The 112814-nt window shown below is 46.7% G+C and carries 118 protein-coding genes and 5 pseudogenes; 55 read left to right on the top strand and 68 right to left on the bottom strand.

Annotation, left to right across the window (positions count from 1 at the left end; translation table 11 throughout):
* Together ACFW2W_RS24420 and ACFW2W_RS24425 are read left to right on the top strand one after the other, a co-directional pair.
* Positions 1–247 (top strand): annotated as a pseudogene (locus ACFW2W_RS24420) (ISAs1 family transposase); the annotation flags it as partial.
* Positions 207–782 carry an ISAs1 family transposase gene (locus tag ACFW2W_RS24425; RefSeq protein ID WP_378184373.1) on the top strand — a complete coding sequence of 192 codons (576 nt, stop codon included), beginning with the start codon at positions 207–209 and terminating at the stop codon, positions 780–782. The pseudogene ACFW2W_RS24420 and the gene ACFW2W_RS24425, both read left to right, overlap by 41 nt.
* Here the strand turns inward: ACFW2W_RS24425 and ACFW2W_RS24430 are convergent.
* Positions 769–1620, bottom strand: coding sequence for a tetratricopeptide repeat protein (locus ACFW2W_RS24430; RefSeq protein ID WP_378184374.1), 852 nt, complete (start codon positions 1618–1620; stop codon positions 769–771). The genes ACFW2W_RS24425 and ACFW2W_RS24430 overlap by 14 nt on opposite strands.
* Positions 1621–1716: 96 nt before the next feature.
* Here ACFW2W_RS24430 and arfB point away from each other — a divergent pair, with 96 nt between their 5' ends.
* Positions 1717–2139, top strand: a complete 423-nt coding sequence (arfB, locus tag ACFW2W_RS24435) for an alternative ribosome rescue aminoacyl-tRNA hydrolase ArfB (protein ID WP_378184375.1) — start codon at positions 1717–1719, stop codon at positions 2137–2139.
* Positions 2140–2440: 301 nt separating this feature from the next.
* The gene (locus ACFW2W_RS24440) at positions 2441–3727 is read left to right on the top strand and encodes a DEAD/DEAH box helicase (RefSeq protein ID WP_378184376.1); all 1287 of its coding nucleotides are present in this window, start codon (positions 2441–2443) and stop codon (positions 3725–3727) included.
* 471 nt (positions 3728–4198) lie between these two features.
* Here ACFW2W_RS24440 and ACFW2W_RS24445 read toward each other — a convergent pair whose 3' ends face one another.
* Positions 4199–5296, bottom strand: a complete 1098-nt coding sequence (locus tag ACFW2W_RS24445; protein WP_378184377.1) for a sensor histidine kinase — start codon at positions 5294–5296, stop codon at positions 4199–4201.
* A gap of 348 nt (positions 5297–5644) precedes the next feature.
* The gene (locus tag ACFW2W_RS24450; RefSeq protein WP_378184378.1) at positions 5645–6217 is read right to left on the bottom strand and encodes a transposase; all 573 of its coding nucleotides are present in this window, start codon (positions 6215–6217) and stop codon (positions 5645–5647) included.
* 149 nt (positions 6218–6366) lie between these two features.
* Here ACFW2W_RS24450 and ilvA point away from each other — a divergent pair, with 149 nt between their 5' ends.
* From ilvA to ACFW2W_RS24475, 5 genes are all read left to right on the top strand, one after another.
* A complete protein-coding gene (ilvA, locus tag ACFW2W_RS24455; RefSeq protein ID WP_378184655.1) occupies positions 6367–7878 on the top strand; it encodes a threonine ammonia-lyase, biosynthetic in 1512 nt (503 codons plus the stop codon).
* Positions 7879–8138: 260 nt separating this feature from the next.
* On the top strand, positions 8139–8729 hold the full coding sequence (locus tag ACFW2W_RS24460) for a nucleotidyl transferase AbiEii/AbiGii toxin family protein (RefSeq protein ID WP_378184379.1): 591 nt from the start codon (positions 8139–8141) through the stop codon (positions 8727–8729).
* Between the two features lie 161 nt (positions 8730–8890).
* The gene (locus tag ACFW2W_RS24465; protein WP_378184380.1) at positions 8891–9388 is read left to right on the top strand and encodes a DUF29 domain-containing protein; all 498 of its coding nucleotides are present in this window, start codon (positions 8891–8893) and stop codon (positions 9386–9388) included.
* 101 nt (positions 9389–9489) lie between these two features.
* Positions 9490–9720: a type II toxin-antitoxin system HicB family antitoxin gene (locus ACFW2W_RS24470; RefSeq protein WP_378184381.1), complete on the top strand. Its 231-nt coding sequence runs from the start codon at positions 9490–9492 to the stop codon at positions 9718–9720.
* Positions 9717–9938, top strand: coding sequence for a type II toxin-antitoxin system HicA family toxin (locus tag ACFW2W_RS24475; protein WP_378184382.1), 222 nt, complete (start codon positions 9717–9719; stop codon positions 9936–9938). The genes ACFW2W_RS24470 and ACFW2W_RS24475 overlap by 4 nt, the downstream gene beginning before the upstream one ends.
* A gap of 43 nt (positions 9939–9981) precedes the next feature.
* Here ACFW2W_RS24475 and ACFW2W_RS24480 read toward each other — a convergent pair whose 3' ends face one another.
* Entirely contained in the window at positions 9982–10227 is a 246-nt protein-coding gene (locus ACFW2W_RS24480) for a hypothetical protein (protein ID WP_378184383.1), read from the bottom strand.
* A gap of 355 nt (positions 10228–10582) precedes the next feature.
* Between ACFW2W_RS24480 and ACFW2W_RS24485 the strand changes: the two genes are divergently transcribed.
* A complete protein-coding gene (locus tag ACFW2W_RS24485; RefSeq protein WP_378184384.1) occupies positions 10583–11080 on the top strand; it encodes a DUF29 domain-containing protein in 498 nt (165 codons plus the stop codon).
* 80 nt (positions 11081–11160) lie between these two features.
* Here the strand turns inward: ACFW2W_RS24485 and ACFW2W_RS24490 are convergent, their stop codons facing one another.
* The 11 genes from ACFW2W_RS24490 to ACFW2W_RS24540 all read right to left on the bottom strand — a co-directional run bounded on the left by ACFW2W_RS24490 (position 11161) and on the right by ACFW2W_RS24540 (position 19650).
* The gene (locus tag ACFW2W_RS24490) at positions 11161–11502 is read right to left on the bottom strand and encodes a hypothetical protein (RefSeq protein WP_378184385.1); all 342 of its coding nucleotides are present in this window, start codon (positions 11500–11502) and stop codon (positions 11161–11163) included.
* Positions 11503–11593: 91 nt separating this feature from the next.
* Entirely contained in the window at positions 11594–12310 is a 717-nt protein-coding gene (locus ACFW2W_RS24495) for a carbonic anhydrase (protein WP_378184386.1), read from the bottom strand.
* Between the two features lie 115 nt (positions 12311–12425).
* Complete coding sequence (locus ACFW2W_RS24500; protein WP_190456342.1) at positions 12426–12737, bottom strand: P-II family nitrogen regulator; 312 nt, start codon at positions 12735–12737, stop codon at positions 12426–12428.
* A 4-nt stretch (positions 12738–12741) separates the two neighbouring features.
* Positions 12742–13713, bottom strand: coding sequence for a sodium-dependent bicarbonate transport family permease (locus ACFW2W_RS24505; protein ID WP_378184387.1), 972 nt, complete (start codon positions 13711–13713; stop codon positions 12742–12744).
* A gap of 415 nt (positions 13714–14128) precedes the next feature.
* Positions 14129–15172 carry a glycoside hydrolase family 43 protein gene (locus tag ACFW2W_RS24510; RefSeq protein ID WP_378184388.1) on the bottom strand — a complete coding sequence of 348 codons (1044 nt, stop codon included), beginning with the start codon at positions 15170–15172 and terminating at the stop codon, positions 14129–14131.
* A gap of 1 nt (position 15173) precedes the next feature.
* The gene (locus ACFW2W_RS24515; RefSeq protein WP_378184389.1) at positions 15174–15980 is read right to left on the bottom strand and encodes a phytanoyl-CoA dioxygenase family protein; all 807 of its coding nucleotides are present in this window, start codon (positions 15978–15980) and stop codon (positions 15174–15176) included.
* 710 nt (positions 15981–16690) lie between these two features.
* On the bottom strand, positions 16691–17128 hold the full coding sequence (locus ACFW2W_RS24520; protein WP_378184390.1) for a hypothetical protein: 438 nt from the start codon (positions 17126–17128) through the stop codon (positions 16691–16693).
* Positions 17129–17268: 140 nt separating this feature from the next.
* Positions 17269–18285, bottom strand: a complete 1017-nt coding sequence (locus tag ACFW2W_RS24525; protein WP_378184391.1) for a GIY-YIG nuclease family protein — start codon at positions 18283–18285, stop codon at positions 17269–17271.
* Positions 18286–18604: 319 nt separating this feature from the next.
* Entirely contained in the window at positions 18605–18862 is a 258-nt protein-coding gene (locus ACFW2W_RS24530) for a hypothetical protein (RefSeq protein WP_378184392.1), read from the bottom strand.
* A 19-nt stretch (positions 18863–18881) separates the two neighbouring features.
* The gene (locus ACFW2W_RS24535) at positions 18882–19205 is read right to left on the bottom strand and encodes a flavoredoxin (protein ID WP_378184393.1); all 324 of its coding nucleotides are present in this window, start codon (positions 19203–19205) and stop codon (positions 18882–18884) included.
* A 187-nt stretch (positions 19206–19392) separates the two neighbouring features.
* The gene (locus tag ACFW2W_RS24540) at positions 19393–19650 is read right to left on the bottom strand and encodes a BrnA antitoxin family protein (RefSeq protein ID WP_378184394.1); all 258 of its coding nucleotides are present in this window, start codon (positions 19648–19650) and stop codon (positions 19393–19395) included.
* Positions 19651–19736: 86 nt separating this feature from the next.
* Between ACFW2W_RS24540 and ACFW2W_RS24545 the strand changes: the two genes are divergently transcribed.
* The 4 genes from ACFW2W_RS24545 to msrB all read left to right on the top strand — a co-directional run bounded on the left by ACFW2W_RS24545 (position 19737) and on the right by msrB (position 23161).
* Positions 19737–20024 carry an IS1-like element transposase gene (locus tag ACFW2W_RS24545; RefSeq protein ID WP_378184395.1) on the top strand — a complete coding sequence of 96 codons (288 nt, stop codon included), beginning with the start codon at positions 19737–19739 and terminating at the stop codon, positions 20022–20024.
* 7 nt (positions 20025–20031) lie between these two features.
* Complete coding sequence (locus ACFW2W_RS24550; protein ID WP_378184396.1) at positions 20032–20481, top strand: IS1 family transposase; 450 nt, start codon at positions 20032–20034, stop codon at positions 20479–20481.
* Positions 20482–20596: 115 nt separating this feature from the next.
* Positions 20597–22513 (top strand): GTPase family protein, encoded by a 1917-nt coding sequence (locus tag ACFW2W_RS24555; protein ID WP_378184397.1) that lies wholly within the window; start codon positions 20597–20599, stop codon positions 22511–22513.
* A 153-nt stretch (positions 22514–22666) separates the two neighbouring features.
* Positions 22667–23161, top strand: a complete 495-nt coding sequence (gene msrB / locus ACFW2W_RS24560) for a peptide-methionine (R)-S-oxide reductase MsrB (RefSeq protein ID WP_378184398.1) — start codon at positions 22667–22669, stop codon at positions 23159–23161.
* 336 nt (positions 23162–23497) lie between these two features.
* Here the strand turns inward: msrB and ACFW2W_RS24565 are convergent, their stop codons facing one another.
* The 4 genes from ACFW2W_RS24565 to ACFW2W_RS24580 all read right to left on the bottom strand — a co-directional run bounded on the left by ACFW2W_RS24565 (position 23498) and on the right by ACFW2W_RS24580 (position 25329).
* Positions 23498–23938, bottom strand: a complete 441-nt coding sequence (locus ACFW2W_RS24565) for a hypothetical protein (protein WP_378184399.1) — start codon at positions 23936–23938, stop codon at positions 23498–23500.
* A gap of 2 nt (positions 23939–23940) precedes the next feature.
* Positions 23941–24300, bottom strand: a complete 360-nt coding sequence (locus tag ACFW2W_RS24570) for a hypothetical protein (RefSeq protein WP_378184400.1) — start codon at positions 24298–24300, stop codon at positions 23941–23943.
* Between the two features lie 106 nt (positions 24301–24406).
* On the bottom strand, positions 24407–24793 hold the full coding sequence (locus ACFW2W_RS24575) for an alr0857 family protein (RefSeq protein WP_378184401.1): 387 nt from the start codon (positions 24791–24793) through the stop codon (positions 24407–24409).
* Positions 24794–24807: 14 nt separating this feature from the next.
* A complete protein-coding gene (locus tag ACFW2W_RS24580) occupies positions 24808–25329 on the bottom strand; it encodes an HNH endonuclease (protein WP_378184402.1) in 522 nt (173 codons plus the stop codon).
* Positions 25330–25741: 412 nt separating this feature from the next.
* Here ACFW2W_RS24580 and ACFW2W_RS24585 point away from each other — a divergent pair, with 412 nt between their 5' ends.
* Positions 25742–26080, top strand: coding sequence for a hypothetical protein (locus tag ACFW2W_RS24585; protein ID WP_378184403.1), 339 nt, complete (start codon positions 25742–25744; stop codon positions 26078–26080).
* A 133-nt stretch (positions 26081–26213) separates the two neighbouring features.
* On the opposite strand, the gene apcB is transcribed toward ACFW2W_RS24585, so the two are convergent.
* From apcB to ACFW2W_RS24600, 3 genes are read right to left on the bottom strand one after another with little or no spacing between them, the layout of a single operon-like run.
* Complete coding sequence (gene apcB, locus ACFW2W_RS24590; RefSeq protein WP_378184404.1) at positions 26214–26723, bottom strand: allophycocyanin subunit beta; 510 nt, start codon at positions 26721–26723, stop codon at positions 26214–26216.
* A 46-nt stretch (positions 26724–26769) separates the two neighbouring features.
* Positions 26770–26922, bottom strand: coding sequence for a hypothetical protein (locus ACFW2W_RS24595; RefSeq protein WP_378184405.1), 153 nt, complete (start codon positions 26920–26922; stop codon positions 26770–26772).
* On the bottom strand, positions 26889–27227 hold the full coding sequence (locus tag ACFW2W_RS24600) for a hypothetical protein (RefSeq protein ID WP_378184406.1): 339 nt from the start codon (positions 27225–27227) through the stop codon (positions 26889–26891). Before ACFW2W_RS24600 ends, ACFW2W_RS24595 begins: the two co-directional genes overlap by 34 nt.
* Before the next feature lie 472 nt (positions 27228–27699).
* Here ACFW2W_RS24600 and glnA point away from each other — a divergent pair, with 472 nt between their 5' ends.
* The 4 genes from glnA to ACFW2W_RS24620 all read left to right on the top strand — a co-directional run bounded on the left by glnA (position 27700) and on the right by ACFW2W_RS24620 (position 32314).
* Entirely contained in the window at positions 27700–29121 is a 1422-nt protein-coding gene (glnA, locus tag ACFW2W_RS24605; RefSeq protein WP_378184407.1) for a type I glutamate--ammonia ligase, read from the top strand.
* Between the two features lie 500 nt (positions 29122–29621).
* Positions 29622–30740: a class I SAM-dependent methyltransferase gene (locus ACFW2W_RS24610; RefSeq protein WP_378184657.1), complete on the top strand. Its 1119-nt coding sequence runs from the start codon at positions 29622–29624 to the stop codon at positions 30738–30740.
* A gap of 261 nt (positions 30741–31001) precedes the next feature.
* The gene (locus tag ACFW2W_RS24615; RefSeq protein WP_378184408.1) at positions 31002–31505 is read left to right on the top strand and encodes a YbjN domain-containing protein; all 504 of its coding nucleotides are present in this window, start codon (positions 31002–31004) and stop codon (positions 31503–31505) included.
* A 38-nt stretch (positions 31506–31543) separates the two neighbouring features.
* Positions 31544–32314, top strand: coding sequence for a biotin/lipoate A/B protein ligase family protein (locus tag ACFW2W_RS24620; RefSeq protein ID WP_378184409.1), 771 nt, complete (start codon positions 31544–31546; stop codon positions 32312–32314).
* Positions 32315–32325: 11 nt separating this feature from the next.
* Here ACFW2W_RS24620 and ACFW2W_RS24625 read toward each other — a convergent pair whose 3' ends face one another.
* From ACFW2W_RS24625 to psaK (ACFW2W_RS24640), 4 genes are all read right to left on the bottom strand, one after another.
* Positions 32326–32817, bottom strand: coding sequence for a DinB family protein (locus tag ACFW2W_RS24625; protein WP_378184410.1), 492 nt, complete (start codon positions 32815–32817; stop codon positions 32326–32328).
* Positions 32818–32853: 36 nt separating this feature from the next.
* Positions 32854–34065 (bottom strand): site-2 protease family protein, encoded by a 1212-nt coding sequence (locus tag ACFW2W_RS24630; RefSeq protein WP_378184411.1) that lies wholly within the window; start codon positions 34063–34065, stop codon positions 32854–32856.
* Between the two features lie 184 nt (positions 34066–34249).
* The gene (gene psaK / locus ACFW2W_RS24635; RefSeq protein WP_378184412.1) at positions 34250–34540 is read right to left on the bottom strand and encodes a photosystem I reaction center subunit PsaK; all 291 of its coding nucleotides are present in this window, start codon (positions 34538–34540) and stop codon (positions 34250–34252) included.
* Positions 34541–34663: 123 nt separating this feature from the next.
* Entirely contained in the window at positions 34664–34942 is a 279-nt protein-coding gene (gene psaK, locus ACFW2W_RS24640) for a photosystem I reaction center subunit PsaK (RefSeq protein WP_378184413.1), read from the bottom strand.
* A 129-nt stretch (positions 34943–35071) separates the two neighbouring features.
* On the opposite strand from psaK (ACFW2W_RS24640), the gene ACFW2W_RS24645 reads away from it, so the two are divergent.
* Positions 35072–35713, top strand: a complete 642-nt coding sequence (locus ACFW2W_RS24645) for a phosphoribosylanthranilate isomerase (protein ID WP_378184414.1) — start codon at positions 35072–35074, stop codon at positions 35711–35713.
* Between the two features lie 193 nt (positions 35714–35906).
* Complete coding sequence (locus ACFW2W_RS24650; RefSeq protein ID WP_378184415.1) at positions 35907–36401, top strand: peptidoglycan-binding protein; 495 nt, start codon at positions 35907–35909, stop codon at positions 36399–36401.
* A 228-nt stretch (positions 36402–36629) separates the two neighbouring features.
* Here ACFW2W_RS24650 and folE read toward each other — a convergent pair whose 3' ends face one another.
* The 7 genes from folE to ACFW2W_RS24685 all read right to left on the bottom strand — a co-directional run bounded on the left by folE (position 36630) and on the right by ACFW2W_RS24685 (position 43761).
* Positions 36630–37334 carry a GTP cyclohydrolase I FolE gene (gene folE, locus ACFW2W_RS24655; protein WP_378184416.1) on the bottom strand — a complete coding sequence of 235 codons (705 nt, stop codon included), beginning with the start codon at positions 37332–37334 and terminating at the stop codon, positions 36630–36632.
* A gap of 136 nt (positions 37335–37470) precedes the next feature.
* Positions 37471–38196: an SDR family oxidoreductase gene (locus ACFW2W_RS24660; RefSeq protein ID WP_378184417.1), complete on the bottom strand. Its 726-nt coding sequence runs from the start codon at positions 38194–38196 to the stop codon at positions 37471–37473.
* A gap of 139 nt (positions 38197–38335) precedes the next feature.
* A complete protein-coding gene (locus tag ACFW2W_RS24665; RefSeq protein ID WP_378184418.1) occupies positions 38336–38491 on the bottom strand; it encodes a hypothetical protein in 156 nt (51 codons plus the stop codon).
* Positions 38492–38497: 6 nt separating this feature from the next.
* Positions 38498–39478 (bottom strand): acetyl-CoA carboxylase carboxyl transferase subunit alpha, encoded by a 981-nt coding sequence (accA, locus tag ACFW2W_RS24670; protein WP_378184419.1) that lies wholly within the window; start codon positions 39476–39478, stop codon positions 38498–38500.
* A gap of 719 nt (positions 39479–40197) precedes the next feature.
* Positions 40198–41223 (bottom strand): long-chain acyl-[acyl-carrier-protein] reductase, encoded by a 1026-nt coding sequence (locus ACFW2W_RS24675; RefSeq protein WP_378184420.1) that lies wholly within the window; start codon positions 41221–41223, stop codon positions 40198–40200.
* A 167-nt stretch (positions 41224–41390) separates the two neighbouring features.
* On the bottom strand, positions 41391–42974 hold the full coding sequence (locus ACFW2W_RS24680) for a B12-binding domain-containing radical SAM protein (protein ID WP_378184421.1): 1584 nt from the start codon (positions 42972–42974) through the stop codon (positions 41391–41393).
* A gap of 91 nt (positions 42975–43065) precedes the next feature.
* Entirely contained in the window at positions 43066–43761 is a 696-nt protein-coding gene (locus ACFW2W_RS24685) for an aldehyde oxygenase (deformylating) (RefSeq protein WP_378184422.1), read from the bottom strand.
* 141 nt (positions 43762–43902) lie between these two features.
* Here ACFW2W_RS24685 and ACFW2W_RS24690 point away from each other — a divergent pair, with 141 nt between their 5' ends.
* Both ACFW2W_RS24690 and ACFW2W_RS24695 read left to right on the top strand, forming a co-directional pair.
* Complete coding sequence (locus tag ACFW2W_RS24690) at positions 43903–44748, top strand: carbohydrate ABC transporter permease (RefSeq protein WP_378184423.1); 846 nt, start codon at positions 43903–43905, stop codon at positions 44746–44748.
* 91 nt (positions 44749–44839) lie between these two features.
* Complete coding sequence (locus ACFW2W_RS24695; RefSeq protein ID WP_378184424.1) at positions 44840–45103, top strand: transporter suffix domain-containing protein; 264 nt, start codon at positions 44840–44842, stop codon at positions 45101–45103.
* Between the two features lie 55 nt (positions 45104–45158).
* Here ACFW2W_RS24695 and ACFW2W_RS24700 read toward each other — a convergent pair whose 3' ends face one another.
* Entirely contained in the window at positions 45159–46196 is a 1038-nt protein-coding gene (locus ACFW2W_RS24700; RefSeq protein WP_378184425.1) for a hypothetical protein, read from the bottom strand.
* Positions 46197–46341: 145 nt separating this feature from the next.
* On the opposite strand from ACFW2W_RS24700, the gene ACFW2W_RS24705 reads away from it, so the two are divergent.
* Together ACFW2W_RS24705 and ACFW2W_RS24710 are read left to right on the top strand one after the other, a co-directional pair.
* Positions 46342–46635: a DUF433 domain-containing protein gene (locus tag ACFW2W_RS24705; RefSeq protein WP_378184426.1), complete on the top strand. Its 294-nt coding sequence runs from the start codon at positions 46342–46344 to the stop codon at positions 46633–46635.
* On the top strand, positions 46632–47003 hold the full coding sequence (locus ACFW2W_RS24710) for a DUF5615 family PIN-like protein (RefSeq protein WP_378184427.1): 372 nt from the start codon (positions 46632–46634) through the stop codon (positions 47001–47003). The genes ACFW2W_RS24705 and ACFW2W_RS24710 overlap by 4 nt, the downstream gene beginning before the upstream one ends.
* Before the next feature lie 114 nt (positions 47004–47117).
* On the opposite strand, the gene ACFW2W_RS24715 is transcribed toward ACFW2W_RS24710, so the two are convergent.
* Positions 47118–47609 carry a DUF4278 domain-containing protein gene (locus ACFW2W_RS24715; RefSeq protein ID WP_378184428.1) on the bottom strand — a complete coding sequence of 164 codons (492 nt, stop codon included), beginning with the start codon at positions 47607–47609 and terminating at the stop codon, positions 47118–47120.
* A gap of 199 nt (positions 47610–47808) precedes the next feature.
* Between ACFW2W_RS24715 and ACFW2W_RS24720 the strand changes: the two genes are divergently transcribed.
* Entirely contained in the window at positions 47809–47967 is a 159-nt protein-coding gene (locus ACFW2W_RS24720; protein ID WP_378184429.1) for a hypothetical protein, read from the top strand.
* Here ACFW2W_RS24720 and ACFW2W_RS24725 read toward each other — a convergent pair.
* The 3 genes from ACFW2W_RS24725 to ACFW2W_RS24735 all read right to left on the bottom strand — a co-directional run bounded on the left by ACFW2W_RS24725 (position 47964) and on the right by ACFW2W_RS24735 (position 49852).
* On the bottom strand, positions 47964–48926 hold the full coding sequence (locus ACFW2W_RS24725) for an alpha/beta fold hydrolase (RefSeq protein ID WP_378184430.1): 963 nt from the start codon (positions 48924–48926) through the stop codon (positions 47964–47966). The genes ACFW2W_RS24720 and ACFW2W_RS24725 overlap by 4 nt on opposite strands.
* Before the next feature lie 119 nt (positions 48927–49045).
* Entirely contained in the window at positions 49046–49549 is a 504-nt protein-coding gene (locus tag ACFW2W_RS24730; protein ID WP_378184431.1) for a DUF4112 domain-containing protein, read from the bottom strand.
* 105 nt (positions 49550–49654) lie between these two features.
* Positions 49655–49852, bottom strand: coding sequence for a hypothetical protein (locus ACFW2W_RS24735; protein WP_378184432.1), 198 nt, complete (start codon positions 49850–49852; stop codon positions 49655–49657).
* 331 nt (positions 49853–50183) lie between these two features.
* On the opposite strand from ACFW2W_RS24735, the gene ACFW2W_RS24740 reads away from it, so the two are divergent.
* The 4 genes from ACFW2W_RS24740 to ACFW2W_RS24755 all read left to right on the top strand — a co-directional run bounded on the left by ACFW2W_RS24740 (position 50184) and on the right by ACFW2W_RS24755 (position 52684).
* Complete coding sequence (locus tag ACFW2W_RS24740; protein WP_378184433.1) at positions 50184–50375, top strand: hypothetical protein; 192 nt, start codon at positions 50184–50186, stop codon at positions 50373–50375.
* 253 nt (positions 50376–50628) lie between these two features.
* Positions 50629–51165: an inorganic diphosphatase gene (locus ACFW2W_RS24745; protein WP_378184434.1), complete on the top strand. Its 537-nt coding sequence runs from the start codon at positions 50629–50631 to the stop codon at positions 51163–51165.
* A gap of 182 nt (positions 51166–51347) precedes the next feature.
* Positions 51348–51740, top strand: coding sequence for an aspartate 1-decarboxylase (gene panD / locus ACFW2W_RS24750; RefSeq protein ID WP_378184659.1), 393 nt, complete (start codon positions 51348–51350; stop codon positions 51738–51740).
* 8 nt (positions 51741–51748) lie between these two features.
* Positions 51749–52684 (top strand): MBL fold metallo-hydrolase, encoded by a 936-nt coding sequence (locus ACFW2W_RS24755; protein WP_378184435.1) that lies wholly within the window; start codon positions 51749–51751, stop codon positions 52682–52684.
* Positions 52685–52861: 177 nt separating this feature from the next.
* On the opposite strand, the gene ACFW2W_RS24760 is transcribed toward ACFW2W_RS24755, so the two are convergent.
* A complete protein-coding gene (locus tag ACFW2W_RS24760; RefSeq protein ID WP_378184436.1) occupies positions 52862–53935 on the bottom strand; it encodes an anthranilate phosphoribosyltransferase family protein in 1074 nt (357 codons plus the stop codon).
* 77 nt (positions 53936–54012) lie between these two features.
* Entirely contained in the window at positions 54013–55011 is a 999-nt protein-coding gene (locus tag ACFW2W_RS24765; RefSeq protein WP_378184437.1) for a LysR family transcriptional regulator, read from the bottom strand.
* A 370-nt stretch (positions 55012–55381) separates the two neighbouring features.
* On the opposite strand from ACFW2W_RS24765, the gene ACFW2W_RS24770 reads away from it, so the two are divergent.
* The 3 genes from ACFW2W_RS24770 to ACFW2W_RS24780 all read left to right on the top strand — a co-directional run bounded on the left by ACFW2W_RS24770 (position 55382) and on the right by ACFW2W_RS24780 (position 58611).
* Positions 55382–56362 (top strand): diguanylate cyclase domain-containing protein, encoded by a 981-nt coding sequence (locus ACFW2W_RS24770; RefSeq protein ID WP_378184438.1) that lies wholly within the window; start codon positions 55382–55384, stop codon positions 56360–56362.
* An 84-nt stretch (positions 56363–56446) separates the two neighbouring features.
* A complete protein-coding gene (locus ACFW2W_RS24775) occupies positions 56447–56812 on the top strand; it encodes a response regulator (protein ID WP_378184439.1) in 366 nt (121 codons plus the stop codon).
* 2 nt (positions 56813–56814) lie between these two features.
* Positions 56815–58611 carry an ATP-binding protein gene (locus ACFW2W_RS24780; protein WP_378184440.1) on the top strand — a complete coding sequence of 599 codons (1797 nt, stop codon included), beginning with the start codon at positions 56815–56817 and terminating at the stop codon, positions 58609–58611.
* Between the two features lie 42 nt (positions 58612–58653).
* Here ACFW2W_RS24780 and ACFW2W_RS24785 read toward each other — a convergent pair whose 3' ends face one another.
* Positions 58654–59976 carry a HEAT repeat domain-containing protein gene (locus tag ACFW2W_RS24785; protein ID WP_378184441.1) on the bottom strand — a complete coding sequence of 441 codons (1323 nt, stop codon included), beginning with the start codon at positions 59974–59976 and terminating at the stop codon, positions 58654–58656.
* An 824-nt stretch (positions 59977–60800) separates the two neighbouring features.
* On the opposite strand from ACFW2W_RS24785, the gene ACFW2W_RS24790 reads away from it, so the two are divergent.
* From ACFW2W_RS24790 to ACFW2W_RS24815, 6 genes and pseudogenes are all read left to right on the top strand, one after another.
* A complete protein-coding gene (locus ACFW2W_RS24790; protein ID WP_378184442.1) occupies positions 60801–61370 on the top strand; it encodes a hypothetical protein in 570 nt (189 codons plus the stop codon).
* Positions 61371–61447: 77 nt separating this feature from the next.
* The gene (locus ACFW2W_RS24795) at positions 61448–62683 is read left to right on the top strand and encodes an LL-diaminopimelate aminotransferase (protein ID WP_378184443.1); all 1236 of its coding nucleotides are present in this window, start codon (positions 61448–61450) and stop codon (positions 62681–62683) included.
* Positions 62684–62884: 201 nt separating this feature from the next.
* Positions 62885–63064: a hypothetical protein gene (locus ACFW2W_RS24800; RefSeq protein WP_378184444.1), complete on the top strand. Its 180-nt coding sequence runs from the start codon at positions 62885–62887 to the stop codon at positions 63062–63064.
* A gap of 91 nt (positions 63065–63155) precedes the next feature.
* Positions 63156–63719: a Uma2 family endonuclease gene (locus ACFW2W_RS24805; protein ID WP_378184445.1), complete on the top strand. Its 564-nt coding sequence runs from the start codon at positions 63156–63158 to the stop codon at positions 63717–63719.
* Positions 63720–63886: 167 nt separating this feature from the next.
* Entirely contained in the window at positions 63887–64117 is a 231-nt protein-coding gene (locus tag ACFW2W_RS24810; protein WP_378184446.1) for an addiction module protein, read from the top strand.
* A pseudogene (locus tag ACFW2W_RS24815) lies at positions 64114–64406 on the top strand (type II toxin-antitoxin system RelE/ParE family toxin). The gene ACFW2W_RS24810 and the pseudogene ACFW2W_RS24815 overlap by 4 nt, the downstream one beginning before the upstream one ends.
* 64 nt (positions 64407–64470) lie before the next feature.
* Here ACFW2W_RS24815 and ACFW2W_RS24820 read toward each other — a convergent pair.
* The 3 genes from ACFW2W_RS24820 to ACFW2W_RS24830 all read right to left on the bottom strand — a co-directional run bounded on the left by ACFW2W_RS24820 (position 64471) and on the right by ACFW2W_RS24830 (position 65995).
* Positions 64471–64953, bottom strand: coding sequence for a DUF3368 domain-containing protein (locus tag ACFW2W_RS24820; RefSeq protein ID WP_378184447.1), 483 nt, complete (start codon positions 64951–64953; stop codon positions 64471–64473).
* A gap of 6 nt (positions 64954–64959) precedes the next feature.
* Positions 64960–65199, bottom strand: coding sequence for a hypothetical protein (locus ACFW2W_RS24825; RefSeq protein ID WP_378184448.1), 240 nt, complete (start codon positions 65197–65199; stop codon positions 64960–64962).
* A 232-nt stretch (positions 65200–65431) separates the two neighbouring features.
* A complete protein-coding gene (locus ACFW2W_RS24830; protein WP_378184449.1) occupies positions 65432–65995 on the bottom strand; it encodes a Uma2 family endonuclease in 564 nt (187 codons plus the stop codon).
* Between the two features lie 246 nt (positions 65996–66241).
* Between ACFW2W_RS24830 and ACFW2W_RS24835 the strand changes: the two genes are divergently transcribed.
* Positions 66242–66811, top strand: coding sequence for an HdeD family acid-resistance protein (locus ACFW2W_RS24835; RefSeq protein ID WP_378184450.1), 570 nt, complete (start codon positions 66242–66244; stop codon positions 66809–66811).
* A 127-nt stretch (positions 66812–66938) separates the two neighbouring features.
* Here ACFW2W_RS24835 and ACFW2W_RS24840 read toward each other — a convergent pair whose 3' ends face one another.
* From ACFW2W_RS24840 to ACFW2W_RS24870, 7 genes are all read right to left on the bottom strand, one after another.
* A complete protein-coding gene (locus tag ACFW2W_RS24840) occupies positions 66939–67157 on the bottom strand; it encodes a hypothetical protein (protein WP_378184451.1) in 219 nt (72 codons plus the stop codon).
* A 104-nt stretch (positions 67158–67261) separates the two neighbouring features.
* The gene (larB, locus tag ACFW2W_RS24845) at positions 67262–68041 is read right to left on the bottom strand and encodes a nickel pincer cofactor biosynthesis protein LarB (RefSeq protein ID WP_378184452.1); all 780 of its coding nucleotides are present in this window, start codon (positions 68039–68041) and stop codon (positions 67262–67264) included.
* A 58-nt stretch (positions 68042–68099) separates the two neighbouring features.
* The gene (locus tag ACFW2W_RS24850; RefSeq protein ID WP_378184661.1) at positions 68100–69884 is read right to left on the bottom strand and encodes an ABC transporter substrate-binding protein; all 1785 of its coding nucleotides are present in this window, start codon (positions 69882–69884) and stop codon (positions 68100–68102) included.
* A gap of 46 nt (positions 69885–69930) precedes the next feature.
* On the bottom strand, positions 69931–71730 hold the full coding sequence (locus ACFW2W_RS24855) for an ABC transporter substrate-binding protein (RefSeq protein WP_378184453.1): 1800 nt from the start codon (positions 71728–71730) through the stop codon (positions 69931–69933).
* 77 nt (positions 71731–71807) lie between these two features.
* Complete coding sequence (locus ACFW2W_RS24860) at positions 71808–72290, bottom strand: type I restriction enzyme HsdR N-terminal domain-containing protein (protein WP_378184454.1); 483 nt, start codon at positions 72288–72290, stop codon at positions 71808–71810.
* A 104-nt stretch (positions 72291–72394) separates the two neighbouring features.
* Positions 72395–72880, bottom strand: a complete 486-nt coding sequence (ispF, locus tag ACFW2W_RS24865) for a 2-C-methyl-D-erythritol 2,4-cyclodiphosphate synthase (RefSeq protein ID WP_378184455.1) — start codon at positions 72878–72880, stop codon at positions 72395–72397.
* 52 nt (positions 72881–72932) lie between these two features.
* Positions 72933–74210, bottom strand: coding sequence for a DUF1517 domain-containing protein (locus tag ACFW2W_RS24870; RefSeq protein ID WP_378184456.1), 1278 nt, complete (start codon positions 74208–74210; stop codon positions 72933–72935).
* A 126-nt stretch (positions 74211–74336) separates the two neighbouring features.
* On the opposite strand from ACFW2W_RS24870, the gene ACFW2W_RS24875 reads away from it, so the two are divergent.
* Positions 74337–75515: a tetratricopeptide repeat protein gene (locus ACFW2W_RS24875; RefSeq protein WP_378184457.1), complete on the top strand. Its 1179-nt coding sequence runs from the start codon at positions 74337–74339 to the stop codon at positions 75513–75515.
* A 262-nt stretch (positions 75516–75777) separates the two neighbouring features.
* On the opposite strand, the gene ACFW2W_RS24880 is transcribed toward ACFW2W_RS24875, so the two are convergent.
* Both ACFW2W_RS24880 and trmD read right to left on the bottom strand, forming a co-directional pair.
* Positions 75778–76365 (bottom strand): DUF1517 domain-containing protein, encoded by a 588-nt coding sequence (locus tag ACFW2W_RS24880; protein ID WP_378184663.1) that lies wholly within the window; start codon positions 76363–76365, stop codon positions 75778–75780.
* A 24-nt stretch (positions 76366–76389) separates the two neighbouring features.
* Positions 76390–77076, bottom strand: a pseudogene (trmD, locus tag ACFW2W_RS24885) (tRNA (guanosine(37)-N1)-methyltransferase TrmD); the annotation flags it as partial.
* Positions 77077–77506: 430 nt separating this feature from the next.
* Between trmD and ACFW2W_RS24890 the strand changes: the two are divergent.
* Both ACFW2W_RS24890 and cphA read left to right on the top strand, forming a co-directional pair.
* Positions 77507–78358 carry a cyanophycinase gene (locus ACFW2W_RS24890; RefSeq protein WP_378184665.1) on the top strand — a complete coding sequence of 284 codons (852 nt, stop codon included), beginning with the start codon at positions 77507–77509 and terminating at the stop codon, positions 78356–78358.
* Positions 78359–78626: 268 nt separating this feature from the next.
* A complete protein-coding gene (gene cphA, locus ACFW2W_RS24895) occupies positions 78627–81326 on the top strand; it encodes a cyanophycin synthetase (protein ID WP_378184458.1) in 2700 nt (899 codons plus the stop codon).
* Positions 81327–81379: 53 nt separating this feature from the next.
* On the opposite strand, the gene tatA is transcribed toward cphA, so the two are convergent.
* Both tatA and ACFW2W_RS24905 read right to left on the bottom strand, forming a co-directional pair.
* Positions 81380–81556: a twin-arginine translocase TatA/TatE family subunit gene (gene tatA / locus ACFW2W_RS24900; RefSeq protein ID WP_190412322.1), complete on the bottom strand. Its 177-nt coding sequence runs from the start codon at positions 81554–81556 to the stop codon at positions 81380–81382.
* 216 nt (positions 81557–81772) lie between these two features.
* Positions 81773–82693, bottom strand: a pseudogene (locus tag ACFW2W_RS24905) (serine/threonine protein kinase); the annotation flags it as partial.
* 130 nt (positions 82694–82823) lie between these two features.
* On the opposite strand from ACFW2W_RS24905, the gene ACFW2W_RS24910 reads away from it, so the two are divergent.
* From ACFW2W_RS24910 to ACFW2W_RS24920, 3 genes are all read left to right on the top strand, one after another.
* Positions 82824–83561 carry a phycocyanobilin:ferredoxin oxidoreductase gene (locus ACFW2W_RS24910; RefSeq protein ID WP_378184459.1) on the top strand — a complete coding sequence of 246 codons (738 nt, stop codon included), beginning with the start codon at positions 82824–82826 and terminating at the stop codon, positions 83559–83561.
* A 78-nt stretch (positions 83562–83639) separates the two neighbouring features.
* A complete protein-coding gene (locus ACFW2W_RS24915) occupies positions 83640–84956 on the top strand; it encodes an ABC exporter membrane fusion protein (RefSeq protein WP_378184460.1) in 1317 nt (438 codons plus the stop codon).
* A 119-nt stretch (positions 84957–85075) separates the two neighbouring features.
* Positions 85076–85576 (top strand): prepilin-type N-terminal cleavage/methylation domain-containing protein, encoded by a 501-nt coding sequence (locus ACFW2W_RS24920; RefSeq protein ID WP_378184461.1) that lies wholly within the window; start codon positions 85076–85078, stop codon positions 85574–85576.
* A gap of 65 nt (positions 85577–85641) precedes the next feature.
* On the opposite strand, the gene ACFW2W_RS24925 is transcribed toward ACFW2W_RS24920, so the two are convergent.
* From ACFW2W_RS24925 to ACFW2W_RS24935, 3 genes are all read right to left on the bottom strand, one after another.
* A complete protein-coding gene (locus ACFW2W_RS24925) occupies positions 85642–87279 on the bottom strand; it encodes a CHAT domain-containing protein (protein WP_378184462.1) in 1638 nt (545 codons plus the stop codon).
* Positions 87280–87307: 28 nt separating this feature from the next.
* Positions 87308–87949, bottom strand: coding sequence for a DUF1822 family protein (locus tag ACFW2W_RS24930; RefSeq protein WP_378184463.1), 642 nt, complete (start codon positions 87947–87949; stop codon positions 87308–87310).
* 128 nt (positions 87950–88077) lie between these two features.
* Positions 88078–88764: a hypothetical protein gene (locus tag ACFW2W_RS24935; RefSeq protein ID WP_378184464.1), complete on the bottom strand. Its 687-nt coding sequence runs from the start codon at positions 88762–88764 to the stop codon at positions 88078–88080.
* 145 nt (positions 88765–88909) lie between these two features.
* Between ACFW2W_RS24935 and ACFW2W_RS24940 the strand changes: the two genes are divergently transcribed.
* From ACFW2W_RS24940 to ACFW2W_RS24960, 5 genes and pseudogenes are all read left to right on the top strand, one after another.
* The gene (locus tag ACFW2W_RS24940) at positions 88910–89227 is read left to right on the top strand and encodes a hypothetical protein (protein ID WP_378184465.1); all 318 of its coding nucleotides are present in this window, start codon (positions 88910–88912) and stop codon (positions 89225–89227) included.
* An 82-nt stretch (positions 89228–89309) separates the two neighbouring features.
* On the top strand, positions 89310–90935 hold the full coding sequence (locus tag ACFW2W_RS24945; protein ID WP_378184466.1) for a ricin-type beta-trefoil lectin domain protein: 1626 nt from the start codon (positions 89310–89312) through the stop codon (positions 90933–90935).
* 132 nt (positions 90936–91067) lie between these two features.
* Positions 91068–91241, top strand: a pseudogene (locus ACFW2W_RS24950) (ATPase, T2SS/T4P/T4SS family); the annotation flags it as partial.
* 153 nt (positions 91242–91394) lie between these two features.
* The gene (gene devC, locus ACFW2W_RS24955) at positions 91395–92603 is read left to right on the top strand and encodes an ABC transporter permease DevC (protein WP_378184467.1); all 1209 of its coding nucleotides are present in this window, start codon (positions 91395–91397) and stop codon (positions 92601–92603) included.
* A gap of 37 nt (positions 92604–92640) precedes the next feature.
* Positions 92641–93351 (top strand): DevA family ABC transporter ATP-binding protein, encoded by a 711-nt coding sequence (locus ACFW2W_RS24960; RefSeq protein ID WP_378184468.1) that lies wholly within the window; start codon positions 92641–92643, stop codon positions 93349–93351.
* Between the two features lie 214 nt (positions 93352–93565).
* Here ACFW2W_RS24960 and ACFW2W_RS24965 read toward each other — a convergent pair whose 3' ends face one another.
* The 3 genes from ACFW2W_RS24965 to ACFW2W_RS24975 form a co-directional block, all read right to left on the bottom strand.
* A complete protein-coding gene (locus tag ACFW2W_RS24965) occupies positions 93566–94366 on the bottom strand; it encodes a hypothetical protein (RefSeq protein ID WP_378184469.1) in 801 nt (266 codons plus the stop codon).
* A gap of 353 nt (positions 94367–94719) precedes the next feature.
* Complete coding sequence (locus ACFW2W_RS24970; protein WP_378184470.1) at positions 94720–96381, bottom strand: D-Ala-D-Ala carboxypeptidase family metallohydrolase; 1662 nt, start codon at positions 96379–96381, stop codon at positions 94720–94722.
* A gap of 240 nt (positions 96382–96621) precedes the next feature.
* Positions 96622–97494 carry a TIGR02281 family clan AA aspartic protease gene (locus ACFW2W_RS24975; protein ID WP_378184471.1) on the bottom strand — a complete coding sequence of 291 codons (873 nt, stop codon included), beginning with the start codon at positions 97492–97494 and terminating at the stop codon, positions 96622–96624.
* Positions 97495–97872: 378 nt separating this feature from the next.
* Here ACFW2W_RS24975 and ACFW2W_RS24980 point away from each other — a divergent pair, with 378 nt between their 5' ends.
* Both ACFW2W_RS24980 and ACFW2W_RS24985 read left to right on the top strand, forming a co-directional pair.
* On the top strand, positions 97873–98997 hold the full coding sequence (locus tag ACFW2W_RS24980) for a DUF3474 domain-containing protein (RefSeq protein WP_378184472.1): 1125 nt from the start codon (positions 97873–97875) through the stop codon (positions 98995–98997).
* 436 nt (positions 98998–99433) lie between these two features.
* Positions 99434–99988 (top strand): peroxiredoxin, encoded by a 555-nt coding sequence (locus tag ACFW2W_RS24985; RefSeq protein ID WP_378184473.1) that lies wholly within the window; start codon positions 99434–99436, stop codon positions 99986–99988.
* A 204-nt stretch (positions 99989–100192) separates the two neighbouring features.
* Here ACFW2W_RS24985 and ACFW2W_RS24990 read toward each other — a convergent pair whose 3' ends face one another.
* Positions 100193–100396: a hypothetical protein gene (locus tag ACFW2W_RS24990; protein WP_378184474.1), complete on the bottom strand. Its 204-nt coding sequence runs from the start codon at positions 100394–100396 to the stop codon at positions 100193–100195.
* A 68-nt stretch (positions 100397–100464) separates the two neighbouring features.
* On the opposite strand from ACFW2W_RS24990, the gene ACFW2W_RS24995 reads away from it, so the two are divergent.
* Both ACFW2W_RS24995 and ACFW2W_RS25000 read left to right on the top strand, forming a co-directional pair.
* The gene (locus tag ACFW2W_RS24995; protein ID WP_378184475.1) at positions 100465–101793 is read left to right on the top strand and encodes a hypothetical protein; all 1329 of its coding nucleotides are present in this window, start codon (positions 100465–100467) and stop codon (positions 101791–101793) included.
* Positions 101794–101961: 168 nt separating this feature from the next.
* On the top strand, positions 101962–103674 hold the full coding sequence (locus ACFW2W_RS25000) for a hypothetical protein (protein WP_378184476.1): 1713 nt from the start codon (positions 101962–101964) through the stop codon (positions 103672–103674).
* A 79-nt stretch (positions 103675–103753) separates the two neighbouring features.
* Here ACFW2W_RS25000 and ACFW2W_RS25005 read toward each other — a convergent pair whose 3' ends face one another.
* From ACFW2W_RS25005 to rd, 6 genes are all read right to left on the bottom strand, one after another.
* The gene (locus ACFW2W_RS25005) at positions 103754–108559 is read right to left on the bottom strand and encodes a CHAT domain-containing protein (protein ID WP_378184477.1); all 4806 of its coding nucleotides are present in this window, start codon (positions 108557–108559) and stop codon (positions 103754–103756) included.
* Between the two features lie 588 nt (positions 108560–109147).
* Positions 109148–109468 carry a WGxxGxxG family protein gene (locus tag ACFW2W_RS25010; protein WP_378184478.1) on the bottom strand — a complete coding sequence of 107 codons (321 nt, stop codon included), beginning with the start codon at positions 109466–109468 and terminating at the stop codon, positions 109148–109150.
* A gap of 123 nt (positions 109469–109591) precedes the next feature.
* Positions 109592–109894 (bottom strand): WGxxGxxG family protein, encoded by a 303-nt coding sequence (locus ACFW2W_RS25015; protein ID WP_378184479.1) that lies wholly within the window; start codon positions 109892–109894, stop codon positions 109592–109594.
* 170 nt (positions 109895–110064) lie between these two features.
* Positions 110065–111114: a UDP-3-O-(3-hydroxymyristoyl)glucosamine N-acyltransferase gene (gene lpxD / locus ACFW2W_RS25020; RefSeq protein ID WP_378184480.1), complete on the bottom strand. Its 1050-nt coding sequence runs from the start codon at positions 111112–111114 to the stop codon at positions 110065–110067.
* Positions 111115–111237: 123 nt separating this feature from the next.
* Positions 111238–112506, bottom strand: coding sequence for an NAD(P)/FAD-dependent oxidoreductase (locus tag ACFW2W_RS25025; protein ID WP_378184481.1), 1269 nt, complete (start codon positions 112504–112506; stop codon positions 111238–111240).
* Positions 112507–112563: 57 nt separating this feature from the next.
* Positions 112564–112728, bottom strand: a complete 165-nt coding sequence (gene rd / locus ACFW2W_RS25030; protein WP_378184482.1) for a rubredoxin — start codon at positions 112726–112728, stop codon at positions 112564–112566.
* Positions 112729–112814 lie beyond the last annotated feature (86 nt).

Here is a 112814-nt window from a genome sequence, read left to right on the forward strand (position 1 = left end):
TGGCAAACGATTGCGTGGGTCGTACCAACTGGCATCAGAACATTCAACCACTGAGCCGCATCCAGCCATTCAACTGGTGAGCGTGTACTTGGTCGAGCGAGGCTTCATTCTGGCACCCTACGAAGTAGAGCGTAAAAGTAATGAAATCAAGGTGCTGCCTCAGTTAGTCAAACAGTTTGCTTGTGCTGGAGTGGTGTTTGGCTTTGATGCGATTAACACCCAAAAAAACTTGTCAACAAATCATTGAGAGCCAAAATCACTATCTCGGCGCACTTAAGGGCAACCAAAGCGGATTGTTTGACGAAGTGCAGGCGAACTTTCAAGTGGAAGACACTTATAGAGAATCCAGCCAAGGACATGGACGGGTTGAGGAACGTATCGTCAGTATTTGTCGAACGCTTGAGGGGATTCGCTCTTGGGCAGGACTGTGCACCCTGATTCGCGTCAGTGCCACCCGAACCCTGCTCAAAGGGGAATACGAAATTGTCGGAAAAACAGAAACGCGCTACTACATCTCTTCCTTGAGCGAAACGGCGCAGCAGTTTGCGACTCGGATTCGTGCCTATTGGGGAGTGGAAAATAAGGTTCATTACGTGCGTGACGTGACTCAAGGTGAGGATGCGTCTCGAATCCGAGTTGTGCCACTCCCACAACTGTGGGCAGTCGCCCGCAATCTAGCTCTCAACCTGTATCGTGATTTAGGCTTTGACAACATGGCTCAAGCTCAGCGTCGTTGTGGGTTCAGCTTGAACCACTTGAAGTCAATCTTTAGAATGAAATAGCCCTGAATAAGGGTAATGCCTGTGGAGTTTGATTGTTTTCGACTAAGAGGCTGAATAGATTCAACTGTGCCTGAAGCCGAATCAAATTATCTGGTGCAACTGCGGCAGCTTGTTGGTAGAACGCGATCGCATTTGGATCATCCTGTCGCACTCTTACCACATTGCCCAAAGCCAGTAGCGTACTGCTTGTATCTCCCTTCAAGCGTTGGGAAATCTGCAAACTTGACTGTAAAATCCTGTGGCTCTCTTGCACATCACCCACATGAAATAGGGTGATTCCCAAACTTCGCAAGCTACTGGCTTTCAGTAGAGAATCTGGTAGGAGGTGCAATTGATCGCTGATTTGTTCCAACAAGCTTTTTGCACGGCGATATTGTCCAAGAGTTTGCAGGGCTTGCACCTGATTGAGCTGACTACCCAGTATGCCCGTTTCATCCCCTGCTGCTGTATAGGCAGCTTCTGCCTGTTTCCAGGTTTCTAGAGCAGTTTCAGCCTGTCCAATTTCCAGTTGACGTGTACCCTGGCTATTTAAGGTTTGGGCGCGGATGAGCGCTGCATTCGTCGCATCAGAAGAAGAACTTGCTGCAACAGGCATGGCTCCGATTAACAACACCAAAACACCAAACAAGAAATTTGTAATAACCGTTGATCTGAGCATCTTAATTGATTTCAAAACACTGCACTTTGGGCTACTACTTCCCCCTTTCTCTGGAACTGACTGTTCTGCTGAGGGCTGCTCCATGAGTCTCACCAGCCAGATTTCAGTCGAACCGCCAACTCTTTGATAACTGGAATGGTCAATAAACACATTTCTAGAAACGGACAGGGATAGTCGCAAACGAAGAGTCTGCTATTCTATGCTGGAATCGTCACCGACTTCCCGAACCTGCCTACCGCTTGCCTAGGAGAACGGCGTATTGTCCTCATCTTACTTATGAATTATCTACAAATTTCCAACACAGTAGTCATCCCAGCACAGGAGATCGAGATTAGTGCGATTCGCTCTCCAGGGGCGGGGGGACAAAACGTGAATAAGGTGGCGACCGCGATTCACCTGCGCTTCGACATTGGAGCTTCCTCGCTACCCAATCGCTATAAAGAGCGGCTTTTATTGCTAAGCGACCAGCGTATTACCAAGGATGGGGTCGTTGTGATTAAGGCGACTGTACACCGCCGCCAAGAGCAGAATCGGGAGGAAGCGTTGAGCCGACTGCAAACCCTGATTAGAAGTGCAGTCGTGGTACCCAAACGACGCAAACCCAGCAAACCCACTCGCAGCTCTCAAAGAAAGCGCCTTGATAGCAAAAGTAAGCGATCGCATATTAAGACAATGCGAGGGAAAGCTACGGATGAATAAGAGTTTCTGCCTTAGTCCCGTTGACGGCGGTAGAAGAGCGACTTGAGTAAAAGTGTCAAAATTAAACAAACCCCTAAGATCGGGAGAGCATTGTGATGAGCGTGGCTCAGCCCAAGCTTCTTTAAGATATTTTGTCATAATTGCTGTTAGAATGAGTTTCTTGCCAGTACATTCCGGTCTGTTACTGGCGCATTGGAAAAAGCTCATTCAAGCCATCCAACTGAACCACAAATTTCCTGCTCTTAGACTGGCCCCAGGCATTTGATTTGGGATAGGGGCACCACTAGGAGCGATCGCATCCATGACATTTCATAATCTCGGTCTTTCGACAGACCTGCTTCGTGCTGTTGCTGACTCTGGCTACACTGAGCCAACTCCCATTCAGCAGCAGGCAATTCCCGCCATATTGAAAGGCGAAGACATTTTCGCCAGCGCTCAAACTGGAACGGGCAAGACGGCTGGCTTTACCCTGCCTTTACTGCAACTCCTGGGTACCACCAACGCCAACCAGGTGCATCGCACGCCTCGCGCCCTCATTCTCACCCCTACTCGCGAACTGGCAGCCCAGGTCAACGATAGCGTCAAAACTTATGGTAAATACCTGTCGCTGAGATCGGCAGTAGTCTATGGCGGTGTGGGAATTGTACCGCAAGTTCAAACACTGCGTCGGGGAGTTGATATTATAGTCGCTACGCCCGGTCGGTTGCTAGACCACGTTGGGCAAAAGACTGTCAATCTCTCGCAGATAGAGATATTGGTGCTGGATGAATGCGATCGCATGTTAGACATGGGCTTCATCCGCGACATCCGCAGAATTTTGGCAACGCTACCTGCATCTCGGCAAACGCTGATGTTTTCTGCCACCTTCTCTAAACCGATTCAGCAGCTTGCCAGCACCCTGCTAAAGTCTCCGACCCAGATCGAAGTGGCTCCCCGTAATACCGCCGCTTCTCAGGTAGAGCAGGTGGTGCATCCGGTCGATCGCGATCGCAAGCGAGAGCTGCTTTCTCATATGATCGGGTTCCACAATTGGCAACAGGTACTAGTCTTCACCCGCACGAAACACGGAGCCAACCGTCTAGCCGAGCAACTTGCTCAAGATGGGCTAAAAAGCACTGCAATTCATGGTAACAAAAGTCAGGCAGCCCGCACCCGTGCCCTGCAAGACTTTAAGCAAGGGAAAGTGCGAGTATTAGTCGCCACCGACCTAGCATCACGGGGTCTAGATATCGATCAGCTCCCCCACGTAGTCAACTTTGAACTCCCCAATGTACCAGAAGACTATGTGCATCGCATTGGTCGCACAGGTCGCGCTGGAAACGTTGGACGAGCCGTTTCCCTCGTCAGCGAAGATGAATATCAATTCCTCAAAGACATTGAACGATTGCTCAATCAAACCCTTGTCAAAGACGTGATTCCAGGCTACGAGCCAACCTCCCCAGCTAAGAGCGGGGTAGACCAACCGAAGCGTCAGCGCACAAATCAAGGTCGCAGTAACCGCACAAAGCCGCAGACGCCATCCACACCCACCCGCAGCAAAAAGTCCCCCTCACCAGGTCGCGCTCGAAAACGGCTTCACACTGCTTAAGCCCCCAGCGATCGCTCTTTTGACTCATGAAAAGCGATTACGCTTTTATATAGCAATCCTAAATGATTCGTGAAGGCGAGATCCCCGACTTCTCTAAGAAGTCGGGGATCTGAACCGCTGGTATCTCACAACTCAAATAGGATTGCTATAGCTTCAAGATGAGCATTGTGCCGGTCACGCCTCAACTTTGCTTCCAGTTTTCATCGCTATATGCGGAACGGCGCTTCTACAAGAGATTGGGGTGTGGATAGTCCGATTGAATGGAATTGTCGTGTTGGTAGTAAATAAAGAGATGTTGGGTTTCCTTGCGTTTTCGCAACCTACGGCAATATGCGCGATCTCACTACCAGTCAGATTCCTTCACTCACGTAGATTACTGTAACCCTGATTCTTCTGTTGAGTAGTTGACATATCGGGAAAACACTCAAGCCCAGACGATTTAATCGATGCGATCGCTAAAGGCTTTGCTACCTAAAGAGGAACTTTTGGTAACTGAATGATAAAGTTTGTTCCCTTGCCCTCCAAACTTTCAACCTCAATCGTACCTTGATGCGCTTCAGTTATACTCTTTGCTAGAAATAATCCTAATCCCCATCCCGTTTGCTCCTCAGCAGAGGTGGTTCGCCGAAATTGTTGAAATAGGATTGATTGAGCGTCTAGGGCAATCGGATCGCCTTCATTATGGATGGTAAGGCTGATCTGCGTTTCAGTTTGTTGAAGCCTGAGGGTGATCAGCGCGGTAGGATCGCCATATTTCACGGCGTTAATGGCTAAGTTTTCAATTACCCGCCGAATTTCTTTAGGGCTACAATAGCTCCTGACCTCAGAATCAGAGACGACAACAAACCGCTTTCCATAAGCGAAGTTCAAATCTTCCACTATGTTCTGGACTAGCAGATTTAAATCGCATTCTTCAACTTCAAACTTCAAGCTCTGTCCTGCCCGCAGCCGACTTGCATCCAGCAGATTTTGAATCATCGAATCCAGGCGATTGATCGCGCCGATCATTCTCGCCGCCACATCAAAGTGGGTGTCTCCTCGTTCAAGCCGACGCAGAATCAGTTGAGTTCCCATTTTCACAACATTAATGGGATTTCTAAGATCGTGAGTCAGCGTCACCATAAATAGCTCTTGAATATCTCGCAGCGTCTTTGAGAACTGAGTAGCCGCGTCATTAACGGCTTGCTCAATAGAGCCGATAATAATATCTCGTTCCTGCACTTCTAAAGGTGCTTCTTCCTCTAAAACTTGAAAGATTACTTGACGGAGGATGTGGTACTCAAAGATGAGTTGACTCATCGAGTAGTCGGCATAGCCCGCCCGCTCATGTCCATGCTGTTTGCCAATCCGCTTGCTCTCTACCTTGTCGGTCGCGATTCGGGTAGGCGTCCTGTCAATCCTGGTTGAGAGTTCATCTACCAGTTGGTTTAAGTACTGAGGTAGTGAATTTTGCAAGACAAGAGAATCCTGATGCATTGACGCACTGACTTCATCACGCGCTCGAACCTCCCACAGTTGCATAATTCTTTCAGCATTTTGCTTAAGACGGTCAGAAGCGTAGTTAGACATCCTTTTTGATTTTCTGCACGAGTCGGGTAGGGGTATGATACCGTTCATAAGAATTAAGTACCACATCTTCGGAAACCTTTTCCCCGTGCGATCTCTCGTCGCAGTAGGTTGGGTTGACATGAGGAAACGCAACATCCCCACTCTAAAGATGCCTGATTTCTCTTTTCCTCTAATTCAAACTCTTTCGATGTAGGCAATGAGAAACACAATTTGATTAATTATCTGCTCATAAAAACGAATCTGTCTTACTACAGCTTCGCCCTATATTCAACGTTCAGACGGTCATACTCTTCGACATGACCGAAGATGCCCGACTTCTTAGAGAAGTCGGGCATCTAATCTCTCAGGCTACTCGTCTAGCAGCAGTCGTTTGAAACCAATGCTATCGGGCAATTGACAATCCGCTAAAAACTGCTGATAAGCCAAATCTCCCTCAATCTGCGCTCCGATAAACTCTATTTTGGGTAACGTTCCTTTCCGTAAGCCTGCATATTCCAAATAACTGGAAAACTCCCATTCTCCAGCCTGCTGCACTAGTCTTGCTTTCACCGGATTGAGATGAATATAGCGTGAAAGATTGACCAGATAATCGCTTCGGTCAACGTGGATACTTTGAAACCGCCCCTGAAATAATACCCCAACCCGATTGAACCGCTGATTAATCGCTTTTGTGTAGGAGAGTGAGAGCGATTTCATTGCATTAGACAAGTTCTCATCTCTCAGGTAAACCAAGAAATGGTAATGATTGGGCATGAGACAGTAAGTAACAACATCTACTCCGTTGCTTGTGAGATGCTGCCTCACTAATCGCAGAAAATAAAGATAGTTCTCACGCTCGAAAAAAATCGCTTGGTGATTGTTTCCCCGATTGTAAATATGGTAAAAGTTCCCGATTTGTAGTCGAATCCGTCTTTGCGGCATGGGTACAAGTCACAGAATCTGTCTTTAGTAGTATTCCCCCAGATCCCCGACTTGTTTCAGATCCCCGACTTCTTAAAGAAGTCGGGGATCTCAACCCACCAGTGAAGTAAAATTGTCTTCCATCCGCCATCTGCTAACCCCTTGTGCCCATGCTCTGCGACTACCTGGTACAAATCCTGACGGCTCGTGTCTACGATGTCGCCCAAGAAACCCCTCTAGAATACGCTCCTAACCTATCTGCACGGCTGAATAATAAACTACTGCTCAAGCGGGAGGATATGCAGTCCGTGTTTTCCTTCAAGCTGCGGGGTGCTTACAACAAGATGGTGAACCTGTCGCCGGATATGCTAGCGCAGGGTGTAATTGCCGCATCTGCTGGGAACCATGCCCAAGGAGTCGCCCTTGCTGCACGTCAGCTAGGAACCCAAGCGATTATCGTTATGCCAGTCACCACGCCTCAGGTTAAGGTAGATGCCGTCAAAGCGCGAGGGGGAGAGGTGGTGTTGCATGGGGATACTTACGACGATGCATATACATTTGCCCGTCAGCTAGAGGCAGAAAAAGGCTTAACCTTTATTCACCCCTTTGACGATCCGCACGTCATTGCTGGACAGGGTACGATTGGGATGGAAATTCTGCGACAATGTCAGCAACCCATCCATGCCATTTTTGTAGCGATTGGGGGTGGCGGATTGATTTCTGGGATTGCAGCGTATGTGAAACGGTTGCGTCCCGATATTAAGATTATTGGCGTTGAACCAGTGGATGCCGATGCTATGCATCAATCGCTGAAAGCAGGGAAACGAGTGCGCTTATCGCAGGTGGGTTTATTTGCTGATGGGGTTGCAGTGCGGGAAGTGGGGGAAGAAACCTTCCGGCTGTGTCAGCAATATGTGGATGAGATTATTCTGGTGGGTACAGATGACACTTGTGCCGCAATTAAAGACGTATTTGAGGATACGCGATCGATTTTAGAACCAGCGGGGGCATTAGCGATCGCAGGTGCCAAAGCCTATGTCGAACGGGAGCAAATCGAAGCACAAACGCTGATTGCCGTTGCTTGCGGTGCTAACATGAACTTCGACCGCCTCCGCTTTGTGGCAGAACGAGCAGAGTTTGGCGAACGCCGCGAAGCTATTTATGCCGTTACGATTCCTGAAGAACCAGGCAGTCTCCGCAAGTTTTGTGAATGTCTTGGCAGGCGCAATCTTACTGAGTTTAGCTATCGCATTGCCGATGAAAAATCAGCCCATATTTTTGTCGGCGTGCAAATTCAAAACCGTGCCGATGCTGCAAAGATGGCAGAAAGTTTTGAAGCTTGCGGATTTAAAACTCTTGACTTAACTGATGACGAACTGACCAAATTGCACTTACGTCACATGGTTGGCGGACGTTCTCCCCTGGCGCACCATGAATTACTCTATCGTTTCGAGTTTCCCGAACGTCCCGGCGCATTGATGAAGTTTGTCAGTTCTATGAGTCCGGATTGGAATATCAGTATGTTCCACTACCGTAACAACGGCGCAGACTACGGGCGAATCGTGGTAGGGATGCAGGTTCCGCCGCATGAGATGGAACAGTGGCAGGCATTTCTCGATACACTGGGTTATCGCTATTGGGATGAAAGCCAGAATCCTGCGTATAAGCTGTTTTTGGGGTAAGAAATCAAATCAGGACTCACCGCACATCACCACATAGTGTGGGCAACCACAGGGGGATTGAACCCGAAAAAACGCTATATGTATAAGCTTTGCGTAAGTCCTGCAAATAAAGCTTTCTTAGTAGGTTGGTAGTTGCTCTCAGATTGAAAGTCGCCTAAGATTCAGGCGTATGGAACGCAAAAACAAATTGCTGGACTTGCTAAATTTCTTCGATAGTAACTATTATGCTTGGCGCTGACATCCTGAGCTTCCGGGAGTTTATGACAAACGAACCCTTGCCGTTGGCTACTATCCAAGCTGCGGTATTTGAATTTTTGCGGAACCGCGACGACGTAGTGGTGTTTGGCGCACAGGCAGTCAATGCCTATGTCGGCGAACCGCGCATGACACAGGATATTGACTTAATGTCGGTACGAGCAGAAGAATTAGTCCAAGAGTTACGCGAATACTTGAGCCAGCAATTTCATATCGCCGTGCGTGTTCGAGAAGTTAAAGAAGGACAAGGATACCGACTCTATCAGGTGCATAAATCAGGCAACCGTCACCTAGTAGATATGAGGAAAGTTAGCGATTTACCAGAGGCACAACGCATCGAACAAGTGTTAGTAATGGCTCCAGCAGAGCTAATTGCTAGTAAGGTGATATCGTACTATCAGCGGCGGGGAAAGCCAAAATCGGGTACCGACTGGCGCGACTTGGCAATGCTGTTATTGGCGTTTCCCGAACTGAAGCAGGAGTCGGGCGAAGTGTTAAATTGTCTCACAGCACTAGGAACAAGTGAGAACATTCTGGAACTGTGGCGGGAAGTTGTGGAAATCGCGATCGAGCCGGAAGAAGATGAAGGTTATTAGTATATGATTTTCCCCCAAGGCATTTCTCGATACACTGGGCGATCGCTATGGGGATGAAAACAAGAATCCGGCGTATAAGCTGTTTTTGGGATGGGGTGATTTCATCACAGGCGGCTCTAATTTTTTAGAATAAAGCAAAGAACGCCAGATTTTGACTTTTTATGCAAACGCCACAAACCGGACAGACACCGGAAACCTTAATACAAAGTCTTTATGAAACTGACTTCTATAGCTGGACGCAGGAACAAGCGGAAATCCTCAGACATCAGCAATGGAGCAAACTTGATCTGCCTAATTTAATTGAGGAGATTGAGTCGTTGGGAAAACAACAACGTGCAGAATTAAGAAATCGTTTAAAGGTGTTAATTGGACATCTTTTAAAATGGGAATATCAACCAGAACAACGATGCCGTAGCTGGTTGATGACGATTCGCGTTCAGCGTCGGGATACTCAAGAATTATTGGAAGAAAATCCCAGCCTTAAGCCCTATCTTGAGGAAGCATTGCAAAAGATATATGAGAGTGGTAGAGATTTGGCTGTAGGAGAAACAAACCTGCCGCTAAAAACATTCCCGGAGAGTTGCCCCTATACGTTAGATGAAATTTTTAGGGATGGCTTTTATCCAGGTGAAGCTGCAACAGATGATGTAATGGAATAAGAGCGACACGATCGCTGTGTTGATTCCTGTTTGCATCGCTCCAGTCTCTGTCTCTACTGAGTGTTAGCATTTGAAAGCAGGAACCGAGCAGGTGTTGAACAATGACTGTGGCAAAACCTCAAGTTGAATCTAGGCGAAAAGTGCTGCTGTATCCTGGTGAGGATGGTTATTTTGTTGTCGAGGTACCAAGTTTACCGGGCTGTATCAGTCAGGGAAAAACCCGTGAAGAAGCTTTAGCCAATATCGAAGAGGCGATCGCTCTCTACGTCGAGGTTCTGCAAACTCGTGGCGAACCTGTTCCAGACGATAGAGTTGAAGTTGTGCTTGTATGAGTAAGTTGCCTGTCATCTCTGGTGCAAAATGTGTCAAGGCACTTGAGCAGATTGGCTTGGTTGTAGCTTGGCAACGTGGCAGTTACATCATTCTAATTCGTGAAGAACCTAAAACGACAGTCAGCATACCAAATCACGATGAGCTAGATCGAGGGACTCTACGTGCGATCATCCGACAAGTGGACTTGAGTGTAGACGAATTCATTGAACTATTGTGAGACAGCTTCAAGACAGAGATGTTATGCAGTATCGCACCACAACCTATTCTAGTTTCTTCATCCAACCTTTAATAATAGCCTTCCCAATGTTGACATAGGGATTGTCTAAGAACTCTTCAATAGCAGCTTCACTACCAGCCTGCAATGCACCAACTACACGACGCTTGAAGCTACGAGTAGTTTCATCATTAACGTAGGCAATCTTTTCAGCCTCAGTAAGATTGGTTTTCTCTAACTGTTTGAGGAGTTGTTGAATTTCATTAGCCGCTTCTGCAAGTAATAGCAACATAATTGGCTATATCAATGTTTGCTCAGATATCCCCAATGCCACCTCAGATAAAAATCAGCCAGATATTCCTAACTTCCAGCAGCGCAGCAAGAATCAAAGTAAGATTAAAATTGATAAATTACGGCAGTTTGGCTTAAGCGACGAGCAAATTGCAGAGGCGCTAGAGCTACCCTTGGAGATGGTTAAGCAGGAGGACTTGGAGGGGTGAGGCTGCTGTAGAAAATTCGATGCACGAGCGAACAAGCTATTTTCGGGATAGTGCGATCGCGCTACACGCACGCTAAGCGATCGCTTAGCTTAGCGTTGTTAGACTCCTAATAGAATTGGAAAAAGATCGCCAGGTTTTTACTTTCTTATGCAAACACCACAAACTGAACAGACACCGGGAACCTTAATGCAAAGTCTTTATGAAACTGACTTCTATGCTTGGACTCAGGAACAGGCTAAACTCCTGCATCATCAGCAGTGGAGTCATCTCGATCTGCCTAATTTAATTGAGGAGATTGAATCGTTGGGGAAACAACAACGTGCAGAATTGAGAAATCGTTTAAAGGTATTAATTGGACATCTTTTAAAATGGGAATATCAACCAAAACAACGAAGCCGTACCTGGTTGATGACGATTCGCGTACAGCGTCGGGATACTCAAGAATTATTGGAAGAAAATCCCAGCCTTAAGCCCTATCTTGAGGAAGCATTGCAAAAGATATATGAGAGTGGTAGAGATTTGGCAACAGGAGAAACAAACCTGCCGCTAAAAACCTTCCCGGAGAATGGCTCATATACATTGGAAGAAATTTTTAGGAATGGCTTTTATCCGGGTGAACCTGCGGCGGATGAAGTGATGGAATAATAGGTTATTCTGCCGAAATGCTACAGTCAATGGGTTGGGATTATAGACCGTGCGATCGTTTCAGTTCCTTTGAATATGCTCTATAAAAATTTATACTTTTTAAGGCATTCACCTGCAACTTTAACAACAAATGGAACTCCTGATTTTTTAGGTTGCCATCCAATTTGCTTTGCTTGCAGTATCCATCCTGTTATATCTGAAGGCTTTACTGGTCTTACTTCAGTTGTTCTCCAATCCTGTGGGTGAGGCTTATCTGTGAGTATCACTAACACCGAGCCAGGTTCTTGAGCGTGTTCTACGGCAACATGAAGATACCCGCACCCGTAGTCTGACTGAGTATTAGTAGCTTTTCTTCGGATCAACCAAAGAAGCATCTCTCGGTCAACAATAATCCTTCTTGTCCCTTTTTTCGGTATTGACATTGTTCTGTTGAATCAAGCGCGATCGCTCCACTGCTAACAACTCCTAGAGTGGGGAAGTGCCAATGATTGCAACAGAAGCGATCGCAAGATCCTAAATCAACGTGACTTCTCCGGTATCAAGATCGTAACGACCTCCGACAATTTTGAGCTTTTCATCCAGCAATCGTTCAGAAACGATCGTTGAATTTTGTTTTAATTTCTCAATTTGATACCGAACATTTGCAATTACAGCATTATCAACCGGATCGCCCGGTTCATCTTTTGCCTTAGCGATCGCGGGTTTGATGGCTTTAACAAAAGAATTCATGTTTCCAGGGAGACGTTCCCCTTGGACTGCGGCGGTGACAGCACCACAGCGTTCGTGACCTAAAACCATAATCACAGGAGTGCCGAGGACAGCTACAGCATATTCCAGACTGCCAAGCACCTCCGGCGTCACGATATTTCCGGCAACACGGATATCAAATAAATCACCGAGTCCTTCGTCAAACAAAATTTCCGGAGGCACCCGCGAATCCGCGCAGGTTAGCAGAGTTGCAAAAGGGTGTTGTGCCTGGGCAACTTCTTTAATGCGTTCCTCTGATTGATCGGGATGCTTGCCCTTATGTTGCACAAACCGTTGATTGCCCTCCATCAACCGTTTTAGGGCGGCATCGGGGTTGGAAGGCTCAAGAGTCGCAGCGATCGCTCGGTTTGCTTGCACGCCCCAGAATGCACTTCCCGTCACAGCAGCCATCAGTGCTATTCCGCCAGTTCCCGTTAAGTTCAAGAAATTGCGCCGCCCCATCAACCCATTGTTTTGATTCATCGCTATTAAAGAAGTAAAAGTTGCAGAATAAACGATTCAAAGTTCAAAGCCGAAGCTAGACTTTGTTTTTGTTTTTTAGTTTCTTCAGATTTCACAGAAGACAGAAGCAGCCACCTTACAGCGACGCAACGCATCTTGTCGAGCGAATTTCCATCGCATCAGAAATGTAACAGCTGCCTCCAAACTTGTTGAGGATTGGTCGAATAATTTCCACCGCACCTTTAAGTTTTTCTGGCGCACAAAACGCGATGACATAGACATTATCCAGCATCGTCATGTCTAAATCTTCAGAACCGCCTCTAAGCCCTTGTCCGGCAACATTTCGGATGACTAGGTGCCCCGTTACACCTGATTTTTTTAAGCTGTCTAAAATTTTGCCAAGTTCAACTGAATTTGCGATGATTTCTATTCGTTTAACTGAATGCATGATGTTATCTCCAAAGCATCTCAATTCCGTACAGATATACAGGAATTCCGACAATGATGTTGAAAGGAAACGTTACAGCTAGGGCGGTAGAAACGTACAAGCTAGGGTTTGCTTCCGGAACCGTTAAGCGCATAGCGGCGGGAACAGCAATATAAGAAGCACTCGCACAAAGCACCGCAAATAAGAGTGCGTCTCCCTTGGGCATTCCGATAAATTTTGCAATACCAATCCCAATGGCTGCATTGACGATTGGGATTAGTATTGCAAAAGAAATGAGAAAACCGCCCGTTTTTTGCAAGTCCTTAATCCTTCTAGCCGCAACCAATCCCATGTCGAGCAAAAAGAAGGTCAGGATACCGTAGAACAATCCCTGAGTAAAGGGTTCCAAAGTGTGCCAACCGCGTTCTCCAGTTAGGACTCCGATGATCAGGCTACCAACCAGCAGAAATACGGAGCTATTCAGGAAGGCTTCTTGCAACACTTCGGGCCAGGAAAAGTCCCGATCTCCCTGGCTGGGTGTGAACAGATTGACCAGAATCAGCCCGACGATGATAGCCGGAGATTCCATAAGCGCTAGGGCTGCAACCATATAACCATCATAATCAATCCCCAACTCGGTCAAAAAAGCTCCTGCCGTGATGAAAGTTACGGCACTGATGGAGCCATAAGTCGCAGCGATCGCAGCTGCATCATAGGTATCTAGCCTCAGCTTCAGGATAAAAAAGGTATAGATCGGGACAGCACACGCCATCAATATGGCTGCCAGCATGGTGAATATCACTTCCTGGGTTAAGCCGCTTTTGATCAGTTCCACTCCTCCCTTAAAGCCAATGGAAAATAGTAGATAAAGTGACAGTAACTTTGGGAAAGGAGCCGGAATTTCCAGATCCGATTTAACAAAAACTGCCACCATACCTAGAAAGAAGAATAGGATTGGTGGATTCAAGATATTAGAAACGATCAGGCTTGTATCCATATCCACTCCCCATCCTGGATAACCAAGAATTTGAAAAAGGTTTTAATCATGACTGAAGTAACACAGTAGTTCTAGGCATCAGAGGTTGCGTAGAACCACTGTATGGCAATTGAGCCGCTAAAAAGATATAGGAAATTTTTATACGAAGTATAAATAAAACCTTTCTAAACACCGGAATCAGTCGGGCGCTGGGTTTGACAATCGCTGAAGGGTTCGCGACCGCAACAACAGCACGGGCTACAGGCGAATTCTAGTGAAGATGCCAGTGCTTCCCCACAAGATGGAGGAGGCACTGGCATTTCTCGATATGCTCATACTTACGTAAGTATTTCTTACCGCAAGCAGTCGGACGTGAGCGGATCGAATTGCTTCGGTTACGAAGAGCGCGATCGCTATGCACTGTTATTATGCACTGTTATATAGTCTGCAATGTCCAGGTGGGACCATCGCCGCGCGGGCCATCCGCCGTCCAAATCAATTTATCCAAGCACATTCGCCGCGCCGATCTGCCCGTATCCCAAGCATGGTAAGCGATATAATCAGTTTGACCATCGGGACCGACAACGATCGAGTTATGACCAGGACCGAGAACCCGATCGAGAACAGTTTTCAATACGCGGGGTCCGGCTTCATTCCCTGCATCGGAGTAAGGACCCATGACGCTATCTGCAACGCCATAATCGACACCGTAGTTTTCCGTTTCCCAGCGCCCACCACTGTAAAAGCAGTAGTAGCGACCTGCATATTTGCGGACACTAGGGCCTTCTAAGGTATGCCAATCATAGCTCGCGCCGTACATCAGACGGTTTGCTAGAAACCGTTGCCAGTCACAGCGGGCGCGTAAAACAACTTTCCCCTCTCCAGCTAGTTTTGTCATCCCTACCAATCGGTCTACCATCAGCGCAGTTCCAGCCCTTACGCCTCCTTCTGTGTCCAGGAAATCGCGGGCGTAGAACAGATACCATTGCCCGTCGTCATCTCGAAAGGGATGCGGATCGATGGCGAAAGGGCACGATTTGGGGTCTACGAGGGGTTCACCGATGTCTTGATAAGGTCCTAAGGGGCGATCGCTAGTTGCAACCCGCAACTGATGGTTCTTGTCTTCATGCCCTACTGAGTAATAAAGATAGAACTTGCGATCGCGTTGCGCCGACCTTGTCGGTTCGCAGTACGCAACTTCCGGTGCCCAAAAGTTATCGCCGAGAGTAGGGTCTGGGCGCAACAGTGCATTACCCGCGAACTCCCAGTTTACAAAGTCCTCAGAGCGCAGGAGGGGAAAAACGCGCCGTTCGCCGATTTCGTCCACCTCTCCCTCTGCTTCTGCTGCACCCGTGCCGATTGCGTAATATACCCCCTGGTGTTCCCAAACAAACGGATCGGCAAAATAGCCGTTGTACACCGGATTAGTGTAGGTGCGAATGCTTGGGAATTCTTCAGGTGTCGGCTCAAATTGAGACATCCTAATACTTAAAATTCACGTAGGTTTCAACTTTGTTCTCCGGCAACTGCTCCACCACTTGGCACCGCAGTAATTCCCTTACTGGCTCTGGCAGACTTTCATAATAGTCCCGTTGCACAGTCAAGTCCACTTTCGCGGTATGCAGCCAATGCATCACATAGCCCATCACAACCATCGGTCTGGGAGTGTTTGTCCGGTTCGGCGAGCCTCGATGTAGCGCCAACGGCGAGCGAATCATCACATCACCCGGCTGCATATAAAAGGACTCCATCGGAATTTCGCCAGCAGCGACCTTCACTAACCCTTCCTCACGAGGCAAGACATGAGTCCCCCGCGCCATTTGAAACGGCCCATTGTCTGCCGTTACTTCTACCAGCGGAAAGTTAACCGCCAGCGCGTAGAGTGGCGTTACTATCTGATCTGAGAAAAGTGGGCGAAAGTCCCGGTGAGTTTCTTGGTAATCCGAACCCTGTACTGGAATATCAGCCCCCAACTGCACCATCTTATATTCTTGGTAAAATACGCGATCGAGAATTCCCAAAATTACTGGATTCGCAAACACATCTACATTGGCAAAGGGAGCAACCCAGGGGAAAGTTAGATAGTAGCGGGATTGTTCGCGGGGTGCCAAACCTCCCGGTTGGTTTTGGCGCTTTCGGAATAATTCATTAAAAGCCTCTCCCCACTCTTCGATCAATCTTCTGTCCAACAAACCCCGAATTACACAAATTCCATCTCGATTAAGTTCTTCAGCAAAGCGATTCAGGTCAGTCGTCGTAAACTTAGCTGTATCTGTAGTTTGAATCATGTTGCTGTTCCTGCTCCAATTCAGGGCGTTAGAGTTGAAGTAAAATCTATCTTTACAAGAGCAAAGTGTTTCAGGAAGCGAGTTTGCTGCTCCCAAAACCTTCCGTGTAATTACTGCTTAACCAGGTGTTCAATCGTTCAGTAATTTCCACGTTTCGCGCTTATGGAATCTCCTGAACTTTTAGATGAAATTGTGACCGAATTGCTTAATCAGCGGGCAAAGAATGAAGCTGTGCAACCTTCACTCATCCTGCAACGGTTGAATTATTAACGACTATCGTCCAATCGTCATTTCCATATCCACAAGCCTTAGTGACCTAGCTTCTCGAAGTTACATCGCTGCTGCTAAAACTGATTCCTCATTGCTAGAGAGAAAAACGTAGCCTCAGATACTAAATACTATTATTCCTCGCGATAGATGCGAAATAGCGATCGCTACCTCAAATCTTAAAAAAACTTTGAGTTAATGTTGCAAGTTGAGCAACACTATTTTTATCTCAATGAAGACTGACGATGAGATGGCGAATGCTTACGGCACGGTAAGCGAACTGACAAGTCAGCGCTTCGCTATCGCCCGCTTGTCCGGTGCAGCGTGGTGTTAAAGACGCGATCGCTGCTGGCTTTGTGGCACAGGCGATCGCTCTGTAGCTTTCTTCAGTAGTTGGCGCTCTTTTTTGAGAGCCATATTTTTGAGGAGCAAGATGGTAGTAGCTAGGTACGTGTAGACTCAGATTTCAATGAGAAAGTTAGCTTAGGTATTCCACTTGCCTGTAAACGGCTTTTGATAATATTTGCAACTTCGCTGTATGACATATCATCTTTAGAACCCAATGGAATGTCTGCTTTCCACTTCCCATTTAAGGTTACAGTCAGCATAACAGGCACTAGAAATTTTCTAGCGGACACATACGCTTTGTTTATATACCCTTCTGATTCGTTAAGCTCTACTTTGACAAAATCCGACAAGTAGGTTTCTAATAGTAACCAAAATGCTCGGTCTACTGTGGATGCTAAGTAGACTTCTTTATAGGGACAGTCAAGCAAATTTGGCGATTGGTATGTGTTACCTTTTTGACCATGTATCATTCTACCGTAGTAAATAGGTTTACGAAGGTCGCCGTAAATAAAAGATTTTACGTAGACAATCATTCTCTTAGCATGATTATTTTCAATATAACTGTCATCTGTGGGTATCCTTTCTAGGTACTTGTTGACCTGATAACGGTTTAAGTCAAGTCTACGTTCTGTTAACAGTGTCTTGAGATACTCTTTCTTGAGTGCAAGGTTAGCTAACCTTGCAGAAAGACAGCATTGTTTTCCTCTTTAGTCTTGCGCTCTATTGAGAAGATTTGCAGTTTGCTTGTGTCTAAGTCTTCGTTAAACAACAGTTTAACCAAATCTTCCTTGTATGGAGATAGTCGTGCTATAGCTGAGCGGCGATATTGGTCGTATAGCTGATTTTGGGGTTCAGAATATGCATACATTCCTACAACTCTTAGCTGGCACTTATTTTTTATCACAGCCAAAGATAGGTCATTAACAGATCGAATTTTTACTCCAGAAAGTTGAATTAATTCGTAGTGTTCAATGAGTGCCACTGCTTCTTGGTTAGTTACATAGACTTCTATAGCAACACCATTAACTAACAGTCTTCTCAGGAAAAACATACCTGAATATTCATAACTTATTTTACCTTTACAAGCCCAATTGTCTGAATAGTTACTTCGCTTCCTAAAAACCTTTTTAAGGAAACGGCACATTGACAGCCAGTCTTGATCTTTGATAGCTTCTCCTAATTCATTTAAATTAATACAAACGTGTATCACCTTAAGAGGTAACACTGCTTTCTGAACTCTCCACTCATCTTGCCAAAAGACAGAATCCTCAATGAGCTTAAGGTCTTCTTTTCGGGGCGATTCTATACCTAGTACAAAGCTATACGGTGCAAGGATAACTAGCGTTTCCCGTAAGAGTGTCTCTGTGGGATGTAGCTTCTTAATCTTAACTTTAGTCCCGTTCAACTGTGGGCTGTATTGTTCAATTCGCTGCCGTTCTATAGCATCAAGCTGCAATTCAGCTACTAGCTCGTAGTAGATTGTAAATTGCTTCTTACGTTGCTTTTGTAGCTGATAGAATCTGTGGTGACTATCGCCCGCCCAGCGGCTACGCAAGTTCTTTGCCTGTCCTATATACCAGATTATAGATTTTTCGTCTATTACGTAATAGATTCCCGACTGTTCGGGAAGTAGATCCCTGCTTTTTATAGCTATATGGGATAGTCGGCGGATATGTTCTTCTGCGTTCATGTTTGTGTTCTGTAGTTGCTACGTGCAGTCTCTACATCTAATATTCCCGATTTAGTGAATAATCTAACGGCGTGTCGTCGTTCTTCTTACAACTGATACTCCGTTTAGCACACATCTTTGCACCTAATTTGGCAATGGCTAACGTAACGCTCGGCGCTGTGGAGGAATCCCGACAATATAAGCTTTCAGGCAGCGGGAAATGATGCCACCAGAGCATTTCAGCTTTGACTGGCTAGTGCCAGATGGTGCTTATTCAAGGGATTAGGGTGTGGATAGCAAGATTAAATTTGGATTGTCGTGTTAGCAGTAAATTATGTTGCTATTGTACTTGAAGTGCAAGGTCTTCCAGTTGCTTGATTCCATTCCAATCAATGACGGCAACCCACAAATGTTCTTCTTCAGAATATTGCACTACTCCATCCACTTCCAAATCTTCACTGTACAGCGTCAGCAACTGACCATCGTGCAACTTGATGTTTTGAAGAGCCAAGTCTTCAATTGTGCCAATACAGTTCAAACGTAAGCGACCCTGGACATCGGCATTATGAAAATCTGCAAAGACTCTTAGTTGACTCATGTGCTTCCTTTGCTGCTTACTACTGCCGAGCTGGATTGGGAATGGCAGGTGTCAGAAGACTGCTGATTTGCTCCGGAGTTAAGCCAGTCAAGGTGGCATGATTTGGACTTCTGCCGGATGTTCGGATTACATCCCCACCTAAAGACCGAACTTCGCCCACTGTAGTTACACCAACCTGTCTATGAGGGATTACTGGTGCCAACTCCACTACAGACAATCCTACTGCACATTCCACGGAAATTCCCGTCACGCCGCTAGGGTGGGTTCCCGTTCCACGTTGGATATCTTCTGGGAGATTGCGACCTCCTCGAACCAGTAAAGCTTCGTCTGGAATTCTCTCCACAAGTGCAAGCTTGCTTGACTCAAATATCCGCTACACTCTACCAAAAATCACTGCTTAACTGTGGTCTAACGGCAAAGCTCACGTTAGATCGACAATAGCGGTATAAGAAGTCTAATTTAGGTAGGGGTGGGGTAATGGTGCAATTAAAGGTGTGGCAGTGGGTAGTATCGGCAATGCCGATCGCACTTCATTTCCCCATCCGCTCAAGTTCCTCTCGTAAAACTCTCCGTAGCGTTTCTTCTAATGGTTCGCGATGCTGTTGGATATGCTGGCGAAGTACATCGTTGATTAACGTCTGATAATTTCCCCCACCTGCTAGATGAACTTGCTCGCGAAACCATGCTAAGACATCATCATCTAATCGGATGGTGATACGTGTTTTCCCTGGCGGCGTTGGCTCGATTGCTCCCCGCTTCCCCTGGCTAAAATCATACTCAGCTTCCATCAGTTATTCTTCCTCATATTGCTGGTAGTGTTCTAGACCTGTGTTTCACGGCAAAATAGAAGAGTCCTGATACCCACTCTCTGCTCATGGTTCTCGAACCCGTTTGCTGCCCCACTTGTCACACCCCTGATGTCGTCAAAAATGGCAAAAGTGATGAAGGTAAGCAGCGCTATCGCTGCCGCAACACCCAGTGTTCGCGTGCCTCTTTCATCCGTGACTACACCTACCGAGGCTACTTGCCTGAGGTCAAGCGGCAAATCAGTGATATGGCGATGAATGGCAGCGGCATTCGGGATACGGCTCGGGTGCTGAAGGTTAGTCCGACGACAGTGATTGAGGAGTTAAAAAAAACATCGGCATCTGGAGCCGGTTAACCGGGCCGTGTTAGAGCAGAAGCCAACTCCTCCCACCGCAGCCATGATAGTGCGGGTAGACGAAGCGGAAATGGACGAGATGTGGAGCTTTGTACAATCAAAGCGGCAGCAACGATGGCTCTGGCATGCCATCGACCATCAAACGGGTGCCGTGCTGGGCTATGTTCTAGCGCCCCATGAAGATGCCGCCCTCTCAGCGCTCATGACCTTGCTCACCCCCTTTGGCATCCAGCAGTTTTACACCGATAGGTGGGGGGCTTACTTGCGATTGCTCGAGCCCGAACAGCATACGGTTGGTAAAACGAACACTCAGCGCATTGAACGAAAACACTTAACGCTAAGGACTCGGATCAAACGGTTGGCGCGCAAAACCATTTGCTTCTCTAAATCTGTCTTGATGCATGACACGGTGATTGGACTGTTCATCAACCGCTATGAATTTGGGCGGGCTGTATGACAACCAATACACAGGTCTAGAACATTACCTTATCCCGCATTATGGGGTCTAGCATCAGAGGAAGTTAGATCGACAATAACGGTATAAGCAGTCGAATCGAGACAGGTTTGGAACAATGGTGCAATTAAAGGTGTGGCAGTGGGTGGTGTTGGCAACGCCGATCGCAACGATCGTCGGTTTCTTGCTAGTATCGGCAGGGTTGCAGATTCATGAGTGGCGGATTAATTGGATCTGGGCTGTATTTACTCTTGTATTCGTGGGTTGGCGTTGGCTGCTGGTTAAGTGGACTCGACCAGCGATCGCGCAAATAGAATCTGTTATGGCTGAGGTCAGCGCTGAACTAGAATCGGGTGCAGGCGACACTGTAGGGCTACCAGCAGCAAATGATGCCGTAAATCAAGCAGAAGTCGCCTATCAAGAGATCCTGAAAGCCGCACAGAGCGATCGCCCGATTTGGGAAGACTGGCAAACCTTTTGGCAGCGATGCCAGGATCTTGTGGTAGCGATCGCTCATGTCTACCATCCTGAAGTAAAGTATCCCCTGCTGAACATTCACGTTACTCAAGCTTACGGGCTGATTCGGGGAACGGTGGACGATCTGGACGGGTGGATACAGAAGTTATCCCCTGCCCTCGATCGGGTCACGATTGGGCAGGCATACCAAGCATACGGCGTTTATCGCAAGCTGGAGCCATCGGCTCGTAAACTCTGGCAAGTATGGAACTGGGCGCAGTGGCTCTTGAATCCGGTGGTGGCGGTGGCAAAACAAGTCACTCAGCGTTCTAGTAACCAGGCAAATCAGGAATTGCTGGGGAATTTGAGCCAGATGCTCCGGGAAGCTGCCCTCCGAAACTTATGTCGGCAAGCGATCGCTCTTTACGGAGGCACTACTACACTACCAGCGTTAGAATCCTCTGTTTCCACACCGACGTTACCCAAGGCAAAAACACAAACTCTCAAAGAAATCTTGTCTCAAGTAGAACCCGTCGAAGTGGTTGAGCAAAAACCCGTCAATATTCTGCTGGTGGGACGAACCGGATCTGGAAAAAGTAGCTTGATTAATACACTATTTCAAGCAGATCGAGCCGCAGTCGATGTGTTACCCAGCACTGATAAGATTCAGAATTACCACTGGCAGAGCCAATTGGGGGAAACCCTGACACTTTGGGATACTCCGGGTTACGAACAAGTGAACCGGGCGGATTTACGAGAGCTTGTGCTGGATTATGCCACCAACGCGGATCTGTTGCTATTAGTCACTCCTGCCCTCGATCCGGCACTGCAAATGGATATGGACTTTCTCAAAGATATGAAGGCAGAAGTTGCAGACTTGAGCGCTATCGCAATTGTCACTCAGGTGGATCGTCTGCGCCCCATCCGCGAGTGGGAACCTCCCTACGACTGGCAAGCAGGCGATCGCCCGAAGGAAAAGGCGATTCGGGAAGCTACCGAGTATCGCAAATCGCTTCTAGGCGACTTCTGCAATCTGGTTCTACCCGTCGTCACAGGTGACACGAAAACGGGTCGAGCTGCATGGGGAGTGGACGCACTATCATTGGCACTGGTGGATGCGATCGCGCCTACTAAGCAACTCCGCCTTGCCCGTTTTTTGCGTAACTTGGATGCCCGCACTGTCGCTGCTGCCAAAATCATCGACCGCTACACCTTCCAGATGACAACTACACAGGGACTGGCTGCACTGCTCAAAAGTCCCGTCCTCCAGTTCATTGCCACGCTGACAACCGGACGACCAAACTTAGCATATCTGCTGGCAGACCAAATTCCCGTGGAACAATTGCCGGTTGTCATTGGCAAACTCCAGATGGCGTATGATTTGTTCTCGCTCTTGAATCCGGGCGAAAACCCTATCAACTTTGACCTGCTATCCCTTTGGTCTTTGCTGTTGGAAAACCCCGCTTCACCAGAACGCAATGCCTGGGCATTTGGTCACGCTTTAGTGGAATATTGGACTCAAAATCTGACAGTTGAACAACTCCGGGAACGGTTTGAATTTTATCTCAAGCAAATTTGAGCCGATGCCTCTTTATCTGATCCAGGCTTCTTAGCGAATTTTAAGCAGGTTATCAGACTTAATTCAGGGCGATCGCGCATCCTAGAGATAGAGCCAAATAAACTCTCTCAAGGTTGAACTGGCTGGTTCACACCGACAACTGAATAATGCAGCATGAAAAAACGTTATCTTTTAAAGGCTGGCGCAGCAATCGTAGGTGCGGCATGGTTATCACGTTATCTAACTGGGAGATCGGGAGTTATGGCAGCTTCAAACAATAACTTTGAAATCAACAAAACTGAGGAAGAATGGCGTAAAATTTTGACGCCCGAACAGTTTAACGTCCTACGTCAACACGGTACCGAACGTGCTGGGGCTAGCCCTCTCGATAAGCAATACGCTAAAGGGATTTATGAGTGTGCGGCGTGTGACTTACCGCTTTTTACCTCTGAAACTAAATTCGACAGCCATACTGGTTGGCCCAGTTTTTATGCTCCCATTGAAGGTGGAATCGGCACATCCACAGACAAGTCACTTTTTATGACCAGAGTTGAAGTGCATTGCCATCGCTGCGGTGGGCATTTAGGTCATGTGTTTAACGATGGTCCACGCCCGACTGGCAAACGCTACTGCATGAACGGTGCTGCGCTTAAATTTATTGCAGGCTGACGATTCCTGTTTGACTGCATCGTTTGGCAGGTGTTTTAGAAGTGTTGACCAATTTTTTAAAATGCCTGAGTTAATTATGGGTTAATACAGTTCAGTTAGCGCCAAAAACCTCTTAGCCCAGTAGGGAATGGTTGAGGAAACGTTACCCAACACTTTTAGGATTTTGTTGGGTAACGTTTCCTCAACCATTCCCTACAATTTTCCTTAACTTCATTTATTAGGCGTTTATGCTCTGTCTCTGTGTCAATGCCTCGTGGCGAAGTTTCAGCAAGTAGCTTAGTGTACTCTTCCTTATTCAGTGTGTTAGTCATCTGTGTCATTTCCCAGATGCAAAGACTACTTGCTTTTTCTGTCTAAATAGCCTTTCAAACCGAAGCCACTTCCTAAGCCACCGGCAAAAGCAACAGTCAACTTCAGTAGCTCTCTATAAACTTCTACATCTTTATTGACTAAGAAAACCGTTAAAAATCCTAAAATAATAATCGTATTAATAAGAGTGTACATTCGAGCTGACTGAGCATCAGCAAACGTTCTCTCATCATCCTTTTCTACAATCTCAAGTATTTTTGAGATATGCTCTTCGTTAATCTTGCCTTGAAGTGGGGAACCAAAAGGTGTAGAAATTCGTTGCATTGAGAGAGTTGCTTGCACCACTCTTTTTACTTCTGCAGGCAGATTTTCTAATTCAGCAGGAATATTATCTAAATCTCCTCTATCATTTTGTGTTTCTTTTTTATTATCGTAGCTTTCATTAAATTGAGGTTCTTGCTCAGACATAATTATCTGCTCCTCAGAAGCCGAGATAGATTAGCTTTATAAACAGTTGCTTCTCTGTCAGAAATGTATTCTTCTAATGCTGGCGATAATTTTGAATTCCAGAACTGCGTAAGCTTATGCTCCAAAGCTTCTTGAACCCTTTCTTCTACTTCATTATCGATAAAGATTGCACAGGCATAGCGTACTAAAGCCTCAAATGCCTTATCGCTAATTTCTCCCTTAGAGTACGAATGAGAGAAGTAAGACAAAGTACCTTTGAGGCTCTCTACATTCAAAGCAGTAAAATTTGCTTGGTTTAAGGCTTCGTGTTTACTAAAGGCATATTTTGCTATTCCCGCAATTCTTTTATTTTCTAAAAACACAGGAATATTCCTCAAATTAAAAAATCCTTTGAACCCTATTCTATTTTTAGATTAACTGTGGAAATGAGTCAAGATGAAAAGGGCGCACTGCGGTGCGCCCCTACAGTTACCTCAAGGAGGAGGTACAAGCTTGTGCATCTTGCCAAAGCTTGAAGAGGAAGAATTCAGCGCGATCGCTCATTGCAGTCACAAAAACACCCTCTCCATTTTTTGAGCCTCCATCCACCCAACTACCATACAGGCAGACTTCAACGTACTCGGCATCGCAAGCACACAAGCCAATAATTTCCGAACCTTCCCGCTGCGCTTCATCTGCCAACCGTCCGATTTCTGGCAAACAAGCCGGAAGCAAGAAGCAAGCGGTGCTGGGTTCGACGGAGATGGGGGTACCCACTCGCAGCGCCAAAATCACCCGCCGTGCCACCCACTCTTCTAGAGATTGAGCTAGACACTCCAAGTAAAAGCCGTTTTCGGTGTAAGTTAATTTCAGCATTGCTTGGTGTCTCCTTACAAATCCAGGTGATCGTGCTGTTCGCGCCAGAACTGTTCGGCAAAGGCAACAGCAGGGTGCATGGGGGCTTTAGGCTGGGTGCGGAGGGGCATTCCCGCTTGAGTAGGAGTGCGATCGCCCTTGCGTTGATTGCACCTTTCGCAGGCGATAACTACATTGTCCCAGGTGTGTTTTCCGCCCTTTGATAAGGGAAGGACGTGATCGATCGTCAACTGTTTCGTGTTGCCGCAGTATTGGCAGGTGTGATGGTCTCTCCGCAGCAATTCCCGACGGTTCACTGGGGGAACCTTCCAAACTCGCTCTGCACTCGTGACGGTGAGGCGAATTTGTTCTGGCACATCGATCACCACGCTGGGCGATCGCACTTGCCAGCCAGCTGCATCGCTAAACTGCAAAGGTTCGGCTTTACCACCGATCAATAGAGCGATCGCTCGCTTAATATTGACCCGGCTCATGGGCAAGTAGTTCTGGGAAAATACAACTACCGACCTACCTAACACGTCAGTTGCGCTTGTCACGACTTGGCTCCTCATACAATTAACCCCCGCCTCTGGTAATTAGAAGCGGGGGCTGGAAAAACTTTTTGAGTCTTCTCGTCCTATGTTGGTACAGCTACTTTTAGCCTGTACCTCCCGCTTGGTTTGTTTAGTTCGGGTTCTGCAAACCGCAGACTCCCACTATTATGGCGCTCCAAATTTTTATCAATCTCCCTACCTTGCCCCTGGCAACCATATCCACCCATAAAAAGAAACTCCACGCCCGCACCGACTGATTCCCAACCCGTTAAGGAGTAGGAATCGCTGGCTGATGAGATGGAGAAAGCAGGTGTATGTCTCACAGGAAGGCTTCTTGAATGGTTTAACTTGAATGTGGCTTTCAATATACTACACTTGTATTACTAATCTGTCCACAAATTTTAGGAGAAAAATCATGCGTACCCTACCTCGCACCTCAACTACTGAAATGGAAGTCACCAGCATACGCTTGGAGAGAGAACTGAAGGAAGAACTCAAGGAACTCGCAGGTCATCAGGGATATCAAGCTTTGATTCGAGATATCCTCTGGAACTACGTGCAGCAGAAATCCGATGATTATAAACCTCAATTCTCCAGGTCTGATATCCTCTCTAGCGTTCCCGCCACAGCGCAGCAAGAACAACGCTGTGTACTGACGGGCAAGTTTATCCGACCGCAGGAGCCAATGCTGTTAGGATTTACCAATCATGGCGATCTGGTTCCTTTAAGTATTGAGAGTTTGTCATCGAGATAGGCTTTTGGTGTCTTCAAATTAGCGTTAGTACAGCATAAACAAAAGCGATCGCACTCTACCCCAGTACAAGGTAAAAAGTGCGATCGCTCACCAGCTCTTAGCTAATCGTTAATTATTCATTGCTATTAGCTGCTTAGACATCCTGTTCGCTTAAATCGCGGGTCATGTGGTCAAAGGGCTGATCCACAAATGCTGTATTTGTAACCCCAGCCGCTGCCACTTGTTCTTTCACAATGTCCTTCATGATTTGGATGCCCATCACGGTGGGGCCAATCGGCACTCCCAACGAGTTGTAAGTTTCCCGAAGACCTTGCAGCACCCGCTCATCCAGCACATTCGTATCACCTGCAACCAACGCATAGCTGGCATAGCGCAGGTAATAGTCCATATCCCGCAGACAAGCAGCATAGCGACGAGTCGTATATGCATTCCCGCCTGGTTGAATCAGTTCCGGCAGTTCTTCAAACAGCCGTGACCCCGCCTGCTTCACAATCGAAGCTGCATTGGAGTTAATCACAGCAGCCGCCTGGACTCGTGCTGTGCCGGTTTCAAAATAGGATTTCAGGGAATCTACGGCATTGCGATCCAGGTAACGACCCGTAACATCGTAATTCTTAATCAGGTTTGTGACTGCGTCGCGCATGAAATTGCTCTCCCAACAACAAGCTATATAGATGATTTTCTATTGTTTAGTGTGCTGTTGCATACCCAGTTTCTAGGGTGTAGTGTACAACAACAAACACTTTCACTAGCATATCTCCATCTCCACAAGCATCTTCACTAATGTTGAGAGCGATCGCTACAATTTTTAGAGAGCAATTTTTTCCGGGGTGATGCTGCAAGCCCTCTGGCGCATCAGGTTGCCATCCCGTGACTGACCCGTAGAGCTAGCTTTTCGACGACGGCTCACCGGCTTCAACCAACAGACGCCTCTCATCGGCACTGGCAGTAATGTCAGCTCTTCTGGATATCGCGGCTGCGGATCGTTGAGCAACCAGATGGGCGGCACCATCATCGGGTCATATTCAGCAATAATATCAACTACTCCAGGACGCTGCTTTAGCTCCACTCTCGTCCCAGGTCGATACTCAAATGCCTCTTGTTGGTCAAAATCTTGCTCAAAATCCGTATTTAAATTAAACATCATGCTTCCCCCCGCACAAAAGTAGCAAAAGCTACTGATTAGTAAAATTGTTGCTGTATATGAGATTCTTTTGTAAATCTTGCTACAAATTTTAACTTTTTATAGTTCCGGGATCAATCCGGACTCCCCTATTCTGTATAGCTGAATACAAAATCTCCTGGCACCTATCCCTAGGATGATCCAGTACATTGATGCCTTCCGTCTTGAAAAAAGGCTGAAGACTGTTAGCGTAGCGGCGCATAAGCGCGGACAGGGGATTGAGTGGGAGAGTTCTTGAGATGGGCAAAAGGGGAGAAAAAAGATTTTCAGCCAGGAAAGTTGTACTTCTGGATAGGGAAGTCTCACCTGAAAAGGCTTGCTTTCAATCCAGGTTCTACCCATCTGGACTTGACGATTCACCAACCCTGGCGATCGCTCTTACTGTTTTTTCTGCTTTCCAGACTGAGCCAGCTTAGAAATTAAGGAGTCCGTCATAATGTTCCAGACCCCGCAAGAATTTTTGACTTACGTCAAAGAAAAAAACATCCAGATCATTGACCTCAAGTTCATCGATATGCCGGGTATCTGGCAGCATTTGTCGATGTATCAGAACCAAATTGACGAAAGTAGCTTCACCGAGGGCGTACCCTTTGATGGCTCCAGTATCCGGGGTTGGAAAGCCATCAACGAATCAGACATGGCGATGGTGCTAGATCCGACAACTGCCTGGATCGACCCATTTATGGCAGAGCCGACTTTAAGCATAGTCTGTAGCATTATCGAACCCCGGACGGGCGAACCTTACAGCCGCGACCCCCGCACTATTGCTCAGAAGGCAGTAGACTACCTAATTTCTACCGGCATTGGCGATACAGCCTTCATTGGTCCAGAAGCTGAATTCTTTATCTTTGATGATGTCCGCTTTGACCAAAACCAGCATGAAGGCTATTACCACGTAGATTCCGTGGAGGGACGTTGGAATTCTGGTAAAAAAGAAGAGGGTGGCAACCTCGGTTATAAACCCCGCTACAAAGAGGGTTATTTCCCAGTCGCGCCGACGGATACCTCGCAAGATATGCGGACAGAAATGCTGCTGACGATGGCGAAGTGCGGGGTGCCGATTGAAAAGCACCACCACGAAGTTGCTACCGGCGGTCAGTGCGAACTTGGTTTCCGCTTCGCAACTTTGGTGCAAGCTGCTGACTATCTGATGACTTACAAGTACGTCATCAAGAACGTTGCCAAGAAATATGGCAAAACAGTCACATTCATGCCGAAGCCACTGTTTAACGACAACGGTTCTGGGATGCATACCCACCAGTCGATTTGGAAGGATGGACAGCCGCTATTCGCAGGCGATAAGTACGCTGGCTTAAGTCAAATGGCGTTGCACTACATCGGTGGCATCCTCAAGCACGCACCGGCGCTGTTGGCTTTGACCAACCCCACGACCAATTCTTACAAGCGCTTGGTGCCCGGTTTTGAAGCACCCGTGAACTTGGCTTACTCCCAAGGCAACCGTTCTGCCTCGATTCGGATTCCGCTGTCTGGTACCAATCCTAAAGCCAAGCGCTTAGAGTTCCGTTGTCCGGATGCGACTTCTAACCCCTACTTGGCATTTGCTGCCATGCTCTGTGCGGGTCTAGATGGTATCAAGAACCAAATTGACCCCGGCGAATCCTTGGATAAGGATATTTACGACCTGACCCCAGAGGAACTGGCGAACGTTCCTTCCACCCCAGGATCTCTCGAAGGTGCCCTGGAGGCATTGGAAAGCGATCACGCTTTCTTGACCGAGACTGGCGTGTTCACCCCAGACTTCATCCAAACTTGGATTTCATACAAGCTCGATAACGAAGTCAACCCGATGCGGCTGCGCCCCCATCCCTACGAGTTCGCTCTCTACTATGATTGCTAATTCCTCATTTACTCGATGGGAATGCAAATTGTGTGGAGGCAAAGCCTGACATTTTTGCTAGGCTTTTGCTTCTAATGCAGACTCTGCCTCCTGATTGTCTGACAAATCTCGGATGTGTAGGCTCTCTTTGAGTTCACGTTCCCCAGCACTGGTTTAGTTTGTTGGGTTTCGCTTACGCTCTACCATTCCCTACGATTTTTAAAGGGTTTCAGGAGTTTTGGATAGTCTTTCAGTCTGCCTCCCTTAAAGCGTTCCAAGCTGTAGAAATGGGGAAACCCCATCCTGAAAAACGCTTAATCCCTAGCCCGCCACCCTTAGGGGTGGCTCTTTTTCTTGTCCCACTGGAGACAGATGGCAGTTGGAAAAACTGCGTTAACATAAAAAATATGTCTTAACAAAAAGACATATAATTGCTCAGCTTTTTCATAGTCATACTCAGTTTTCAGCACCCCTTGTTAGCCTCTATGCAGTCAACCTCAAACCTTGACCCAGCAACTACTATTACTGAGACTCTAACCAAGCTGACCTATCAGACTTTTCAGCAAGGCAAAAATTACTTTGGTTTAGCTCATAAAATATTAAATTCGCAGTTGCTGAATTTAATTTCTCCTCAGGTAGAGGTGAAAACCAAACCGATTCCGCCAGATGTTATACAAAAACTGAAACAAAGGCACGATCGGATTATCGAAGCTGATTGGCAGGATGCCGAGCGAGGTGTATATCCCGCTAGCTTACTGTTTGATAACTCATGGAGCGATTTTTTCCGCTATTATCCGATGGTTTGGCTGGATACGCTGCAAATACATCAGCGGGCTAAACAGAAGCGGTATCAAGAATTTTCGCCAAACATTTCTACGGATGGTTATCCTAGCTACTACCTGCAAAACTTCCATCATCAAACTGATGGTTACTTAAGTGATTGGTCAGCCAATCTCTATGATTTGCAGGTAGAAATTCTTTTTGGTGGCACGGCAGATGCGATGCGGCGACGGATTCTCGCGCCATTGAAACAAGGGCTGAAAGCTTTTGATTCTATTCCACCCAGACAAATTCGCATTCTCGATGTGGCTAGTGGAACGGGGCGCACTTTGAAATTAATCCGGGGCGCTTTGCCTGAAGCATCTCTGTTTGGGATAGATTTGTCACCCGCTTACTTGCGGAAGGCGAATCAGTTGTTATCTGAAAATCCTGGAGAATTGCCCCAACTCCTACAAGCGAATGCTGAGAAAATCCCCTACGTGGATGAGCATTTCCATGCGGTTACTTGCGTGTTTCTCTTCCATGAGCTTCCGGCAGCGGTGCGTCAGCAGGTAATCGAGCAGTGCTACCGAGTCACGAAACCGGGTGGAGTCTTTATTATCTGCGACTCGATTCAGGTCAGCGATGCTCCAGACTTGATGCCACTGATGGAAAACTTTCCAGAAACATTCCACGAGCCGTACTACAAACATTACATTAGGGATGATTTGGTGAAACGGTTGGAGAAAGCAGGCTTTGAGAATATTTCGACTGAAGTTCATTTTATGAGCAAGTATTTGATTGCTCATAAGCCGGTTTCTGACAAGACAACGGCTTTAGATGGAGAACAGTCTTTAAGCGATCGCCAACTAATGGTTTGAAACGCGGGTGTCGAGAAGCAGTAGAAGCAGACGAAACCCGTGCTAACGCTCGTTACTAGGGTGGTCTACCCGTCCTGGTAACGAGAATAAAAGGAAGAAGTTAAAGGCGAGAGCGATCGCCTATGCGGCGATGATTGGGCTACTTATTGGGCTACTTAACGTTTGAAAACAAAAAACTAATCTTTAGAGGTGTCCTCCAAATGTGCCTCTAAACGATAGAGTTGGTCTAGGCAAACCGCAAAACGATAAGCAGAAGGTATTATGACCACCAACCAGCCTGCTGTGGAAAGTGTTTCCACCCAAGGACTGTCAACTGAGGATATAGTTACCAATGAGCTGATCGAGGATGCAACGGTAGTCAACTATGTTGATGTGATTCAAACCGTTATCTCCAGCCTGGATCAGGACGATACGGCAATGGTGAGCCGTGGCGAAGACAGCAGCTATCTTTGGAAATTTAAGTACGGTAGCGTTGAGGTGTTTGTGCAACTCACGGGTATCACTGAGGAGGATACTTTCACCGTTTGGTCTTATGTCCTGAAGCTACCTGCCACGAACGAACCGCTTTTGATGCGGAAACTTCTGGAAATGAATTGGTCGGACACGTTTGAATCCCGTTTTGGCATTGTGGATAACCAAGTGGTAGTGCTAACATCTCGCACTGTCGCAGAGCTTTCTCCCGGAGAAATTTCCCGCGCTGTCACCGTTGTAGCAACGATTGCAGATAATAACGACGAAGCTTTACAAGCTGAGTTTGGTAGTTAGTCATTGGTCATTGGTCATTGGTTTTAGGCAAATGACAAATGACCAATAACTGCTATTGGCGTTTGATTCCGCTGCTGGAAGCGTCAGGTCGTGTCCAGATGGCAATCGACCGATGGTTACTGGAGCAGCACCATCTGGGTTTGCATCCCCCAGCCTTACGGTTTTACACCTGGTCTCCAGCGGCAATTTCCCTGGGATATCATCAACACCGCTTGCCTGCATCTTGGCAGCAGCTAGCTGCGGCGGGTGTAGTAGATTTGGTGCGGCGTCCGACTGGCGGACGAGGAGTGCTGCACCAGGGCGATTTAACCTACATGGTGGTAACGTCGGGACTAGCTGGCAGTCCCATCCAAGCGTACCAGGAAATTTGTGAGTTTTTGATTCAAGGATGGCGATCGCTTGGTTTAGAATTGCACTACGGTTCGGCAGGACGGGGTTACATTCAAAATCCCAATTGTTTTGGCACCGCTACGGGTGCCGATTTAGTTTTAGCGGATAATTCTAAATTAATTGGTAGCGCCCAGATGAGGCGAGGCAATACCATTTTGCAGCACGGATCGATGCGTTTGTCGCCGGACGCCACGCTGTTTGAGCAGGTGTTTGGCGAGGCTGTGACGCCGATCAAGCTACCGATTAATCAACAGGGAGAGGCGCTAATTCCCACAGTTGTAGAAGCCTTGACGGTAGCAGCTAGCGATTGTTTTGGTGTCGAGATGCGGGTGCAGCCTTTATCAGAAGAGGAGTGGCAGGAAATTTTGGCGCAGCCAGAATTAGCGATTTCCTCACAGAATAAATATGGACAATGCTAACGCTACTAACTCTAAGGTCGGATAACTCGGTGCATATCTAGAACTGGCGGGGCAATTTCTGTTTGCGTCAACAAATCGTGAACTTGTCCCCGGTGGTGTGTCTGATGATTAAAAAAGTGTGCGATCAACAAATCAACCGGATCGATATAGATATTTCCTTGGTTATTGCGGTACTCGATCGTACCGCTCAAGAATTCGTCGTTTAAACTAGCCGCGAAGGCTTCGATGCGCTCATCTTCTGATATACGCGCTTTTGTAAGCTGGTCGAAATCCTCATAGAGAATCGCGTTGAGTCCGGTGGAGGGGACTTCTTTGCCCTCAAACCGCGACAACCAGATGCGATCGCCTACCATGATGTGATTAAGCGTCCCGTGAATACTTTTGAAAAAAGCGGGTCTGGTGCGCTTACGTTCTACATCGTCCAGCCGAGTGCAAACTTCATAAAGTCTGCGATTTGCTAGCGTGTTGTAGCGTGCGAGCATCTGGAAGTGCTGTATGAGCATATTCAGACTCGTTTCCTAGTGTCATCCTAGTGTCAATTAATCAGTTGTTGATTTTGCGATCGCTTGTAACTGCAAACTCGGCGGATAGGTGCCCTCTGCCTTGACGCGCTTGATTTCTGCATCGGAAATGAGTAAATTTAGCTTCGATGCCACAGCGCGGACAATATCGCCCCGGTCGATAATACCGGCGACTGTCCCAGCGGGTGAGAGGACAGTCATCCAATTTAACTGCTTGGCTTCGATGCAGTTAATCACTTCCACCAAGGGCATTTTCTCTTCAACAGTGGCAATTTCCGTCAGGGGATGCACAATACTATGCAGATTTTGAGTTTCCCACAGACTACGCTCTACAAAATGCAAATCTTCAACAGAGACTAAACCGCGATAGCGACCTTCACTCGCCGCAAAGTAAACCGGAAAGTGAGAGGCAACTGTTGCAACTTCCAGAATGTACTCATCGGCAAACTGGCGCAAGGTCTTATTTGCATCCACAACCCGAAATTCTTGGGTCATGGCGTCTTTAGCCACTATCTGGAGCAAGGATTCTTGGAGGGTGGTCATTCGGTCGTAGGAACGGGCATTGCGAATACCAAACCAGCCGAGTAAGGCAATCCAGAAGCCACTGAACCACTGATCCTGGAACGCAATAATCGACATTCCCACAGCGATCGCTCCCCAACCTAAAATTAAACCGCTTTTGGCTGCCCAACGGACGCCCTGAAAGCGATTTCCGGTGAACTTCCACACGGCTGCTTTCACAACTTGTCCGCCATCTAAGGGGAGACCGGGAATCAGGTTAAATAATGCCAAGATTAAGTTAATCTTCGCCAAGTCTAATGCCATGACCTGCACGATACCGGATATTGGCAGCCCATGAGCCAGTAGGTTAAATAGCAAATACAGCACTAAGCTAACCGCAGGACCAGCGATCGCCACTTGAAAGGCTGCGCCTGGGGTTTTGGATTCCCGGTCAATCGCCGCAATCCCGCCAAATAGAAATAAAGTAATCGAATTTACTTCGATGCCTTGCGATCGCGCGACTAAACTGTGACCCAGTTCGTGCAGTAAAACCGAGCCAAACAGCAACAAAGCCATTAATAATCCCGCACCCCCGCCTAGCACTGGCCCCAATACTGGTGAGAAATCCAGGGCGTTCGCAAAGGCGATCAAAGCTAAAATAAAAAACCACGAATAATCTATAAATAGCGGAATTCCGAATAGAGAGCCAACTCGCCAAGCTGCCTGCATTAAACTTTCCTATTCTTACCCTGCACTTACCAGGATATACGACGGCTCTTGTAGAAGGTTGAACGATGACTAATGAAGCGTGAAGTAGGAGAGTGAGCCTTGCCTACAATTAGGGCAATTGGCGAGCAGTGCCCACCCTACCAACTTCACTTAAAAGACAGTTATTATCGAGACGCGATGGTTTCTACAGGAGACCCGTGTTAGTCAGTCCCAAGATGGCACCTGTTCCCAGGATGTGACCAAAACTCAGACCCGCAATAAATTGAGCGAGGCTAAAGTTGTTGCCAAAACCGGGAAGCACGAAAGGCAGTTTGGGGCCAACTCCCGGCTTTTGGACGGCATTGCGGGCAACGAAAAGACCCAGAATGTTGAAAACAGCCATGACAATGAATACAGAGGGACTGAATGCTGGTGTTGGAGGAACAGTCGGCTGCACTGCTGCAAGTAAACTTGCAAGTAAACTTAAGTCAATCAATTTCTTTTCTCCTGCATTGATAAAATTAGCAACGAAGGGATTATAAAACGCGGCGGGAACTCTTTATTCTTTCTTATGGATGAGCTAAATTTTTAAGTCACCCAAAGCAGAAACAATTGCCTTTTAAAGGGCACCCGCGTTCGTTAATCCTAGGATGACGCCTGTTCCAATAATGTGACCGAAACTCATTGTCGCTAGGAGTTCAGGCAAGGTAAAATTGCGGAACAAAGCGGGCTTATCTAGAGGAAGGTCTGGCCCTATTCCTGGCTTCTGGATAGCAAAGCGACCGATGGCAATCGCCAACAGGTTGCACAGAATCATCACCAATCCGACAGTTGGAGTCCACGATGGGGTCGCGGGAACGGTAGATTGTAAGGCAGCTAGTATCGTCAAGTGAATCAAGTTCTTGTCTCCTGCTTTGACACAAATATCAAAACACAAAGTATTATAGAAACCTCTTAGTAAAAAGCCAGAATTTGTTTTAACAGTTAACAGTTATATTAATTTTTGATACAAATCGAAAAAAATTCAATGCGAGTCAAGATTTGCGGGATTACCAAACCAGATCAAGGGCAAGCGATCGCGCAACTGGGAGCAACCGCCCTGGGATTCATTTGCGTGTCCTCCTCCCCGCGCTACGTGAGTGCATTTCAAATCCGTGCCGTGATGGAACGGCTACCCCCTGACATTGACCGGATTGGCGTCTTTGCCAACACGACGCCGGAAGAAATCTCTCAATGTGTCGCTGTTGGGAACTTGACAGGCGTGCAGTTACATGGTATGGAAACGCCAGAATTTTGCCATCAGTTGCGCCAGTTGCTGCCCAGCGTGGAAATCATCAAAGCGCTGAGAGTGCAAACCTCAGAGGATTTAACTCAGGCAGATGCGTATGCAGAGTGTGTGAATACCTTGTTGCTGGACGCCTATCATCCTCAAATGTTGGGAGGCACTGGCAAAACGCTGGACTGGGAGAACCTGCGACAGTTCCATCCTAGCTGCCCCTGGTTGCTTGCCGGGGGCTTGACACCAGATAATATTTTGGACGCGATCGCTCAACTGCATCCTAGCGGCATTGATTTATCTAGTGGCGTCGAGCGATCGCCTGGGGATAAAGATTTAAATAGAGTTGCGGATTTGTTTGAGAAACTGCGGGGAACACGGTTCAAGTTGTAGGGTAGCTTCAGGCGATGGCAAAAGAGCGAACTGACTTTTTCTGCGCTTCGCTATCGCCTCCTGCTAATGGGTGAACAGCTAGAACGATATCAAACCGATCCAGTTAGTTTACCCGACCGTGCGAAGTAACAAGCACTTTCTTAAAAGTACTTTGGAGATGTAGAACACCAACAAATCCAAAGGACTCCACATCATGCTTGCTAACGAATCAAATCAAACTTTCACGAATCAAGCTCAGTTTAATAAACCCGTTCTGGGATTAGGTAGCTCTGGATCGGCAGTTAGAGAATTGCAACAAATATTAACTGAAAAGTGCGCTTATTTCGGAGTTATTCACGGAATTTTTAATGAAGAAGTAGAGTATGCCGTCATTGTTTTCCAAAATTGGGTTTTTCTCAAAGAAGATGGCATTGTAGGACCGTTGACTTGGCAAGCGCTTTATACAGGCGCTCCGGTTAATATGCCAATGCTGAAACGGGGCGCTAAAGGTGAAGCGGTGATTACACTTCAGCAGGTGCTATTTGTAGCAGGTGATTTTAACGATCAAATTAACGGCGTATTTGGACCGCACACCGATGCTGCTGTTAGATTCTTCCAAAAACGCAACGGTTTAGTAGTAGACGGAATTGTCGGTGAAAAGACTTGGTATGCTCTTTCTCAAGTGCGTCAGCAAATGGGGGGATGCTGAGTTTAAAAACCATTTTGTTTTTTGTTTGCAACATATAGATTTCTTAGCCCTGCAATTGATTGGGGGGTTGGGGAAATCGTTAATGTAGCGCCTCATAACCAAATGGTATAAAAACCCGATTCATTATACGTTGTCAGGACACGGCAGTGCCGTGTCCTCACTTTGAGAAATCAGGAGTTTTTCTCTTTAGTAGAAGCGAGGTCTCCCCGCTCTTACTGCAAACAACGCTTAAAAGAAAGCGGGTTGGTGGCGAATCAAATTGAGAAACTCTTCACGAGTTTTTTGCTCATCCTGAAACACACCGACCATTGCACTGGTAACAGTCCAAGAACCGGGCTTCTGGACGCCCCGCATTACCATACACATATGGGTAGCTTCCATAACAACGGCGACTCCCTTTGGCTCAAGGATCGCCTGCACCGCTTCAGCAATCTGGCGCGTCAGCCGTTCCTGTACCTGCAAGCGGCGGGAATACATCTCAACGATGCGGGCAAGCTTGCTCAAGCCCACCACTTTTTGGTTAGGGATATAGGCGACGTGCGCCTTACCCATAAATGGCAGCATATGGTGTTCGCAGAGGCTAAAGACATTGATATCCCGGACGAGAACCATCTCGTTGTGACCCTCATCAAAGATAGCTCCGTTGACAAGGTCTTCTAGCGACTGAGTATAGCCACTGGTTAGAAACCGCATTGCTTCTGCTACTCGCTTAGGCGTCTTGAGCAAGCCTTCCCGTTCCGGATCTTCGCCCACTCCCAGTAGCAGGGTTTTTACAGCACTCATCATCTCATCGTTGAGTTCTTCCGGAGGTGGCTGCAAATTGGGTTCTCTACCATTCATTGTGTTGCGGTCAGGTCGCGGGGGAGCAATTTTGGCGCTCAAATCGCCTGATGGGTTAGAGCCACTAGAACCGAAGGAAGAAGCAGTAGTCATGATTCAGTCTATGTTAGGGTTTGGAGTGGTTAACAGAGTGATGAATTTTGAGCGCTGAGTGATGAGTTAGTTAGGGATTTTTGGAGACTGTTGAGTGATGAATTCAGGTTTTAACTTATAATTTAAAACTCAACACTCATAAAACGCCAGCGTTCGGCATTAAGGTTAATTCCGCGATCGCTGCCTGTTCTGGCACGAGAGCCATATGCAGAATCGACTGGGCAACGATTTCTGGTGTTAACATGGCTGAACGGTTCAGATCGGCTTGAACCGTTTGTGTGTCCCAAAGTGGGGTATTGACAGCACCAGGAGAGATAGTCACAACGCGAATGCCTTTGGCACGTTCCTCTGCTGCGAGGGTTTTAGATAAGGCAATTAGAGCAGCTTTGCTAACGTTGTAGGCACCCCAGCCAGGAAAAGGTTGCTGACCGGCAATTGATGCCACATTAATAATTATCCCAGAGCCGCGATCGCGCATGGAGGGCAAAATTCCCTGGATACACTGAAACGCGCTGGTAAGATTTAGGTCAATCACTCGCTGCCAGTCTGATAAAGGTGTTGACATAATCTCGCCGGTGTAGCCCATACCGGCATTGTTAACCAGAATATCAATCGGGCCAAAAGAGTCAGCGATCGCGAAGACCTTTTCTCTTACCTGCTCAATATCGGCCAGATCCAGGGCATAAGCTTTCGCTTTCACGCCTGTCTTAGCGGCAGCTTCCACGACTGCCTCTAATTTAGACTCAGAGCGGCTTACTAAAGCCACATGGATTCCCGATGAGGCAAACGCCAAAGCTGTCGCCTTGCCAATCCCACTACTGGCTCCGGTAATCAAGGCACGCCGTTCGATTGGAGAAGTCATCAATTCTTCCCATATTCTTTGATTAGGTAGCCATCAGCTCTCTAGCTTACCTTTCCCGTTCGGTTTGGCTACCCTGTAGGAAAGCGAAAAAGCTCAAGCGATCGCTTAGGGGAACGCTTACTACGTACAGTTCTCCTTTTTAGAGTCGTTGTCGATGACGGGTTCGCTCATCTCCGTTAATTGCTTGCCAGCTAATCGCTAATTTCTTAGAAAGCAACTTGTCTAAACTGAGAAACTTGTAATAATTTGTTACCTTGTTAATTATACCACTCGTCACAGCGTCTTCTAGGGTCAACCTGCGTTAGGCAGAGATTTCTGTAAAAACACCGATGCTCCGAAACTTTTGATAACGTAGCTCCCGCCGCTGTTGAGCAGTCATCTGGGAGAGTTCTTCTAAGTTTTGCAACAGAGCGTCTTTTAAGATGGCAGCTGCCTGAAGCGGCTCACCATGAGCGCCGCCAACAGGTTCGGGCAACAGAACATCAAGAATGCCTAAGCTTTTCAAATCCCAAGCAGTAATTTTTAGCGCTGCGGCTGCTTGGGGAGCTTTGGAGACATCTTTCCACAAAATCGCGGCACAAGCTTCGGGGGTCGCAACAGTATAAACTGCGTGTTCAAACATTAATAGTCGGTCGCCGACGCCAATTCCCAACGCGCCGCCGGAACCGCCTTCCCCGATGACGGTGCAGAGGATCGGGACATCCAGGCGGAACATCTGCCGCAAATTATAGGCGATCGCTTCTCCCTGTCCCCGTTGCTCCGCTTCCACACCAGCCCAAGCTCCCGGCGTATCGATAAACGTGAGAATCGGCATTCCGAAGTGGTTGGCGTGTTCCATTAACCGTAGCGCCTTGCGGTAGCCACCTGGAGCAGGCATCCCAAAATTACGGGCGACATTATCCTTGGTATCGCGCCCTTTTTGATGACCCAGCATCACGACGGGACGCCCCCCCAGACGAGCCACACCCCCAACTAAAGCCGGATCGTCATTCCCACCGCGATCGCCATGTAGTTCCATCCATTCATCACTCATCGCCTGGATGTAGTCTAATGTACTGGGACGCCGAGGATGCCGAGCCAGTTGCAGTCGCTGGGACGGGGATAAACTATTGAAAATCTCCTCACGAAGTTGCACTGCTCGTGCCTCCAACTGACGAATCTGATCGGAGACATCGACGTCCTGATCTTCTGCAAGTTCGCGAATTTGGTCAATTCGTGCCTCTAGTTCGGACAGAGGCTTTTCAAAATCTAGAAGTAACGGCTTGCGCTCAGGATTTGCCACCTTAAGGATTTCTATAACCTATAACATTGAGTACATTATCTCAACATCCTACCTTGTAGAGTATGCACGAAATCGAAATCTACCTTGACGCTCCGATTTTTGCCCGCTTGAACCTGAGCGAACTACCCTAAAATCTCGCCGGAGACGATACAGCAGGTAGTAGCTGACGACAAACAAGTGATTTTGCCTTGAAATGGCAAAGATATAGCCGTTTTAGTGCTAATTGAAGATTTAGCCTTAATTGAACTGACTTTTCCCGCTAAGTTCTAAAAGCTTCCATATAGTGTGACTTTTCTCTAGTCTTTATTATCAACAGCTTGTTGTTAATGAAAAGAAGGACGAAAGAATCAGACTTTGGTGCAGTCGTCTTGCAAGCGAACTGACAAGTCAGCGCTTCGCTATCGCACTCTCAAAAAGATAACGCGAAAACTCAGAAATCACTCTTTCTAGAAACTGATTTCCGACTCAATCCTCCATAAATCAATCCTTAATTGGATTAAAGACTCCGGGAATGGCGGATTTACAGTTTGAGTCGCTTTCAGTCACAGTCTCTCGGTTTACTGGTAAACTTTGCCTGTCATTGCTTTGCCTTTGCTTACGCCTGTGCTACCGACTGGCTCCAGAGCGTAGTCCGGCTGCCGCTTCGCTATGTAAACTGGCTCTTCGCCAATCAAACCTCATTCCCAGTCGGAGACTGGGAATGAGAAACGAGAGTAAAGTTAATAACTCAACAGCGGTCGGAATCCGTGCCTCACGGACGCTTCACCGATTTGCTCCATCTTCTCTACGGTAATTTGATTGCGTCCCCAAGAAAAGTTGGTGTGCAACTTTTCAAATTCCAGTAGCATCGATTCGGCAAAACAGGCAAACAACTGGCGTCCCGGCACTTCCATCAAATTGACGATTTTCATAATCCGCCAGTCAATATCCAGGGAATGCTCCACAATGCCCCCATTGACGACGTAGACGCCCGGATGCTGAACTTTTGTTGACAGGTTTTTCGGATAGCCCCCATCAATCAGCAAACAAGGTTTTTTCAAAACCGTGGGGTCAATTTCGACACCCTTGGGCATACTGGCTACCCAAACTACAATATCAGCCAAAGGCAGCGCCTCTTCCAGTCCCATGATTTTGCCCCTGCCTAGTTCCGCCTGCAAAGCTTGCAATCGCTCTTGCTTACGGGCAATCAGCAACAGTTCTGACACCTCAGTTCGAGCATCTAGCCAGCGACAGACAGCACTGCCAATATCGCCTGTGGCTCCACAAATCGCCACAGTCGCTTTATTGAGATCAATGCCCAACTCTTTCGACACCTCTTCCAATTGGCGGCAGATAATGTAAGCCGTATGGGTGTTGCCGGTGGTAAAACGCTCAAATTCCAGTTTAATGTTGCGAACCTGCTTACTTTCATGCAGGTTGAATTCTTCAAAAATAATTGAGGAAAAGCCGCCAAGCGCGCTAATGTTAATGCCATGTTTTTGAGCATGAGCCATTGCGTTGAGAACTTTCCGAACTGCCGTCTTACCTCTCCCACTGGCAAGCATTTCTGGTACAAAGCAAGATTCCACATACCGACCTTCGATTTTTTGCCCGGTAATGCTAGTGACAGTGATGTGATCGACGATTTGGGGCGGAGCGCTGCACCAGAAATCTAGCCCTTGGTCGGCATATTCTGGGTAGCCAAGCTCTCTAGCGACAGATTGAGCGTGTTGCAAATTGGAAAGATGACCGATTAAACCAAACATGAACAGTTCTAACTACGCCTGTGGATTAGAGAAAAGAGAGTTAAAAGCGAAAAAATAGTTAAATACTTCTTAACAATAGTACAAAAAATTGCCGCTCTTCTGAGCGGCAGCTGGAAATTCATTTAAAAGGGCTGTTTTCTTGCCTTATAGAGAGCTAAAAGCTCGCATCAGGCGTTTACAAGCATGGGTTTTTGTTCGGGTGATGCTGGCATTATCGGATCGTAGCCTAGCTGTTGGGTAATCCGTTCTCTAGCTAAAAGGCGGTACTCCCAGAAATGCTCTCCAGCAGCACACAAGCCCAAGTACATATTTAAAAATTGAGGCTTTTTGCGTAGAATTACCCAAAGCTGTCGCCAAAATTGACCTCGAATTTCAGGTCGCCGAATGCCCTGATGCCAAATTAACTGGGCGACAAGCCGCAGTCCTTTGCCAGCGGGAAAGTACATATTTTGCGTTCTTCCTGTGGGCGGAACAATGTTGAGGCATTGGTGAAAACAGCGTCTGAGATAGTTCTGGGGTTCGTACATTGTCCAGAAGCCTTCTACATACTCTCTGGCAATTTCTGTCAGAGGTCGGCTGGGCGTAAAATTCATCAAGGAATTCTGATCGCCTACCTCGGTGACGCCAACTCCTTCTAATAAACGCTGCTCTTTTTGGAGCCGAGTCCACAGAGCCGTATTGGGCAAGGCTTGCAGAATGCCCAGCATGGGTTGAGGAATGCTGGTTTCTTCGACAAAGGCTTGAATGCGATCGCCAGCACCCGCGCGTTCTCCATCGAAGCCGAGAATGAATCCTGCATAAATTAGCAGTCCGGCTTCGTTGATCTTGCGACAGGCTTCTAAGAGCGGGCTGCGGGTATTTTGCAGCTTTCGAGTGACTTGCAGGCTGTCTTGATCTGGGGTTTCAATACCGAGAAAGACGGCGTAAAAACCGGCTTCTCGCATCAACTGTAACAATTCAGCATCCTCTGCTAAATTAACAGAGGCTTCGGTGATGAAGGTGAAGGGATAGTTGCGTTCCTGCATCCAAGGAATCAATTCTCGTAGCAGGCGCTTGACGTTGCGCTGATTGCCAATAAAGTTGTCATCGACAATGAACAGGGAACCCCGCCACCCTAATTCATAGAGGGTTTGCAACTCTGCCAAGGTTTGACTTGGTTCTTTGGTGCGCGGTTTGCGACCGTAGAGGCTGATAATGTCGCAGAATTCGCAGTTAAATGGGCAACCGCGAGAAAACTGGATTGCCATCATCAAGTAGGCATCCCGCTTCAGCAAATCGAAGCGAGGAAGGGGACTTAGCGTGACATCCGGCTTCTCGATGGAGCGAAAAACACCTTTTTCTTGACCTTGGGCGATCGCTTTCAAAAATTCTGGTACCGTTAATTCTCCTTCATCTAAAATTAGGTAATGCGCTCCCGAGGCGAGAGCGTCTTCAGGCACTGAGGTTGGATAAGGTCCTCCAACCGCCACCTTTTTACCCAACTGGACGGCTTTTTTGATCAGGAAGTGGAAATCTTCTCGTTGTGCCAGCATCGCCGATAGAATAACGATGTCGCACCACTCCCAATCTGCATCCGTCTCAGTCTTCACATTGCGGTCATAAAACTTGATTTCCCAATCTTTTGGCAACAGCGCTGCAACTGTGATAATTCCCAAGGGAGGAATGACCGCTTTGAGTCCAGCTATTTCCATAAAACGGTCATAAGACCAGAAAGACTGGGGAAAAGTGGGGGAGAGTAAAAGTGCCTTCATTGACTCCATCCTCAAACTAGATGACTTGGTTTCAGGCAATTCCCCACTCTTACTATTTCACTACCTGACTTGACATCCCCCGCAAGTTATACTAAGCAGCGGCAAGCCCGTAGGCTGACATCCGCATGATATCGCGGGTAGTAAAGCCAATATTGCTCAGCGCTTCGCCGTATTGAATCATGAAGTCTTCAACCAGGGATTCTTTTTCCATTCCCAGAACACTGGCATCCTTCTCGACTTCGTTGAGCATTCGCCAGACGATGGGAAGGTTCTGACGATTGGCTGCTTCAAGTTCTGCTTTGGATTCCTCGAAATGGTTTTTCAGCCAAACTTCACCGTAGTTGAGATGACTGTATTCATCTTTAACAACACCCTCAGTAATTTTACGGGCAAAGTCATCGGCAACGGGGATATAGATGTTGTAAGCAGCGATCGCAAAGCATTCGATAATCAAGGATTGAATCACCAAGCAGGTGACGATTCCACCTGCTGCTGCTGCATCTTGGAAATTTTGGTGTAGTCCCAAGAAGAACTTACGAGCAAATTCTATATCTGGCGTCACCTGAAGATTCCGCCCGCAGGCTTCAAATCCTTTCTTATGACGACTCTCCATTTTGGATAAGCGGATTAAGTCATCCCGATCATCTGGCAGCAATTCTCCCAGTTTGATGTAATTCTCATGAGCCTCTTGTTCGCCTTCAATCACAATCGCATTGATGCGGCTGTAAGCGTCTTTGTAGGTTTCGCTGTGGAAGTCAATTGCTAGGTTAGTCTCAAGCGACGGCATAAATCTCCTGTCTGCTCCTCACGAATAGGTCGATCCCAGACCGACCTAAAATTTCTGTGGAATAGTAATGTAACTTAATCTAATAATTGTACTGTACCTATCCTGGAGCCAAACGGGATCAGCCAATTTAAGTAAGTATTCATGCCTAACAAAAATCCAGAGGGTCGATTGCCAGTCACTCAGCCTTCCCAGCTTGCGAACCCGCTGTTGCTGTTGCTGGGCGCTTGTGTAGTGCTACTACCGCTTGGCATCGTCTTCCTTACCTCTTTTGACAAAGTGGGTGCGACGCCTGAAGGGAGCTTTTTACCATCCAATCTCAGCTTCGCCAACTATCGCGAAGCTTGGAGGCGCGGCAACTTTCTGTTAGCGTTTGCCAATTCAACCCTAGTAGCGCTAGCAGTGACTGGGTTTGGGACGATAACCTCTGCACTAGCCGGTTATGCATTGGCGCGGCTGAAATTTCAGGGGCGTCAGGCAATTCTGTTGATTGTCTTGGCTACGCTGGTGATTCCCTTTCAGCTGTTGGTGATTCCGATTTTTTTGGTTTTAAAGTGGGGACACTTGATCAACACTTACTGGGCGCTGATTTTGCCCACGGCGGCGAATGGATTTGGGATTTTTCTGTTGCGGCAGTATTTTCAAACCATTCCAGTGGAGTTGGAGGAAGCGGCGGCGCTGGATGGGGCGAACCGCCTGCAAATTCTGTGGCGGGTGATGCTACCGTTGTCTCGTCCGGCGTTGGTGACGCTGTTTCTATTCACATTTATTGGGGAATGGAACGATTTGTTTAAGCCGTTGATCTTTACGACGCGACCAGAGTTGAGGACGGTGCAGCTAGCTTTGGCAGAGTTTCAGGAGCAATTTACGAATAATTGGCCTTTGCTGATGGCGGCTGTCGTTATTGCTACCGTGCCTGTAGTGTTACTCTTTCTCGTTGGACAGCGTCAGTTCATTCGGGGAATTGCGGCGACGGGGATTAAGAATTAGTTTGACGATTGTAGGGGATGTTTTATATGCCCTTACAAGATATTCTGCATACATCCTGTCAATATTATTACAATTTGTCACAATCAGGAATATGCAGAAACTCGGTTTATTTTTAATTGTTTTCTCTTTCCTGCCTTGGGTGGCAATCCTCTTAGTAGTGCCCTTGCTACCGTTAGCGATCGCCCAAAAAGCCTTATTAGTTCCCATTCTTGCGGTTGTGGCAGAAATTGTCTTTGGGGTAGGTTTGGTGCTAGTGGGAAAAGAAGCCGCAACCAAATATCGGCGTTACTTGAATCCGGGCGCGATTTGGAAGAAGTTTAAAAAATTGATCCGCCCAAAGAAGAGATCAAATTGACCTTTTTTGCGGTATCTGTGTAGAGACGCAATTAATCGCATCTGGAGAAAGCGTTTTAGGCGTTATCCGTAAGAACTTTGAGGCGAATGGTGCGATCGCCTTCATCATCCAGACTCACCTCCACAACTTCACCAGCAAGGCGTTCCAGACAAGAAAGGAGCGATCGCAAATGAGGACTACTTGCGCCAGTGTCCACATACAGCCTATCCGTCAGGCTGCCCAGCCGCTTCCAGGTCATGTAAAATTTAGCAATCGTCTGTTCCAGCTGCGCCGCCTGCTTCACCATATCGGCGGCGGTATTCAAACAACCCAGACGCAAAGCTTCCTCTAGCGCCATTTCCACGTCAATCGAGGTGCGCTCAATTGCCTGGACTTGGGCGGCAGCGTCTAGGTACTTAGATAAATTCCGGGCATCTGATGTTACTTGTTTAACCGTATCGACATCGGGGTTCTCGGCGACTTCTTCTTGCAGGGCGCTGATGTGAGATTCTGGTAATTTCTCCATTTCCCGCACCAGAGGAGACAGATATCGAGGGGGAAGAGAACCCGCAGCTGCCTTTTCCTTGACTTCATTTGGCAGCAACTCTGAATTCATTGCTGTCCACTCGTCGGAGAGTTGCCGCACTTCGCGCCTGGTAATGCGATCGCCTTTATTTGCCGCATCTGTCACCAGTTGTTGGATTTCTGGGGAAGCCTTAGAGGTTTCGATGAAGGCGCGTTTGCTGAAGCTACGAATCGCATCCGGGTCAAGATGTCCCTGCTCTAAGAGGGTATCAGCACTATTTGCCAGTTGAATTAAGGAATACGCCTGACTTTTGCTAATTTCCCGTTCTTTGAGCCAATTGAGAAATCCCGTACCGCGTCCGTCACCGCCTTGTTTTTCTCGATCTCGCACCACCCGCAAAATCCGCCCCCGCCAGATTTCCGTCTGCAAGTCGAAGCGATCGCACACCAGCCAAGCATTATCTACCAGCTGCTGAAACTCAAACTCTGGAATCTGCTCATCCTCTGGATCGGGCAGATCGAAATTTAGATCGACTGGGTTCTGAAGGGCAGCAGCAAGTTCGCTGGGAGATTCGGGTGATTGCACCATTAGTAGCGCTCAAAGGGGGGCGATCGCCTTATTATGGCACAACCCGTAGCCGAAGACTCCTTAACACAAAAGCGCGAACTGACTCTTTCTGCGCTTCGCTATCGCTGCAACGTTAAAATATAAGCCAAAGCTTACAGAGGTAAATATGTCAACTATCACCGACATCGGGACATTAATTGTGCGTACTCCAGAAACCTGTGGAGGTCGTCCGCGAATTGCCGGAAGGAGAGTTTCTGTTCAAGCAATTGCCGTTTTGTACAAACAGGGTATGAGTCCAGAGGAGATTGCCGAGGAGTTTGAGTTTGTGACCCTAGCACAGATATATGCAGCTTTGGCATATTATCACGCCAACAAAGATGAAATAGAGGCATATCTAGCAGAGGAAAAAGCCGAGTATGAACGTTTAGAAGCAGAATATATCGCAGGTAAGCTGAAGTGAGTCAGATTCGTTTATATCTGGATGAAGATATGATTAGGCGAGCTTTGATACAGGCTCTGCGAAATGCTGATATAGACGTAGTGACAACTTCAGAAGTTAATAATCTTAGTTGTACAGATGAGCAACAGCTAATCTGGGCAACAGCGCAAAACCGCGTTATTTACAGCTTTAATATGAGAGATTTCTGCCGGTTACATCAAACTTACATGGAACAAGGTATTGAGCATTCAGGAATTATTGTTGCGGAACGTCAGAGTTACTCTGTAGGCGAACAGTTACGGGGAATCGTGAAGTTAATGGCTATTAAGTCAGCCGAGGAAATGAGAAACCAACTGGTGTTCCTGGGCGCTTACATTAGAGCTGAATAGCAGCTTGAACTCGACTCTGGTGATAGCGATCGCTATCTTATTAGCTTTAGCATAATTCAACCAGAGCGATCGCTTACAGCAAAATTCGCTCAATTGCTGGTGTTGTATCTATAGCTAAGATTCTGGCGTCTGTTTTGATTCTTCAACCGGAGGTGTGGGGGAACCTTGAGAAATCACGGTAGCACCTCGATATTTTAATCCCGATGTTGGTTGAGGCAAAGGAATGTTTTCTGATTTACGGAGTTTACAAACCTGACCCCGGTATTTTCCTGTAACTTCAACTTCTGCTACTTCAACTGTTGGAGGGGTGGAGTCGTAGTTAACCCCGCGATAGCTGAGTTGAGTCTTGTTGTCTTCCTGAAACTCAACTTGAGGTTGAGCTTCAGGTTCAACTACAGGCTGACATTGCTGCAAGAGTCGTCTCGCGCTTAGCAGTCCAAGAAATAGCAGCAATAGCTGAATTTGCCAAGGCGCTACAACCAAACTTACAAATAAGCCAACAATAGAAATTGCGGCGGCGAGATAGGAAATTTCGTCAGCAGAATTTTGAAGTATATAGACAGCTACCAAGACCATTGCCAGTGGCATGAGGAAAAATAAAGGCATATTTATCATCCCTGAAATCGCCTCTGAAACTAAATTGGGAAGTGTATTTAAAAATATAGGATAGCTGGTGCCAATTAGCGTACTACTCGCGGATTAATACGCCTCATCCTTTTGGTTGAAGAGTTTAATCCTAAATAGGTCGTATTCAAGAACTGGCTGATGTTCCAAGCCAGAGAAGAAACTATCATAACTGACGGGAATGCGATCGCAACCTAACAATGCAGCGACACATCTCTCTCATCGCTTGCCTTTGGTGGCGGCGCGGACTTTGTTTATATCGCTAGTAGAGGCGGTATCTTTCCGCCCCTACTGGAATTTGGCATCAAATGGACAATACTTAGGGGAATTTTACTGCTAAAAACGATACAAAGATTCTGATTTTAGAAAGTCCGTATCGCGCATAAACTCAAGAATCTCTGATGCGATCGCATCTGCATGACTTCCCGCCGCATCATGACCGCAGTCGGGGATAATCTTAAACTTAGAATCAGGCATACAGGCGTGTAATTTTTCGCCATCGGTAACGGGAAACCATTGATCTTGTGCGCCCCAGAGAATCAGAGTCGGACACGCGATCGCATTCAGGTTATCTTGTACGTTACGAATTAAATTCGGTTCATTCTTTACCAAGCGCTGAATTTCTTGCGCCGCGTGTTGTAAATCCTCGGCAGTTTTCGTCAAAGCATTGGGAAATTCAACATACGGATAAGTAATCCAGTAAACTTCTTCGGGTGTGATCTGTGTCCAATCAACGACAACTTCCCGACGCCCGAAGGCTACAATTTGCCACAGTAGCGGTGCAAACAGTTGGGTCACGCGCAACTTATCCGCTATCTTAACTAAATCTAACGGCAAATCTGCTAATAATTGCATCCCCCAAAATGGCAATCGTTTGAGGAAAATCGGTACATTGATTACAACTAATCGGGCGAACAAATCTGGATGCGCTTGGGCAGTGGCAAGTGTCACTAACGCCCCCAAAGATTGGGCTACGACAACAGCCGGTTCATCGCATAATGTTCGCACGATCTGCTCTAGTTCAAGTGCTTGATGACCGAGTATTTCCGGGTGTAGTGGCATCTCGGAAAAACCGTGTCCTTTCGCATCGAAACAGATGACGCGAAAATGTTGCGACAGCGGCTCGATCGCGTTACGCCAATTGTAGCTCCAACTCGCCACTCCATGCACTAAAAATAGCGGTTTACCCGTACCTTTTTCGCCATAAGCAATTTTTACCGGATTCCCGTTAGCATCAGAAATTGTTATAGTTTGACGCCCGTTTGGAAATGTGGCTTCCCACCAGTCTTTCTTACTCATCTGTTGTACAATGCCCTTGAGAATCGAATTCCAGGGTTAGCCAAGAAACTTTGCTTGCAAGCAATTAAAAATACCTGATTGGAAAGGAGAACTGGATTAAAGTTTTTAATTTTTAATTTTTAATTGTTTATAGCTTGCCACAGCAGATTCAGGATAAAAATACTTAAAGCAGCGATGCCAATCACAAAGAGCATCAACCCACCCAACAGCAGAATGATAAACCACCAGTCTGCCCTTTGACTCTGCCGAGGAGAAGCTAGATGAGCTTCTAGCAGCACCATGTTTTTGGCATTTGCTTTCCAGGTAGCGTCAAAGAAATCCCCTAACAGCGGCACAGTACCAACTAAAGTCTCAAAAAGAATATTTAGCACCATTCGCACCAAAGCTTCTCGCGGTAGTCCCAGCAGCGCTGCTTCCAGCACGATATAGGCTGAAAAGGCACTTCCTAGTATATCTCCGCCACCAGGGAGAAGTCCAAGTAGGGGATCGATGCCAACGCGGTAGGAGGTTCCCGGAATTGCGATCGCATTATCCAGAAGATAACTAAGCGATCGCAGGCGCTTAATTCTAGCTGACTTGGCGTCTGCCGATCTTATCGGAGGCTTGGGAGGAGGCTGAGACATCAGAATCGATGATGGGGTATTGGGTAGCAGGTAGTGAAAAAAATCGTTACCACCGACTACTGACGGACAAGGAACAAAGCTTCTTCTTGCTGTTGGAATCAGTGTTCAACACCTCAAACCCATCCCTTCCGGGGGTGCGGAAGACATTTCTTGTTCCACAGCCGTTAGCGTTGTCAGCGTTGAGATAGGAGTCGCAATCTGTTCGATTTGAGTCAACAGGGTTTGCGCTTGTGTATCTCCCTTGTCAGCCAGATAATTGAGGTAGAGCTTGAGTTCGTCGGCAAGGGCGGTGGGAATGTACATGGCTACCACTCCGTCTTCCGGTGTGAGCTTCTCTTATGCATCATAGCTTCGTCGGGCGCTAGAGTTAAGTCTCGATCGTTGCCAGTTAACAAGTTGCCAGTTAAATATTTAAACTAACCTTAAATCTTTCCACCTTCAACCTGCAATTTTATATCCCCAAAGACAGTTGACATTCATCAAGGCATTTGGTAGCTGGTATCAGTAGATTGAGATTGTTTACTAGACGACAGACAGCCTAGAAGAACTCGCTAGAATTAAGAATAGAGGATTTCAAAATTTACCCTCTTTTCACTGTTTCATTTGATCGTGTTGAGTTTGCAATTATCTTTTTATGGAATTAAGTAGCCAGTCCTCCAACTCTTCTGACCAACCTCCTCCGCATAGGTGGGCAGAGTTTCTGGGAACTGCAATTGCTTTGTTGACTTTGACTTTACCTGTGTTTGCGATCGCTCACTACTCTCCAAGCCGCGCTGAAGGCTTGCAGCAGCAAACCAGCTATTCAATCCCGTTACCCGAAGATTGACCTTCAGGATACAACAAATGGATGTAGCGTAATCCTTGAATCTGGGCTGCCAGAGATTCTGTGTTGACCTTCTTCCCGTAGAATGCTCACAAGGGCTATCTGAAAGGATGAAGGAAGAAGGAGGAATATCTTAATTCCTCCTTCAACAACGGGTGCGATTCGTAGCGGCTGTAAAGTAACTACGTTAAGGCTCAAGAGCCTTCAGCCTGACATCAGGACACCCCCAATACTTTGTGTTGCTTGGAGAAACGTCTTGGATTTAACACGCATTCCTGCTCAACCCAAACCAGGTCTAATTAACGTCCTGATTGAAATACCTGCTGGTAGCAAAAATAAGTACGAGTACGATAAGGATTTACAAGCTTTTGCCCTAGATCGGGTGCTTTATTCTTCGGTGCAGTACCCCTATGACTACGGCTTTGTACCCAACACCCTAGCAGATGATGGCGATCCCCTGGATGGCATGGTGTTGATCGATGAGCCAACATTTCCGGGATGTGTCATTCAAGCGCGACCTATCGGAATGTTAGAGATGATTGACGGGGGAGATCGGGACGAAAAAATTCTGTGCGTTCCCGACAAAGATCCGCGCTACGCCCAAGTCAAATCTCTCAAAGACCTGGCACCACACCGACTGGACGAAATCGCGGAATTTTTCAAAACCTACAAAAATTTAGAGAAGAAGGTCACGGAAATTCTCGGTTGGCAAGATGTCGATCAAGTGATGCCATTGGTGGAACAATGCATTAAAGCTGGTAGCAAAAAGAGTAGAGATAGCAGCGCTACGTGAGCGAACGAGGGAAAAATTGAGGGATGAAGTGGTTTGAGAACGTTAGAATCAGCTTTAGCTGAGAAAACTTTTCATGCGCCAAACCCTAGTGCTGATAGATACAACATGAGGAAAGTGCAGGCATCGCAGGAGAAGCAATCAGCGCCTTGCACTTTCTCAACGGTGTTAATAACCTTTCTTGTATGCAGCGATCGCTTCTTCTCTCGAAAATTCATAGTTGCACGCTTACTAGGGCAAATCTCGACTATGTAGGGAGTATCAGTATTGATAGAACCCTATTGGATGCCGCCGGTATACTACCTTATGAACAGGTACAAGTTGTTAATGTCTCGAATGGAGAGCGCTTGATTACCTATGCGATCGCCGCACCGGCAAATTCAGGGGCAGTCGAACTCAATGGTGCAGCGGCTCGTTTGGGAATGAAGGGCGATCGCTTAATCATCATGACCTACGGACAATTTAGCCCAGAAGAACTAAAAACTTATCATCCTAAAGTTGTTCTCGTAGACGCGCAAAATCGGTTAATAGAAGTCCGCCGCTACGACGAACTGCTAAGCGTGCAGCTAACTTCTTGAGCGAATATATGTCTTCAAAAGAACCAGCGGCACCAAATCCTCAAATCTCCAATCCCACAGCGAGTCAGTCAACCCACGCTGACGCCGAGTTTGTGGTGCAGTTTTGGGGTGTGCGGGGCAAAATTCCTGCCGCTGGGAAGGAGACGCTTCGCTACGGCGGCAATACCCCCTGTGTGGAAATGCGGATAGGCTGCAAACGATTAATTTTTGATGGCGGTACCGGCTTGCGGTTACTGGGTAATCAATTACTCCGCCAAATGCCGGTGGAAGCTTACATATTCTTTACCGACTCCCAAAGCGATCGCATTCAAGGCGTTCCTTTTTTCGTTCCTGCCTTTATTAAGGGCAATTGTTTTCATATTTATGGGGCAGCCGGGTCTAATGGAGCATCGATTAAACAAAGTCTCAGCGACCAGATGACGCCTCCGAATTTTCCAGTCCCCATACAGGTGATGCAATCAGAACTACAGTTCTATGACCTGACTCCCGGCGAGACGGTCGCGGTAGACGATATCGCGATTGAAACCTGCTCAACCAACAATTCCCTGGGGACAGTAGGCTACCGAGTCACCTGGCAGGGACACACGGCTGTTTACGCTACGGGTGCAGACAACGATCCGGACGTCCTAGATGAAAAGCTGCTGCACTTAGCCCGTGGAGCCGATTTACTCATTTGCAATGCGACTTCCCCTGAACTAGACAAAGGTTCGGGGCTAAAAGGCAAGTCTTCTCACGCGGGTGACTTTGCTGTTGAACCCTGCGAAAATCCCTTCTGGCAAACCTGCATCAAGGCGGCTGATGCGGCTAACGTCAAAAAATTGGTGATGTTTAGCTACGAACCAGAATACGACGATGATTTTCTCGACCAAGTGGAAGGGCAAATCCAGTTGGTGTTTCCGAATGGATTACTCGCCCGTGAAGGAATGATTTTAACCGTTGGGTAATCGGGAATGAGAGTTTTGAGTTTTGAGTGAGAAAAGAGTTCTTGAATTCAAAACTCAAAATATTTTACTAATTCTTTCGACTAAGCTGTTCCACATTTAATTGGCATACTAGAAAAAAATCAAAGTGCTTGCTTTAGACTGGATTTGATCATTTTTAATGCAAGCATTTTTAATTGCTTACCGACTACTGAAGACCGAAGAACTTAAAGAAGAAATCACTTGACTAATTTCCTGTAGTTTCTGAGCAACTTGACCGCTGCACAATAAGGTTTCTGCCTGAGTCAAACCGGATGATAAATCTGGGGCGAGACCGCAATGCCACAGGTAAAAACCACCGTTCCAGATGGCTGCTTGCATAAGTTCGCTCTTGTTACCTTGCAGCACTGCTTGCATTTCTTGTACCAGCTCATCTGTGGAGTTTAAAGAGACTTCCTTGCCCTCAAAGCCGTAGTCACGGGGATGAAGCAGGAGGCGTTGCGGAGGGCAACCGGGTTGCCAAGTTCCAATAATCGCAGTGCGATCGCGCGGTAAATCGCAGCTACCTTCTAATCCCTTCACTGCTGTGAAATACTGGGGATTGCCTCGCAATGCCGAAGCGTCTTGAAACATCCCTTCGGTGGGAGGATGGACAAACCCCGCTACAATGTGAGCTTTCCCCGCGTAGGGACACCACATTAACTCCATCGTCGCAAAGGGGGGACGTTTGCCAATTTGGTCGCGGTAGGGAACCAGTCCCGCCGCCTGGGGGAAATGCTTGGGCAAATAAACAAACCCTAGTTGGGTCGCCTCAAAGACCTGCTGGACGAGAGGTAAGGATAACTCAGCCCAATTGACGCCCAATCCCTGCCAAATCTCAATCAGTGGCAAGCCTTCCTTGGTAGGCATCCGGTCGCCTCCGTGCATCACCACCGCCTGTCGGGCCGTTGCCAGGATTAAAGCGGTCAATGGCGATATGGGTGCCGTGCGCGATCGCCCATCGTAGGGCGTCCCCAGAACGATTACCGGGCGTTCTGAGTCGATGGGTTGCAGTTTTTGCCCTAGTCCGTCGTAGGCGTCTAACATCCCTGCCAATTCTTCGCCTGTGGGACGCTTAATCCGATGGGCGATCATAAATGCCCCAATCTGCGCTGGTGTTGCTTCCTGTAGTAGCATCATCCGCGTCGCCTCCTCGGCTTCGGAGCGACTTATATTTTCGCCCGTGTGGACGCCACTACCCACTTTTCGCAGAATTTCCCTGAACTCATTACTCATAGTATTTTGTAGTAGTCAGTAGTCGTCAGTTTTTTGCTAATGGCTAATTATCAAAAGACTTTTTTTGCAATTAGCCATTAGTTAAGAGGTACAGAGGCATCCGAGCAGATTACAGTGTTGTCAATCGCTGCTTCTAATTGCATCGGTACTAAGTCGCGTACCATCTGGCAAAAGTGCTGAATGGGGGGAATGAGCAAGCGATCGCGCGTTGTCACCATCACCACCTGACGAGACAAGCTGGGATCTGCCAGCGAGTCGGCTAAGTTTGCCGTCCCCGGCGCTGGTGTGGAATCAATGACTCGAATCGCCAGCGTTGCATCCTGGCGAGCATCTACCAAAGCTGACTGGGGCAAAAGAGCAATCAATTCTCCCTGCCGCACGACACCGCGAAAGGCATCAAGCGTATTTAACTCCATCACCGCTTGGAGATTAGCACCTTGCCGCAAAAATCGCTCTTGTACCAGGCGTTGCATCCCGTACCCATCCTTAAACACCACTTGCGGATAGTGAACGAGTTCTGACCAGGGCACCTGTTTGAACTTGGTCAGCGGATGATTTGCCGCCATCAAGATTTCGATGGGTTCATTGTATAAGACATCGACCACCATATCCGGGCTAGCCGTTAAAAAGCGGTTATTCATCACGATCGCGACATCAACCATTCCGTCTCGCAGAACTTTGAGGGCGCGATCGCTTCCCAACGATGTCACCCGCAGCTGCACCGCCGGGTAATCTCGGCAAAACTGCTGTAACACCGGCGGCAAGTATTGGGCGCAAACCGAATGAATCGCTGCCACACACAGTTCTGGTTGCTTCCCTGCCAACAAGTCTGCTAATTCTTGCGTGGCTTGTTGCCACTCCTGACAAATTTTGCGGGCGCGGGGCAAAAAGCGATCGCCCCCAACTGTTAGCTTTGCCTGAGCCGTGCGATGAAACAGGGAAATACCTAGATCCGTTTCCAGAGACTGGATTTGCCTGCTAATAGTGGACTGAGTGAACCCGCACTTTCGCGCCGCTTGCTGAAAGCTGCCGGTTTCAGCAACTGCTAGAAAGGCTTGCAACTGCTCTAGTCGCATGATATGTAGCCTAAATTACATTTAAAGCCGATGAAATGAATTTAGCGGATTTGCTTAACTGTTTTGGTAGGGCTTGATACAGCAGCTCGCTCAGGGTGGCACAGATGGGTTTTACCAACAGCATCAACGGGATAAACCGTTGGAAATATAGCAATTATCGATTGGGTGCAATACATCTTACATCTGTAGGGGCATGGCAATCAAAAAGCCCCTACTGAACGTTAGAACTGCCATATATTCCACCCAACTCTTGAAACGCTATAAATACCATGTCTGCAACCGTACACTCATTTTTGATGCGATGCCTACGGCGATCGCATCAAAATAAGCGATCAAAAAGATATCCCTTACCAGTCTCTGATGAATCAGCATGAAGAAACAACCGTCGCTCCTAGTAGCCAGCCGAAACCACTACAACTTGCAACTTTTAGCACAATTCTTAACCCAGGAAGGATACCCGCTCCTCACAGCTAACAGTTTAGAGGAGTTCGAGCAAGCTTTGAGGCAACCGACACAAATCAGTCTTGCCTTAGTAGATATCTCTAGTCTCGACAGTCGGATTTGGGAATGGCTGCGACAAGAGGCAATCCCAATTCTGATGCTTTCTAATCAGGCTGACTCAGCAGACTGGCAATTTACGTTGATCGCTGGCGCTGGGGACTATCAGATCAAACCCGTCAGTAAGGGAGAACTGCTGACACGAATCAGTTCGATTTTGAAACACAAATCCAAGTTTGAGCTTGGGAAAGCCCGCGACAAGGGGCTATTAAAAGTGACACCACATCTACAGAAGTTTCCCCAAGTGTTAGATGATTTGGTTTTTAGAGACGCCCTAACAGGAATTGCCAACCGCCATCATTTTGAGGAAATTTTGGAACGGGAATGGAGACGTGCTGCCAGAGAGGCAAGGTTTCTGTCGTTGATTACGATCGATCTCGATTTTTTCAAAGCTTTTAACCATACCTACGGACTTCAGCGAGGCGATTATTGTCTGCGAGAAGTCGCAAAAGCTCTAAGTGCTGCTGTGAAAAGATGTGGAGACGTTGTCGCCCGATATGGTGGTGAAGAATTTGTGACACTTCTCCCCGATACAAATCGCTCTGGGGCGATTGTCGTGGCAGAAGCGATGCGTTTAAATGTGGCAGCTTTAAACATTTCCTACGCTAATTCCCCGATTAGCGATCGCGTGACTATCAGTTTAGGAGTTGCCACGTTGATTCCTGAGAGAAATTCCACCCCCCAAGTCTTGATTGCTGAGGCGCAAAGGGCGCTATCTGTAGCAAAAGAGGAAGGACGCGATCGCTTTAAAATCCATCCAATTTCAGGCGAACCGCAGGATATAAATAACTGAATATTTAATCATTGTGAGCCATATCACGGCACCTTTGACTAAATTACGGTACCACTAAAGAGAAGCCAAAAAAAAAGGGGAAATTTGAAGGAGCAACCGTTGATTTTGGCGGCAGCTCGAAACCAGCGCCACCTGGAACTTGTGGCTCAATTCCTCGGCAAAGAAGGAAATTCTGTCGAAAGTGCTAACTGTTTAGAAGCGCTCGATTTAGCCCTGACCGAGCCAAAAGCAATCGGTTTGGCGCTGATGGACAGGGACGGTTTTTACCGGCGTGTTTGGGAACGCTGCAAACGAATTCGGGATCGGCAAATACCCTTTCTACTACTCTTGCCTAAGCAAAGCGCCGCTATTGAGCAGCCTAGCCTAGCTCGCGGAACGCAGAGTACATTAGTTAAACCGCTAGTTGTCAAAAAGTTTCTGGGGATCGTTCGCAGTCTACAAAGAGATTAAGTATGAGCCGGATTTTGTTGCTTGTAGAGCAAAAAGAAAACCGCCGCCTGCTCTCAGAGTGGCTTGCTGGGCATCACGAGATATTGCTACCCGACGGAGAGAAGAGAGGGAGAGGGAGCAGGAGAGAAATCTTACTCAGTCCTCAGTCTTGTAGAGACGCGATAAATCAGCGTCTCTTCAGTCCTCAGCAGGAACGGGATCTCCCCGCCCTGACTGCGCTCAGCGCTCAGCACGGGCATGGTACTGTTCTGCCCCTACCGCTCAGTCCTCAGTCCTTAATCCTCAACACTCCTTTTGACCTGTGCATCTTAGATGGTTTGGCTCTAAAGCAGTTTTGGGAACAGGTGCAAGCTAGAAAAGCGGCTGAATTACCAGTTTTTCTACCGTTTCTGTTAATCGTTCCTCGTCAGGATGTGGGGTTGATGACTCGACACCTGTGGAAGAGTGTTGATGAGTTAGTCACAATCCCCATCGAGAAGATAGAATTGCAGACGCGAGTGGTGATTTTGTTGCGGACGCGACAACTCTCGTTGGATCTCAAACAGCGCAATGCTGAGTTAAAGGAGACAAACGAGCGATCGCAACAGGAAATTGTTAAGCATCAACAAGCAGAAGCCCAACTCCGGCAAAGCGAAGAAAAATTTCGGAAGTTTCTAGAAGCAGCACCAGACGCGATCGCAATTGTTGGCAAAGGCGATCGCATCGTTCTCGTTAACACTCAAACTGAGAAAATGTTTGGCTATGAGCGCGATGAATTGCTTGGGAATACCCTGGAGATGTTGCTACCCGATTACATCCGTCGCGTACACGATAAAGAACGCACCGACTCTTGTGAACCTCAAGTACCACCGATGGGAGTGGGTATTGAGCTGTTTGCCCGATGCAAGGATGGCAGTGAGTTCCCCGTAGATGTCAGCCTCAGCCACATTGAAACCCCCCAAGGATTTCTCGTCACTAGCATTATCCGCAACATCACCGTTCGCAAGCAAGCAGAAGAAGAAATTCACAAGGCGTTGGAACAAGAGCGACAATTGGGTGAATTGAAATCTCGCTTTGTCTCAATGGTTTCCCACGAATTCCGCAATCCGCTGACAGCGATTTCTCTTTCTGCCCATATGTTAGAACATTGCTCTAATGAATGGTCTCCGGAGAAAAAAAGCAAATATTTGCTGCGGATTAAAGACATCGTTAGAAATATGACCGATCTGTTAGAAGATGTGCTTTTAATCGGCAGAACAGATGCAGGGAAAGCAGAATTTAACCCAGTCTCCCTCGATCTAACAGAATTCTGCCGCAATTTGGTAGAAGAAATCCAAATGAGTGCTAGCAATCAGCACGCTCTCAACTTTGTCAGCAATCAAACACAATTCAAGCCGGAAAGGTTAAATATTGAAGATTACTCTCTTCAATCTTCTAATCTAGAATTTTTAACCATCCCTGAAAATGAATCCGAGACTATCGTTTTTATGGATGAAAAACTGCTGCGACAAATTCTTAATAATTTGTTATCAAATGCAATTAAATATTCTCCTCAAGGCGGCATCATTCATTTTGGCTTGATTTGTCAGAATAAAGAGGCTATTTTTCAAATTCGAGATGAAGGAATTGGCATTCCTCCAGCAGATTTAGCACGACTCTTTGAAACATTTCATCGCGCAAAAAATGTTGGCAAAATTCCCGGAACTGGCTTAGGACTGGCGATTGTCAAAAGGTGCGTAGAAATACACGGAGGCAAGATAGCGGTGGATAGTCAAGTTGGGGTAGGAACGACTTTTACCGTGACACTTCCGTGTTATTAGTTAATAGTTACTAGTCACTAGCTAGTGACTAATGACTATTAACTAATAACTATTAACTGTCCATTCTTTTAAAGCGATCGCTACCCCTTGTTTTAATTCTGGGGTCAGATTTTCGTTGTTAGCGAGTTGCTTTAATTGCTGGTAAGCGACGGAAAATTTTTTCAGGGCAGCGATCGCGTGCAGTTTTACCCCCGCATCGGGATCTGCCAACAGCTCAATTAGCTGGCTGATCGCAATGGCATCTCCTAGCTGTCCCCATGCCATTGCCACCGCTTGTTTAACCTTGGGATTTTGAGCAGTTGGGCTTTCTGATTCGAGTGCCGTCACCAGAATTTTAGCGGCTGTTGGAACTAATTTTGGAGAATCCACTCGCCCTAAAACGGTGACAATTTCCTGCCATAGCACCGGAGACTCAACAGAAAGGGCTTGTTGCAAATACTCCAAGGCGGCTGCTGTTTGGGGGAGCGATCGCACGATGTCTACTTGCAAGCTAAGCGGCGTATTCGGGGATGAGAGTACCTGAAACAAGGCAGCGGCGGCTTCATCTGTCCCCAGTCTTCCAATCGCGATCGCACTCTGCTGGCAAACTTCCAAATTAAAGTCAAATAGCAGGGGTTGCAGCTGATTTACCAGATCCAATTCTTCTAGTAAATCGGAGCGCATCCCCAAGCCAATTACCGCTTCTTTTCTCACCTGTGCGGCTGGATCTTTCAAGGCATCCATCAATACTGGCGGAATCCGGCTGTCGTGAAAACTACCCAGTGCTTCAATTGCAGCGGCTCGAATTGGAGATTGAGGATCTTGAACCACGTTAAGTAGAGGCGCAATGGTCTCCGAACGGCGGATTTGGGCAAGCGATCGCACGGCTAACAGTCGTGTCTCTGACTCTGCTAATAATTCGGTCAAAGCTTCCACAGCAGGAGAGCCGATATTCGCTAAAGCAGCCGCCGCTGACACTGTGAGTTCTTCATCCTCAGATGTTTTCAGCAGCTCCACCAAGGCGGTGACGACAGCAGGATTGTCAAATTCTCCCAAGATGCGACCAGCAAACCAGCGCTCCTCCAGGTCGGCGTCTTCGTCTTTCAGGATGGAAATCAAAGGTGCGATCGCGCCTTCCCCTAGTTTGGGTAACACCTTCGCCACTTCCCACCGTTCCTGAAAATCCCCCGCGTCAAGTACATCTAAAGCCAGGTTCAGTAATTCCTCTAAGTAAGGCGAAACCTTAGAATCCTCTCCTCTTGCCGACTCCCCCTGCTTTACCTCTTCTTTTTTAAGTGGCAGTTGCTGCAAGCATTGGTTTAACAATGACCAGTTTTTTTGCTGTGCCGCAACAGTAGCCTGCTCTAAAATACTTAATAACATCATTTAAATCACTTTTACTCAATTTTTATCCGACACGCTTGACCCACACTAACTAGCCTTGAAAGACTATCCAAATCTCGGATGTGTAGGCTCCCTTTGAGTTCACGAAACCCAGCACTGGTGCAGTTTGTTGGGTTTCGTGAACTCAACCCAACCTACGATTTTTCAAGGGTTTCAAGAGTTTTGGATAGTCTTTCAGCTAACTAGCCTTGTTTCCTGAACCCGGATGCCTTTACACTTTACAAGCCAGTTTACCTAAACTCTAGGTGGGGATACTAGATTTGCCGATAAATCAGTATAGAAGCTGTGCTTGCTTTATTTTGACTAATAGAAACCTTTCTCAATCAAATCATAACTCATCGAAAAATGTGAATTAAGCATTGCTTTAATATATTAAATTTTATTGTTAACTATTATATAATTAGGTAGACATAATTCAACTCGCGCATCTGATGTAGAGAATGGTTGAGGAACGAAACCCAACGCATGACACGGGTTTGATGGGTAACGCTTATACTCTACCCATCCTACAAATAATTAGCTCCATCTACATAGTTATTAGCCAAAGCTTTAAATAAATATAGCAGTCCTATTTGATTGGTGACAAAAATTATTTTTAACGAACCGCCAAGAACGCCAAGAGCGCCAAGGAAGAGCAAAAGAGAGGCAAAAGAGAGAGTTCACAAATGATTTAGGATTGCTATACACGTTTTATGCAACTAAATAAGTTTATAAAATAACTGCCTCCTATCTACCTAAATAAAGGACAAATTTCTTGTCTTTGAGACATTCCCAAGTCGGCAACTAAACATTCTAGAGAGGACATAATGCTAACAACGATAGAGCTGCGCTGGTTTTATCGCGGCACAATCCCCACAGAGATTGAACGCTGGTTCAATCAAGATAGTCTCGGTGGACAGATGGAGTCACCAGAAGACCGAGAAGACTGGTATTTATACTTACCTAATAGTGATTACCTGGGTATCAAACTGCGGCAAGGAAAGCTGGAAATCAAGTGGCGTCAAACCGAATTAAAGGTGCTGCGTTTTGGAGATTTGGTTGAGGGTAAGGCAGAGAAATGGGCGAAGTGGATGTGTGAAGATCCGACTTCAAAATGCTTTATTCCCGCAGAGGTGGCGGGAAAAGAGTCGTGGATGGGTGTGAAGAAGGTGCGATCGCAGCGTGTTTACCAAGACTGTACCGTTGAACTCACTCAACTAGATATTAAGGGTAAAGATTGGTGGAGTCTAGCTTTTGAAGCTACGGGCGAAGATGACAAGCTAATGGATAATCTTGAAACGGTAGCCAGCCAAGTATTTCAAACTTACCAAGGTTCAAAGTTGCAAGGTAAGGATTCTTTTGCTTATCCTAGCTGGCTGTCTGTAGTTGGGGAGTAACGTCAACACTATTAACCTTGGAATCGTAACGCGACGATTGGCAGTAAGCTATTTTACGGCGTTCGTGGCGATTCAACATGGCAACGATTAACGATAACTACCTCAAACTCAAAGCTGGCTATCTATTTCCCGAAATTGCGCGAAGGGTGAATGCCTTCGCAGAGGCTAATGCTGACGCAAAAATTATAAGGCTGGGGATTGGCGATGTCACGGAACCTTTACCGGAAGCCTGTCGCACGGCGATGATTAAAGCTGTGGAGGAAATGGGCGATCGCGCTTCGTTCAAAGGCTATGGCCCAGAACAGGGTTATGCTTGGTTGCGGGAGACAATTGCCTCACATGACTTCCAGGCGCGGGGATGCGAAGTTGATGCTTCCGAAATCTTCATCTCCGACGGTTCTAAGTGCGATACGGGCAACATTCTCGATATATTTGGTGATGATAACGCGATCGCTGTCACCGATCCGGTTTATCCGGTGTATGTAGACACCAACGTGATGGCGGGACATACAGGCGCTGCTAACGATAAAGGCGAGTTTGGCGGTTTGGTGTATATACCCATCACCGCAGAGAACAACTTTACCGCCGAGATTCCCTCGCAGAAAGTTGACTTAATTTATCTCTGCTTCCCCAATAATCCTACAGGCGCAACTGCCACCAAGGAACACCTGAAGGCGTGGGTAGACTACGCCAAAGCTAATGGTTCCATTATCTTCTTTGATGCGGCTTACGAAGCTTTTATAACCGATCCAGCGCTTCCCCATTCCATCTACGAAATTGAAGGTGCAAGAGATTGTGCAATCGAGTTTCGCTCGTTTTCTAAGAATGCCGGATTTACTGGAACCCGCTGTGCGTTGACAGTAGTGCCGAAAACGCTTAAAGCAAAAGCCGCCGATGGTTCCGATGTGGAAGTATGGAAGCTGTGGAATCGCCGCCAGTCCACCAAATTTAATGGCGTGTCCTACATCGTGCAACGCGGCGCTGAGGCAGTTTATTCCGAGTCAGGACAGGCGCAAACGAAGGCGCTAGTCAACTTCTACATGGAAAATGCCAAAATTATCCGCGAACAACTGACGGCGGCTGGATTAGCAGTATATGGCGGCGTGAATGCGCCTTACGTCTGGGTGAAAACGCCTAATGGTTTATCGAGTTGGGATTTCTTCGATAAGTTGCTGCAAACTTGCAATGTTGTCGGTACTCCTGGTTCTGGTTTCGGTGCTGCGGGTGAAGGTTACTTCCGCATTTCGGCATTTAATAGTCGGGAAAATGTCGAAGAGGCGATGAAGCGAATTACTGAGAAGTTTAAGGTGTAAGTGTGAGAAGCCGCGCTTGTGGGACATACGCTACGCGATCGCTTTTGAGCATCAATTCTCGCTGCCTTGGTTAAACTCAATCTATAAGTCTAAAAGGTTGCGGTGGGATATTGCCCACCGCAACCCTAGCTTTAACCGCTAAGTAACAAGCAATCTTACGACCAAAGCGCCACTAAACTAATTGCTAAAATTCAAACTTGTTTGCAAGAAGGAACTCAATTAGGGTGGCTCTTCGATCCGACAGAACGAGTGATTATTGTGCTGTGGTCAGATACTCGGATGGCTTTGCTCAGAGATAGCGATCGCTTGCCTGTCCTACAGGATATCCCATTAGAATTGACGGTTGAGCAAGTGTTTGGCTGGTTACGGCGGGCAAGCTGAGGATATGTGAGCCTAAGTCTCAATTGTTGTCCTGGTAATGCTCACCCTGCGTAGCTATATTTGCATTCAGCATAAATCGAAGTAACTTCAAATGGTACAAACACCCAATAAAGCTTTGACTTTAGAAGAGTTTCTGGAGCTACCAGAAACTGAACCCGCCAGCGAGTACATTGACAGTCAAATTATTCAGAAGCCAATGCCGCAGGGAGAACATAGCACCATTCAAGGTGAGTTGATTATTACTATTAATGCTGTCGTTAAGCCCCAAAAAGTTGCACGGGCATTTCCAGAATTGCGGTGTACGTTTGGTGGACGGTCAATTGTGCCAGATGTAGCAGTATTTACCTGGGAGAGAATTCCCCGCAAAGAAAACGGCGGTGTAGCAAATGTATTTCAATCTGCTCCTGATTGGATAATTGAAATCTTATCTCCCGACCAAAGCGCTACGAAAGTCACGAAAAAAATTCTGCATTCTCTCAAATATAAAACACAAATGGGCTGGCTAATTGACCCAAATGAGCAGACGATTTTCGTTTATCAACCTAAGCAACAACCAGAGGTGTTTGACGAACCAGAACAGCAGCTTCCCGTTCCTTCATTTGCTAGCGAACTAAAGCTGAATGTAGGAGATGTATTTGGGTGGCTGTTAGAATAACAGTTTGTGAGGATGGGTGATGATAACCTGGAAATACCGTTCGCTAACCAACTAGGCACGTTGCAGGATTGCTTCGACTAACTGATTAGCGATCGCTTTAATAAATTGACGGGAAAATGCGATCGCTTTATTGTTAAACTGTGAATAACTCTGATTTCTAAGTAGCTATGCTATCGATCGAGCAACTGATGAAAGAAGCTTTATCTTTACCAAGTGCATCGAGAGCGCTCCTGGCGGAGAGGCTAGTTGAAAGCCTTGAATTCGATGTAGACGAAACGATTCAAACACTTTGGACAACTAAAGCCAAGAATCGTAGGGACGAAATCCGAAGCGGCGCAGTTCAACCAATTTCTGGGGAAGAAGCATTGGCTGAGGTAAGGCGACTCCTAGAGCAATGAAGTATGTATTTCACCCAGCAGCATTAACTGAATATGGTGAAGCGGTACAGTTTTATTCACGGAGTCGAGTTGAGTTGGCTCAAGCATTTATCAACGCAGTTGAGGATGCAATATTCAGAATTATCGAGTCTCCCACTCGTTGGCGCATAATTGATGAAGAATTCGTCGATGCTTGACGCGCAAATTTCCTGATGGAATTCTCTACACAATTGAGCAAGATTTCATTCTAATTGTGGCAGTGATGCACTGTAGTCGAGAACCTGGATACTGGAAAAATCGAGTTATATAGATACAATCAAAATAAAGGTGCGATCGCTTCCTTGAAATTACGATAAAATTGCGATCGCGCTCGTCTAATCCTCAAAGATGGCATCAAATAACGATCGCTTAATCCTGAAATTAATCGCCACTAGGTCTTGATACAATTGATCTAAGCTATCAATGGTAATTTTGCTATCTGCTTGAAGTTTCCTAATAATTGCTAACATTCCCTTAACATTCAGTCCCAAACGAGTTGCTTCCTTCCTGGCTGCAAAATCATCCAAAATAATGTAGTCTGTTTGCAATTCAATGCCAAGGGCGATCGCTTCCGCCTCTCCTCTCCCCAGTCGCATATTTATACTGTTGGCTAAGGAAGTTAATTTAATTGTCCTGGCTGAAATTTTACCGGAATCAATCAAAGCTTTCACTTGCAGACAAGCTTCGTCAGATTTAGCACTGATTTCTTCTGCAACAAACATTGGCAGGTAGAATTCATCGGGAGAGTCAACAAAACTATCCAGAAATTGCAGCCGTGATAAAAAAATTAATGGAGAGGAGTTAAAAATAACCTTCAAGAGAGCCTACCAATTCTTCTCAAGTGGAATATCTTGTGGAGTTAAATAGGAAAACTCAAGCCCCATCAAGTCTAACAACGTAAGAAACACATCAGGCTCTATTCCCATAATTTCTGCTGCTTTTTTCAAGCTAATAACTCTAGAAAATAATGCTCCCAGCACGAACAAAAAAGTTTCCTTCTGCTCAATATCATCGAATAGTTGTATTTCCGAAGCAACGCTTCTTAGCACTTCCTTGCTAGTCATGGGGCTTTTAGAATAATGGCAGGATACGCTTTAAGCATAGACTATTTACCTTGACCTAAATACTATTGACTTAAAAACCTCTCAACGGTAGCGCTTTACCCATATCAACTCGCTTTAAGGAGTAAAAAGGGCGAATAGAATTCGCCAGGTATATTTGCAAAATTGGGATGTTCCCGTCTTCAACGAAGTTGGCTGCAAGTTCGACAAGTGCGATCGCATCTACCCTAACCAATTAACTTCTCATTCTTAACCAGCCAAAAATTTGCTCCGCTGTCAATTCTAGGTCAATCCCGTCTAACACAGCTAAGCGATCGCTTCCTTGATACAATTCTGGCTGTTGGTTGGGTAGGAAAATTAGTACAGAGCGATCGCTAGGATCGATTAGCCATCCGAGTTGGGAACCATGCTTGAGACAGTGCAAAATATTACCCGTCACTCGATTTGAACTCGGTTCTGGAGATAAAATCTCGATCGCCCAATCTGGAGCAATAAATACATCATCTACAGGTTCGCCTTCATCATTGAATTCAATCCGGTTCCAGCGAAGAACGGCAACATCTGGAACAATTGACCGTCCTCCAAATGTGCATCGCAGTTCCGGAAAAGCGTAGGCAATTCGCTGTTCCTCAACAACACCATTAATTGTACCCGTTAACTTTTCCTGAAGCCTGGAGTGACGAGTTTTAGGCATTGGTTTCTGAATCACCTCACCGTTGATATACTCTGTGGCAGGCTTTGTCTCTGGGAGTTTCAAGAACTCTTCTAAGGTGATGGATTTAGAGGATATTTGTACCATTGAGGCAGCCTCCAAGAGCGGAATCAGACAAGCTTTACCTTTTATTCTAGGTTTCGCATCAAGTCTAAAGTACCAGAGGAGTCAGAATAAGCGATCGCCCCCAGAAATTGACGGGAAAATGCGATCGCAAACTATATCAGCGGGTAGAGCTTGGTGTAGCAGGGTGGTCTACCTTAAGGTTCTACCCAGTTCTTGAGAAATTTCCTAGCCTGAACCTATAGCTCACTCGTGCCAAAAAAAATTTGTATGACAACCGACGTTTCTACTGACATCAACAAGAACAAAGGTATTAATGGATCGCTCTTGACTGGCGCTCTTTTGATTATTTTGGGGATAGTTGCGATCGCTGTACCGAATGTCTCGACAATTGTCGCTGAGACTTGGATTGCTTTGATCCTAGCTAGCGCGGGAGTCGCCAAGGCGGTCTATGCCTTTCAAACCCGCGAGCAAGGAGGTTTCATTTGGAAACTCTTGTTGAGCGCCCTCTACATTGCCACAGGCGCGATGCTATTTTTCTACCCCTTAACAGGTGTCCTGACGCTGACTCTGTTGCTAGGTAGTTTTTTACTGACGGAAGGTGTATTCAACCTGATCCTGGCATTCCGGGTGCGTCCGCAACCGAACTGGACATGGGTGCTGACAGATGGCATTATTACGCTGGTGTTGGGCGCAATGATTTGGTTCCAGTGGCCCTTCAATGCCCCTTGGCTGATTGGGACGCTAGTGGGTGTCAGCGTTCTGTTCACGGGAGTTTCCCGCGTGATGCTGTCGCTGAATGGGCGTTCTGCATTGAATCAGTCTAACCAAGCTGTTTAAGTCTGGTGTAGCGCGGGTAATGTAGCGTCAGAAAATTGCCTGCAAGCTCGATAGAAGCGATCGCATCCTGATGGCGATCGCTGCTATCAATTAAGGAAAGGTGCGATCGCGTCCTCAGTTGAAATAATTACTGAAGCGAGTCCCGATACAAAGTTTGCAATAAATTTTCTAATTTTTCTTCAGGACAGCACTCAATCAACGCTTCAAAAACCTCTAACAATTTGGCAGCGCTGTCTCCCAAAGTGGGACTAAGTCCCCAAACATCTTGTACCCAGTCTTGAGGACGTTCATCTTCAAAAATCAAGCGTTCTAGGAGTTGCTTTGATTCTATCTTGGAGGTAGGCATCTGGTTTAGCTGATGGGTAAAAATCTAATTATTAGCTGTCCATCATTAAACAGCATATAAGTGATAGGCTCACCGTTGTAGCATGAGTAGTCAATGCCACTCTACTACCCAGATGATTTCAGCTTGTGAGCCGTCCTCAAGATTTGTCCAGCTAAAATAGCCGCACCGAAGCCATTGTCAATATTCACCACGCCCACGCCTGCTGCACAAGAGTTTAGCATTGTCAACAGTGGCGCAAGTCCGCCGAAACTCGCACCATAGCCGACACTGGTGGGAACTGCAATCACGGGACAATCAGCCAAACCAGCGACGACGCTGGGTAAAGCACCTTCCATCCCGGCAACGACGATTAGCACATTAGCCGATTCAATGACGTGACGGTTACTTAACAGGCGGTGGATACCCGCGACTCCGACATCCCAGAGGCGCTGCACCCGGAAGCCACACAGTTCTGCTGTAACCGCTGCTTCCTCAGCGACGGATAAATCGGCAGTACCGGCACTGAGGATGCCAATTGTGCCCGAATACTGGGGTTCTAGGGTGGCAGGAGAAATGGCACAGATTCGGGCAGAAGGGTAATATTGGAGACCTGCTACTTTTTCCTGCAACTGGGCATAGACTGCCGGTTCAATCCGCGTTGCCATGACGATAGGGTTGCGCTGCCGCATCGCCTCCATAATCCCAGCAATCTGTTCGGGTGTCTTTGCTGGCCCCCAAATCACCTCTGGAAAACCCGTTCGCAAGGTGCGGTGATGGTCAATTTTGGCAAAATCGCCCACTGGTTCAAAGGCAAAATGCTTGAGTTTTTCTAACGCCGCTTCTGGGCTAACGTCACCAGCGGCAACCGCTGCTAATAAGATTTGCAAAGCTTCAGGTTGAGTCACGGCTTCAAATTAAGAATTAATAATGCAAAAAGAAGAATGGGCAATGTAAATTTTGCCTTTAATCGGTCACTTTCAGCTCATAAAGATTCCAGAGGACACCGCCAAGAGAAGAGTATTTGATGCCGGTAACGCGATCGCGCACGGCTGACATTGACAGCGGGTTGACTAGATAAATCATCGGCAAATATTCCTGCGTAATCCGCTGCGTTTCGGCATAGATAGCTTTGCGCTTGACCTCATCCAACTCCTGCGCTGCTTTGATATACAGACGCCCAATTTCCGCCTCCCAACGCGCCACCTCTCGACCCTCTATCGGCTTTGACCCCGATACGGCATCTTGATTGAAGCTGTGTAACCCGCCATCTGTCAACCAGACATTCGCACCATTATGCGGTTCGATACCGCCGGTAAAGCCGAGCAAATAACATTCCCAATTTAGAGTGTTTGAGAGTTTATCTACAAGCGTGTTGAAGGCAATCGGATTGAAATCTACTTGAATGCCAATTTGGCTCAAACTTTGCTTAATTTGCGCTCCCATTGACACGCGGGTTTGATTTTCAGCATTCGTTATTAATGTAAACTGCACGCGATTTCCATCCGCGTCTAACAACTGGTCTTGCTTGTTATACTTAAACCCTGCATTTAATAATAATTCCTTAGATTTTTTCGGATTATATTCGTAAACTTTCAGACCTTCTGCCGGAGTTATGTAGTAAGAACTTTGTACAGAAATCGGTGAATTTTGCATTTCACCCAGACCGCGCAAAGTGTTGTTAATCATCGCTTGCCGATCGATGGCATAAGCAACCGCTTGTCTGAATGCTACATTATTGAACCAGCGAGATTTAACGGGATCGATCAAGGGGCGTCCCTTCCGGCGTCCTTTATTTAGATTAAAGGAAATAAAAGTCGTGCCCGGTCGCGGTCCACCTGTATAAACTGTAAATTTTCCTCGCTTTTCTTCTTGTTTCAAAAGGGGAAAATCTTCTGGGCGCATCCGTCCCCACCCGTCGGTCGTATCTAAATCGTTAGTGCGGAACTGGAGCAGTTGAGTGTTCATATTTTCCGTAATTTGCCAGACGATGCGATCGATGTAAGGTAACTGATTACCTTGTGCATCTCGTCGCCAGTAATATGGGTTACGCCGAAACACGACCCGTTCGCTGGTGGTGTAACTTTCTAATTTGTAAGGGCCATTAACAATAATTTCTGCTGGATTGGTATCTACTCCCCAGATAGACATCAACCTGGGTTTTCCCTCTGAGTTTTTCGACTTTACAGCGTCCTCAAGAGCGTGTTTTGGCAAAATCACGATTCCATCGCTTTTTGAGCCGGTCGTAGTTCGCAAAAAAGGAGCAAACGGTTCTGGCAAAATAAATTCAACCCGTCGTTCATCTAGCTTTCTTACTTTCGGAAAAGCACCAGATGTACCAATTTTGAGGCTATCTCTGGCATCGGTAAGAATCTCTTTATTAAGAACCACATCTTCATAAGTGAAGACAACATCATCCGCCGTCAGTGGCTGACCATCCGACCATTTCAATCCTTCTCGAAGGGTAAAAACGATCCGCCGTTTATCCTCTGATATTTCCCAAGATTCAGCTAATGCAGGCTCAATTTCACCCGTAACGCTATTTTCAGACGTTAATCCCTCGTAGGTGAAGAGAAAAACATGGGGAAATTCTTGGTTAACTACCCAATTGAAAGTTTTGGGATCGCTTAATGTGGCTGTCACCAACTGGGATACTTTCTCAGTTGCCTGAGTTTTGAGTAAAGTCGGGTGACAGCCGAATAAAGCAAAAGGAAAAAGCCAAAAGCAAAAAGAAAGAAAAAGAGGAAGCAGGAAAGCATTCTTTCTTTTCTCTTTGCCCGATTGTTTTTTGCCTTGTTTACGGAATGTTTTTGTTTTCGGCGACTTTGAGTTCATAAAGATTCCAGAAGGCTCCACCAAGGGCCGAGTATTTGATACCCTGAACGCGATCGCGCACTGCCTCCATTGAAAGCGGATTCACCAGATAAATAAAGGGTAAATTTTCCTGGGTGATGCGTTGGCTTTCGACATATATCTCTCGCCGCTTACTTTCATCAAGTTCGCTGGCACCTTTAATGTAAAGGTTTTCAATTGCCAATTCCCAGTCCTCAGTCTCCCAACCCTTCAGCGGAGGTTCTCCAGCCTGTTGTGCCAGGTTAAAAGTGTGTAACCCCCCTTTGGTTGTCCAAGTGTTTGCCCCACCATTTGGCTCAATGCCGCCGCCGCCAATTTTGCCAATATAACTATCCCATTTCCGTTGGGTATAGACCTTTTCAATCAACGTATTGAAGTTAATCGCATTAAAGTCTACCAGAATCCCAACTGCGCCAAGGTCTTGTTTAATCTGAGCGCCGATGGCTTCCCGCAGCTTATTCCCTGAATTGGTGAGCATACTAAAGCGCACCCGATTGCCATCTGCGTCAAAAAGTTGACCCTGTGGGTTGTATTTAAATCCAGCTTTTCGCAGCAATTCTTTAGCTTTTTCTGGATTATAGTCGTAGACTTTGAGACCCTGTTCTGGAGATAAATAGTAAGGACTTTGCTTATAAATCGGTGAGTTTTGCGATTCTCCCAGTCCTCGATAGAGATTGTTCAGCATTTTCTGACGGTCGATGGCGTGAGCAACCGCTTGGCGAAACTCAAGCTGATTGAACCAGCGAGACTTAATTGGGTCTACGAGGGGCTGATTTTGAGAATTTTTGGCTTTATTGAAATTGAAAACCAAAAAAGTCGTACTTAGTTCTGGACCACCCGTGTAAATTTTAAATTTTCCCCGGTTTTCTTCTTGCTTAAGTAGAGAATAATATTCCGGCGTGATTCCCAGGGTATCTAAACCGCCAGAACGATATTGGATAAAAGATGTATCGGTATTTTCGACAATTTGCCAGACGATGCGCTCAATGTATGGCTGCTGATTACCCTGAGCATCCTGCCGCCAGTAATGGGGATTTCGTCTAAATATCACCCGCTCGCTAGTTTGATAGTTTTCTAGCTGATACATCCCATTAACAATAATTTTTTTGGGATCGGTGTCGATTCCCCAGCTAGACAGAAACTTAGGTTTCCCATCTGAATCGGCTGTAACGATGGATTCTCGCAGCGCATGGGCGGGTAAAATTGCTAGTCCGGTGTAGCGCAAAAATGGGGCGAAAGGTTCTGGAACTGTAAATTCAACCCGCCGCTCATCAAGTTTGCGGACTGTGGGCAGCAGGCGATCTTTGCCAATCTTTAGAATGTCTCTAATATCAGTGGGAATCTTTTCGTTGAAATAGACTTCATTGTAGGTAAAAACGACATCATCAACGGTCAACGGTTCACCATCAGACCATTTCAATCCCTCTCGCATGGTAAAAACAATTCGCTTTTTGTCTGGGGCGACTTCCCAAGATTCGGCTAAGGCGGGTTCAAGTTCACCATTGCCGTTTTCACTAATTAATCCCTCGTAAATTAAGCTAAAAACGTTGGGCGATTCTTGACTCAGGGCATAGTTAAAAGTTTTTGGGTCTTGCAGAATACTATCCACCAACTGGGGCACCTGGGCGGCTTTCGTTTTGAGTTGATTCAGGCTACAGCTGTGGAGCGCGATCGCGCTAACCATCGCCAACACTAAAGCTAACCATCGACGCCAATTTGAGGAAATAATAGCAGAAACTATCATAATTCTTGTCTGTACGAGTATTAATTAAAACTTATTGAGACTCTAGCCAACCGAGGAAATCTTGTGTGCGGGTTATATCACCAAGAAGCGCCACCTTCAGAGTAAGTATCTCCATCGTCCAGCGCCTGCAACAAACCGATGGCTGCCAATTCTGCTGATGCTGGCGGGGTTTCCGACTTCCAGTTATAAGCTAAGTCGCGCAGCCAAGCTTCAACGAGTGTCTTATGGTATGGCCCAAATATCCGTTTGCTGCTAAATTCGGGGTCGTAATGATTAAGCACCGTAGCAGTCTTAAGTATGCTAACGGGTTCCGATAAATTAACACCATCCCATTGAAAAATCTCAATGTCTTCAAGGTCAGCCAGCATAGCGAAGGGAATTTTCGGGTTCGCAACTTGCAGGTACGACTTGAGTTTCTCGATCGCCCATTGTTTGGTTTGACTATCTTTGAGTTTAGTAGCTTTGACTTCAACTACTAGAACGGTTTGTTCTTCACGGTTGCTGGCGATAATATCAGGATGATCGTTAGCCTGAGTCAGTTCAAATCTTCCAATTTCCATTGCCTTAATTCTCCCAGTGTGTTGAGAGTCTCTACCTTATTCGTCTTCAGTTCATTCCTATCCTAGACATTTTTAATCTTTCGACTCGATAGATTTAAGCCAAGTTAATCAGAAGCTACCAGTAAGGCTACAGCATAAGCTGCGATTCCCTCTTCTCGCCCAACTGAGTCTAACTTTTCATTTGTGGTGGCTTTGATGCCTACTTGGTCGGGTTTTAATTCTAGGACATCGGATAAGCGATCGCGCATCTTCTCAATATGCGGCTTCAGTTTCGGACGTTCCGCCACTACCACCGAGTCAATATTCTCAATTTGCCAACCCCGCTCCCGAATTAGCTGATACACTTGCTTGAGCAGTACCAGACTATCAGCCCCCGCCCACTGGGGATCTGTGGGGGGAAAATAATGACCAATATCCCCTAAACTCAGGGCACCGAGCATCGCATCCATAATCGCGTGAGTCAGCACATCCGCGTCACTGTGCCCCAGCAACCCCAATTCATGCTCAATTTTCACCCCTCCCAGAATTAAAGAGCGTCCGGCAACCAGCCGGTGGATATCGTAGCCATTGCCAATGCGAATTTTAGCCATTACTGTCTGTTTTCAGCTGTCAGCTTTTAGATTATAAAGCTGATAGCTGACGCTATATCTGCACCATATCCGTGTATTCAGTTAATAGCTCATCGTAGGTAAGGCTATCGGTTTGGGCTTGGGGACTCCAGAGCAATTCAAACACCATCAGATAGTCGGGGGAGATGGATGCTACTTTCTCTAAGGCTGACTTCAAAGCTTCAGCGGTGCGAATTTCTTCAAATAAGGGCTTGTCATCTGCTGTTCCGACGAGCAACGTGACCACAATATAAGCTGCTGGGCCATCATCCAAGTCAGGCATCGCGGGTTGTTGCCTTCTAACTCTACCACCCACATTTGTAAGGGTTTCCGCACTAAATTTGCTGCGTTCTTGTATAGAAACTTGGTTGAAAATTGCCTCGGCGGCCTCTCGACTTTTAACCGTCTGCGAACTTGCTAAAACATGAGTCCAATTTTCGGGCGATCGCAATAGCGCCAAGGCTGATTCTTGTAGCAGCTGCATCAACCCCTCTGAAGCGTCGGTATCGATATTCAGGCTCAGTTCCGTCAGTTGAGATTGAATGCTTCGAGCTTCAGCCAGCAATGCCACCTGTATCTTGCTGACAGTAACCGTATCATTCTCTAACTCTTGAGCTGCACTACCACCCTTCTTCTTCAAAAAGATGAAATAAGCCCAAAGCCCAATACTACCAACTGCCAACAACATCAATAAGAAAAGCCAAGGAAAGTCACTCGATGAGTTAGTAGCGTTGGAAGAATAGCCAGAATTGGTTGGTACTTGAGCAGGAACAGAATTTGCAGTTCCCGGTACAGTTTGAGGGTACGTTGATTGATTCGCCGGAACGTTGTTGGGATAATAATTCGGCGGAACGTTGTTGGGATAGGTATAGACGGGCGGTGCAACCGGAACCGGCACGATGACAGTGCTTCCCGGTTGTCTATAGTAAGGTTGATTCCAAGACGAGTTCGGGCGCGTTGGTTGAGTTCTCACTTGAGTTCTCACTGAGGACGGCGGGGGAGTGGTTCTTTGAAAAGAGCCGCCGCCTGCTCGTCCACCTGTATTGCCCCGACTGGACTGCGACGGTGTAGAGTCTCTGGGAGAGGAGCTACTACCGCTACTGGAGCGGCTGGGGCTGGAACTAGAACGCGACGGTGAAGAGCGAAAAGATCCGCCACCACTCCGTCCGCCACTACTTCTAGCGTGGGCTTCATTGCCAATCTTCAGCCCGGTTTCTCGATCGCCGATGGGCAGATGAATATTTACACTGTTGACTACGGTGAAACTCAGGACTGTAGCCCAAAGCAACTGAAGTTTTACGTTTCGTAGCATTTTCGCAGTTCCATTCTTCTCCTCCACGCTAGCTTTTACTCGTTGCTATTGTCGAGGTAAGAAGGTTGAAGCGGGAAGGTTGAAGTCAACGTGCGAATATCTTTACATTAATTCATCTTGAAAATAATGATGCTTTCAAAATTCAAGCAACCGCGAAAAATTCTTATTGTCTCTATTCTTGGTTTGGGTCTAGCTGTAGGAGCTTACCATGCCTGGTTTTTTTTCGGAGACTACCAGACCTTGTGGCAGGTGCAAGCAGATAAAAAAAAGATTGTTGCCTATCGCCAAAAGACTCAAGCGATACCTACCGATCCTCAAGCCTTTCTCAACCTTGGCAATGCCTACATGACGTTCTGGGAAAGTTTAGGTAAAGGGATTCGGAGCGCTAACAAGTTACAACAACAATCCCTAGCATGGGAGTGGCTATTATCCAAACCAGAGGTTTTAAACCAAGCTGTATTAGCTTATAACAAAGCTCTGCAACTTGACCCAAAGTTGGTCGATGCCCACTTTGGTCTGTGTTCTGCGTTAGTGGAACAAGGAGAAAGTGCAAAAGCGATCGCGCCTTGTCGCAAAGCAGCTAAACAGCAACCCACAAAAGCTAAAATTCATCTATGGTTGGGGCTTGCCTTAACTTACGAGCGGCAATGGGACGAAGCCGAGGCAAGTTTTCGCAAAACTCTGGAGCTAGAACCGAAGAATGACGATGCATACTACCACTTAGGTAACGTCTTGCTGGTAAAAGAAAAAACAAATGAGGCAGTAGCAGCTTATCGTCAATCGATTGAGTTAGACCCAAATGCCAACCTGACGTACCTGCGCTTAGGGGATGCTTTTACTATACAAAAGAAACCAGAGGAAGCCATTGCTGCCTACCAAAAGTCAATTCAGGTTGTACCTAATTACCATCCGCCTTACGAAGGGCTGGGGTGGATACTAGCTGAACAAAACCGATTGGATGAGGCGATCGCGGCTTACCGCAAAGCGATTGAACTATATCCTTTCTATACGAATGCTTATCAAGAGTTGGGACAGGTTCTGGTTAAACAAAACAAATTAGATGAGGCAGTTGCTATCTACCGCAAAGGGATTGAACTGAAACCTAAAGATAAAGATAAAGATGGCGACATCTATTACTTTTTGGGGACAGCCTTGATGAAGCAGAAAAAATTACCACAGGCGATCGCAGCTTTTAAGCAATCCCTCAAACTTAATCCCGATAATGCAGATGCCCGCCAGAGTCTGAAACAGGCAGAAACATCCAGCAAGTTTCAGCTCAATAAACAGAAACGTAGTAGACAGTAAATATTGTGTTGTTAGTCGCGGGTTTCTAGTTTAGAGTCTGCGCTAGCGGTTTTAGCGAGTGGAAAAAGATTGCACAACACTCTGGATATCATTGCTTAGCCCACTAATCGTCAAGAATAGGCGATCGCCATTGAGAACAAATTGATAGATGTGGCTTTCACGCAGGGTAGGAGTGCGTCAAAGCAGCTGTCCGCTTGTGGCATCAAGTACGCTTTTTGGATTTATCCCTCAGTCTGTGAGCAATCAGTTGCATAACTTGATATTAAGCGATCGCTATCATGTCACGGTACTCACTCAAAAGTTCCTCTTGAGTGAGCGCATCGGTTTCTGTTTGTGGACTCCAGAGTAGTTCAAACACCATTAGATAGTCGAGGCTGATTGCTGTAACTTTCTCGCTTGCTTGCTTGACAGCTTGTGCAGAAGTGAGGTTTTCAAATAACGGCTGGTCATCAGCAGTACCGATGAGCAATGTTACTACGATATATGCTGGTAGTTCTTCATCTAGATCGAGTTCGACTTGTTGCTGGGTAATTTTGCCATCTACGTTAGAGAGGGTTTCAGCCGTAAATTTGCTGCGTTCTTGTAACGAAAGTTTGTTGAAAACTGTTTCCGCTTCTTCCCGACTGGAAACTGTTTCTGAACTTCCCAAGATATGAGTCCAGCATTCGGAATTTTCTAGCAGTGCTTGCACAGATGCTTGTAGTAGCTGCATCAACCCTTCCTGGGTTTGGGTATTAGCCGTGAGACTTAATTGAGACAATTTTGATTGAATCGCACCAGCTTGGGCTGTTAGAGCTATCTGTAGTTGGCTAATGGTGACGATATCATTTTCCAGCTCATTTTGATTCATGGTTTTGAGTTTTGGGTTGGAACTAGAATCTTTCAACCAAGCAGCAAATAAATCGGGACGGCGATCGCGCGTTCTCTCAATTTGTCTATCTCGTCGCCAGCGTTCAATCTCCGCATGATTTCCCGATAGCAAAACATCCGGCACCTTCCACCCGCGAAAGTCAGCGGGACGGGTATATTGAGGATAATCTAATAATCCCGCCTCGAAACTTTCTGCTTTCAAAGACTCTTCCTTCCCCACCGTTCCCGGTAATAGGCGGATGGTACCGTTGAGCAGTGCCAGCGCCGGAATTTCTCCGCAAGTTAAGACAAAATCCCCTAAAGATACCTCCCGTGTCACCAAATTCAGCACCCGCTCATCGACACCTTCATAATGACCGCAAATAATTACCAATTGGTCATAATTGGTTGCCAATTCTCGCAACAGCGGTTGCTTCATCGGTTCACCCTGCGGCGTCATCAGGATCGTCTCGCGTCTGGGTAGAACTGGCAGCGACTCCACAGCACCAAATATCGGCTCTGGCTTCATCAACATCCCCACTCCGCCGCCGTAAGGCTCATCATCCACGCGGCGGTGTTTATCGGTAGCAAAGTTGCGGGGATCGATCAGATGCACGGAAGCAATCTGTTTGGCTAAAGCTTTCCCCAACAGTCCCGAACTCAGGGGAGAGGAGAAAAAATCTGGAAAAAGGGTGACAATATCAAATCGCACAGCAGAAGTCGGTGATAGTGAGTAGATAGGTTGATTTTACCCATTACCTACGACTCCCTACCCATTACCGACTACCCGGTATCCCCAATCTGAAGCTAATGTTAAATATTTTATAAAAAAGGTTGACTCGATCTGGCATTATGCATATAGGATTAAGCCGACAAGCGACAAGCTGTGGCGATCTGTAACGTTTGTTACTCAACAACCTAGAAAAACAATTAAATTGTTTGGTGATGTTGATGGAAAATCGCCTGCCAGAAAGATTGAGTGGGAAATTGAGACGATTGACAAGCGTGAAAATAGGGATTGTCCTGGTGTTCGAGGGGGCTAGACAGAGTTGAGCGAGAACCATGCATCAGGATAAATTAGCATTCCTATCAACTGGCAGAAAGATCCTATTCGATATCACCCTATGCTCAAGAGCAACATGATGCTGCAGTTAGAACCTCAATCCTTAGTACAGAGGATGCCCCAATCAACGAAAACCGCCATCATGGTGATAGGCGGTGCGGAAGACAAAGTTCACGGACGCGAGATCCTACAAACTTTTTTGAATCGTGCTGGCTCGACTGATGCCTGCATTGCGATTATTCCGTCAGCATCCAGAGAGCCTGCGGTGATTGGCGATCGCTACCTCAGCATCTTTCAAGAGATGGGTGCCAAAGTGATGAAAGTGTTAGATATCCGCGAACGGGAACAGAGTTACGATCCCTTGATGCAGGAGTACATTGAAGAGTGTACAGGGGTTTTCATGACGGGAGGCGATCAACTGCGACTTTGTGGACTGCTTGGCGAGACGCCATTTATGGAAAGAATCCGATACCGAGCGCAACTGGGAGAGATTACGCTGGCAGGCACCAGTGCAGGAGCGGCGGTGATGGGTCATCATATGATTGCGGGAGGCGGTAGCGGCGAGTCTCCTAATCGTTCCCTGGTCGATATGGCGCTAGGATTAGGTATTCTCCCGGATGTAATTGTGGATCAACACTTTCACAATCGTAATCGCATGGCGCGTCTAATTAGTGCGATTTCGGCTCATCCAGACAAATTAGGAATTGGGATTGACGAAGATACCTGCGCCTTAGTGGAGGCAGATGGTCTTTTGCAGGTAGTAGGCAAAGGCACGGTGTCTATCATCGATCCTGGGGAGATATCTCACACCAATCAATCCTTAGTGGGAGCAACCGATCCGATTAGTATTTTCAATCTACGATTGCACATTCTCAGTTATGGCGATCGCTACCATTTACACCAGCGAGTCATCCTGCCACCCGATGGCTGATGAGTGAATATTACCAGCGGTACTTCAATTCCAAATTTTAAATTTGTCACGATTGCCCTTTTGGCAAAAAACTGTTCGTGGAGAACAGTGCAGTGACTTTTTAAAGCTGGAAACTAGGGAATTGCTTAAAGTAGCAGCGGATTCAGTAAGGGCGAAGCCTTTCTGGCAAAGTTTTCTCTTAAAAGCAGCAGATGTTAAATCGCTTGCATCTTCGTCCCTACCCGCCATTCGACAGCCCACATCCTCTGAATCACCCGCAAAAATAGCCATGAGAATTTTAAAAATCCAGACATTACGGGGTCCCAACTACTGGAGTATTCGACGCCAAAAATTGGTCGTCATGCGCCTAGATTTAGAAGAACTCGCAGAAAAGCCATCCAACGAGATTCCTGGCTTCTACAAGGGATTAATCCAGGTGCTGCCAAGTCTGGAAGAACACTTCTGTTCCCCTGGTTGTCGAGGTGGTTTCTTGAGCCGAGTCAAAGAAGGCACCATGATGGGACACATCATCGAACACATTGCCTTAGAACTTCAGGAACTTGCCGGGATGCCAGCTGGCTTTGGTCGCACCCGCGAAACAGCCACCCCAGGCATTTACCAGGTGGTCATTGAGTACCACGATGAACAAGCCGGTCGCTATGCCGTCAGAGCAGCCGTGCACCTCTGTCAGAGCATTGTAGACACCAGCACCTACTCCGCCCAGGAGTTAGCACAGGATCTCAAAGACCTGAGAGATTTCGCGCAGGATGCCGCCCTCGGTCCCAGCACCGAAACCATTGTCAAAGAAGCAGAAGCGCGAGGAATTCCCTGGATGCCTTTAAGCGTTCGCGCCATGATTCAGATAGGCTATGGCGTCTACCAGAAGCGGATGCAGGCGACTTTGAGCAACCACTCCAGCATTTTGGGCGTCGAGCTTGCCTCCGACAAAGAAGGCACCAAAAAAATGTTGCGCGAAGCCGGGGTGCCGGTTCCTCGCGGCACGGTGATTCACTACCTGGACGAACTCGAAGACTCCATTCAAGAGGTGGGTGGCTACCCAATCGTACTCAAGCCCCTCGACGGCAACCACGGACGGGGCATTACTATCGACATCACCGACTTAAAACAAGCAGAAGAAGCCTATGATGCTGCCAGTACTGCTTCTAAAACTCGCTCGGTGATTATTGAACGCTACTATACCGGACGCGACCACCGAGTGTTGGTGGTCAACGGCAAATTGGTGGCAGTTGCGGAACGAGTCCCCGCCCATGTGGTGGGAGATGGCACATCCCGCATTGAGCAATTGATTGAGCTAACCAATAGCGATCCTCATCGGGGTGAAGGGCACGATAACATCCTCACCAAAATTGAAGTAGACCGCACCACCTTCACGCTGTTGCAACGGCAGGGATATACCCTGGAAACAGTGCTACCCGCCGGAGAGATTTGTTACCTGCGGGCAACAGCCAACCTCAGCACTGGCGGGATTGCGGTTGACCGGACTGACGAAATCCATCCAGAAAATATCTGGCTTTGCGAACGAGTCGCCAAGATTATCGGGTTGGATATTGCTGGAATTGATGTGGTGACATCCGATATCAGCAAACCCTTGCGAGAAGTGGATGGGGTGATTGTTGAGGTTAACGCCGCCCCCGGATTCCGGATGCACGTTTGTCCCAGCCAGGGTTTGCCGCGAAATGTGGCTTCCCCAGTGCTAGATATGCTCTTTCCGCCGGGAGCGCCTACCCGCGTTCCCATCGTTTCCATCACTGGCACCAACGGCAAAACGACAACGACTCGTCTGATTGCCCACATCTTCAAGCAGACGGGGAAAACGATTGGCTACACCACCACCGATGGCACCTACATTGGGGATTATATGGTGGAACCGGGAGACAACACCGGCCCTCAAAGTGCCCAGTTGATTCTTTCAGATCCCACAGTAGAAGTGGCGGTGCTAGAAACGGCGCGTGGGGGGATTCTCCGCTCTGGCTTAGCCTTCAGTGCCTGTGATGTGGGCGTCGTCTTAAACGTGGCTGCTGACCACCTGGGAATTGGCGATATTGAAACGATTGAAGATATGGCTCATCTCAAGAGCGTAGTGGTGGAATCGGTGATGCCAGAAGGCTATGCTGTCCTCAACGCCGACGATCCCCTGGTGGCAGCGATGGGGCGGCGGGTGAAAGGACAAGTGGCTTATTTCACTATGAATCCGGAGGAAAATGAGCTGGTGCGAGAACATACCAGCCGGGGCGGTTTGGCAGCGGCTTATGAAAATGGTTATCTGTCGATTTTGAAGGGAGATTGGGTATTACGGATTGAACAAGCGGTGAATGTGCCGCTGACGATGGAGGGACGGGCACCTTTTCAGATTGCCAATGCGCTGGCAGCAAGTTTGGCGGCTTTTGCGGAAGGTGTGAAGATTGAGGAAATTCGTCAGGGCTTAAATACGTTCCGCGCTTCGGCTTCTCAGACCCCAGGGCGGATGAATATGTTCGATATGGGCAAATTTAATGCGTTGATCGATTATGCTCACAATGCAGCCAGCTATGAGGCGTTGGGTGGTTTTGTCCGCAACTGGCCTGGTGAGAGAATTGGTGTGGTAGGTGGCCCTGGCGATCGCCGCGATGAAGATTTCATCACGCTGGGCACACTCTCGGCAAATATGTTTGACCGCATCGTTATCAAGGAAGATGATGATACGCGGGGGCGTCCTCGCGGTGAGGCAGCAGCGTTAATCTCTCACGGCATTCAGCAAGAAAAGCCAGATTCCCGCTATGAAACCATTCTGGAGGAGACGACCGCCATAAATACGGCGCTGGATCAAGCACCAGAAGGCAGTTTGGTGGTCATTTTGCCAGAAAGCGTCACCCGTGCGATTAGCATAATTGAGGCTCGTCGCCCTCAAATGGAGAACGAGCATCAGCCAGTTGCGCCGTCGGTGGAAAATCAAAATAGCTTGAAGGCGTCTGTAGCACAGACCCTTTAAACGCTCATCGGTTATATATTTGTAGGGACACGGCAATGCCGTGTCCCTATACGTTATTTGAGGTCTTGATTTTCATCTGATGGTTCCTCGTCCACGCCCCTTACTCCGTCCTTAAAGCCGCGTAAAGTCTTACCCAGCGAGCTTCCCAGTTCGGGGATCTTCTTGGGACCGAAAATTAAAATCGCCGCGATCGCTATCACGCCCACTTCCGGCCATCCTAAACCAAACATACCGAGTCTCCTGCAAACTATCCACGATCAACTATAAGAGACTATCGATCGGCTGGAGGAAGATAATCTCTGGTAATTGGTATTTCCAACCATTCGCTGAGTTCATGCGCTAACCATTCGAGTTCCGGTTGAGTGAGGGAAGCGTAATACTTGCTTATGAAATTTATACCGCCAAGCTCATATTTTTGAACACCCGCCCAAACAATCAGCCAAACTAAATCCTACGCTTTGGAGTTTTATTTCAATAAAAGCTACATTTTTTGTGAGTTTAATTTTACTATCAAGGGGTTTCTTAATAATTAAAGGAGCGCTATTATCTATTGTAAGCTGTTCTTGTTTTAGTGCTTGCAGTGCTTCACTAGCAGAATTCAAGCGTCGATTTAGACTGGGATGTGTCATCCTCTTTAACCAATTGATAAAAGCAGGACTGAGATTGGCAGCTTTTTAAAATTCAATTTGCAAGTTATCTGTTTGGGGTAAATCGGCAGGATGTTGACCTGTTACCAGATAAATTAAAGTTGCACCTAAACTGTAAATATCAGAGGCGGGAACAGCACGTCCGCCAAATTGTTCGGGTGGCATATAGCCATAAGTTCCCACTACAGTAATCGTCCCACCTTCCTTTGCAGCAAGCGTTTGCACCGAACCGAAATCTACTAGATAAACCTCTCCGATACTATTACCAGAACGATTGGTTAATAAAATATTGCTCGGTTTGATATCGCGGTGGATGACAGCAGGTTGACGCCCATGTAGGTAAATTAGAATTTCTAAAATTGATGTTGCCAGTTGTTTGATTTCGGCTTCGCTGAAACTACGTCCACCTTTAAGATGTTCTTCTAGAGATTTTGCTTCTATATAAGTTTGTACTAAAGCAAATCCCTTACTGTTAGGTGAATTAACTTCAAAAAAGTCAAGGTAGCGCGGAATAGCAGGATGTGTTAATGATTTTAGAGTTTCCGCTTCCCGTTCAAATAATTTAAGGTCGTCCCACACAAAGTCATTGCCAAAAGTCAATATCTTGACGACGACTAATTGTTGCGTTTTTTGGTCATGTACTAGGAGTGTGCGTCTTCCAGCGCGTTTCCCAAGCTGCTGTTCGATTTGGTAGCGATCGCCTAAGACTTCACCCTTCATACTTGTCGCCTGTCCCTAGCTATTAGCTGTTTTATAACTTTGACTCATTGCCTATGGCAAGCTGATATCCTTAACCTACCTGCCTTTATTGCTGGATTCCTGTAAGCCAAAGAAAACAAATTTAAAAAAAATGCTCGAAACTTCCAAGCCATCCTTACGCGAACAACAACACCCTCTGATTCGCAATTTAGCGGACACCATCGAGGCAGTTTGGCACCGCCATCTCGACCTTTCACCCTACCACCTGCCAGATGAGTTGGGGTATGTAGAAGGACGATTAGAGGGCGAAAAGCTGACGATTGAAAATCGCTGCTACCAGTCGCCGCAGTTCCGCAAAATGCACCTGGAATTGGCAAAAGTCGGCACGATGCTGGATATTTTGCACTGCGTGATGTTTCCGCGTTCAGAATACGCGCTGCCAATGTTTGGCTGCGATTTAGTCGGGGGACGGGGACAAATTAGTGCAGCGATCGCCGATCTTTCTCCTACTAGCAACCTCACCTTACCGGCAAACTATACCGCTGAACTTCAGGCGCTACCAGCCCTCGACTTCTCGCAACCGCGCGAACTACCCGCTTGGGGCGAAATCTTTTCGGAATTCTGCATCTTTATTCGACCAAGTAACCCAGAGGAAGAAACCCAATTTCTCTCCCGCGTCGAGGGGTTTTTAGAAATTCATTGTGTCAGCGCCAAAGCCGCCAAACCCGTTTCTAGCGAACAGCAAGCTGAAATTTTACAGGGTCAACACAACTACTGCACCAAACAGCAGCAGAACGACAAAACCCGTCGGGTGCTAGAAAAAGCTTTTGGTACGGAGTGGGCAGAACATTACATGACGACAGTTCTGTTTGACTTGCCGAGTGCTTAATCTGCTAGTAAAGATTCATTCGCCAGATTGAGGCGTTCCTCTTAAGATTAATTAATAAAAATAATTTCCTTAGAGGTTATGGCGCAGGAATCAGGCTCCAAGAATCAACCATTCGTAAAACCTATAGGGCGGTGGGCGATCGCGGTTGTCGTGGCTGGTGCTTTAGCGACCAGTGGCGTTGCCGTTTACAACCTCTATGCCTTGCGAGAGGCTGCTCAGCAGCCGGTGCCGACAGCGGAGCCTACTACGCCTCCCAACGTTGCTGTGACTGCCTTGGGGCGTCTGGAACCGCAAGGGGAAGTGATCAAACTTTCTGCTCCCATGTCGGTTCAGGGCGCGGCTCGCGTGGATCAACTTTTGGTCAGAGAGGGAGATAAGGTCACAAAAGGTCAAGTGGTGGCAATTCTCGACAATCGCGATCGCTTACAAGCAGCTTTGAACAAGGCAAAACAACAAGTCAAAGTCGCCCAAGCCGATCTCAATAAAGTGAAAGCTGGGGCGCAAGCGGGGGAAATTACTGCTCAGAAGGCAGCGATCGCTCGCACCCAAGAGGAGTTACGCGGGAGAATTGCCACTCAACAGGCGACTGTAGCCCGCTTAGAAGCCGAACTGCAAGGAGAAAAAAATGCGTCTGTTGCCAAGATTGCCCGTCTGACAGCCCAGATGGATAATGCGAAAACGGAGTTCGATCGCTATGAGCAGCTGTATCAGCAAGGTGCAGTTGGAGCCTCTCTCTTTGACACCAAACGCTTAGAAGTAGAAACCGCACTTCGGCAACTCAACGAAACTCAAGCCACTGCTAACCAGAAAGTAGCCACCCTGGAACAGCAAATTAACGAAGCGAAAGCCACGGCGAAGGAGACAATCGCCACTCTGCAACAGCAAATCAACGAAGCGAAAGCTACCTTGGAAAAAATTGCGGAAATTCGTCCCGTTGATATCGAAGCAGCGCAAGCCGAAATTGAGAACGCGATCGCATCTGTCAAACAAGCGCAAGCAGACTTGGAATCAGCCTATGTACGAGTACCCGTTCCCGGTCAAGTTTTGAAAGTTCACACCCATCCTGGAGAAACCATTAGCAATAATGGAATTGTCGAAATTGGGCAAACCGAGTCGATGGTTGCTGTCGCAGAAATCTATGAAAGTGATATCGGAAAAGTGCGACTGGGGCAGCAAGCTACGATTAATAGCGAGGGCAATGCTTTTGCCGATGAACTCAAAGGAACTGTCAATCAAATTGGCTTGCAGATCGGTAAAAAAGATATTTTAAATACCGATCCAGCCGCTGATGTAGATGCCAGAGTAGTGGAAGTAAAAATCCGCCTGGATGCAGACTCCAGCCGCCGCGTTGCCGGTTTAACTAACTCCAAAGTCACCGTCAAAATTCATATTTAGCCATCCGTTTTCAGTTAAAGGAGTGTTTAATGCCACAGCTTAAGTGCTGAGCTATTAAGTAAACAGAACACTCCTAGTTTCTATTACTTCCCTTACGCTACGCGGTTATTTTTCTAGCCATGCTGCCAACAGTACGTAAGATAAAAAAAAGCGATCGCGCACACGATTTTCCTAGGATAAATACCGAGCAAGGTTTTACCTTGGTTGAGATATTAATTGCCCTTTTTATTGTTGGAATACTTTCTGCTATTGCTCTAACTTCTTACCTCAGTATCGTACAGAGAGCAAAATCATGTCGTAATTACTTATGTATTGGACTTGATCCTATACAAAAAGGATGCGCTACTGAGATAAAAACAATAGCATCGACTGTATTCCAGGGGACTACCATTGAAGTGAGATACTCAGCCAAATGTGATGCTAGTTGGGCTAGAAAAACAGGACCGTTTATTTCCGGTTCAAGTGATTACGTTGAAAATCGTGAAGGACAAAGATATGGTCAGGCTCTAGTTCGAGATGGATATATACAGCACTATAGCGATATGGGTCCTGGCAAAGAACTCAGAGCTTGTATTGAGCTACCAAGTGGCGAAACTGGATGTACAGACTTCCCTAATTAACTAACGGTACTATGCACTAAAAGTATTGCAAAACTTAATTATATGAATGATATAATTACCCTACTTTACGGCTTTACGAAATTTGTACATTTTAATTCATTTTGCGGGGTTTGAACACAAGCCCTGATTTCACTTGTAAACAAATTAAAAAAGATTCCACTTTTTCCTGCTCCCATATCGTTATAATATTCTCGATATGGATGTACCTTGGGAACTGAACTTTTACCATATTTTATACCTTGATTATCCTCAATGTAAACAATTGAACCAGGGATATTAGCAATATACTTTTCTCCCGCTATTTCAACCCAAGTAGAATTGCATCGCTCTGAATATTTTAATTGAATCTTAAAATTTTCGATGCTGCCTTTTGAAGTCAGAAAATCTGCTGGTGTAGATGTTATTGTCTGATAGTTTTTAGGCTCATCCCTAATCCTGCATTTATTGTCTGCTGGATCGCGGTTAATACAGGAACGACCGTAGCATAGTGTTGTAGTGGAAGAGTTGTCTAGCACAGTTGTTCTCAATGTATTGATTGTCCAAGCCCATATTAACGATGTAAGCACTAGAAGAAGCGGCTTATATAACCATTGAATAATACGGTTGCGATCGCTAACAGTTCCATGCCGCAAAGAGTGCCAAGTTAGAGGTAATTCTGCCGGATTTTGACAAATTATAGGTAACCAAGACGCAAAGGAAAATAGATTTTCTCGACCTTGTAATCTTTCCCGTGCTTCCCTTACTGCTAAATATAAAGACTTGCCTTTGGCAAAGCTTGTCAGAAAATGCTTCAAAAATTCCTGCGCTACCACATCTGGCACAGGTTCGCGCATCACAATGATTTGTGGAATGTGCAAATCAGCTAGTTCTCGCGCTAAACCCAAGCCATCGCAAGAGTTGAAAATTGCTAGCTGCAAACCATGTGAGATCGCTCTTCTCAGGGCATTCTTTAAATCGGCAATTGATAAACTATCAGTTGAATTGATATAAATTTTACCTGTATTTCCGTCCATTTCGCTAGAACTATGTCCAGCAAAAAAGAGAATTTGCCATTGTTTATCCCAAAGCTGATCGTTTAACTCTTGACATTGAGGTTCTACAAGGAAGGTTGGCGGTTCTGCATTCGGTAATTGCTCAAGTATTGCTCGATCTTTCTGCACATCAATGTCCGTACTATCGCCTAAAATGGCTAAAATTCTAACTTTATTGTTACGGGATGCGGTGCTGCCTTGCGGTTTATACTCTGGCGCACTCAAGGCAATTTCCGCCTTCGTGTAGTGGTTAGAAAATAAATCCCACGAGTGCCAAGGCAATCGCCGCAGTCGAATGTCCTCAGTTTGGATAATGACCCGAATCTCCTCAGTTTCAACCAAGTTCCGCTGCAATCCATCCCGAATTTTTTGCCAGTCTCTAATTCCCGAATTGAGCCAGTTATTGAGGCGCTTTTCCAGCTCCAAGCCAAGCTGAGGGCAGGAAAAGTTGGTTACTTGGGCTAGCTTGGGTTTGATGCGAGAATTCGGCATCACCAACTGGCGATATACTAACTGCCACTTGTTGAATGCTTCCAGAACATCAGGCCCAGGAGGCAGCTTACCTTGGATTTCAGTTTCAGCAGGAGCGCTATCCTCCTTAATCCGCAGTATGACTGGAAACCCCTGCTCAAAGCTCCCCTCCATCAGCGTGAGGATAACTCGCTTTGCCATTACTGTCTCCTGATATTTGTTGATGCACTCAAATTAGAAAATCTTCGGTGATATTAACATCTCCTAAAGCCACTTTGACACTAAACCGTTCTCCGGCTTGACCACTAAACTCAAGCTGTATCCAGTTATCCGCACTTCTAGCTTCAGTCTCCAGGCAAGTAGCTCCAGATTCATCCAGCACAACCAGTTGCAGATTTGGTGGTAGATAAATCTGCCCATCAGCTGGATAAACCCGCAGGCAAACATCAAATTCTTTATCCGCTTCTGCTGGCGTGAGAGTGACTATCAGAGCCACAGGATTACCAGCCACCTGTATTCCCAAATCAATCAGTTTGCCCCGATTAACACCTTTTTCTGGTGGGGTGTTAGCGTTATTTTCTCTCACGCTTCTAGCACTAAAAGCTGGATTGCCTGCTTGTGTGCTAAACAGCTCTTCCACAGTCTGCCAACCCGCTTCAAAGATATTTTGAAACCAATCGCTCAGCTTGACTGGCACCTGCCTAGTTGTATTGGGTTGGGATTCGGGAACTACACCCACATCTAGGACTTGAACACCAAGCAACTTACTCAGCTCTCCAGATTCAAAAAGAGCTTGAATTTGCTCAAATTCCTCCTGAGAGCCTTCAAATACAAACAATTTCCTGCTGTTTACATCTTGATTTTTGCTCATAAATTACTCTTTTTATATTATTGAAGGTTTATATAGCAATCCTATTTAAGTCGTAAACGGGTATTTGCCTTAGTGTAGAGACGTGATATATCGCATCTCTACAGGAATTCACGAATCATTTAGAATTGCTATATTACTCTTTTGATTATCAGAGTACGCATACCATGTTGCCGCAAGATTTCAATAACTTCTTCAGGAAGTTTATTACCTTCGCACAGAAGAAAAAACTCTTGTTTTGTATTTAAACTGGCTTTACTCACTGCCTGATTTTTTTTGTATCCATTTTTATTGAGAAATTCAATTATATTAAACCAAGAAGGTCGGCGTTCATCACTTTCTAAATTCATCATTATTTTAATATAAGCATTAACTCTATCTGACATTTCACTTTTCATGTTTCGTTCTATTCTTTTTATATCCGCGCAAGAAGATAACTCTTCTAAGGTGGGAAATCGATGTTTAGATAATCTATATGCTATTTGTAAATTACTATAACAGCAACATAAGGATAAACATAAATAAATGGTTTCTGAATGAGAAAGCAATTTGCCTTTGATGGAAGTTAGTCGTTCTAAAAGACGACTTATATCTATTCCTGTTTTTTCCTCAGCCTCTATACACTCTAAGCAGAGTTGTGTCATCTTAGCAATAATCCTTCTGTTTGAAGAGCAGATTTTAAAAGTGTAATCCAATAGTTTGGGAAAGGTAGTATTTAACAACCCAACAAAAAGTTGGGTTGTTGGGTTGCTTGTTGGGCTAGATACCCAGTTATTCTCCTGAATATCTGAAATATCAATTCTACAGGAAATTGACATTCAGATACAAAGCCTCAGCACCTTACTCCTATAGACCAGCACAAAGCACCCTTTAAATCTCAGTCCATCCATCTGCATGGCTTGGATTTAGGTTGCTGTAGGTTTGATGCTTGAGTAATTGCTCACTTATAAAAGGAAACCTGCCATGCACAAAAACCAAAAATTTGGAAAAAAAACTATTTTTTTCATGTTTTCATGTTCATTAATCTTCTGGGAATTGTTCATTTTCTTTATTTTGGGATCAAAAGCTCAAGCGGGTGGTTACGACGAACCAATCCCACCAAGTATTCCATCTTTGCTAGCAGCACCTAATAGCCAGTTACCTGTTCTCTCCCTTTTAAATTGGGATAAATGGGAATCGCCCTACTGGTTGAATAAGAGCATTTGTCGAGAAAGTAATGGCAACGTTGTTTGTTTACCTCCTCAGATAGCTCACCAATTTGGCTGGAAGATTTCCCAATAGTCCCACATTTTTCGGCCAAACAAAAGCTTCATTCATTTTCCTGCTTTAACCTCAAACATAAACTACCAGGAGTCATCAAATTATGGCAATTAAATCTTGGCAAATTGCACTAGGAGCAATTATTACCTCAGCTTTAGTTATCAGTGCAGCAGTAGCACAAGCTGCTGAAACCTTTTCTATAGATAACAAAGCATTGAATACCAATAACAACTTCAACAAGATTGACGGTCAACCTAGAATGTCAATCTGGGAGCGTAATAATAACGATCCCGATCAACAATTTGACAAATTATCCGGAAATCGTGGTGGTAGCCTGTTAAAACAGCGTTCAACTGGCAAGTGCTTGAATGGACGTTACTTGCGGAATGGGGCAGAGATAAATGTTTGGCCATGTGATGCTAATGACATCGACCAAAATTGGAATTTAGATGATGTTGGTAATGGTCGGTTTTTGATTAGAAGAACTAAGACAACTTTTTGTGTTGATACTCCCACACGGAATAATGGAGGCAAGGTTTATTTATGGGATTGTAATAGTAGCAATTCTAACCAACGGTGGTTGAGCAGTGCTTATGTTGCTCCTAGTGGCAATAATATCATTGTCAAGCCAGGAACAACTAGCTTGAATTTTTATCGAGGGAAACAATGGATTACCTCTACTAACTACAAGTTTGTATTTCAATCTGATGGAAACTTAGTGCTATATAGTCCACAGGGAAAACCACTTTGGGCAACTGGAACAGATAGAACAAGTGCTGATTTACTGGCAGTACAAACTGATGGAAATGTTGTGCTTTACGATCGCGGGAAACCTGTTTGGGCAACTGATACAGCAGGTAATCCTGGTGCTTTTCTATCCATTCAAGCAGATGGAAATATTGTTGTATATACCTCGAATAATACACCGTTGTTTGCTACTGGCACAGATGGAGGAAGGGTTAAAACATTTACCGCATCATCAGATTGGCTGAACAAGTCCAAGCTTAGTTATCGCTCTAATATTGAATCCGTACTCCGAAACTTCTTTAGTAACACAGCTAATACTAATAAGGAAAACTGGAGTCAAAAAACTATTACTGATATGTGGGATCGCATTGGTGGTGAAAGCGCACAATTTCCTGGTGGAGCCTCCACTCCTGGCGATATGTGGCAAGTAGATATGCCTTCAGATGTGTATGGGGTTTACCAAGATTTATCCAATGTTATTTTTGGCTCCCTTAAAGTCGTTACTACAGGTTATGCCTACGATAAGGGGTACTATCCATCATATGGCGCACATTCTGCTTTGGATATTGGTGCAAGTAATGGAACAAGCCTAAAAGCAGTGGTTAATGGTATTGTTGTTGATAACAGACCTCAGTATCGCACGAATGGTTCTTTTAATGGCTACTGGATTGCCATTGATGAATTAGATGCAAATGGACAGAAAACAGGTCGACGTTGGTGGTATGGTCATCTAGCAACAAGAAATGTCAATGTAGGTACCAAAGTAACTGCTGGACAAACTGTTTTAGGTACAGTGGGTCAAGGTCATTTACATCTTGGTGTACTCAGTACATATACTGGTTATACGACTTCTATGTATGGGAATGAAGTCAGAAATGGTCAGGGTAAAGGCAGTTATAGTGCCGATGTTCAAGATGTTCTAAATCGTACCATGAGTCCTTTACAGGCTTACTGGAACTCAAGAAACGGCATCAAACAATAAACAGTCTAAGAGCGATCGCCCCTCATCTTCAAGGCGATCGCTCCTCAGGTTCCCCCTTAGTCAACTCTTCAGTTATTTTCAGGCATACCATGCTAAAAATCCTTTCTGTGACCGCTACTTTGTCTATTGCAGCTGACGGAGCACTTGATGCTGACAACGCTGCATATTAAGGATGATGTTATTGCGATTCCCCGTTTGAAAAATATTGGTCTCGATCCCGGTTTAGTCAGCGATGCCTTATTGGGAATTGTGGCGCAGCGTTTGGTGCGTAAGGTTTGTCAGCGATGTCTAGTTGATTTGCACCCAGAACCCCTGTAGAACACTCAAAGGCGATCGCGCTTCCTGTTTCAGGTGCGATCGCTACTCATTCGTTCTCAGCATTTAAAACTGAAGATAGCTGACCTCTCGCAGCTGTTATGATGCAATCTAAATCATGTCTGCGTACTCGGTCTTTTGAAGATGGTTCGGAAAATTCCTCTAGCCTGGTTACAGCTTACCCGTGAAAAAATGCGGCTGCTTGTGGCACTTGCCGGTATTGGTTTTGCTGACATTTTGATGTTTGTGCAGTTAGGGTTTCGGGATGCCCTTTTTAAAAGTTCCGTAAGCTTGCATGAAAATATGCAGGGGGACGTTTTTTTGATCAGTTCCCAGTCCACAGCTTTGATTGCTATGAAAAGTTTTCCACAGCGGCGACTGTATCAAACTCTCAGCTTTGACGGAGTAAAATCGGTCAGTCCAGTATATCTTGGCTTTGGCTTGTGGAAAAACCCAGAAAATCGCCGCACTCGCCAACTGATGGTAATTGGATTTAATCCCGCAGCGGAAATTTTAAATTTACCTCAAGTTAACAATAACCGAGATAAAATTCAACTTCCAGATGTTGTTTTATTTGATGAAGCGTCTCGTCCGGAATTTGGGTCGGTTGGTGAATGGTTTAAGCAGGGAAAAACTGTTGAAACAGAAGTAGAAAGCCGTCGCGTCAAAGTACAAGGCTTATTCACGCTAGGCGCATCTTTTGGAGCAGATGGTAATCTGATCACGAGCGATTTGAACTTTCTTCGGATTTTTCCTAGACGACAGAGAGGATTGATTGATATTGGAGTGGTTAATTTAGAAGCCGGTGCGGATGTAAGTCAAGTTATTCAAAATATGAAGGAGTATTTTAACTTAAAGAAAAATGATGAAAAATGCCAAGATTTAAAAAATATGAATAAAGATTGTGCAGATATACAAATTTTGTCCCATGAAGAATTTATTGAATTTGAAAAGACATATTGGCAAACCAGTACATCAATTGGATTCATTTTTGGCTTGGGAACCTTAATGGGATTTGTTGTTGGTACGGTTATTGTCTATCAAATCCTCTACACTGATGTTGCCGATCATCTGGCTGAATATGCTACGTTAAAAGCGATAGGATATACGGATCTTTACTTGCTGATTGTTGTTTTTCAGGAAGCTTTAATTTTATCATTTTTAGGTTATATTCCTGGCTTTTCGTTGGCGTCGGGACTGTATATTTTTATAAAAGGCGGTACAAATTTACCGATTGCAATGACTGTTGTTAGAGCAACCGTAGTGTTGCTTTTAACTATTTTCATGTGCTTGATTTCGGGCGCGATCGCAGTCCGTAAGCTACGAGCTGCCGATCCCGCTGATATTTTTTAAGATAGTTAGTTGCTAATTGTAATGAAGTAGGAACATTATGCCGCAAGAACCGATTGTTGCAATCCAAAATCTCAGTCATTACTTTGGCAAAGGTTCGCTCAGGAAACAGATTTTATTTGATATAAATCTGGAAATGCAACCGGGAGAAATCACGATCATGACCGGACCATCGGGGTCGGGAAAAACCACATTGTTGACTTTGATGGGCAGTTTAAGGTCTCCTCAGGAAGGCAGTTTGAAAGTATTAGGACAGGAACTGATTGGAGCTTCTAAAAGCCAGATGGTGCAAGTGCGGCGGCACATTGGCTATATTTTTCAAGCTCACAATTTGCTGAAGTGTCTAACAGCGCGACAGAACGTGCAAATGTCGGTGGAACTGCATAGGGATATTCCGTCACAGGAAGCTGCAAACAGGTCAGCAGCGATGCTGGAAGCAGTGGGGTTAGGCGATCGCGTAAATTACTACCCGGAGAATCTTTCTGGGGGACAAAAACAACGGGTAGCGATCGCTCGTGCCTTAGTGAGTCATCCTAAATTAGTATTAGCTGACGAACCCACTGCTGCTTTAGATAGTAAATCCGGACGCGATGTCGTCGAGCTGATGCAGCGATTGGCAAAGGAACAAGGGTCTACGATTTTGATGGTGACTCACGACAATCGTATTTTAGATGTTGCTGACCGAATTATTCACATGGAAGATGGGCGTCTAGTCCGCGATGCGATTATTTCTGAAAAAACGCCTGCTTAAGTCAGATTTTTGAGTTAGAAATTCGATTAAATTGGCTTGATTTCCCTTAATACACTCATTAGTTTTTTGCTAATGGCTCATCGACAAAAGGCAATCTTTTAATTGGCAATCTACACTTCGAGAAAGCCTTTTGTTTTGAGCTTATCGTCACTAAGGAATGACTGGGCAGAATACACCCCGATCGCTGACGGGAAAGTACTTTTTTCTCAACATCCTAGCGCTTCGTGCGAATGGTGACATTGCCGCCTTCACTCAATTGTTCTAGCACCAACAAAGGTGTCGGCTTGGCTTTTTGATCCCATTGTAGTTTCGCAAGACGACCCTGAATTGTTGGTTGCCAAGTATCGTGGTCTTCTGCTGGACTGAGGAACGTTTCAATACAATCAATAATTTGGCTAATCGTAGCAGAAGTCGCTTGGGTAGGTAATTTCATTAACTTGATTTGAATGCGGAAAAGCACCCGCTTAGAGCGCTTCGTTCCCTCTCCCGTCTCATAAATGACATCAAAAATTTCATCAACTTGGCGTCCGGCTGTACTGGCAATGCCCACCGATGCTTGCGATGCTTGAGTAGGACGCAGGGCGATAGTGATTAAGTCTTTTACTCTGACTTTTATTTGATTAACAATGGCAAAGTGAAATACCTCTTCATCCATTCGCATTCTGAGGTAATCCAGGTTGAACTCGCGTGAGTTAACCAAGTCAGGATTGCTTTCCATTCTGTGAATAGAGTCAAGTGCCAACTTTAACTTTTTCTGGAGGTCTTTGACTTTGAAATCTTGGATCTTGGCTCTCTTCATCGTTTCGTCATATTTGATCTTGACAAATACTACCCCAGCAACGAGAAGTAACAGCAGTCCTCCGGAGGCGTACATCCAGATGGGCGCGGGTTGAGCGTTGACGGCTGCGGCTGCTGGTTGGGCGGTTTTAGTTTTTTTGACAGGGGCTTTAGGTTGAGTCTTCTTGGCAGGGGTTTGAGCCAATAGCAAGTCTACAAAAACGCTCGGAGTGGACATAGTCGCTAGCCTAAAAAAAATTGATGTCTATTTTCAGGATGCCCAAAAAAGGAAAAATTACAAAGTAAAAAGTATCAAGGATAAATAATCGAGTGTGAAATCATGTCAAACCGTTTTTCGGACGGCTTGACTTTTAGTTTAGACTCAAATCATACTTCATGAGACCTGACTTGAAAGTGGTGTTAGCGCAAGGTGCGATCGCGCGGACTGGGTGAAACCAGAGAGACTTTTATCGTTGGTTTGTGAACTTCGGTCAGGGGATCTTTTGCAAAAATCCCGATCTGCAAGACTCTCCAAAACTCTTGAAACCCTTGAAAAGTCGTAGGTTGGGTTTCGCTCCCCTTTGCCTAATTTTAGTTTCGCCAGCGTGCCCGGTAGCTTCGCGCATCAAGATGACACAGGTTTGGAAAGCTGGTGTAACGACCCAAACCACCGGGCCACCAGGGATCGAGAGACCAGTAAAGTTGATCGCCAGAAAGACCTTCACACAGAAAATCCATAGCATCTCCAACAATATGACGGCTGTATCTTGCCCCGCCAACTGCACGATTGATCGCTGGAGGGCGATACCAGCTAGTGATGATGAAGGGTCGCCCAATGCGATCGCGTGCCCTTTGTGCCAGTCTCGCAATCCGAATCATGGCATCCAGCGTCGCTTGGTTAGGAGGCATCCGGGTGCCGCCGTGGGTGGCTTCTGCCCAGGTAAAGTTGCCATCCGGAACGATGGGGGCAGACAGTTGAATATTCCTCAGCGTCCACCTGTCGGGACGCTGGGCGGCAGCGATTGGGACGGGCTTGGGTGCGGCGTCTTGAGAATCTTTCCGCGCCCGATCTAGGCGTTTGAGATCGTCAAATAAGGAGCGAATGGCTTGATCTCTGGTCGCCAAATTGCGCCAAAGTTGAACCAGGCGGATTAAAGCTTCCCGTTGGTGGTCTAATTCTTTATACTCAATCGGCAGACGCCGGACAAAATCCAGCAAGTCTCGATCCATTTGGGCGGCAAGATTTGCTAGCCTGGTGCGATCGCTAGTAATGCCACTCAGCAATAGGGGATCGATTCCCAAGGATGCCAGCGCCCCAGCGCGAGAGTCCAACTTTCGCCAGATCCGAACTAACTCAGTTAGAGCGTTGCGTTGGTTGCCTGAAGCTTGATAGTACTGCGGGATGCGCTGGATAAAGGCAATCAGAGCAGGATCGACAATTTTAATCCCCGTATCAGGGGAGGTGTTGTTTTTCAAAGAAGCGATCGCCACTTCCCGCGATGCTAGCTGACGCCACAGCTGAGCTAGCCGCAGCAGGGCTTCTCGCTGATAGGGATAACCGGAGTAATTGGCAGAAATTCGCTGGATAAATTGCTTGAGAGGAACATCTATCTGGGACTCCTCGAAGTTATCTCCAATGACAGTGCCAGGAGACACCAAAGATGCGATCGCTGCTGACTCCGTATCCAGCTGACGCCACATCCGCACCACTTCCAGGGCAGCATCCCGTTGGTGAGGCAAGCCAGTATAGTATTCCGGAACTCGCTCCACTAGCGTCAGTAGCGCTTTATCCAGGTAGGCAAGATTTTGGGGCAAGCCTTCCGCACTGAAATCGGTTTCGATGTCTTTCAGGTAAGCTTGCAGTAACGCCTTGGCATCGCCCGCTTCCAACCGCGCTGCCGTCAGTTCGCTCGCTGGGGCTGCATAACCATCAGCCACAGCTTGAATAAAGCGATCGCTGTAGCGCCCTTTTTCTGGCTCCCACAGATCCGGTCCTTTCCACCCCTGAGCCACCAGATTGTTGCTGAAACTGCGGATGGTATTGGCGGCATATTGCACTTGTTTGGGAAAAGAATCCACCTCCTCTAGGGGAATGCGGTTAGCTGGGGAGATGCCCAGTCCCTTTTCTTCGTCCGAAAGCAGCGGTGAAGATAGCACTTGATAAAGCGCTGCCAGAATCGGCTTGTGAATGCCAGTTCGTTCCGCTTCTAAGAGGTAGTAGTAATTGCGCTGGTCTGGTGTCAGTGTTGGCATAGCCAGTTTTGATAATCCACTTAACCACTCTATGACTTTGGCAGTCTTTCAGAAGCTTTTCAGGAATGATTCAAGAGAAAAATATCAATAAGTGCGATCGCTAACTAAATGGCACGTTGACGCCCCAAGCGTCCGCTTGTATGGAAAGAGAAGCCAGAAAATCCAGCTCCCTCCGCTTGTAGGGGAGGATTGGGGAGAGGTCAAAATGCACTGCACCCAATTGAAAATTGCGCTCGTTCTTCAGCGCTGGCGACGAAATTCTACGACATCTTTTTTAATGGTGATGTCATAGCCGTCATAGAAGTCATGTCCCAGCAGTCCAATGTCTAAGTCTGGTTGTCCGATCCCAACCAGCACATCTCTGACGAGATTCCCACCCAGTTGAATCGAATTAACAAATCCAAAGTATATTCCAACCACTCCATTAGCCGTCTTCACTCCCGCCATTCCTACAGGTTTCACCTTCAGGTCATAAGCCATCCGTCGCGTGATCAAGGTTTTGCTAGCCCCTGTATCCAGAAACATTTCATATTTCTTTTTGCCATCAAATGTCACTTCAACGACGGGAATCGTTTCACCTTCTCGACGTTTGATGGGAACCGTGAAAAAGGGTTTGTTAACGATTGGAGGTGCAGAGGGTTTGGGCTTGGGCGGAGGAGTCGCTTGTTTCTGAGCCGAGGCTAGAAAGCGCTGGTATTGAAGCAACTTCTTTTGAGCGATCGCGTGGTTGCGGCTAGAAGTTGGCACGGCTTTCATTAATGCAACTGCCTCTTGCCACCGACTAGCAACTAATTGCCAATCATCTCGGCTTTTGGCAGATTCACTAATTGCGATCGCGCCGAGGGCAGTATCAACCGCTTGGTTATAGGTGTCAGGGCCAGTCTTAATCGGTTGGTTAACTGGTGTTTTTTTACTCGCCGTTAATGCTTTTGACTTAGCTGTTGACGCAGGTTTAGCCGGTTGAGCAGCAGCAGAACTGGCAACAGTCGCTGGGGCTGAGGCTGCTGGTGGGCTAGGAGGGCTGGCAGCATCATTATTACAGCCAAGACTGCCAAACGCTACGGAGCTGCATAGAACAATCAGGGCGGTACGGCTTTGAGAGGGTTTCCACATGATTAATAGCCCGATCTGATAAGCGATTTATTCCGGAGAGGACGCGGCTTTGCTTTGAACACGGGTCTTATACACCCTAAAATAAGTTTTTTTCGTAGATTTTTCCGGATTCAAGCAGTTTCTTTTTGTTTAATTATTGTTTAACCTGTCAATTGCGATCGCTTCCCTGAAACTCCCCATGCCGCCGTTGTTGCTGACACGTTAAAGCCAGTCCCTAAATCAAGGGTTGAGTCTAAGTGTCTTTGCTATCTACCATATCTGATGCTACAAGCGCAACCGCAATTACCGTGAAATAGGTTTGGTAGGTATACAACAGCCATACTCTTGACTAATCAGTCCTTATAACGTCAATTGCACTGATGACGCCGCTGTAGAATAATGCCTTTTGGTCTACAGTCAAGTCAAATCGGAAACTTCGTGCAATCTCATCTGATCAAGTTAAATAATCCTCTCGAAGAAGAATTATATTTGGGTCACTCAGAACCCCCCTTCACCCTTCAAGACTTGAAAGCCGCAATTCCCCCAGATTGCTTTGTGCCCTCCACCAAGCGATCGCTGTGCTATTTTTTAGGAGATGTAGGTGTAATAGGCATCCTCTACGCTCTAGCCAGCTACCTGGATTCCTGGTGGTTTTGGCCTGTATTTTGGTTGGCGCAGGGAACGATGTTCTGGGCGTTGTTTGTAGTCGGACACGACTGTGGTCACGGTTCTTTTTCCAGAAAGAAATGGCTAAATAACCTGATTGGACATCTGGCGCATATTCCCATACTCGTGCCCTATCATGGGTGGCGTATCAGCCACCGAACTCACCACCAAAATACCGGCAACATTGAGACGGATGAAAGCTGGTATCCCATGACAGAAAGCCAGTATCTGCAGATGCCCTGGTATGAAAAATTTATCCGCTTTAATGCATTAGCCTTACTGCTGGCTTATCCTTTGTACTTGTTTAAAGGGACTCCTGGAAAGCCTGGTTCTCACTTTCTCCCCAGCAGCCCTCTGTTTCGACCCTCAGCAAAATGGGATGTCATCACTAGCACAACCCTCTGGACGTTGATGCTGGGTTGCTTGGGCTGGTTAACTTATCAGTGGGGCTGGATGTGGCTGGTCAAATACTATCTAGGCCCATACGAGGTTTTTGTCGTCTGGCTGACCTTAGTAACATTTCTGCACCACACCGACCCAGATATTCCTTGGTATCGTGGCAAAGACTGGTATTTTCTCAAGGGTGCCTTATCTACGATTGACCACGACTATGGGTTTATCAATGATATCCACCATAATATTGGCACCCATGTAGCTCATCATATATTCCTCAGCATTCCTCACTACCACCTGAAGACAGCTACTGAGGCGATTAAACCCATTTTGGGCAATTACTACCGAAAATCCGATCGGTCAGTTTTCCAAGCCTTCCTACGCTCTAACCCTTCCTGCCATTTTGTACCGAATACAGAGGGGAAGGTTTACTACAAACCTAAAAAAGAACTCCAAAAAGGCTAATACAGTCATTTCCTGAGTTCGCGGTAGGGGCGCAAAGCTTTGCGCCCCTACTTGAGTTTTAAGACAATTTTGATGGTTTGTTCCAGACGCAATCAACCCTTACCTCTACGGTAAATGAACCCTTCAGATCAGGACTTACGCAAAGCTTATACATATAGAGTTCTGTAGGGGCAATCCCCCTGTGGTTGCCCTTACTATGCGGTGATGTTGCATAAGTCCTGAGATCAAACCTGACAGAGTACTACCCCATTAACGACGAATATCCAGATAAGTAGGGGCAATCCCCCTGTGGTTGCCCTTACTATGCGGTGATGTTGCATAAGTCCTGAGATCAAACCTGACAGAGTACTACCCCATTAACGACGAATATCCAGATAAGAGTGGAGAGCAAATTAAAATTGTAAACTTATGTTAAATTAAGTTCTCGCTTTTCATCATGATTTCCCGTCGCACCTTTCTCAATACTCTATTCGCAAGTTGTTTCGCCCTCATCACCTGGTTGAGCATTTCACCATCAGCGGCTGCACTGGGCGGCAAGCTGCCTACTGTGAATCAATCGGCTCCAGAGTTTACCCTGCCAACGAATATCGGCGATGGCGAAGTCTCCCTCTCCGATTACCGAGGTAAATGGGTGGTTCTCTACTTTTATCCCCAAGACTTCACCTCTGGTTGCACTCTAGAAGCCCGCAGATTTCAGCAAGACTTGCCGAAATACCTGGATAAAAATACTCAAATCATTGGCGTCAGCGCTGATTCCATCAATTCTCACGCCAAGTTCTGCGATACGGAAAAGCTGAAGTTTCCGCTGCTGGCTGATACGGATGGCAAGGTGAGCAAAGCTTACGGTTCTTGGATTGGATTTGTCTCAATGCGCCACACCTTCATTGTCGATCCACAGGGAGTGCTACGCGAGACATTTACAGGGGTAAACCCCGCAATTCACAGTACCGAGGTTTTGGCGCGTCTCAATGAATTGCAGGCAGCATCCTAAGGCTGCTAATGGCTAAGCACAACAGTGAAAATCAACATTAGACCTATCTTGAAAATGTCAGTTGAGTAGTGGTTCAATCGCCGTCAGACTAAAAGCAGAATTTTGAACCCAAAATTACTATCCCCTGCGACTGGCCTCAAACCCTGTTCCAGCTTGGTCAGCGGGTCACTGGGTATTGGGATTACATCAAGTTTATCAGCACCGTCATCGGGTTTGGTTACTTGGCACCCAACCAGAGTTACCTAACGACATAGGTAGGCGATACGACATTCTTGTTGAGTCGGCTGCCTTGAACGGAGGACGGTCGGGACAAGCCACACTATCAGTCAGAACAATCAGTTTCCAGGTGAACTGATCCTGACTGAAGTAGGTACTTTCTGAGCCAGACTTTGCAAAGTTTTTTAACAAAGGCTGTTCGTTTTTGGCTAGTGGTATCTAACCTTGGATAGATATTTATTGATGAAAGTAATTTATAAATGCCAATTGAAACAGTATCCGGAACTTCCTTAAAGTATTACCTGCTATCCTTTGATGCCGCAGGTAAAGAACGCGAAGAATCTGGCGGGCGGATGAGCCAAAAAGTCTTGGAGGCACTTGCAAGCGAGCCAATCACAGATGTATTCATCATGAGCCACGGTTGGATGGGTGACGTTCCAGCAGCGCGAGATCAGTACACCAGATGGATTGGCGCAATGGCTAAACAATCAGCCGATCTCGAAAAAATCGCACAAGCGCGACCGGGATTTTATCCCTTAATGATCGGAGTACATTGGCCCAGTAAAGCTTGGGGCGATGAAAACTTAGAAAGTGGTTTGGTATCCTTTGACGTGAACGACGCAGATCCCATCGATAGCGCCGTCGATGAGTATGCTGAACGCATCGCTAACACTGAGACAGCACGGCAAGCGCTACAAACAATTCTCACCGCAGCGATGGAAGGCAGTCCATCTGATAGCTTACCGCCAGACGTACTGAATGCCTATCAAGTATTGAACCAAGAGGCAGACTTGAAAAGTGAAGGTGAAAGTGCAGCACCGGGTTCGGATTGGGACGGTTTTGATCCGGAAGCTATCTATCAAGCTAGCGAACAGGAACCAGTTAGCTTCAGTACCGATAGCAGCTCAACTTGGGATGCGGTTTTGAACCCCCTAAGAGTGCTATCTTTTTGGAAAATGAAAGACCGCGCTCGCAAAATCGGTGAAAGCGGTGGTTTTAACTTATTAAAACAACTTCAAGAGAACACTCCTGAAACTGTGCGATTCCACCTGATGGGTCACAGTTTTGGATGCATTCTGGTTTCTTCCACCCTAGCTGGTGCAAAAGGTGAAGGCAAATTAGTCCGCCCAGTTAATTCTGTGACTTTGGTACAAGGAGCGATGTCGCTCTGGTCTTACTGTGCAAAAATTCCCTACGAACGCGATCGCCCAGGTTACTTTAACTCAATCTTGGAGCAACATAAAGTCACCGGTCCAATTGTGACAACCTACTCTGACTTCGACTATGCAGTTGGCAAGATGTATCCCTTGGCTGCGGGCATTGTCTTGAGCAGTGTAGACTTTGCCCCCGGTCACTTGCCTAAATATGGCGGAATTGGCAGCTATGGCATCTGCGGATACGACCTCACAGCCGAATATCTCGATATGCTTGACTCTAATACCTCGTATGAGTTTAAACCAGGCAAAATCTATAACATAGACAGCAGGAAGTTTATTAATGACGTGACCGACAAGTCTATTGGTGCCCATAACGACTTTGCCAAGCCTGAAGTAGCTCATGTGGTGTGGTCGGCAGTTTCTGTCAGTTAACTGCAAGTGTTAGTTAAGACTGTTTGATCCGCCTACTCTCTCCAAGCTCTTTGCTATACAGCCAAAGGGGAAATGGATGCGCCTCTGCTTGCGAAACAAGAGCGGGGAAAGAGGTCAATCAAACAGTCTTGCAGTGTTAGTCGCTGAAAATTATCAGGAACCAAAGAGATGTCCGAAGACCTGCTATTCTTCAATGGAATTAATGGAGCAAGCGGCGATTATTTGCTGCCGCCATTGAGCGCTGAGCAAGTATCTAAGATTGCCCAAGGCGAAGAGTTCGATCCAGAAAGTTTAGAAGACATTGAGCTAAAAAAGCGACAAAAAGAAGAGACTGATTTTGCTCCTATAGAGGGAGTAGATCCCAAAAACCTCGCAGAAACGGGTTGGGGAGTAATTTTTACCTACGATGCCGATCCAGCAATCCGAGAAGCGCTCAGCGAGTTGTTAGATCATCGCCAAAAGCAAGCCACCCAAAAGCACGAGCATTATTACCAGGAATACATTGGTCCCAAAGGCTATCGTTACGATAAGGCAAAAAATCAATACGAGACAAAAAATAAGTTCTTGTCACGTCAGGGATTAGGGCCAGGTCCTGCCGATCCGGATAAAATGCCCTACTACCTTTTAATTGTGGGAGATCCAGTCACAATTCCCTATCGGTTTCAGTCCCAACTTAGCGTTCAATACGCCGTAGGGCGCATTTATTTTGATACGGCACAAGAGTACGCGCAGTACGCTCGCAGTGTAGTAGAAGCGGAAACTGGCAATCTATCCTTATCCCCTAGCGCTGCCTTTTTCGGCGTGTGCAACTCAGGAGATGCTGCCACTAATCTCAGCACGCAAGACCTGATTGAGCCGTTATCGGAATGGGTGGTTGAGGAACATTCTAACTGGGATGTGAAAACGATTCTTAAAGAAGAAGCAACCAAAGCTCGTCTGGGGCAACTGCTAGGAGGCAGCGAAACGCCCAGTTTGCTTTTCACTGCCAGTCACGGCATGGGCTTTCCCAATGGCGATCCGCGACAGTTGCCTCACCAAGGCGCATTACTTTGTCAAGACTGGCCGGGTCGGGAATGGGGACGAAGACCGATTCCAGAAGATTTTTACTTTTCTGGGGACGATATTGGCGAACAAGCGCGGCTGTTGGGAATGATTGCTTTTCACTTTGCTTGCTATGGTGCTGGCTGTCCCCAAAAGGATGAATTCGACGGTCACTCTAAATTTCTTTCTGAACGACCAGATATTGCGCCATACGCCTTTCTTGCCCGTTTGCCGCAGAAACTTCTGAGTCATCCCAAGGGAGGTGCCTTAGCTGTAATTGGTCATATCGATCGAGCTTGGGGCTGTTCTTTCTCTTGGTCAGATATTCGCGGCTCAAGTGCAGAGCAACGGCAGATAGCAGTTTTTCAAAGTAGCGTGAAGCGTCTGCTGGAAGGTCATCCAGTCGGCTCGGCGGTGGAGTATTTTGACGAGCGCTATGCCGAAATTTCCTCTGACCTGAATATTGAGTTAGAAGATATTAAGTTTGGCGCGACTCCCAACAATAAGACTTTGGCTGGGATGTGGACGGCTAATAACGACGCCCGCAACTATGCGATTATCGGCGACCCAGCAGTCCGGTTGGTGGTCAGTAGTAGTAAAGATGCTGCCGAGCGCCCTACTATTGAAACTGTGCATTTGCCCTCTGCCGAGTCGAGACAAGCAGAAGGCAGCACGGACTCAGTGGCGGGTGAAGCTGACCTCAAGCAGGCTCAGACGCAGCTAATCGCTGCACTGGAGCAGTATGTCAAGACTGCTCCCAAGGCTCTGGCTGACGGCAGCGAAACCCTTCAAACAACAATGTCAATTGCCACCAATCTGTTGAATGTGTTGAAGGGATGAAGTTAATAGCGATCGCCGCACGTAAGAAAAAGTATAGAGACGTTCCATACAACGTGTCTATACAAGAAGGGATAATAGATCACTTAGCTTTGCCTGGATTATTAGCAGTGCCGATACCATCACAAAGAGGGCGATCTTCGGGCATAAGTTTGGAATCTGGATTATTGAGATAGTCACGTACCCAAGTGCAACCCCGCACCATCAGCTCATCTAATCCTTCCACCCGCCACAACTTAACCGTTCCATCTTGACCACTCGTAGCCAGAAGCTTGCCATCAAGACTAAAACTGACGCTCTTGACCTCACCTTTATGACCTTTGAATACAGCCACCTCTTGACCGGATACATCCCATAGACGAGCAGTTGAGTCAGCTCCGGCAGACGCTAGCAACTTACCATCATTACTCCAACGGAGTTTCTGCACCGCACCTATATGACCTTTTAATTCTTTTAGTTGATGACCGGACAAATCCCACAAACGGATAGTGCGATCGCTACTACCTGTAGCCAGTTTTTGACCGTCATTACTCCAAATAACGCTGTTGATCCAGCCTTGATGCGCTTTGAATTCCCTTAGCTGCTGACCTGATAAATTCCATAAGCGAACCATGCCATCCGTTCCTGAGGTAGCTAACAGTTTGCCATCCGGGCTAAAACTGACACTCAGGACGGCACCTTTATGACCTTTGAATTCTCTCAGTTGTTGACCAGACAAATCCCACAAGCGGGCAGTGCCATCCTTTCCTGATGTAGCTAAAAGTTTGCCGTCCGGGCTAAAATTCAGCCCATAGACTTCACCTTTATGACCCTTGAATTCTCTCCGTTGCTTACCAAATAAGTTCCACAAGCGGGCAGTGCCATCCTCTCCTGATGTAGCCAAAAGTTTGCCATTCGGGCTAAAACTAACCTTCCAAACTACACCTTTATGACCTTTGAATTCCGCCAACTGCTCGCCTGATAAATCCCACAGGCGAACAGTGCCATCAGCTCCAGCAGTCGCCAGCATCTCGCCATCCGGGCTAACACTGACACTCCACACTGTGCCTTTGTGCCCTTTGAAATCAATTAGCTGCTGGCGATCTTGCAAATTCCACAAGCGTACAGTACTGTCATATCCAGCTGTAGCCAAAAGCTTGCCGTCATAACTGAAAATAACGCTCCTAACTGAGTCTGAATGCCCTTTAAATTCCCTCAAGAGTTTTCCATTCAAATCCCAGAAGCGAACAACACCGTCCTTGGAACCAGTAGCGAGGTTCTGACCATCGGGACTAAAACTGACGCTAAACACCCAGTTTTGATCTTGATCTCCTAACAATTCTCTCAACTCTTTTCCTTTCAAATCCCACAACTTGGCAGTACCATCCATAGAGGCAGTTGCAAGTTTTTGACCATCCGGACTAAAACTAACACTCAACACCGTATTTTTGTGCCCCAGGAATTTGCTTAATAGTTTGCCGTTCAAATCCCATAACTTGGCAGTGTCATCCCCAGCACCAGTAGCGATCGCCTTACCATCAGGACTGAAACTGATACCCCAGACTTTTTTATTAATACCAGTATTATGGGCAGGAAATTTTTTTAATAATTTTCCCTGCAAATTCCACAAGCGAACGATGCCATCCCCAGAACCAGTGGCGAGAGTCTTACCATTAGGGCTGAAAGTAATGTTATATACTCCTTCTCTATGTCTCGGAAATTCTCTTAATAATTTTCCCTGCAAATCCCACAATTTCGCAGCTCCATCCTCAGCACCAGTTGCCAGTAGCCGACCATCAGGACTAAAGTTGATATTTCTAATTCGCTCTTTAGTGACTACAAATTTAATTAATTTTTTGCCGTGTAAGTCTGACAAACGAACTGTGCCATCAACTCCAGTACTCGCCAGCATCTGACCATTTGGGCTAAAACTGACATCCGTAACTGAGCCTTCATACCCTCCTAAGCGATTGCGTTCGTTGACTTCAGAAGTTACCTGGTGCAGCTTGCCCGTTACTTGATTAATTAAGGTTGTTTGTGGCAGCCACAATTGCTTAACTTCTTTGGCAGCTTGTAAACTTCCGATTAATGCCTCTAATTGATCTGTTTCCAACTTAGCTTCTGAGGAAGCACTTAACGCCTGAATTTGCTCGATTTTTGCTTTGCGCCACTGATATCCAGCAAAGATGGCAAATCCAGCAAAGACAAAAGCTGAGCTAATAGCGGCGAAAAGCAGGCGATGTCTGCGTTGTTTTTCTTGCCTGCGGAGGCGATCGCGCAACTCTACACAAGCCAAGACATATTCTACCTCATCTTGGTTGAGATGCACAAATTTGGGCTGTTTCAACAGCACTTCAGCATCTTCTAATCTTCCCCCCTGATGTATTAAATAGCTGTTTTTGTCTGGCTTATCCTTGTGTTTATGCCAATCTTCTGCTGCCTGATTGATGGTTTCTCGCAGTTGCAAGTCACTGCGGTTCTGGCTCAACCATTCCTGCAACGTTGGCCAATAACGGATTAAAGCTTCATGGGCGACTTCCACCTGTTCCTTCCCGGTAGCTTCGTTCCGACTGGTGACTACTAGCCGCGCCCCTTCACCAGCTAGCTGCTGCACCAACTTCTTAGTCCCTGCCAAGTCGCCCCCACTTGTCACCAGATCCTCTAACTCCACTCGCTGGCGCGTGTCCCGTCCTTTCTCTCCCTGTACGCCATTCTTATCCAAGCGAGTTAAGCGCAAGAAGATATTCTGGACTTGCTCTTGTTCAAATGCTGGTAAGCTATTGTAAAAATCACTAGCCGTCTTAGCGATCGCCTGCTGAACTCTGCCAATCGCCCCGTACTCCTCATCGCACAGCCAGCGTCCGCGCCGCCGCTTCCACAGCTCCTGCAACGCATATTGCAGCAGTGGCATTGCCCCAGGCTCTCCTTGCACATCATTGAGAATCGAGTGGCTCAAGCCAGCTTCAAAGCGCAGTCCCCCACTGTCTGCCTGCATCTTCATCGCTGTAATTAGTTCGGCAGGTTCCATCGGTCCAACCAATTTTTGTCGTGTTTCAATTCGCTTTCTCAGTTCTGGGTAGAAGGTACACTCTCCCAAAAAGTCCGCCCGCATTGTAATTACAACTTTCCGCCGCTGGGCAAGGTGTAACAACTTTTCGATAAATTCTTGCCGATTGGCTTTATCCTCACACAGAGTGAACAGTTCCTCAAATTGGTCTACCACCAATACTGAATACTGCTCTGATATTTTTAATAGTTTTTCTAATTGTCTTTCTAGTTGTTGCAGCGGCTCCCTACCTGGAGTCAGGTAAGCCGACTGTAAGCTTGGCTCCTCTTCTTGAAGCTTAGGAATCAGCCCAGCTAGCACCACGGATGACTTGCCGCTACCCGAAGTGCCAATTACAGCTAAGAAATTATCCTTCGCCAGTTCTTTTTGTAAGTCTTTAATTAGCTCATCGCGCCCAAAGAAGAACTTGTGGTATTTTTCATCGCTGAAGGAAGATAGACCCGGAAAAGGACACTCAGCCTTGTATTCTGGTGGTTCCTTACCCAAAGCTGCCAGAGCATCAAAGCTGATTTCTAGGACTTGGTCGCACAGGTTATCGATCTCTACTATTGCTTGCTTGCGCTCTTCACGGGCTGTGCGTGACTCTGCTCCTTGGGTATCTTTGAGCTTCTCTACCTGCGTTTTAAACCTCTGCTGGAGTACGGAGGCATTAGGGGCGCGTTCTGCGAGGAGTTGCCTAAGTTTGCCAATACCATACTCGATTTCCTCGTCAGTCAGCTCCCGATCGTCGAGGCGATCGCTAAATAAGGGACGCCCACCCAAACGGCTGAACAGAGCCGGAACAGTAATATCATGGCGCTTGGACAGTCCGGCTGTTGCCTCTTGTAGCGCCATGTCTACCTCTCCCGACTCTCTCAGTCGTCGGTAAAAGCTCTGTCCTAAAGCCAAGCCTGTCTCTACGCTCACCTTGCGGGTCATCGCTATTACAGCTGGCATCCCCAAATTTCTCACCAATCTTTGAGCTAATCCACCTAATGCTCCTTCTGCTCTTGGATCGGCACTCTCGCAAGTACACAAAAAGGCAAAGTTAGGTAATCCCCTTTGATAATTACCGATATTCTTCAGCTCTAAGAGCAAGTCTTCTGCTGTAACTGGCAGAACTTGATTGTCAGCTTTTGCCCAGAACAGAACAGTTTCTCCGTTATCCATCAGCTTGCCGTGGCTGACAAAGTGCAGTAATGTGTACGGCTTCTTTGCATTCGTCAGTTGTTTGGACAGTTCTTGTAGCGTTGGTGGCCCGATAGCACCTTCAATATTATTTGCCAGAACCTCATAAGGAATGTCACCAAAGGCTTCTTTCAATCCAGATAAGACAGCTTCAACGTCAAAAGGTGCTAATTGATACTTTCCTATATTAGAGGGACTTGCCACTAGGACAAGTGCCCGCAAGTCACGCCGCCCAATGGGAGGAAAGCGGCGATCGATAATCGTGGGAATGTAAAGGGAAAAGGGTACGCGCTGATCGCGAGCTAAAAGACGCCAAGTCCCATCGGCATCAATAGGAGCGCACAATCTTTCCCAATGCAAGGTTTTGAGTTCGTCATTGTCAGCAGCTTCAATAGATAGCAAAATTCGCAAAGGGGAGTCCTGACTACTCTTAGATAGGGCACGAACAAAAGTCTCGTACACAGCCCCTCGAAAAAGGGCTTTGCCTAGTAGAGTGCCGTATTCCTTCTCGTTCTCTTGCTGTTCTGTGAGTTTGTTAAAGTCATTCTGACTTAGTTGTAGAGTTTCTTTTGAATGGATGGTTAGTCCATCCGGTTGCTTACACCTGACAACAATGGGCCAGCTACTAACGTCTGACTTGCTCTGAATGGTAATCTCGAACTCAAAGGTGTTCATGCGTCATGTCCTGGTGATTATTTCTCGCTCTCCATATCTCAGATAACCAATTATCTGTAGTCAGAGACTATTTATAACAATACTCCGGACAGAATTAAGCAGCAATCGCCCTATAAAAGCGTAAGTCCTCGTAGTTGGGGTGATTTTTTATCAAGGTAGGCTACAAATCTAACTTGGAAATAAAGGTCTCAAGTAGATGCACATTGAGCGCTAGTCGTTTATAAGTGGTTATCGAAAACACAAAGGGTTCAGGGTCAGCTTGGTTCAGTCTCTAGTCAAACTTGGTAAATAAGGCTACCAAACTAGCATTGACAGGACTCGCCGCACATCACCACATCTGCCACCGCAATCCCCCAGGAGGATTGAACCGACAAGAACGCTATATGTATAAGCAAGGAATATTTAATTTCGGATGAATTTTGCATAATTACTGGCATTTTTACGATTAGCGATTAACGATGAACTATTAGCAAAAAGCATAAATAACAAAATTCCTGGTGGAGGTTAGTCTCCACCAGGAATTTTTAAAGTTGTTTCTAAAACGTAGTTATCAATCTTAAGTGACTACGGCGAAACTATTGTTGTGCTTTACCGACGAGAAGTAGAAGAAGTTGCTTCATTGGGGTCGCGGTAAGCTACACGTTCGTCGTGTTTACGACCAGAAAGACCAGCTAAACCAGCTAAACCCAGCAATCCTAGCCAACCCCAATTAAAATCGCGATCGCCTTCATAATTTGCGTTATTCACGTCTTGCCGGGGGGCAGTGGTGGTATCGGGAGCTGTATTCGTGGTAGTGTCGGGAGGTGTATTATCCGTTTGGGCGGAGGCAGGTAGGGTCAAGGGAACCAAAGAGACGCTAGCGGCAAGAACACCAGCACTGACAAGTTTGGACAAATTTGAAATTTTCATCTGTAAAACTCCTATTCTCATGTTTCCAACTGATGGATTTCCAACAGGATCGCCATCCAGCAAATTGGTTTTAAAACTGATGGATAGACATTAAACGTCTACGAAAAAGCTACCCTGTCAGCTTTAGCGGCGAGAAGTAGAGGAACCTACTTCATTAGGGTCGCGGTAAGCGGTTGGTTCGTTGTTCTTACGACCAGCAAGACCTGCCAAACCTGCCAAACCTAACAATCCTAACCAACCCCAATCAAAATCGCGATCGCCTTCGTTATTCGTATTATCTACGCCTTGGCTAGGGGCAGTGGTGGTGGTTGTATCGGGAGCTGTATTATTAGTTTGGGCGGAAGCAGGTAGGGTCAAGGGAACCAAAGCGACGCTAGCTGCAAGAACACCAGCACCCACCAATTTGGACAAGTTTGAATTCTTCATGTGTAAATCTCCTCTTTTGTTACTCTTAATTTATCGAGTATCAAGAGAATCCAAATCCCTCTGTAGCTGGAAACTTCCCATTCTCTGTGTTATTACTGAAGAGATAGAAAAAGCCTTTTCCAGGAGATGGATATATACAGCTAAAGCCGTATATACATTTACTGCAAATCTTATTTTTTTTCTCCCAGGTGTCGTTGTAGTTGTTTGAGAGTTTGATACATCTCTGGGAGACGATGGTAAATAGCTGCTGCCTTAAGGAACACTTTGTGGGGAATCGCTGGAGTGCCGGTGACAATGGCACCGGGTTCGACATCATTGTGGATGCCTGCTTTGGCGGTAGCGATCGCGCCATCTCCAATATGCGCTTGATTGGCAATCCCCACCTGTCCGGCTAACAGCACGCGATTGCCAACGGTAACGCCGCCTGCCATCCCCACCTGTCCGGCTAAGGCACAGTTAGAGCCTACCTTACAGCCGTGACCGATATGCACCAAGTTGTCAATTTTCGTGTTTTGGGCGACGCGGGTTTCTCCCACGGCGGGGCGGTCAATGGTACTATTGCAGCCAACTTCGACGCCATCTTCCAGAACAGTGTAGCCAGACTGCTCCATTTTGAACCAGCCAGTCGGGGTGGGGACAAACCCAAAGCCTTCAGCACCGAGGACGGCACCGCTATGAATGACGCAATCTGCGCCGATCCGGGTGCGTTCGTGGATGGAACAATTGGCGTGTAATATAGTGCGATCGCCTATCTGCACGTCTGGGTAAATGACTACATTCGGGTGAATGATGACAGCATTCCCAATCTCTGTTCCCGCCTCAATGACTGCATGAGCGCCGATGTAGACATTTTGACCAACTTTGGCGTCGGGATGAATCACTGCTGTGGGATGGATTGCAGGCGCTGGACGGAAAGGTTTATAGAAAAGAGCGATCGCTGCGGCAAACATTAATCGCGGATCGGATACCGCAATCCAGGCAATTCCCCGCTCAGATGCTTGTGCTTGTAGCTTTTCATCCAGCGGTAAAATTAAGGCACTGGCAGAGGTTTTCCCCACAAAAGCCGCAAATTTCGCCCCCTCTATGTAGCTGAGGGTGGCAACGGCAGCCTCATCGACAGGTGCCACTCCCGTAATTTCCGGGTTGCAATCTGTATTGGAGGTCAAACTATTGCAGGCGGCAGCAGCACCCAGTTTTTCGACAATTTCGTGAAATTTCATCGGCATATCAATGGACAACTGTGAATAAATTGGCAGCTATACAAAAGATTCATCAAGAATTTGCACCGCCAAGACACAATTAAAAATTAAATCTTTGGCTTCTTAATTTTTAATTTTTAATTTTTAATTTTTAATTTCTTCCTTGCCCATTGCTTGACCCGCTAAGTAAGCGGTCGTCCAGGCACTCTGAAAGTTAAAGCCACCCGTTACGCCGTCAATATCGAGGATTTCTCCGGCAAAGTAAAGCCCCGGACAGATGCGGCTTTCCATTGTCTTGAAGTTCACTTCCTTTAAGTTGATACCGCCACAGGTGACGAATTCTTCCTTAAAGACACCCTTCCCCTGAATTTGGTACTTACCCTCGGAAAGTTCTTGAATCAGCTGATTGAGAACTTTATTCGATAATTCCGCCCAACGCTGTTCCCCACTAATCCCAACAGCAGCAATTAAACTCTGCCAAAGGCGTCGAGGCAAGGGAAGCGGACAGCTGGTGGAAACGGCGCGTTGGGGCAATTGGGACTTAACTGCGAAGAGCATTTCCCGCAGCTTTTCTGGGTTGTACTGGGGCAGCCAATTAATTTGCAATGTTGCCTGATAATTGCAATCGTGCAGCACTCTGGCAGCCCAAGCCGACAGTTTCAAGGCAGCAGGGCCACTCAAACCCCAGTGGGTAATCAGCAATGGCCCTATTTGTTCTAGCTGGGTTTTACCGGCACTGAATAAACGCAGACGCGCACTTTCCACGCTTACCCCAGCTAAATCTTGCAACCGGGGGTCGGAAATCGTAAAAGTGAATAGAGAGGGAACGGGTGGTTCAATCGTGTGCCCTAAAACTTTGCAAAAGCGGTAGCCTTGGGGGTTGCTGCCGGTAGCGAGGAGAAGGCGATCGCACTTGAGGATCTCTCCAGACTTCAACTTGATCTCAAAGCCGGTGTTGAGTGGTTGATTCAACTCAGGAGTAACTTGCCGGGAAATCCCATCAACAGGTGTCTCCCTGCGAATCTGCACCCCAGATGCCTTTGCTGCCTCAAACAGACAATCCACAATTGTTTCTGAACTATCTGTGACGGGAAACATCCGTCCATCCGGTTCAGTTTTCAATTCGACACCGCGATCGCTAAACCAAGCGACTGTATCTTTAGCTTGGAAACGACTAAAAGCCCCCCGAAGCGCTTTTCCGCCTCTGGGATAATATTGCACTAAACCACCGGGGTCAAAGCAAGCATGAGTAACATTGCATCGCCCGCCGCCAGAAATGCGAACTTTAGTTAAGGGTTGTCGTCCTGCTTCTAACAAAATTACTTGCGCTTGGGGATAAGTTTCGGCACAGGTAATTGCACCAAAAAAACCCGCTGCCCCACCGCCAATGACCACTACTTTTAAAGGTTGCACAATCAAGCTATTGCCGATGTCACGGAATATTTTCCGTACAGATGCGATATCATCTATCTACTCGTCGTATGGTTCAAAATCCGCTTTTGCGGCTCCGCAGACAGGACATACCCAGTCTTCGGGGATATTTTCAAATGGCGTACCCGGTGAGATATCGCCATCTGGGTCGCCCTCTTGTGGATCGTAGATGTATCCGCAAACTGTACATATATACTTCTGCATTATCGCTCCTCAACAATTTACCTATATATATTAAAAGCCTATGTAGTCGAAATTACATAGGTTTTTGCATAACACATTGTTAATCT

The organism is Coleofasciculus sp. H7-2 (assembly GCF_042747725.1).
Classification (GTDB): Bacteria; Cyanobacteriota; Cyanobacteriia; order Cyanobacteriales; family FACHB-T130; genus FACHB-T130.

Excerpts from the sequence above, each read along its gene's own strand:
- ACFW2W_RS24690 (WP_378184423.1), top strand. The coding sequence starts at position 43,903 with ATGCCTAACAAAAATCCAGAGGGTCGATTGCCAGTCACTCAGCCTTCC.
- tatA (WP_190412322.1), bottom strand. The coding sequence starts at position 81,556 with ATGTTTGGTTTAGGATGGCCGGAAGTGGGCGTGATAGCGATCGCGGCG.
- ACFW2W_RS24500 (WP_190456342.1), bottom strand. The coding sequence starts at position 12,737 with ATGCATTCAGTTAAACGAATAGAAATCATCGCAAATTCAGTTGAACTT.
- ACFW2W_RS25005 (WP_378184477.1), bottom strand. The coding sequence starts at position 108,559 with ATGAACACCTTTGAGTTCGAGATTACCATTCAGAGCAAGTCAGACGTT.
- ACFW2W_RS24735 (WP_378184432.1), bottom strand. The coding sequence starts at position 49,852 with ATGTACATTCCCACCGCCCTTGCCGACGAACTCAAGCTCTACCTCAAT.
- ACFW2W_RS24910 (WP_378184459.1), top strand. The coding sequence starts at position 82,824 with ATGCTCGAAACTTCCAAGCCATCCTTACGCGAACAACAACACCCTCTG.
- ACFW2W_RS24615 (WP_378184408.1), top strand. The coding sequence starts at position 31,002 with ATGACCACCAACCAGCCTGCTGTGGAAAGTGTTTCCACCCAAGGACTG.
- ACFW2W_RS24565 (WP_378184399.1), bottom strand. The coding sequence starts at position 23,938 with ATGTCTGAGCAAGAACCTCAATTTAATGAAAGCTACGATAATAAAAAA.
- ACFW2W_RS24530 (WP_378184392.1), bottom strand. The coding sequence starts at position 18,862 with ATGAGTCAACTAAGAGTCTTTGCAGATTTTCATAATGCCGATGTCCAG.
- ACFW2W_RS24440 (WP_378184376.1), top strand. The coding sequence starts at position 2,441 with ATGACATTTCATAATCTCGGTCTTTCGACAGACCTGCTTCGTGCTGTT.
- ACFW2W_RS24770 (WP_378184438.1), top strand. The coding sequence starts at position 55,382 with ATGAAGAAACAACCGTCGCTCCTAGTAGCCAGCCGAAACCACTACAAC.
- apcB (WP_378184404.1), bottom strand. The coding sequence starts at position 26,723 with ATGCGCGACGCAGTCACAAACCTGATTAAGAATTACGATGTTACGGGT.
- ACFW2W_RS24705 (WP_378184426.1), top strand. The coding sequence starts at position 46,342 with ATGTCAACTATCACCGACATCGGGACATTAATTGTGCGTACTCCAGAA.
- ACFW2W_RS24470 (WP_378184381.1), top strand. The coding sequence starts at position 9,490 with ATGACTGTGGCAAAACCTCAAGTTGAATCTAGGCGAAAAGTGCTGCTG.
- ACFW2W_RS24475 (WP_378184382.1), top strand. The coding sequence starts at position 9,717 with ATGAGTAAGTTGCCTGTCATCTCTGGTGCAAAATGTGTCAAGGCACTT.
- ACFW2W_RS24555 (WP_378184397.1), top strand. The coding sequence starts at position 20,597 with ATGGTGCAATTAAAGGTGTGGCAGTGGGTGGTGTTGGCAACGCCGATC.
- ACFW2W_RS24980 (WP_378184472.1), top strand. The coding sequence starts at position 97,873 with ATGCCTTTTGGTCTACAGTCAAGTCAAATCGGAAACTTCGTGCAATCT.
- ACFW2W_RS24700 (WP_378184425.1), bottom strand. The coding sequence starts at position 46,196 with ATGGTGCAATCACCCGAATCTCCCAGCGAACTTGCTGCTGCCCTTCAG.
- cphA (WP_378184458.1), top strand. The coding sequence starts at position 78,627 with ATGAGAATTTTAAAAATCCAGACATTACGGGGTCCCAACTACTGGAGT.
- ACFW2W_RS24650 (WP_378184415.1), top strand. The coding sequence starts at position 35,907 with ATGCTTGCTAACGAATCAAATCAAACTTTCACGAATCAAGCTCAGTTT.
- ACFW2W_RS24675 (WP_378184420.1), bottom strand. The coding sequence starts at position 41,223 with ATGTTTGGTTTAATCGGTCATCTTTCCAATTTGCAACACGCTCAATCT.
- ACFW2W_RS24465 (WP_378184380.1), top strand. The coding sequence starts at position 8,891 with ATGCAAACGCCACAAACCGGACAGACACCGGAAACCTTAATACAAAGT.
- ACFW2W_RS24520 (WP_378184390.1), bottom strand. The coding sequence starts at position 17,128 with ATGATTGTCTACGTAAAATCTTTTATTTACGGCGACCTTCGTAAACCT.
- folE (WP_378184416.1), bottom strand. The coding sequence starts at position 37,334 with ATGACTACTGCTTCTTCCTTCGGTTCTAGTGGCTCTAACCCATCAGGC.
- glnA (WP_378184407.1), top strand. The coding sequence starts at position 27,700 with ATGTTCCAGACCCCGCAAGAATTTTTGACTTACGTCAAAGAAAAAAAC.
- ACFW2W_RS24835 (WP_378184450.1), top strand. The coding sequence starts at position 66,242 with ATGACAACCGACGTTTCTACTGACATCAACAAGAACAAAGGTATTAAT.
- ilvA (WP_378184655.1), top strand. The coding sequence starts at position 6,367 with ATGCTCTGCGACTACCTGGTACAAATCCTGACGGCTCGTGTCTACGAT.
- ACFW2W_RS24760 (WP_378184436.1), bottom strand. The coding sequence starts at position 53,935 with ATGAGTAATGAGTTCAGGGAAATTCTGCGAAAAGTGGGTAGTGGCGTC.
- ACFW2W_RS24755 (WP_378184435.1), top strand. The coding sequence starts at position 51,749 with ATGTCTTCAAAAGAACCAGCGGCACCAAATCCTCAAATCTCCAATCCC.
- ACFW2W_RS24525 (WP_378184391.1), bottom strand. The coding sequence starts at position 18,285 with ATGAACGCAGAAGAACATATCCGCCGACTATCCCATATAGCTATAAAA.
- ACFW2W_RS25010 (WP_378184478.1), bottom strand. The coding sequence starts at position 109,468 with ATGAAAATTTCAAATTTGTCCAAACTTGTCAGTGCTGGTGTTCTTGCC.
- ACFW2W_RS24805 (WP_378184445.1), top strand. The coding sequence starts at position 63,156 with ATGGTACAAACACCCAATAAAGCTTTGACTTTAGAAGAGTTTCTGGAG.
- ACFW2W_RS24575 (WP_378184401.1), bottom strand. The coding sequence starts at position 24,793 with ATGCTGAAATTAACTTACACCGAAAACGGCTTTTACTTGGAGTGTCTA.
- ACFW2W_RS24505 (WP_378184387.1), bottom strand. The coding sequence starts at position 13,713 with ATGGATACAAGCCTGATCGTTTCTAATATCTTGAATCCACCAATCCTA.
- ACFW2W_RS24600 (WP_378184406.1), bottom strand. The coding sequence starts at position 27,227 with ATGATGTTTAATTTAAATACGGATTTTGAGCAAGATTTTGACCAACAA.
- ACFW2W_RS24585 (WP_378184403.1), top strand. The coding sequence starts at position 25,742 with ATGCGTACCCTACCTCGCACCTCAACTACTGAAATGGAAGTCACCAGC.
- ACFW2W_RS24995 (WP_378184475.1), top strand. The coding sequence starts at position 100,465 with ATGCCAATTGAAACAGTATCCGGAACTTCCTTAAAGTATTACCTGCTA.
- ACFW2W_RS24935 (WP_378184464.1), bottom strand. The coding sequence starts at position 88,764 with ATGTCAATTTCCTGTAGAATTGATATTTCAGATATTCAGGAGAATAAC.
- arfB (WP_378184375.1), top strand. The coding sequence starts at position 1,717 with ATGAATTATCTACAAATTTCCAACACAGTAGTCATCCCAGCACAGGAG.
- ispF (WP_378184455.1), bottom strand. The coding sequence starts at position 72,880 with ATGGCTAAAATTCGCATTGGCAATGGCTACGATATCCACCGGCTGGTT.
- ACFW2W_RS25000 (WP_378184476.1), top strand. The coding sequence starts at position 101,962 with ATGTCCGAAGACCTGCTATTCTTCAATGGAATTAATGGAGCAAGCGGC.
- ACFW2W_RS24915 (WP_378184460.1), top strand. The coding sequence starts at position 83,640 with ATGGCGCAGGAATCAGGCTCCAAGAATCAACCATTCGTAAAACCTATA.
- ACFW2W_RS24790 (WP_378184442.1), top strand. The coding sequence starts at position 60,801 with ATGCTAACAACGATAGAGCTGCGCTGGTTTTATCGCGGCACAATCCCC.
- ACFW2W_RS24715 (WP_378184428.1), bottom strand. The coding sequence starts at position 47,609 with ATGCCTTTATTTTTCCTCATGCCACTGGCAATGGTCTTGGTAGCTGTC.
- ACFW2W_RS24890 (WP_378184665.1), top strand. The coding sequence starts at position 77,507 with ATGCTGCAGTTAGAACCTCAATCCTTAGTACAGAGGATGCCCCAATCA.
- ACFW2W_RS24940 (WP_378184465.1), top strand. The coding sequence starts at position 88,910 with ATGCACAAAAACCAAAAATTTGGAAAAAAAACTATTTTTTTCATGTTT.
- ACFW2W_RS24480 (WP_378184383.1), bottom strand. The coding sequence starts at position 10,227 with ATGTTGCTATTACTTGCAGAAGCGGCTAATGAAATTCAACAACTCCTC.
- ACFW2W_RS24545 (WP_378184395.1), top strand. The coding sequence starts at position 19,737 with ATGGTTCTCGAACCCGTTTGCTGCCCCACTTGTCACACCCCTGATGTC.
- ACFW2W_RS24965 (WP_378184469.1), bottom strand. The coding sequence starts at position 94,366 with ATGTCCACTCCGAGCGTTTTTGTAGACTTGCTATTGGCTCAAACCCCT.
- ACFW2W_RS24485 (WP_378184384.1), top strand. The coding sequence starts at position 10,583 with ATGCAAACACCACAAACTGAACAGACACCGGGAACCTTAATGCAAAGT.
- ACFW2W_RS24660 (WP_378184417.1), bottom strand. The coding sequence starts at position 38,196 with ATGACTTCTCCAATCGAACGGCGTGCCTTGATTACCGGAGCCAGTAGT.
- ACFW2W_RS24810 (WP_378184446.1), top strand. The coding sequence starts at position 63,887 with ATGCTATCGATCGAGCAACTGATGAAAGAAGCTTTATCTTTACCAAGT.
- ACFW2W_RS24925 (WP_378184462.1), bottom strand. The coding sequence starts at position 87,279 with ATGGCAAAGCGAGTTATCCTCACGCTGATGGAGGGGAGCTTTGAGCAG.
- ACFW2W_RS24970 (WP_378184470.1), bottom strand. The coding sequence starts at position 96,381 with ATGCCAACACTGACACCAGACCAGCGCAATTACTACTACCTCTTAGAA.
- ACFW2W_RS24855 (WP_378184453.1), bottom strand. The coding sequence starts at position 71,730 with ATGATAGTTTCTGCTATTATTTCCTCAAATTGGCGTCGATGGTTAGCT.
- ACFW2W_RS24510 (WP_378184388.1), bottom strand. The coding sequence starts at position 15,172 with ATGTCTCAATTTGAGCCGACACCTGAAGAATTCCCAAGCATTCGCACC.
- ACFW2W_RS24495 (WP_378184386.1), bottom strand. The coding sequence starts at position 12,310 with ATGAATCAAAACAATGGGTTGATGGGGCGGCGCAATTTCTTGAACTTA.
- ACFW2W_RS24825 (WP_378184448.1), bottom strand. The coding sequence starts at position 65,199 with ATGACTAGCAAGGAAGTGCTAAGAAGCGTTGCTTCGGAAATACAACTA.
- ACFW2W_RS24960 (WP_378184468.1), top strand. The coding sequence starts at position 92,641 with ATGCCGCAAGAACCGATTGTTGCAATCCAAAATCTCAGTCATTACTTT.
- ACFW2W_RS24630 (WP_378184411.1), bottom strand. The coding sequence starts at position 34,065 with ATGCAGGCAGCTTGGCGAGTTGGCTCTCTATTCGGAATTCCGCTATTT.
- ACFW2W_RS24725 (WP_378184430.1), bottom strand. The coding sequence starts at position 48,926 with ATGAGTAAGAAAGACTGGTGGGAAGCCACATTTCCAAACGGGCGTCAA.
- ACFW2W_RS24625 (WP_378184410.1), bottom strand. The coding sequence starts at position 32,817 with ATGCTCATACAGCACTTCCAGATGCTCGCACGCTACAACACGCTAGCA.
- ACFW2W_RS24460 (WP_378184379.1), top strand. The coding sequence starts at position 8,139 with ATGACAAACGAACCCTTGCCGTTGGCTACTATCCAAGCTGCGGTATTT.
- ACFW2W_RS24860 (WP_378184454.1), bottom strand. The coding sequence starts at position 72,290 with ATGGAAATTGGAAGATTTGAACTGACTCAGGCTAACGATCATCCTGAT.
- ACFW2W_RS24445 (WP_378184377.1), bottom strand. The coding sequence starts at position 5,296 with ATGTCTAACTACGCTTCTGACCGTCTTAAGCAAAATGCTGAAAGAATT.
- devC (WP_378184467.1), top strand. The coding sequence starts at position 91,395 with ATGGTTCGGAAAATTCCTCTAGCCTGGTTACAGCTTACCCGTGAAAAA.
- ACFW2W_RS24875 (WP_378184457.1), top strand. The coding sequence starts at position 74,337 with ATGATGCTTTCAAAATTCAAGCAACCGCGAAAAATTCTTATTGTCTCT.
- ACFW2W_RS24720 (WP_378184429.1), top strand. The coding sequence starts at position 47,809 with ATGCGATCGCAACCTAACAATGCAGCGACACATCTCTCTCATCGCTTG.
- ACFW2W_RS24840 (WP_378184451.1), bottom strand. The coding sequence starts at position 67,157 with ATGCCTACCTCCAAGATAGAATCAAAGCAACTCCTAGAACGCTTGATT.
- ACFW2W_RS24975 (WP_378184471.1), bottom strand. The coding sequence starts at position 97,494 with ATGTGGAAACCCTCTCAAAGCCGTACCGCCCTGATTGTTCTATGCAGC.
- panD (WP_378184659.1), top strand. The coding sequence starts at position 51,348 with ATGCAGCGATCGCTTCTTCTCTCGAAAATTCATAGTTGCACGCTTACT.
- ACFW2W_RS24785 (WP_378184441.1), bottom strand. The coding sequence starts at position 59,976 with ATGATGTTATTAAGTATTTTAGAGCAGGCTACTGTTGCGGCACAGCAA.
- ACFW2W_RS24685 (WP_378184422.1), bottom strand. The coding sequence starts at position 43,761 with ATGCCGTCGCTTGAGACTAACCTAGCAATTGACTTCCACAGCGAAACC.
- msrB (WP_378184398.1), top strand. The coding sequence starts at position 22,667 with ATGAAAAAACGTTATCTTTTAAAGGCTGGCGCAGCAATCGTAGGTGCG.
- ACFW2W_RS25015 (WP_378184479.1), bottom strand. The coding sequence starts at position 109,894 with ATGAAGAATTCAAACTTGTCCAAATTGGTGGGTGCTGGTGTTCTTGCA.
- ACFW2W_RS24425 (WP_378184373.1), top strand. The coding sequence starts at position 207 with ATGCGATTAACACCCAAAAAAACTTGTCAACAAATCATTGAGAGCCAA.
- ACFW2W_RS24765 (WP_378184437.1), bottom strand. The coding sequence starts at position 55,011 with ATGCGACTAGAGCAGTTGCAAGCCTTTCTAGCAGTTGCTGAAACCGGC.
- ACFW2W_RS24880 (WP_378184663.1), bottom strand. The coding sequence starts at position 76,365 with ATGAATCAAAATGAGCTGGAAAATGATATCGTCACCATTAGCCAACTA.
- ACFW2W_RS24730 (WP_378184431.1), bottom strand. The coding sequence starts at position 49,549 with ATGTCTCAGCCTCCTCCCAAGCCTCCGATAAGATCGGCAGACGCCAAG.
- ACFW2W_RS24830 (WP_378184449.1), bottom strand. The coding sequence starts at position 65,995 with ATGGTACAAATATCCTCTAAATCCATCACCTTAGAAGAGTTCTTGAAA.
- ACFW2W_RS24490 (WP_378184385.1), bottom strand. The coding sequence starts at position 11,502 with ATGTCAATACCGAAAAAAGGGACAAGAAGGATTATTGTTGACCGAGAG.
- ACFW2W_RS24695 (WP_378184424.1), top strand. The coding sequence starts at position 44,840 with ATGCAGAAACTCGGTTTATTTTTAATTGTTTTCTCTTTCCTGCCTTGG.
- ACFW2W_RS24450 (WP_378184378.1), bottom strand. The coding sequence starts at position 6,217 with ATGCCGCAAAGACGGATTCGACTACAAATCGGGAACTTTTACCATATT.
- ACFW2W_RS24870 (WP_378184456.1), bottom strand. The coding sequence starts at position 74,210 with ATGCTACGAAACGTAAAACTTCAGTTGCTTTGGGCTACAGTCCTGAGT.
- ACFW2W_RS24945 (WP_378184466.1), top strand. The coding sequence starts at position 89,310 with ATGGCAATTAAATCTTGGCAAATTGCACTAGGAGCAATTATTACCTCA.
- lpxD (WP_378184480.1), bottom strand. The coding sequence starts at position 111,114 with ATGAAATTTCACGAAATTGTCGAAAAACTGGGTGCTGCTGCCGCCTGC.
- ACFW2W_RS24680 (WP_378184421.1), bottom strand. The coding sequence starts at position 42,974 with ATGAAGGCACTTTTACTCTCCCCCACTTTTCCCCAGTCTTTCTGGTCT.
- ACFW2W_RS24930 (WP_378184463.1), bottom strand. The coding sequence starts at position 87,949 with ATGAGCAAAAATCAAGATGTAAACAGCAGGAAATTGTTTGTATTTGAA.
- ACFW2W_RS24740 (WP_378184433.1), top strand. The coding sequence starts at position 50,184 with ATGGAATTAAGTAGCCAGTCCTCCAACTCTTCTGACCAACCTCCTCCG.
- ACFW2W_RS24645 (WP_378184414.1), top strand. The coding sequence starts at position 35,072 with ATGCGAGTCAAGATTTGCGGGATTACCAAACCAGATCAAGGGCAAGCG.
- ACFW2W_RS24920 (WP_378184461.1), top strand. The coding sequence starts at position 85,076 with ATGCTGCCAACAGTACGTAAGATAAAAAAAAGCGATCGCGCACACGAT.
- rd (WP_378184482.1), bottom strand. The coding sequence starts at position 112,728 with ATGCAGAAGTATATATGTACAGTTTGCGGATACATCTACGATCCACAA.
- ACFW2W_RS24795 (WP_378184443.1), top strand. The coding sequence starts at position 61,448 with ATGGCAACGATTAACGATAACTACCTCAAACTCAAAGCTGGCTATCTA.
- ACFW2W_RS24985 (WP_378184473.1), top strand. The coding sequence starts at position 99,434 with ATGATTTCCCGTCGCACCTTTCTCAATACTCTATTCGCAAGTTGTTTC.
- ACFW2W_RS24780 (WP_378184440.1), top strand. The coding sequence starts at position 56,815 with ATGAGCCGGATTTTGTTGCTTGTAGAGCAAAAAGAAAACCGCCGCCTG.
- ACFW2W_RS24620 (WP_378184409.1), top strand. The coding sequence starts at position 31,544 with ATGACCAATAACTGCTATTGGCGTTTGATTCCGCTGCTGGAAGCGTCA.
- ACFW2W_RS24515 (WP_378184389.1), bottom strand. The coding sequence starts at position 15,980 with ATGATTCAAACTACAGATACAGCTAAGTTTACGACGACTGACCTGAAT.
- ACFW2W_RS24540 (WP_378184394.1), bottom strand. The coding sequence starts at position 19,650 with ATGGAAGCTGAGTATGATTTTAGCCAGGGGAAGCGGGGAGCAATCGAG.